Annotated in this window: 104 protein-coding genes (1 of these 104 cut by a window edge); 55 read left to right on the forward strand and 49 right to left on the reverse strand. The window is 65.2% G+C overall.

Annotated features, from left to right (window positions below):
- Positions 1-46: 46 nt before the first annotated feature.
- Both QX073_RS11845 and QX073_RS11850 read left to right on the forward strand, forming a co-directional pair.
- On the forward strand, positions 47-1,294 hold the full coding sequence (locus tag QX073_RS11845) for an acyl-CoA dehydrogenase (protein WP_316225800.1): 1,248 nt from the start codon (positions 47-49) through the stop codon (positions 1,292-1,294).
- 178 nt (positions 1,295-1,472) lie between these two features.
- Positions 1,473-2,120 (forward strand): nitroreductase, encoded by a 648-nt coding sequence (locus QX073_RS11850; RefSeq protein ID WP_316225954.1) that lies wholly within the window; start codon positions 1,473-1,475, stop codon positions 2,118-2,120.
- A gap of 633 nt (positions 2,121-2,753) precedes the next feature.
- On the opposite strand, the gene QX073_RS11855 is transcribed toward QX073_RS11850, so the two are convergent.
- From QX073_RS11855 to QX073_RS11870, 4 genes are all read right to left on the reverse strand, one after another.
- Positions 2,754-3,437, reverse strand: coding sequence for an acyl-homoserine-lactone synthase (locus QX073_RS11855; protein ID WP_315713741.1), 684 nt, complete (start codon positions 3,435-3,437; stop codon positions 2,754-2,756).
- Between the two features lie 82 nt (positions 3,438-3,519).
- On the reverse strand, positions 3,520-4,254 hold the full coding sequence (locus QX073_RS11860; protein ID WP_315713742.1) for a LuxR family transcriptional regulator: 735 nt from the start codon (positions 4,252-4,254) through the stop codon (positions 3,520-3,522).
- Positions 4,255-4,411: 157 nt separating this feature from the next.
- Positions 4,412-5,206 (reverse strand): enoyl-CoA hydratase/isomerase family protein, encoded by a 795-nt coding sequence (locus QX073_RS11865; protein ID WP_315713743.1) that lies wholly within the window; start codon positions 5,204-5,206, stop codon positions 4,412-4,414.
- The gene (locus tag QX073_RS11870) at positions 5,203-6,315 is read right to left on the reverse strand and encodes a cyclic nucleotide-gated ion channel (protein WP_315825938.1); all 1,113 of its coding nucleotides are present in this window, start codon (positions 6,313-6,315) and stop codon (positions 5,203-5,205) included. The genes QX073_RS11865 and QX073_RS11870 overlap by 4 nt, the downstream gene beginning before the upstream one ends.
- A 294-nt stretch (positions 6,316-6,609) precedes the next feature.
- Here QX073_RS11870 and QX073_RS11875 point away from each other — a divergent pair, with 294 nt between their 5' ends.
- The 4 genes from QX073_RS11875 to QX073_RS11890 all read left to right on the forward strand — a co-directional run bounded on the left by QX073_RS11875 (position 6,610) and on the right by QX073_RS11890 (position 9,371).
- Entirely contained in the window at positions 6,610-7,278 is a 669-nt protein-coding gene (locus QX073_RS11875) for a cyclic nucleotide-binding domain-containing protein (protein ID WP_315713745.1), read from the forward strand.
- A 20-nt stretch (positions 7,279-7,298) separates the two neighbouring features.
- A complete protein-coding gene (locus QX073_RS11880; RefSeq protein ID WP_315825939.1) occupies positions 7,299-8,180 on the forward strand; it encodes a DUF6537 domain-containing protein in 882 nt (293 codons plus the stop codon).
- Positions 8,181-8,486: 306 nt separating this feature from the next.
- A complete protein-coding gene (locus QX073_RS11885) occupies positions 8,487-8,837 on the forward strand; it encodes a DUF3307 domain-containing protein (RefSeq protein WP_315714361.1) in 351 nt (116 codons plus the stop codon).
- A 141-nt stretch (positions 8,838-8,978) separates the two neighbouring features.
- Entirely contained in the window at positions 8,979-9,371 is a 393-nt protein-coding gene (locus QX073_RS11890; RefSeq protein ID WP_315714362.1) for a hypothetical protein, read from the forward strand.
- Between the two features lie 23 nt (positions 9,372-9,394).
- Here QX073_RS11890 and QX073_RS11895 read toward each other — a convergent pair whose 3' ends face one another.
- The gene (locus QX073_RS11895; RefSeq protein WP_315713747.1) at positions 9,395-9,715 is read right to left on the reverse strand and encodes a YkgJ family cysteine cluster protein; all 321 of its coding nucleotides are present in this window, start codon (positions 9,713-9,715) and stop codon (positions 9,395-9,397) included.
- Complete coding sequence (locus QX073_RS11900; protein WP_315713748.1) at positions 9,708-10,406, reverse strand: YafY family protein; 699 nt, start codon at positions 10,404-10,406, stop codon at positions 9,708-9,710. Before QX073_RS11900 ends, QX073_RS11895 begins: the two co-directional genes overlap by 8 nt.
- A 218-nt stretch (positions 10,407-10,624) precedes the next feature.
- Here QX073_RS11900 and QX073_RS11905 point away from each other — a divergent pair, with 218 nt between their 5' ends.
- On the forward strand, positions 10,625-11,353 hold the full coding sequence (locus tag QX073_RS11905; protein WP_316225801.1) for a glutathione S-transferase family protein: 729 nt from the start codon (positions 10,625-10,627) through the stop codon (positions 11,351-11,353).
- A 160-nt stretch (positions 11,354-11,513) separates the two neighbouring features.
- Here QX073_RS11905 and QX073_RS11910 read toward each other — a convergent pair whose 3' ends face one another.
- Complete coding sequence (locus QX073_RS11910) at positions 11,514-12,146, reverse strand: pyridoxamine 5'-phosphate oxidase family protein (protein WP_316204295.1); 633 nt, start codon at positions 12,144-12,146, stop codon at positions 11,514-11,516.
- Between the two features lie 120 nt (positions 12,147-12,266).
- Between QX073_RS11910 and QX073_RS11915 the strand changes: the two genes are divergently transcribed.
- Positions 12,267-13,151: a LysR family transcriptional regulator gene (locus tag QX073_RS11915; protein ID WP_315713751.1), complete on the forward strand. Its 885-nt coding sequence runs from the start codon at positions 12,267-12,269 to the stop codon at positions 13,149-13,151.
- A gap of 204 nt (positions 13,152-13,355) precedes the next feature.
- Here the strand turns inward: QX073_RS11915 and QX073_RS11920 are convergent, their stop codons facing one another.
- Positions 13,356-13,769, reverse strand: a complete 414-nt coding sequence (locus tag QX073_RS11920; protein WP_315713752.1) for a PaaI family thioesterase — start codon at positions 13,767-13,769, stop codon at positions 13,356-13,358.
- 411 nt (positions 13,770-14,180) lie between these two features.
- On the opposite strand from QX073_RS11920, the gene QX073_RS11925 reads away from it, so the two are divergent.
- The 4 genes from QX073_RS11925 to QX073_RS11940 all read left to right on the forward strand — a co-directional run bounded on the left by QX073_RS11925 (position 14,181) and on the right by QX073_RS11940 (position 17,743).
- Positions 14,181-15,197: a TRAP transporter substrate-binding protein gene (locus tag QX073_RS11925; RefSeq protein WP_316194830.1), complete on the forward strand. Its 1,017-nt coding sequence runs from the start codon at positions 14,181-14,183 to the stop codon at positions 15,195-15,197.
- Between the two features lie 231 nt (positions 15,198-15,428).
- Positions 15,429-15,938, forward strand: a complete 510-nt coding sequence (locus QX073_RS11930; protein ID WP_316225802.1) for a TRAP transporter small permease — start codon at positions 15,429-15,431, stop codon at positions 15,936-15,938.
- A 6-nt stretch (positions 15,939-15,944) separates the two neighbouring features.
- Entirely contained in the window at positions 15,945-17,264 is a 1,320-nt protein-coding gene (locus tag QX073_RS11935) for a TRAP transporter permease (RefSeq protein ID WP_316172687.1), read from the forward strand.
- Complete coding sequence (locus tag QX073_RS11940) at positions 17,264-17,743, forward strand: DUF3237 domain-containing protein (protein ID WP_315825941.1); 480 nt, start codon at positions 17,264-17,266, stop codon at positions 17,741-17,743. Before QX073_RS11935 ends, QX073_RS11940 begins: the two co-directional genes overlap by 1 nt.
- 277 nt (positions 17,744-18,020) lie before the next feature.
- Here QX073_RS11940 and QX073_RS11945 read toward each other — a convergent pair whose 3' ends face one another.
- Entirely contained in the window at positions 18,021-18,350 is a 330-nt protein-coding gene (locus QX073_RS11945) for a hypothetical protein (protein WP_316169552.1), read from the reverse strand.
- Positions 18,351-19,681: 1,331 nt separating this feature from the next.
- Here QX073_RS11945 and QX073_RS11950 point away from each other — a divergent pair.
- The 6 genes from QX073_RS11950 (at position 19,682) to QX073_RS11975 (ending at position 26,120) form a co-directional block, all read left to right on the forward strand.
- Positions 19,682-20,485 (forward strand): crotonase/enoyl-CoA hydratase family protein, encoded by an 804-nt coding sequence (locus QX073_RS11950; RefSeq protein ID WP_316225803.1) that lies wholly within the window; start codon positions 19,682-19,684, stop codon positions 20,483-20,485.
- Between the two features lies 1 nt (position 20,486).
- Entirely contained in the window at positions 20,487-22,388 is a 1,902-nt protein-coding gene (locus QX073_RS11955) for a feruloyl-CoA synthase (protein ID WP_316225804.1), read from the forward strand.
- 26 nt (positions 22,389-22,414) lie between these two features.
- Positions 22,415-23,179 carry an SDR family NAD(P)-dependent oxidoreductase gene (locus QX073_RS11960; RefSeq protein ID WP_315825944.1) on the forward strand — a complete coding sequence of 255 codons (765 nt, stop codon included), beginning with the start codon at positions 22,415-22,417 and terminating at the stop codon, positions 23,177-23,179.
- Positions 23,180-23,437: 258 nt separating this feature from the next.
- On the forward strand, positions 23,438-23,857 hold the full coding sequence (locus QX073_RS11965) for a thioesterase family protein (RefSeq protein WP_315825945.1): 420 nt from the start codon (positions 23,438-23,440) through the stop codon (positions 23,855-23,857).
- Between the two features lie 215 nt (positions 23,858-24,072).
- Positions 24,073-25,218 (forward strand): ABC transporter substrate-binding protein, encoded by a 1,146-nt coding sequence (locus QX073_RS11970; protein WP_315713761.1) that lies wholly within the window; start codon positions 24,073-24,075, stop codon positions 25,216-25,218.
- A 95-nt stretch (positions 25,219-25,313) separates the two neighbouring features.
- On the forward strand, positions 25,314-26,120 hold the full coding sequence (locus QX073_RS11975) for a shikimate dehydrogenase (protein ID WP_315825946.1): 807 nt from the start codon (positions 25,314-25,316) through the stop codon (positions 26,118-26,120).
- A 29-nt stretch (positions 26,121-26,149) separates the two neighbouring features.
- Here the strand turns inward: QX073_RS11975 and QX073_RS11980 are convergent, their stop codons facing one another.
- Genes QX073_RS11980 through QX073_RS11990 form a run of 3 tightly spaced genes read right to left on the reverse strand, consistent with a single transcriptional unit; the run spans position 26,150 to position 29,685 of the window.
- The gene (locus QX073_RS11980) at positions 26,150-26,875 is read right to left on the reverse strand and encodes an ABC transporter ATP-binding protein (protein WP_315713763.1); all 726 of its coding nucleotides are present in this window, start codon (positions 26,873-26,875) and stop codon (positions 26,150-26,152) included.
- Positions 26,872-28,641 (reverse strand): branched-chain amino acid ABC transporter ATP-binding protein/permease, encoded by a 1,770-nt coding sequence (locus QX073_RS11985; RefSeq protein WP_315825947.1) that lies wholly within the window; start codon positions 28,639-28,641, stop codon positions 26,872-26,874. The genes QX073_RS11980 and QX073_RS11985 overlap by 4 nt, the downstream gene beginning before the upstream one ends.
- 3 nt (positions 28,642-28,644) lie before the next feature.
- Complete coding sequence (locus QX073_RS11990; RefSeq protein WP_315713765.1) at positions 28,645-29,685, reverse strand: branched-chain amino acid ABC transporter permease; 1,041 nt, start codon at positions 29,683-29,685, stop codon at positions 28,645-28,647.
- 197 nt (positions 29,686-29,882) lie between these two features.
- On the opposite strand from QX073_RS11990, the gene QX073_RS11995 reads away from it, so the two are divergent.
- Positions 29,883-30,389: a MarR family winged helix-turn-helix transcriptional regulator gene (locus QX073_RS11995; RefSeq protein WP_315713766.1), complete on the forward strand. Its 507-nt coding sequence runs from the start codon at positions 29,883-29,885 to the stop codon at positions 30,387-30,389.
- A gap of 18 nt (positions 30,390-30,407) precedes the next feature.
- Here QX073_RS11995 and QX073_RS12000 read toward each other — a convergent pair whose 3' ends face one another.
- From QX073_RS12000 to QX073_RS12040, 9 genes are all read right to left on the reverse strand, one after another.
- Complete coding sequence (locus tag QX073_RS12000; RefSeq protein ID WP_316169547.1) at positions 30,408-31,688, reverse strand: glycerate kinase; 1,281 nt, start codon at positions 31,686-31,688, stop codon at positions 30,408-30,410.
- 28 nt (positions 31,689-31,716) lie between these two features.
- Positions 31,717-32,940 carry an ABC transporter substrate-binding protein gene (locus QX073_RS12005; RefSeq protein ID WP_316169546.1) on the reverse strand — a complete coding sequence of 408 codons (1,224 nt, stop codon included), beginning with the start codon at positions 32,938-32,940 and terminating at the stop codon, positions 31,717-31,719.
- Positions 32,941-33,189: 249 nt separating this feature from the next.
- Positions 33,190-34,413, reverse strand: a complete 1,224-nt coding sequence (locus tag QX073_RS12010) for an ABC transporter substrate-binding protein (RefSeq protein ID WP_315753512.1) — start codon at positions 34,411-34,413, stop codon at positions 33,190-33,192.
- Positions 34,414-34,759: 346 nt separating this feature from the next.
- Positions 34,760-35,983 carry an ABC transporter substrate-binding protein gene (locus QX073_RS12015; protein ID WP_315713771.1) on the reverse strand — a complete coding sequence of 408 codons (1,224 nt, stop codon included), beginning with the start codon at positions 35,981-35,983 and terminating at the stop codon, positions 34,760-34,762.
- A gap of 10 nt (positions 35,984-35,993) precedes the next feature.
- Complete coding sequence (locus QX073_RS12020; protein WP_315713772.1) at positions 35,994-37,010, reverse strand: branched-chain amino acid ABC transporter permease; 1,017 nt, start codon at positions 37,008-37,010, stop codon at positions 35,994-35,996.
- 2 nt (positions 37,011-37,012) lie between these two features.
- On the reverse strand, positions 37,013-37,891 hold the full coding sequence (locus tag QX073_RS12025) for a branched-chain amino acid ABC transporter permease (RefSeq protein ID WP_315713773.1): 879 nt from the start codon (positions 37,889-37,891) through the stop codon (positions 37,013-37,015).
- 13 nt (positions 37,892-37,904) lie between these two features.
- Positions 37,905-38,618 carry an ABC transporter ATP-binding protein gene (locus QX073_RS12030; protein WP_315713774.1) on the reverse strand — a complete coding sequence of 238 codons (714 nt, stop codon included), beginning with the start codon at positions 38,616-38,618 and terminating at the stop codon, positions 37,905-37,907.
- Positions 38,615-39,412 (reverse strand): ABC transporter ATP-binding protein, encoded by a 798-nt coding sequence (locus tag QX073_RS12035; protein ID WP_315713775.1) that lies wholly within the window; start codon positions 39,410-39,412, stop codon positions 38,615-38,617. The genes QX073_RS12030 and QX073_RS12035 overlap by 4 nt, the downstream gene beginning before the upstream one ends.
- Positions 39,413-39,478: 66 nt before the next feature.
- On the reverse strand, positions 39,479-40,363 hold the full coding sequence (locus QX073_RS12040; RefSeq protein WP_315713776.1) for an IclR family transcriptional regulator: 885 nt from the start codon (positions 40,361-40,363) through the stop codon (positions 39,479-39,481).
- A gap of 213 nt (positions 40,364-40,576) precedes the next feature.
- Between QX073_RS12040 and QX073_RS12045 the strand changes: the two genes are divergently transcribed.
- The 7 genes from QX073_RS12045 (at position 40,577) to glpK (ending at position 51,188) form a co-directional block, all read left to right on the forward strand.
- Positions 40,577-42,670, forward strand: a complete 2,094-nt coding sequence (locus QX073_RS12045) for a 3-hydroxyacyl-CoA dehydrogenase NAD-binding domain-containing protein (protein ID WP_316225805.1) — start codon at positions 40,577-40,579, stop codon at positions 42,668-42,670.
- A 178-nt stretch (positions 42,671-42,848) separates the two neighbouring features.
- Positions 42,849-44,513 (forward strand): dicarboxylate--CoA ligase PimA, encoded by a 1,665-nt coding sequence (gene pimA, locus QX073_RS12050; protein ID WP_316194827.1) that lies wholly within the window; start codon positions 42,849-42,851, stop codon positions 44,511-44,513.
- A 19-nt stretch (positions 44,514-44,532) separates the two neighbouring features.
- Positions 44,533-45,720 (forward strand): acetyl-CoA C-acyltransferase, encoded by a 1,188-nt coding sequence (locus QX073_RS12055; protein WP_315825956.1) that lies wholly within the window; start codon positions 44,533-44,535, stop codon positions 45,718-45,720.
- A 136-nt stretch (positions 45,721-45,856) separates the two neighbouring features.
- Positions 45,857-47,050 carry a pimeloyl-CoA dehydrogenase large subunit gene (pimC, locus tag QX073_RS12060; protein WP_316169542.1) on the forward strand — a complete coding sequence of 398 codons (1,194 nt, stop codon included), beginning with the start codon at positions 45,857-45,859 and terminating at the stop codon, positions 47,048-47,050.
- A gap of 161 nt (positions 47,051-47,211) precedes the next feature.
- Complete coding sequence (gene pimD, locus QX073_RS12065) at positions 47,212-48,354, forward strand: pimeloyl-CoA dehydrogenase small subunit (RefSeq protein WP_316194824.1); 1,143 nt, start codon at positions 47,212-47,214, stop codon at positions 48,352-48,354.
- A gap of 275 nt (positions 48,355-48,629) precedes the next feature.
- Positions 48,630-49,403 carry an SDR family oxidoreductase gene (locus QX073_RS12070; RefSeq protein WP_316167369.1) on the forward strand — a complete coding sequence of 258 codons (774 nt, stop codon included), beginning with the start codon at positions 48,630-48,632 and terminating at the stop codon, positions 49,401-49,403.
- Positions 49,404-49,685: 282 nt separating this feature from the next.
- On the forward strand, positions 49,686-51,188 hold the full coding sequence (glpK, locus tag QX073_RS12075) for a glycerol kinase GlpK (protein ID WP_316194823.1): 1,503 nt from the start codon (positions 49,686-49,688) through the stop codon (positions 51,186-51,188).
- Between the two features lie 21 nt (positions 51,189-51,209).
- On the opposite strand, the gene QX073_RS12080 is transcribed toward glpK, so the two are convergent.
- The gene (locus QX073_RS12080; protein ID WP_316225806.1) at positions 51,210-52,100 is read right to left on the reverse strand and encodes an alpha/beta hydrolase; all 891 of its coding nucleotides are present in this window, start codon (positions 52,098-52,100) and stop codon (positions 51,210-51,212) included.
- A gap of 110 nt (positions 52,101-52,210) precedes the next feature.
- Here QX073_RS12080 and QX073_RS12085 point away from each other — a divergent pair, with 110 nt between their 5' ends.
- Together QX073_RS12085 and QX073_RS12090 are read left to right on the forward strand one after the other, a co-directional pair.
- Positions 52,211-52,804 (forward strand): GNAT family N-acetyltransferase, encoded by a 594-nt coding sequence (locus tag QX073_RS12085; protein ID WP_316225807.1) that lies wholly within the window; start codon positions 52,211-52,213, stop codon positions 52,802-52,804.
- 60 nt (positions 52,805-52,864) lie between these two features.
- Positions 52,865-53,497, forward strand: coding sequence for a glutathione S-transferase family protein (locus QX073_RS12090; RefSeq protein WP_316225808.1), 633 nt, complete (start codon positions 52,865-52,867; stop codon positions 53,495-53,497).
- 238 nt (positions 53,498-53,735) lie between these two features.
- On the opposite strand, the gene QX073_RS12095 is transcribed toward QX073_RS12090, so the two are convergent.
- The 5 genes from QX073_RS12095 to metF all read right to left on the reverse strand — a co-directional run bounded on the left by QX073_RS12095 (position 53,736) and on the right by metF (position 61,713).
- Positions 53,736-54,758, reverse strand: a complete 1,023-nt coding sequence (locus tag QX073_RS12095; protein ID WP_316225809.1) for an HlyD family secretion protein — start codon at positions 54,756-54,758, stop codon at positions 53,736-53,738.
- The gene (locus QX073_RS12100) at positions 54,755-55,474 is read right to left on the reverse strand and encodes an ABC transporter ATP-binding protein (RefSeq protein ID WP_315713789.1); all 720 of its coding nucleotides are present in this window, start codon (positions 55,472-55,474) and stop codon (positions 54,755-54,757) included. The genes QX073_RS12095 and QX073_RS12100 overlap by 4 nt, the downstream gene beginning before the upstream one ends.
- Positions 55,471-56,604: an ABC transporter permease gene (locus tag QX073_RS12105; protein ID WP_316169534.1), complete on the reverse strand. Its 1,134-nt coding sequence runs from the start codon at positions 56,602-56,604 to the stop codon at positions 55,471-55,473. Before QX073_RS12105 ends, QX073_RS12100 begins: the two co-directional genes overlap by 4 nt.
- A gap of 325 nt (positions 56,605-56,929) precedes the next feature.
- A complete protein-coding gene (gene metH / locus QX073_RS12110; RefSeq protein ID WP_316225810.1) occupies positions 56,930-60,796 on the reverse strand; it encodes a methionine synthase in 3,867 nt (1,288 codons plus the stop codon).
- Positions 60,796-61,713, reverse strand: coding sequence for a methylenetetrahydrofolate reductase [NAD(P)H] (gene metF / locus QX073_RS12115; RefSeq protein WP_316225811.1), 918 nt, complete (start codon positions 61,711-61,713; stop codon positions 60,796-60,798). The genes metH and metF overlap by 1 nt, the downstream gene beginning before the upstream one ends.
- 371 nt (positions 61,714-62,084) lie before the next feature.
- Between metF and QX073_RS12120 the strand changes: the two genes are divergently transcribed.
- On the forward strand, positions 62,085-63,104 hold the full coding sequence (locus tag QX073_RS12120; protein WP_316225812.1) for an LLM class flavin-dependent oxidoreductase: 1,020 nt from the start codon (positions 62,085-62,087) through the stop codon (positions 63,102-63,104).
- A 384-nt stretch (positions 63,105-63,488) separates the two neighbouring features.
- Here QX073_RS12120 and QX073_RS12125 read toward each other — a convergent pair whose 3' ends face one another.
- Together QX073_RS12125 and QX073_RS12130 are read right to left on the reverse strand one after the other, a co-directional pair.
- Positions 63,489-64,154: an NAD(P)-dependent oxidoreductase gene (locus QX073_RS12125; RefSeq protein WP_410052367.1), complete on the reverse strand. Its 666-nt coding sequence runs from the start codon at positions 64,152-64,154 to the stop codon at positions 63,489-63,491.
- A gap of 82 nt (positions 64,155-64,236) precedes the next feature.
- On the reverse strand, positions 64,237-65,106 hold the full coding sequence (locus tag QX073_RS12130; protein ID WP_316191690.1) for an NmrA/HSCARG family protein: 870 nt from the start codon (positions 65,104-65,106) through the stop codon (positions 64,237-64,239).
- A 101-nt stretch (positions 65,107-65,207) separates the two neighbouring features.
- On the opposite strand from QX073_RS12130, the gene QX073_RS12135 reads away from it, so the two are divergent.
- Positions 65,208-66,131: a LysR family transcriptional regulator gene (locus tag QX073_RS12135; RefSeq protein WP_316225814.1), complete on the forward strand. Its 924-nt coding sequence runs from the start codon at positions 65,208-65,210 to the stop codon at positions 66,129-66,131.
- On the opposite strand, the gene QX073_RS12140 is transcribed toward QX073_RS12135, so the two are convergent.
- Both QX073_RS12140 and QX073_RS12145 read right to left on the reverse strand, forming a co-directional pair.
- A complete protein-coding gene (locus tag QX073_RS12140; RefSeq protein ID WP_316169528.1) occupies positions 66,112-66,972 on the reverse strand; it encodes a prephenate dehydratase in 861 nt (286 codons plus the stop codon). The two genes, QX073_RS12135 and QX073_RS12140, sit on opposite strands and share 20 nt — an antisense overlap.
- A 21-nt stretch (positions 66,973-66,993) precedes the next feature.
- Positions 66,994-67,734, reverse strand: a complete 741-nt coding sequence (locus tag QX073_RS12145; RefSeq protein WP_316191688.1) for a 3-deoxy-manno-octulosonate cytidylyltransferase — start codon at positions 67,732-67,734, stop codon at positions 66,994-66,996.
- 240 nt (positions 67,735-67,974) lie between these two features.
- Between QX073_RS12145 and QX073_RS12150 the strand changes: the two genes are divergently transcribed.
- From QX073_RS12150 to QX073_RS12180, 7 genes are all read left to right on the forward strand, one after another.
- Positions 67,975-68,523, forward strand: coding sequence for a c-type cytochrome (locus QX073_RS12150; protein ID WP_315825971.1), 549 nt, complete (start codon positions 67,975-67,977; stop codon positions 68,521-68,523).
- A gap of 375 nt (positions 68,524-68,898) precedes the next feature.
- Positions 68,899-70,743, forward strand: a complete 1,845-nt coding sequence (locus QX073_RS12155; protein ID WP_316225955.1) for an extracellular solute-binding protein — start codon at positions 68,899-68,901, stop codon at positions 70,741-70,743.
- Complete coding sequence (locus tag QX073_RS12160; RefSeq protein WP_316225815.1) at positions 70,740-72,617, forward strand: extracellular solute-binding protein; 1,878 nt, start codon at positions 70,740-70,742, stop codon at positions 72,615-72,617. Before QX073_RS12155 ends, QX073_RS12160 begins: the two co-directional genes overlap by 4 nt.
- A gap of 3 nt (positions 72,618-72,620) precedes the next feature.
- A complete protein-coding gene (locus tag QX073_RS12165) occupies positions 72,621-73,733 on the forward strand; it encodes a microcin C ABC transporter permease YejB (RefSeq protein ID WP_316225816.1) in 1,113 nt (370 codons plus the stop codon).
- Positions 73,733-74,911: an ABC transporter permease gene (locus QX073_RS12170; protein WP_316225817.1), complete on the forward strand. Its 1,179-nt coding sequence runs from the start codon at positions 73,733-73,735 to the stop codon at positions 74,909-74,911. The genes QX073_RS12165 and QX073_RS12170 overlap by 1 nt, the downstream gene beginning before the upstream one ends.
- 5 nt (positions 74,912-74,916) lie before the next feature.
- Complete coding sequence (locus tag QX073_RS12175; protein WP_315826193.1) at positions 74,917-76,554, forward strand: ABC transporter ATP-binding protein; 1,638 nt, start codon at positions 74,917-74,919, stop codon at positions 76,552-76,554.
- A gap of 159 nt (positions 76,555-76,713) precedes the next feature.
- A complete protein-coding gene (locus QX073_RS12180) occupies positions 76,714-76,875 on the forward strand; it encodes a hypothetical protein (RefSeq protein ID WP_316225966.1) in 162 nt (53 codons plus the stop codon).
- A 482-nt stretch (positions 76,876-77,357) separates the two neighbouring features.
- On the opposite strand, the gene QX073_RS12185 is transcribed toward QX073_RS12180, so the two are convergent.
- From QX073_RS12185 to QX073_RS12205, 5 genes are all read right to left on the reverse strand, one after another.
- Positions 77,358-78,164 (reverse strand): DsbA family protein, encoded by an 807-nt coding sequence (locus QX073_RS12185; RefSeq protein WP_316225818.1) that lies wholly within the window; start codon positions 78,162-78,164, stop codon positions 77,358-77,360.
- Positions 78,165-78,252: 88 nt separating this feature from the next.
- Positions 78,253-80,769 carry a hypothetical protein gene (locus tag QX073_RS12190; protein WP_316225819.1) on the reverse strand — a complete coding sequence of 839 codons (2,517 nt, stop codon included), beginning with the start codon at positions 80,767-80,769 and terminating at the stop codon, positions 78,253-78,255.
- 11 nt (positions 80,770-80,780) lie between these two features.
- Complete coding sequence (locus QX073_RS12195; protein WP_316225820.1) at positions 80,781-81,965, reverse strand: hypothetical protein; 1,185 nt, start codon at positions 81,963-81,965, stop codon at positions 80,781-80,783.
- A 1,159-nt stretch (positions 81,966-83,124) separates the two neighbouring features.
- Entirely contained in the window at positions 83,125-83,964 is an 840-nt protein-coding gene (locus QX073_RS12200) for an NlpC/P60 family protein (RefSeq protein WP_315713806.1), read from the reverse strand.
- Positions 83,957-85,339 carry a leucyl aminopeptidase family protein gene (locus tag QX073_RS12205; RefSeq protein WP_316225821.1) on the reverse strand — a complete coding sequence of 461 codons (1,383 nt, stop codon included), beginning with the start codon at positions 85,337-85,339 and terminating at the stop codon, positions 83,957-83,959. The genes QX073_RS12200 and QX073_RS12205 overlap by 8 nt, the downstream gene beginning before the upstream one ends.
- 193 nt (positions 85,340-85,532) lie before the next feature.
- Here QX073_RS12205 and QX073_RS12210 point away from each other — a divergent pair, with 193 nt between their 5' ends.
- Positions 85,533-86,339, forward strand: coding sequence for a tetratricopeptide repeat protein (locus QX073_RS12210; RefSeq protein WP_316169520.1), 807 nt, complete (start codon positions 85,533-85,535; stop codon positions 86,337-86,339).
- 24 nt (positions 86,340-86,363) lie between these two features.
- Here QX073_RS12210 and QX073_RS12215 read toward each other — a convergent pair whose 3' ends face one another.
- The 10 genes from QX073_RS12215 to QX073_RS12260 all read right to left on the reverse strand — a co-directional run bounded on the left by QX073_RS12215 (position 86,364) and on the right by QX073_RS12260 (position 96,613).
- On the reverse strand, positions 86,364-87,605 hold the full coding sequence (locus tag QX073_RS12215) for a Zn-dependent hydrolase (protein ID WP_316225822.1): 1,242 nt from the start codon (positions 87,603-87,605) through the stop codon (positions 86,364-86,366).
- Between the two features lie 84 nt (positions 87,606-87,689).
- Complete coding sequence (locus QX073_RS12220; protein ID WP_315753445.1) at positions 87,690-88,664, reverse strand: type II secretion system F family protein; 975 nt, start codon at positions 88,662-88,664, stop codon at positions 87,690-87,692.
- An 8-nt stretch (positions 88,665-88,672) separates the two neighbouring features.
- On the reverse strand, positions 88,673-89,647 hold the full coding sequence (locus QX073_RS12225; protein WP_315753443.1) for a type II secretion system F family protein: 975 nt from the start codon (positions 89,645-89,647) through the stop codon (positions 88,673-88,675).
- Positions 89,648-89,658: 11 nt separating this feature from the next.
- Complete coding sequence (locus QX073_RS12230) at positions 89,659-91,122, reverse strand: CpaF family protein (protein ID WP_315713812.1); 1,464 nt, start codon at positions 91,120-91,122, stop codon at positions 89,659-89,661.
- 21 nt (positions 91,123-91,143) lie between these two features.
- Positions 91,144-92,412 carry a CpaE family protein gene (locus QX073_RS12235; RefSeq protein ID WP_315713813.1) on the reverse strand — a complete coding sequence of 423 codons (1,269 nt, stop codon included), beginning with the start codon at positions 92,410-92,412 and terminating at the stop codon, positions 91,144-91,146.
- Positions 92,409-93,149: a CpaD family pilus assembly protein gene (locus QX073_RS12240; RefSeq protein WP_316225823.1), complete on the reverse strand. Its 741-nt coding sequence runs from the start codon at positions 93,147-93,149 to the stop codon at positions 92,409-92,411. Before QX073_RS12240 ends, QX073_RS12235 begins: the two co-directional genes overlap by 4 nt.
- A 22-nt stretch (positions 93,150-93,171) precedes the next feature.
- The gene (locus QX073_RS12245) at positions 93,172-94,653 is read right to left on the reverse strand and encodes a type II and III secretion system protein family protein (protein ID WP_315714366.1); all 1,482 of its coding nucleotides are present in this window, start codon (positions 94,651-94,653) and stop codon (positions 93,172-93,174) included.
- 17 nt (positions 94,654-94,670) lie between these two features.
- Complete coding sequence (gene cpaB, locus QX073_RS12250) at positions 94,671-95,471, reverse strand: Flp pilus assembly protein CpaB (protein WP_315713815.1); 801 nt, start codon at positions 95,469-95,471, stop codon at positions 94,671-94,673.
- A 126-nt stretch (positions 95,472-95,597) separates the two neighbouring features.
- A complete protein-coding gene (locus QX073_RS12255; protein ID WP_315734617.1) occupies positions 95,598-96,122 on the reverse strand; it encodes a prepilin peptidase in 525 nt (174 codons plus the stop codon).
- Positions 96,123-96,448: 326 nt separating this feature from the next.
- Entirely contained in the window at positions 96,449-96,613 is a 165-nt protein-coding gene (locus QX073_RS12260; protein WP_231317342.1) for a Flp family type IVb pilin, read from the reverse strand.
- Between the two features lie 462 nt (positions 96,614-97,075).
- Between QX073_RS12260 and QX073_RS12265 the strand changes: the two genes are divergently transcribed.
- The 4 genes from QX073_RS12265 (at position 97,076) to QX073_RS12280 (ending at position 100,014) form a co-directional block, all read left to right on the forward strand.
- Positions 97,076-97,903 (forward strand): sterol desaturase family protein, encoded by an 828-nt coding sequence (locus tag QX073_RS12265; protein ID WP_316169517.1) that lies wholly within the window; start codon positions 97,076-97,078, stop codon positions 97,901-97,903.
- 134 nt (positions 97,904-98,037) lie between these two features.
- Positions 98,038-98,538: a pilus assembly protein N-terminal domain-containing protein gene (locus tag QX073_RS12270; protein WP_315734613.1), complete on the forward strand. Its 501-nt coding sequence runs from the start codon at positions 98,038-98,040 to the stop codon at positions 98,536-98,538.
- Between the two features lie 301 nt (positions 98,539-98,839).
- Positions 98,840-99,385, forward strand: coding sequence for a TadE/TadG family type IV pilus assembly protein (locus QX073_RS12275; protein WP_316225824.1), 546 nt, complete (start codon positions 98,840-98,842; stop codon positions 99,383-99,385).
- A 68-nt stretch (positions 99,386-99,453) separates the two neighbouring features.
- Positions 99,454-100,014, forward strand: a complete 561-nt coding sequence (locus QX073_RS12280; protein ID WP_316225825.1) for a TadE/TadG family type IV pilus assembly protein — start codon at positions 99,454-99,456, stop codon at positions 100,012-100,014.
- A 196-nt stretch (positions 100,015-100,210) separates the two neighbouring features.
- On the opposite strand, the gene QX073_RS12285 is transcribed toward QX073_RS12280, so the two are convergent.
- From QX073_RS12285 to QX073_RS12295, 3 genes are all read right to left on the reverse strand, one after another.
- Positions 100,211-100,423, reverse strand: coding sequence for a cold-shock protein (locus tag QX073_RS12285; RefSeq protein ID WP_006612155.1), 213 nt, complete (start codon positions 100,421-100,423; stop codon positions 100,211-100,213).
- Positions 100,424-100,724: 301 nt separating this feature from the next.
- Positions 100,725-101,015 carry a translation initiation factor IF-1 gene (infA, locus tag QX073_RS12290; protein WP_315804701.1) on the reverse strand — a complete coding sequence of 97 codons (291 nt, stop codon included), beginning with the start codon at positions 101,013-101,015 and terminating at the stop codon, positions 100,725-100,727.
- Positions 101,016-101,039: 24 nt separating this feature from the next.
- Positions 101,040-102,449 (reverse strand): DEAD/DEAH box helicase, encoded by a 1,410-nt coding sequence (locus QX073_RS12295; protein ID WP_316225956.1) that lies wholly within the window; start codon positions 102,447-102,449, stop codon positions 101,040-101,042.
- Between the two features lie 508 nt (positions 102,450-102,957).
- Between QX073_RS12295 and urtA the strand changes: the two genes are divergently transcribed.
- The 13 genes from urtA to ureE form a co-directional block, all read left to right on the forward strand.
- Entirely contained in the window at positions 102,958-104,283 is a 1,326-nt protein-coding gene (gene urtA, locus QX073_RS12300) for an urea ABC transporter substrate-binding protein (protein WP_316225826.1), read from the forward strand.
- An 88-nt stretch (positions 104,284-104,371) separates the two neighbouring features.
- Positions 104,372-105,985: an urea ABC transporter permease subunit UrtB gene (gene urtB, locus QX073_RS12305; protein ID WP_410052368.1), complete on the forward strand. Its 1,614-nt coding sequence runs from the start codon at positions 104,372-104,374 to the stop codon at positions 105,983-105,985.
- Positions 105,982-107,145, forward strand: coding sequence for an urea ABC transporter permease subunit UrtC (gene urtC / locus QX073_RS12310; RefSeq protein ID WP_316225827.1), 1,164 nt, complete (start codon positions 105,982-105,984; stop codon positions 107,143-107,145). Before urtB ends, urtC begins: the two co-directional genes overlap by 4 nt.
- A gap of 4 nt (positions 107,146-107,149) precedes the next feature.
- Positions 107,150-107,911 carry an urea ABC transporter ATP-binding protein UrtD gene (gene urtD / locus QX073_RS12315; protein WP_316172657.1) on the forward strand — a complete coding sequence of 254 codons (762 nt, stop codon included), beginning with the start codon at positions 107,150-107,152 and terminating at the stop codon, positions 107,909-107,911.
- Positions 107,912-107,914: 3 nt separating this feature from the next.
- A complete protein-coding gene (gene urtE, locus QX073_RS12320) occupies positions 107,915-108,610 on the forward strand; it encodes an urea ABC transporter ATP-binding subunit UrtE (protein ID WP_315713826.1) in 696 nt (231 codons plus the stop codon).
- A gap of 58 nt (positions 108,611-108,668) precedes the next feature.
- Positions 108,669-109,505 (forward strand): urease accessory protein UreD, encoded by an 837-nt coding sequence (locus tag QX073_RS12325; RefSeq protein WP_316188027.1) that lies wholly within the window; start codon positions 108,669-108,671, stop codon positions 109,503-109,505.
- A 48-nt stretch (positions 109,506-109,553) separates the two neighbouring features.
- A complete protein-coding gene (locus QX073_RS12330) occupies positions 109,554-109,856 on the forward strand; it encodes an urease subunit gamma (RefSeq protein WP_315713828.1) in 303 nt (100 codons plus the stop codon).
- A gap of 128 nt (positions 109,857-109,984) precedes the next feature.
- The gene (locus tag QX073_RS12335) at positions 109,985-110,290 is read left to right on the forward strand and encodes an urease subunit beta (protein WP_315713829.1); all 306 of its coding nucleotides are present in this window, start codon (positions 109,985-109,987) and stop codon (positions 110,288-110,290) included.
- Positions 110,291-110,294: 4 nt separating this feature from the next.
- A complete protein-coding gene (locus QX073_RS12340; protein WP_316188028.1) occupies positions 110,295-110,834 on the forward strand; it encodes an HD domain-containing protein in 540 nt (179 codons plus the stop codon).
- Positions 110,831-111,388: a hypothetical protein gene (locus QX073_RS12345; protein ID WP_316225828.1), complete on the forward strand. Its 558-nt coding sequence runs from the start codon at positions 110,831-110,833 to the stop codon at positions 111,386-111,388. Before QX073_RS12340 ends, QX073_RS12345 begins: the two co-directional genes overlap by 4 nt.
- 15 nt (positions 111,389-111,403) lie before the next feature.
- Complete coding sequence (ureC, locus tag QX073_RS12350) at positions 111,404-113,119, forward strand: urease subunit alpha (RefSeq protein WP_315713832.1); 1,716 nt, start codon at positions 111,404-111,406, stop codon at positions 113,117-113,119.
- 47 nt (positions 113,120-113,166) lie between these two features.
- Positions 113,167-113,466, forward strand: coding sequence for a putative quinol monooxygenase (locus QX073_RS12355; RefSeq protein ID WP_315713833.1), 300 nt, complete (start codon positions 113,167-113,169; stop codon positions 113,464-113,466).
- 42 nt (positions 113,467-113,508) lie between these two features.
- On the forward strand, positions 113,509-114,027 hold the 5' portion of the coding sequence (gene ureE / locus QX073_RS12360; protein WP_316188029.1) for an urease accessory protein UreE. The gene runs 99 nt beyond the window's last position; 519 of the gene's 618 nt are visible here — the first part of the coding sequence; the start codon lies at positions 113,509-113,511; its stop codon lies beyond the right edge, outside the window.

The raw sequence follows: 114,027 nt of genomic DNA on the forward strand, positions 1-114,027 counted from the left end.
GCCTTCGGCCAACCCCCGCCCTACGCATATCAAGTGAGGGTCAGGCATGAACTTCGACGACACCCCGCAGGAAGCCGCTTTTCGCGACACCGCGCGCGCTTGGATCGCGGCCAACGCGCCGAGGGAGCTGGAGGAGGAGCTCGCGAGCTCCTCGCTCGGCCGCATCCGGCTCGAGCACGCCGACATCGTCGAGGTCGGCAAGGCCTGGCAGAAGAAGAAATCCGATGCCGGCTGGGCCTGCCTGCACTGGCCGAAGGAGTATGGCGGCCGCGGCGCGACGCCGATCGAGCGGGTGATCTGGCAGCAGGAGGAGGGCGTCTATGGCAAGCTGACGCAGCCGTTCCAGATCGGCGAGGGCATGTGCGGCCCGACCGTGATGGCCTATGGCAGTGAAGAGCATAAGCGGCGCTATCTGCCGAAGCTCGCTTCCGGCGAGGAGATCTGGTGCCAGCTGTTCTCCGAGCCCGCCGGCGGCTCCGATGTCGCTGGCCTGCGCACCCGCGCCGAGAAGCGCGGCGACGACTGGCTCATCAACGGCCAGAAGATCTGGACGTCGGGGGCGCACTACTCGGATTACGGCCTGCTGATCACGCGCACCGATCCCAATGTGCCCAAGCACAAGGGCCTGACGATGTTCTTCCTGGACATGAAGAGCCCGGGCGTCGAGGTCCGCCCGATCAAGCAGGCCAACGGTATGCAGGAGTTCAACGAGGTCTATTTCACCGACGTCGTGATCCCGGACTCGCAGCGCCTTGGCGCGGTCGGCGACGGCTGGAACGTGTCGCTGACCACCTTGATGAACGAGCGCATGTCGATCGGCGCGCGGCTCGCCACCGGCTTCCCGGAGATGTTCGAGTTCTGCGCCAATCTGATGACCGAGAGCGGACTCGCCATCGACGATCGCGCCACGCGCTCGAAACTGGCGTCGTGGGCGGTCAAGGCCAGCGGGCTGAAATACACGAGCTACCGCGCGATCTCGGCGCTGTCCAAGGGCGAGCGGCCGGGACCGGAGAACTCGATCGGCAAGCTGGTCGCCGGCGTCATGCTGCAGGATATCGCAACCTACGCGATGGATCTCGAAGGCGGCGCTGGCGTGCTGACCGGCGCGGACGAGACGGTGACGCAGGGCCAGTTTCAGCAGATGCTGCTGACCTCGCCCTCGATGCGCATCGCCGGCGGCACCGACGAGATCTTGCGCAACATCATCGCCGAGCGCGTGCTCGGTCTGCCCGGTGACATCCGGGTCGACAAGGACGTGCCGTTCAACAAGGTGCCGACCAAGGGGCGCAGCTGATCCGACGGCATCACGACGGCCGTCTTCCGGGGGCGGTCGCTGTGGCGACCGGTCCGGAAAGACGGGGGTGGAGGGCGAGCACAAAGCGAGCGTCGCCGGTCGAACTGTACGGAAGGTTGTCATGTCATCTGCGGCGCCAAAGTCAGAGCAGGATCCCATCACCATTCTCGAAGAGCTGATGGCCGCGCGCTTCTCCTGCCGCAGGTTCCGGCCCGAGCCCGTGCCGCGCGCGACCATCGAGCGCATCCTGACGGCGGCGCAAAAAACTGCGTCCTGGTGCAACAGCCAGCCGTGGCGTGTCGAGATCACCTCTGGTGCGGCGACCGAGGCTTTCCGGAAGGTGATGTATGCGGCGGCCTCCAGCGGCAAGGCGGCGTCGGGCGACTTTCCTTTCCCGCGCGAATACACCGGCGTCTATCTGGAACGGCGGCGCGAGAGCGGTTTCCAGCTCTACAACGCGCTCGACATCCCGCGCGGCGACAAGGCGGGTTATGCCCGGCAGGCGCTGGAGAACTACAATTTCTTCGGCGCGCCGCATGTGGCGGTCATCCACAGCGACGAGGCGCTCGGCACCTATGGCGCGATCGATTGCGGCGGCTACGTCACGAGCTTCATGCTGGCGGCGCAGGCGCTCGGCATTGCCACCGTGCCGCAGGCGGCGCTCGCGTTTCAATCCGACGTGGTGCGGCAGCACTTCGGGCTTGGCGCCGACCGCAAGGTGGTCTGCGGCATCTCGTTCGGTTGTCCCGATCTCGGTGACAAGGCCAACTCCTACCGCACCAGCCGCGCCACGGTCGCCGAAACGGTCCGCTTTCACGACGAATGACTTCCCATCCGTAGGTCGCACGCGCGTATTTGTTGCCGGCGGAGTTCCGTTATCCGGGACTCCGGAGGGGGCGAGACGCCCCACGAGTCCATTTTTGTAAACCGAGTTTGCTGAACAGGGAGCAGCTCCGGCGGCGGCGCCATGATTTTGCCGAGGTGTCGTCCACGTTCGGCGAGCGCGTTTCGGCAACGATGCTCGTGCCCTCCTGTCCGACCTTCACATCGAAAGCCGCCCTGAAATCAACAGTTTGTGTCTGCGATGCACCAGTCGAGACGCGCCGCTGCAGGACCGGACGTGTTGCGAGAGTCGGTGCAGGAGCGCTAATGGCTGCTGTTGGTCGAATTGGGCGCGCACTTTTCCTTCAGCTCGTGGGCTTCAAGCAATGATATTGACAAAATTCTCTCTAACATTTTGAGTTGCATCGCCCGAGCGTCAACGATGCAAAATTGCAGACGCTCGATGATCTTCTCGATTGAAGGTTCAGTCACGGCTCAAAACCTGAAGTGTCAGCGATGGATTCCATGAACACGCCGTCCAACCTTTATGCCCTCGAGGTGGACGAGGCGACGCTCCTTGGTCACCGCCTCTTGAAGGCTTTCCATAAGCTCAGGCTGAAGCGGCACAGGGAACAGATCATTGCGCTGGCTGAGCGGCTGGTGGAAGATGAAGAAAGATATCCGGCAGGGCCTGGCGGCTGACGTCTTCGAGCCCCTGCCACGTGAGGGTTGGCCGCGTCAGGCCGATCTGCTCGCAGAGTGACTTCCATGTCGTTTCATCGCAGTCGACGAGCACGGCCATCACCGACATCCCGTCCATCATGTGAGGTACGCCGAGCGGCCGCGCCTTCCAGCCGCACTTCTCGAACCGCGGCAGCCACCAGGTTTCGAGCACGATCGAAAAGCCGGTCAACCCGATCGAGATGCCGTACTCCATGATTGCGGTGAGCAGCAGCATGTCGATCCGCGGGCCGGCATGCTCGCCGCGGCGCTCCGGGATCACGAAGATGCGCGACAGTTCGTAGACGTCGGGGCGCTGGATCGGGCCGCGCAGATTCAGATACGGGAAGATGTCGCTCATCAGCGTCGGCAACTGCGTCGGCACCGCGCGCATCGAGCCGATCAACTGGCCGTTGTCGATGCAGAACAGATAGACCGAATCCTCGGTGTCGAACTGATCGATCTCGCGCCCGTCGGGACGATCGAGTGCCATCCACTTGCGTTGCTTGACGTAGATCTCGTGGCGCAGCCGGTAATACGGATCGAAATATTTCTCGTACAGAGCGCGATTATCTTTTCGAACGACATGAATCTCAGGCATCGAAACCCCCGGTCGTCTGAATCAAATTGGGGTTTGCAGATTGCCGATGCGCTCGAATTGATCCAGTGGGAGAAACGACAGATCAGATCGAGATCTCGCCGTTGACAAGAGCGGTCGCAACCGTCGCCGTCTTGTTCTTGGTTGCTAGCTTGCGCTGTGCTTCTTCCAGATGCCACCGGACGTTGCGTTCGGAGACACCGAGGATGCGCGCCGTCTCCCACGCGGTCTTGCCGCGCGCCGCCCAGCCCAGCACCTCGGCCTCGATTCGCGACAGGCGCCGGCTCTGGTTGCTCGCGGCGGAGCGCGCCAGTGCGCGAAGCCTGCTGTGCGTGAAGATGCTGATCAGGTGCAGCGCGCCCCGCGCATCGGGAGCGAGATTCGGATTTTCGCCTGCAATGCTGACGGCGCCCACGGCATCGTCGTAGTGGATGGGAACGCAGAAGCCTTCGTTCAATCGGAAGTCCTTCGCGCGCGTCATCACCTCGTGCGCGCCGGGCTCGTCCTCGCGGTCATAGGGAGCCTCCGACCACGCAAATGGATTCAATGTCGAGATGCAGTGCCGCGGAATCGGATCGCAGCGGTGAAACTGCTCGCGCGCATACATGTCGAACCATTCCCGCGGCCAGCCGTTGGCGAGAATGGTTTGCTGCAGCGATTGGCCCGAGGTCGGCACGCCGGCCATGATGTAGGCGTGAAAGCCCAGGTTGCTGATCATCTTCTCGAACTGGGAGAGCACGCTCGCGCTGGTCTTCGACGCTTCGATCGCATCGACGTACTCCAGAGCTCGTCGTCCCCAATACGCGTCCATCACTTGCATGTGAAAGTCTCCGCCCGTGGTTCAAGCTAGCCACGGACAAAAGGCTGTCAACCGCAAATTGGAGATTCAGGTCGATAGTTCGTTGAGCGTGTGTCAGAACACCGGCTGGATACAGACGTTTGCATGCAAAATTTATCAGTTCGGGGCGCGGCTGCGCTCAGAATTTCGGCGTTCTCTTCTCTGCAAACGATTTCATGCCTTCCTGGATTTCGGCGCCGCTCATGCTGTCCCGATGCCTGCGACGAGCCGCCGCATCGTCGAGGGCTCCGCGTGCAAACTCGTTGATGGCGCGCTTCATGCCGCGCATGGCCTGCGGGGCGTTGCCGGCCAGAATGGCCGCCAGCCGGTCGACCTCCGCGTCGAGCGCATCGGCCGTCGCCACGCCGGTGAGATAGCCGATGCGCAGCATCTCGGCCGCGTCGATCTTCTCCGCCGTCAGGAACAGACGCTTGGCATTGTCGATACCAAGGCGGGACACGTAGCGCTTGATGCCATTCGGGTAGTAGTGCAGCCCGAGCCGCGCTGCCGGCATGAACATCTCGCTGGTATCGACCCCGATCCGGAAATCGCAGGCCAGCGCCAGATCGGTCGAGCCGCCATAGACCCCGCCGTTGAGCCGGCAGATCGTCGGCAGCGCGAGGTCCTCCAGCCGGTCGACGACCTCCTCGAATGCCGGGCTGGAAGCCTCGGCCGTATCCGCCGGCGTTGCGCCGATGGCGCCAAGGTCGAAGCCGGCGCTGAACGCCCGCCCGGTGCCGGTCAGGACCAGCACGCGCAAGGCGGCGTTGGCCTCGACCCGGTCGAACAGCGCCAGCAGCCCGCCGAGATCCTCCGGCTGGAGCCGGTTGAGATGCTGCGGACGATTGAGCCGAATGGTGGCGCGTGCGCCGTCGATGGTCAGGAGCGGCATGCTCGGCGCGTCATCGGCCTGGGTGGTCCGTCCTGTCGTCATGTCCTGTTCTCCATGGTTCGGCGCCTGGCCTCGGCATCGATGCTCTGCGCCAGATCGGGGTGGCGTGCCATCAGCACGCGGAAATCGACGAGGTCGAGGACCAGCAGCTTCGACAGTCCGGTCGTGCTGATGTCGGCCGAACGCAGGTTGTTCCCGAGCAGCGCCATCTCGCCGAAGAACGCGCCCTCGCCGAGCCGGACCTTCTTGCCGGGAAGGTCGACCTCGACCTCGCCGGCGGCGATGAAATACATGCAGTCCCCCGGCTCGCCCTTGCGGATCACGGTGGCGCGCGGCGGCAGGTCGATGGTGCGCAGCATCTGCGCGACGTCGGCGATCGTGGCGGGCCCGAGGCTGGCGAAGAACGGTACCCTGCTGACCGATTCCCAGGTCTTCAGAAAGTTGTCGCGCCGGGTTTCCGCGGCGAAGCCGGTCGCCAGGATGCCGGTCCATAGGCCGAACACGCCGAGGCCGGAGATCATCACCGTGGCGGCGACCACCCGCCCGAGCGGCGTGATCGGCACCACGTCGCCATAGCCCGTGGTGGTGAGGGTCACGACGGCCCACCATAGCGCGGAGGGGATGGTGCCGAAGGTGGCCGGCTGCTCGTCATGTTCGAGCGCGTATTCGGCGACCGATCCGAGAAACAGCACCAGCAGGAACAGCACCAGCACCGACAGCAGCGGGCGTGCTTCGACCACGAGCACCCGGCGGAGCTGGCGCAGGCCAGGCACGCCGGGGATCACCTTGAGCACCCAGATGACCGCCAGCAGCCACGCGGTACGTGACTCCATGCCCGAGACCAGCGCAACCGGCACGGCGAGGGCGGAGAGCGTGTCCAGCAGTCCCCGGCCCGACATCAGGTAGGCGGCGGCGCGATGCGCCCGCACGGCCTGCTGAACCCGAGCGGCCCATTCGACGACGAAAAAGACAAGGCATCCCCACAGCAGGGCGATGATCCAGCGCCCCCCGGCCTCGTAGGCGGGGTCCATCGTCAACAACACCATGGCGCTCATGCCGAGCGCCACGGCCACATAGGCCGCTCTGGTCATGTTGCGTCCGGTCAGCGCGGTGACGAATGCCGCCAGGGCAGGGTGCTGCGGTTTGGTCATTGCGGGCGGGCGTCAGTCGCTGATCTCAGAGCCGCAGGAGATCGCGGCGGCGTCAAGGTGCCCCGATCGGGGGAATCCCGTCAACGATGCGGGTGGATCGGTTTTGCAGCGTCATCCGGCAGGTCCAACCGTTCTACTTCGACCGGGGAATTTTTCCGTACCGGCTCAAATACCGGTTCAAACGTCGTCTGTTCGCCGTATATCAGAGGTCGGCATGGACACGCTAAATTAGGCAAAAGGAGGCTCGGAACCGAGCGTCCGCCCTCCTGCGTCCCAAGAGTCTGGTTGATCCCGATGGATACCTCACACCTGGTCGAACATGCGGGCGCCGCCGGCAGCCTCTTCGCCTCGATCTTCGTGGTCGCCACGCTGTCGATGCGGACGATGATTCCGCTGCGGGTATTCGCCATCCTCACCAATATCGTCCTGATCGCGACCGCGGTGCCGATGCACAACTACCCGGTCCTGATCCTGCACGGGGTGCTGCTGCCGCTCAACAGCTACCGGCTCCACCAGATGCTGCAGCTGGTCCGCGACGTGAAGCAGTCGGTCAACAGCGACCTCTCCATGGAATGGCTGAAGCCGTTCATGACCGAGCGCAAATGCGGTCCAGGCGAGGTGCTGTTCTACAAGGACGAGAAGGCCGACAGCATGTACTACATCGTCAGTGGCCGCTTCCGCCTGGTCGAATCCGGTATCGAGCTGCCGGTCGGTGCGATCGTCGGCGAGTTCGGCATGATCTCGCCGTCCAATACGCGCACGCAGACGCTGGAATGCGTCGAGGGCGGTCTGATCCTGTCGGTCTCCTACGACCAGGTCGAGCAGCTCTACGTCCAGAACCCCGCCTTCGCCTTCTACTTCCTGCGCCTCGCCAGCGCCCGGCTGTTCCAGAACATCGAAACGCTCGAGCGGCGGCTGGCGCAACAGACCACCGCGCCGGCGCCCGTCGCCAAGCCGGCGTGATCCGGGGAGCCTGAAGCCCAGTGGAAAGCGTCCGGTCCTCGCTGCGATATCTGTTCGCCGACGTCATCGGCGTCGACGATGGCGAGCCGCCTTTTCTGCCTCAGGGCCTTCCTGACGCCGCCGTGCCGGCGGTGAGCGATGGCATCCATCTGCTGATGGAGTATCAGGGCGCGAGCTACGCGCAGCTCTATGTCGATCGCATCAAGCGGTTCGTGCGCAGATCGAACGTCGATGCCGGCATGCTGTCTCAGATCGCGCAGCTGCTGGCCGCCCGCATGGCCTACGAGGATCCGATCCGGATCGCCCAGCTCAGATTGATCAGCCTCGACATGGGGAAGCGCCCGGGGGGACGCGAGAGCGACGACGTCAGGAGGTTTCGCCTCGACGAGCTGATCGGTGCGCTGCCGCAAGCCGTGGCGGAATCGTTGCTGGCAGCCTTCGAGCAGATCGGCTGGTTAGGTCGGCGCCGGGTCAAGGTCCGCTTTTCGGTCCGATCGCGGTTGGCCATTCGCCGCCTCAAGCTGATGGCCGGCCTGCGGCGCTGGCGGCTGCAGTCGGTGCGCTATGGCGAGGAGCGCGCCTGGGCCGAGCGGTGGCTGCACATGATCGCGCGCGCGCTGGACAAGCAGCCTGCGGCGGCACCCGCCGTGATCGCGACGGCGACCATGATCCAGGGGCAGGGCGACGGCTACCGGCAGGGTCTCGCTGATTGGCATGCCATCATCGATGGCCTGGCCAAGCCCACCTTCGATGGCGTCCTGCCGATCTCGGATCTCGCCTCCGCCATCGCCGAGGCGCGCGCCGTTGCGCTGGCAGAGCCGGGACAGGGGGCGCTGAAGCGGACCATCGCGCAGATCCGGGCGAGGGCGCTCTCAGTGCCGAAAACCAACGCCGCGGAATGACGCCGCCGCAGCGACGGTTGCCGCCGGATGCGCCGCGGCGTGGGTAACCTTACCCCCGGCGGGATTGCCGCGAAGGGTAGCAAGGTGCGATTTGAAGTTCCCTTTCGCGTGCAATTCGCTACCGGAGATGTCATAAGCGTCGCATACGCGTCGAATTGGCCGGGTATTCTCATCAGATTGCGCTGAACGCCTCCAGTTCCCCGTGCGTCCAAGGGTTGGTTCCAAGGGTTAGTCGTAGCGAGAGCGTCAGCTTTGTCTTTTCCCTCTTTGTCGTCGCAGGTTCCGGTTGGTGCGCTGGTCGGCTGGATGCTGCTGCTGACCTTCAAGCACATCATTGGCGACTTCGTGCTGCAGAACGCCTGGATGGCCTATGGCAAGGACCAGCGGAAGGGCTGGGCGCTGCCGCTGCTGGTGCACTGCCTGATCCATCTCGCCGTCGCCATGGTCCTGATCTTGATCGTCGCGCCGAGATTCTGGTTCGTCGCCGTGATCGACTTCGCCATTCACATCACGATCGATCGCATCAAGGGTATCTGCTCGTCGCGGTTCGGCATGAATACCGAGCACCCCTGGTTCTGGACCCTGATCGGCGTCGACCAGGCGCTGCATCACCTCACCGGATTCGGGCTCTCGATCTTCATGGCCGCAAACGGCTGAGCGTTCGGTCACGGTGCGTCGCGGCGAAGCCGCACCGACCGCGGCAGTCCCGTGTCAAGCCGGGGGTGGGACGACCGTTCGGTTTGGTTAACCGGTCATTAGCGATTCGCGCTGCATCGTCGCGTCATGGCAATCAAACCGATGCTTCAAAGCCGCGATGCGTTCGACAGCGATTCGTGCCCGGTCGGCGACGAGCTTCTCGGTGAGCTCTACCGTGCCGACGCCAACGGGCTACCCGCGCTGGTCGAGAGCGTCTCCGCCGATGTGAGGGCCATGCTGGCGCTATTCTGTTACCGGCGCACGCATCTTCACCCGCTGGCGCTTGCGATTGCATCCACGTGCAGCGAGCAGGTCCTGTCGCAGTTCGGTGGCCGGGTCGGATCGGCGCTGTATGCGCAGTCCCGCGGTGGTCGGGCGGGTCCGGCCGGCGCGACCTCGAGCCGCAAGCCGATCTCGCTGTCGACCAAGCCACTCTCGGTGATGAAGCCGTTCGAGGACGATCTCGACGACAGCCCCGAGCCGGTCACGGCCTGACTGCCCGTCTTCCTTGCCTTTGTTCAGGCGAGCACGGGCAGCCCGAACTTGCGCCGGGCCATCGCGCATTCGGCGTCACCCGGCATGCAAATGCGGCACACCTCGGGGCGGATCGCGTAGATCCGGCACGCCACGGCGCGCGCGATCTCGCCATCGAGCGCACAGCAGCGGTTGCCGTCGCAGCGCATGCCCGACAGCCGCTCGTTGACCAGCTCGGCCGGGATCAGGTCGAGCGCGGCATCCTCCTCGATCGTGAAGCGCGGCCAATTCGACGAATAGGCGCAGCACGCGCCGCAGCTCTGACAGGGGCTGCTGTCAGTCTCGCCAGACATCGGTTCAGACATCCTTGGGAACCTCCCACACCAGGCTGCGCCGCCATTTGGCGCGCAGCGCCTCGCGCCTTTCGGGATATTTATCGTCGAGATAATCCGCCTCGACGACACGGTCGGTCCTGAAGCTGCGGAAGTCGCGGCGCAGCTCGCACCAGGCGGCGAGGATGCGCACCGCGTCATGATAGCCGATCGCGATCGGCCAGATCACGCGCTCGCTGTCGCGGCCCTGCTCGTCGCGATAGCGCAGCCTGATCTTGCGTCCCTCGTGGATCTGCGAGCGCGTGCGCGACATGTCGATGCGGTCCGGCTCGCGCATCCACGGCCGCGGCGCGCGGCTCGCCGGTTCCAGCACGAATGGCCGCAGCCGCTCCGGCACGGTGTCGGCGATCTTGGCCATCAGGTCCTCCGCCGCGCGCGCCAGCACCGGGTCGGCGTTGACCGCGACCCATTGTGCGCCAAGCACCGCCGCCTCGATCTCGTCCGGCGTCAGCATCAAGGGCGGCAGATCGAAACCTTTCTCCAGGATGTAGCCCATGCCGGCCTCGCCGCGGATCGGCACGCGCTGGCCGATCAGGGTGGCGATGTCGCGATAGATCGTGCGCTTCGAGGTCTCGAGCTCGGCCGCGATCGCATCCGCCGTCAATGGGCGGCGCGTGCGTCTCAGCACCTGGATGATCTGGAATAGCCGGTCGGCGCGTCTCATGGTGTGTCCTGCATGGGCGAGCACCCCCGCCGATGCTGACAGGATGCTGGCAGCAGCCTGTCCTTATACCGGGCCAACAACGAGATTGAAGGGGTGATGTCGATGATGATGTTTTATGGCCTTGGCCTTGCCACCACGCTACTGCCGCTGCTGACACCATGGTGGCAGCAGCATGCTCGTAGCGTCCGGCGTCTGCTCAGGAAGTCGGGAGTGCTGTCATGATCACATTGTTCGGTTTGGGCGCGGGCTTCGGCCTGCCGGAGATCAGCCCCTTCGTCACCAAGACGGAGGTGCAATTGAAGATGGCGGGCCTCGCTTTTCGGAAGCAGCGGGCGATGCCGCCGGCATCGCCGAAGGGGCAGCTGCCCTTCATCGACGACAGCGGCGAGCTGATCGCCGATTCGACCTTCATCCGCGCCCATGTCGAGCGCAAATATGGCTTCGACTTCGATCGTGGGCTCGACGTGCGCGCGCGGGCGCAGGCCTGGGGGTTCGAGCGTATGATCGAGCATCACCTGTATTTCGCGCTGGTCGGGGCGCGCTGGGTCGATCCGGTCAACTTCGCCAAGGGGCCGGCCCACTTCTTCGACGGCGTGCCCGCCGACAAGCGCGAGAAGCTGCGCGAGGACGCGCAGTTTCGCGTCGCCGAGAACTATCTGATCTCCGGGCTCGGCCGCCACGCCCCAGACGAGGACGTCGATCTCGCCGCACGCTCGCTGCGCGCGCTGTCGGTGCAGCTCGGCGACCGGCCCTATCTGATGGGCGATCGTCCTTGCGGCACCGATGCGACGGCGTTCGCCGTCGTCGCCGGCATCCTCACGCCGTTCTTCGAGTCCGAGCTGCGCCGCCGCACCGAAAGCTTCGGCAATCTGGTCGCCTATGCCGAGCGCATGATGGCGCAATATTTTCCGGAGTTCGAATGGGGCAGGGCGGCCGAGGCGGCGTGAGCTGATCAGTCGAGTCCCACTCACCGTCATTCCGGGGCAAGGCCGCAGGCCTTGAACCCGGAATCTCGATGTCGTCCTGCGTTCGTTGTCAACAATCTCGAGATTCCGGGTGCCCCGGAATGACTAACAAGCCAAAGGCATAGCCCGCAGCGCGCAGGACCTAGGCGGAGGGCTTGCTCTCGCCCTTCAACCGCGCCAGTTCGGCCTCGAGCTCCGCGATGCGAGCATCGCGAACGGCCAGCGCTTCCGCGACGTCGGCCGCGTCGAACTTCTGCGGGATGTGCTGCGGGCAGTTGGTGTCCCACGCGCTGATCGTGAACAGGATGACGTGCTCGGGCCGCGCCTTGTAGCCTCTCGGCATCAGCGAGGCCGTCAGCGCGGCATCATCCTCCACCACCCGCGCCGTCCCCCAGATCTTCACCCGGCGGCGATGCGCGTAGTCCATGATGAAGATGTAGGCGTGCGGGTTCTCCGACAGGTTGCCCTGGGTGATATATTGCCGGTTGCCGCTGAAGTCGGCGAAGGCCAGCGTGTGGCTGTCGAGCACCTTGAGAAAGCCCTTCGGTCCGCCGCGGTGCTGGATATAGGGCTGACCCTCGGCCGAGGCGGTCGCGAGATAGAAGCTCGTGGCCTCGGCGAGGCGGCCGGCGAGATCGGCGTCGACCTCGTGGCGAAAGCCGCGGCTCTGCTCCACATGCGCGTAGCTCTCGCGCGACCCCTTGCGCGCCTGGATCGCCTTGACGGCGGGGGAGAACATGACGTCGCCGGGTGCCTGGATGGTTGTCTGGGTCATCGCAATGACTCCTTGTCGCTGCGGCAGTGACTGCCGCCGTGGAGCCAATATGGTCCCAATCCTCTTCGGAAATAATCTGGCCAGTTGACATTGGATCGTTGCAGATGCTGCAATAATCCCATGGACCGCATCGATGCCATGCAGGCTTTCGTCACCGTCGCCGAGCTGAACGGCTTCGCACCGGCGGCGCGCCGGCTCAAGCTGTCGCCATCGGCGGTCACCCGTTTGGTCGCCGCGCTCGAATCGCATCTTGGCGTCCGCCTGCTGCAGCGGACGACGCGCTCGGTGACGCTGACCGATTCCGGACGACGCTATCTCGACCGCGCCAGCCGCATCCTGGCCGATCTGGCGGAGGCGGAGCGCGCCGCGGAGAGCGAGCGCCTGCAGCCGGTGGGGCGGCTGGTGGTCTCGGCGCCCGTCGGCTTCGGCCGGCTCCATGTCGGTCCGGTCATGGCCGCTTATCTGAGCCGCTATGCCGAGGTCGCGGCCGAGCTGCGCCTCGAGGACCGCCAGATCAATCTGGTTGAGGACGGCGTCGACTGTGCCGTTCGTATCGGGCATCTCGGCGATTCGTCGCTCGTGGCCCGCCAGGTCGGCAGCATGCGCCGGATCGTGGTTGGAGCTCCCGCCTACTTCAAGGTCCATGGTGAGCCGCGGACGCCCGAGGCGCTGACGAAGCACCAGACCATCCAGTTCGGTCCGTCCGACGAATGGCGCTTCGTCAAGGACGGCAGGGAACTGCGGATGGCGGTCAGCCCGCGGCTCGTCACCAACAATGCCGACGCCGCGATTCAGTATGCCGAGGCGGGCGGCGGCGTGACACGGGTGATGGCCTATCAGGCAGCGGACACGCTGCGCGGCGGCCGTCTCAAGCGGGTGCTGGCGAAATACGAGCCTCCGCCGCTCCCGATCCACATCGTGTTTCCGAGCTCCCGCCTGCTCTCCGCCAAAGTGCGCGCCTTCATCGACCTGATCACCGCAACCTGCGACTGGCGTTTCGACTGAAAGCGACTACAACGCCACACCCCGTCATTCCTTGAACCCGGAATCCCGATGTTGTCTTGCCTCTGTTCTTCATCATCTCGAAATTCCGGGTTCAATCGACAACGCGCAGATGCGCGTTGCCGATTGCCCCGGAATGACGAGTGGATGCGATTGCGCCGACCTTGGTGCGACACTGGTCTTGATGCGAAAGATCGGCGGTTTCGATCACCCCTTCTTCGGCACCACCCGGAAGGTCGCGTTTGCACGCGCGATCACGGCGTCGTCGGCCAGCACCAGGCTCTGGACGAAGCAGACGGTGCGTCCGCTCTTGATGACGTCGCTCTCGACGCTGAGCCACTGTCCGGTCCCGGCGCTGCCGATGTAGTCCACCGCGAGGTTGATCGTCACCAGCGACGCCTTCCAGCCAAGCGCCTGGGCGCAGCTATAGCCCATCGCATTGTCGGCCAGCGATGCGATCAGCCCGCCATGGATCAGCCCGCGCGAATTGGTGTGCGGCGTGGCGAGCCGCAGGCCGAGGATGACGGCCTTGTCGGTTTTCTTGGCGTAGAGCGGCTCCCAGGGATCGGTGAACGGGCTCTTGCGGAAATGCGGTTCGAATCCGGCGGGGACGCTGCTCATGCGTGTCTCGATCGTTGCTGACGATGTCCGCAGTCAACGACATCAGCGCGGATTTTGCACCGCCTACAAAGTTTCAAACGTCTTTTGCGCGGGCGTTTGACACGTTGCGCGTCGGATGCACGGGATGGGTCGCGCGCGATGTCGCCGGGCGTCCGGTGCGGCCCTGCGGCAATTTCGTGGTGCGATGCTCCCGCCGTGCAATTTCGGGTGCAGGCGAGATCCTTAACGTGTTAATGAAATGGCCACGGGCCTGCAACTTTCGTCTGCCAGACTTGCGCTGGCGGGCGCGCTAGGCTCCGCTTGGCGCGTGCACTGGTGGCCAACCTGCCGCCGCGCTTGCAATGATGCTTATATGCTATAACAATGAAGCAAAGGGCCCTCGAAGGCCCACTGATGGAGGAGACGATCCCGATGAGGAAGACGCTTCTGGCGTTGGCTCTGGCCGCCGGTGTGACCCCCGCGCTCGCGCAGGACAAGACATTCGAATTGAAGATCTCGCACTGGGTGCCGGCGAGCCATCCGCTGCAGAAGGCGCTGGAGGATTGGGCCGCGTCGGTCGAAAAGGCCTCGGGCGGCACCATCAAGGGCAAGGTGTTCCCGGCCCAGCAGCTCGGCAAGGCGTTCGACCATTATGACATGGCGCGCGACGGCATCGCCGATGTCACTTATGTGAATCCCGGCTATCAGCCTGGCCGTTTCCCGATCATCGGCGCCGGCGAGTTGCCGTTCCTGATTTCCGACGCCAAGGGCGGCTCGGAAGGTTTGGACGCGTGGTATCGCAAATATGCCGAGAAGGAGATGAAGGACGTCAAGTACTGCCTCGCCTTCGTCCACACGCCGTCGGCCTTCCATACCCGCACCAAGAAGGTCGTCGTGCCTGAGGACGTCAAGGGCATGAAGATCCGCCCGGCCGATGCGACGATCGCCAATTTCGTCACCCTGCTCGGCGGCACCAATGTGCAGTCGTCGGCGCCGGAAGTGCGCGACATCATCGAGCGCGGCGTCGCCGACGGCGTCACCTTTCCGGCGGGCTCGCTGGTGCTGTTCGGAGTCGACAAGGTCACGAAGTACCACATGGATGCGCCGTTCTACGTGACGACCTTCGTGTTCGTCATGAACAAGGACAAGTACAACCAGATGTCGGCGATGCAGAAGAAGGCGATCGACGACAATTGCAACACGGAGGCCGCCGGCAAGGTCGGTGAGCCCTGGGGCAAGTTCGAGGACGCCGGCGTCGACAAGATCAAGGCCGAGTCCGGCCAGGAGGTCTACAAGCTGACGCCGGAGCAGACCGCGTTGTGGAAAAAGGCCTCCGAGCCGCTGTTCAAGACCTGGGCCGACGGCGTCAAGAAGACCGGCATCGATGCCGAGGCCGCCATGACCGAGCTGAAGGCCTCGCTCGCCAAGTACAAGGCGCTGGCACAGTAGCTTCTTTTCATACCCAAGCTCTTGCGCGGCGGACGGTGCGCTCCCTCTCCCCGTTTCTTACGGGGAGAGGGCCGGGGTGAGGGCAGACGCACGGGTGGTGTCGTCCGTTAGACTTGTACTTCTTCGCCCCAACCCTCTCTCCGCAAGCGGGGCGAGGGGGCCCACCGACTGCTACGCAGCAGCTCGCTTCGCATCCAGCATAACCACCAAGCTTTCTGACACGGGGACGCCATGCAGCGCGCCTTCATGGACCGGATCATCGACGGGATCGAGTGGATCGCCGCGTTCTTCGTCGGCATCGTCGCGCTCGACATCTTCCTGTCGGTGCTGCTCCGCAACACGCTGAACTATTCGATCCCCGATTCCTTCGACATCGGGCGCATGCTGCTCGGCATCCTGATCTTCTGGGGCATCGCTGCGACGTCATACCGCGGCACCCACATCACCGTGGATCTCATCTGGGGCAATGTCGGCCCGCGCTATCAGCGCTGGATCGACATCTTCGCAACGCTGGTGCTGCTGTTCGTCGTCACGGTGCAGACCTGGACCCTGTTCGACAAGGTGCGCGGCACCTATGAGGACAACGTCCTCACCTTCGATCTGCACATGCCGACCTGGCCGTTCTTCGCCGTCGCCTGGATCGGCGACGTTTCGGCGGTGCTCCTGATCGCCATCCGGACCTATCGCCTGATCTTCCATCCCGAGGAGATTCATGACCCTCACATCAAGCCCACGGAGTAGCGCCGCATGAGCACGGATGCGGTTGCCGTCATCGGCTTCGTTGCGCTGTTTGCGCTGATGCTGCTGCGCGTGCCGGTGGGCATGGCGATGGGACTCGTCGGCGTGTCCGGCTTCGCCTATCTCGTCAACGGTACGGCGGCGCTGAAGCTGGTCGGCCAGACCTCGATGCGCACGGTCACGGACTACACGTTCGGCGTGATCCCGATGTTCCTGCTGATGGGAACGTTCGTGTCCAACTCCGGCATGAGCCGCGAGCTGTTCCGCGCCGCCAACGGCTTCGTCGGCCATCTGCGCGGCGGGCTCGGCATCGCCACGGTGGCGGCCTGCGGCGGCTTCGCCGCGATCTGCGGCTCGTCGGTGGCGACCGCCGCGACCTTCTCGGCCGTGGCCTATCCGGAGATGCGCCGCTTCGGCTATCCGCAATCCTTCGCCACCGGCGTCATCGCCGCCGGCGGCACCTTGGGCGCGATGCTGCCGCCGTCGACCGTGCTCGCCGTCTACGGCATCATCACCGAGCAGGACATCGGCAAGCTGTTCATCGCCGGCATCATCCCCGGCCTCTTGGCGATGACCATGTACATGATCACCATCACGGTGATCGGCCGCGTCAGGCCGGATTTCCTGCCCAGGGGCGAGGCGCCGCCGTGGCGCGAGCGCATCGCGGGCCTGAAGGGCATCTGGGCGCCGGTGCTGCTGTTCCTGTTCGTGATCGGCGGCCTCTACGGTCTTCCGTTCCTGCCACGCTTCACGCCGACGGAAGCCGGCGGTGTCGGCGCCACCGGCGCGTTCCTGATCGGCGTGTTCACCGGCCGGCTCGACAAGGACAAGATCCTGGCCTCGCTGCTGCAGGCCACGCGCACCGCCGCGGCCGTGTTCACGGTGCTGATCGGCGCCTTGATCTTCGGCTACTTCCTGACGGTGACGCAGACGCCTCAGAAGGTGACCGAATTCCTCACCGGTCTCGGCCTCGGGCCCTACGGGGTGTTGGCGCTGATCATGGTGATGTACCTCGTCCTCGGCTGCCTGATGGACGCGATGGCGATGATCATCCTGACCGTGCCGATCATCTTCCCGGTCATCTCGCATCTCGGCTTCGATCCGATCTGGTTCGGCGTCATCATCGTGATGACCGTCGAGCTCGGCCTGATCCATCCCCCCGTCGGCATGAACGTGTTCGTGATCAAGAGCGTCGTGAAGGACGTGTCGTTCTCGACGATCTTCAAGGGCGTGCTGCCGTTCGTCGCGACCGACCTGATCCGGCTGGTGATCCTGATCGCCTTCCCGCTGCTCGCCACCTGGCTGCCGCAACAGATGATGGCCCGCTGATGACGACTCCGATCCTCGAGACCCGCTACGTCTTCACCCTCACCGTGATGATCGGCGACGTCACCAGTGCCGGCGAGACCGGCATCGGCGTGCGCCGGATCATCCCGATCCATGGCGGCGAGGTGAAGGGCCCCGGTCGCGCCGGTGAGGGCATCAGCGGCAGGATCTGCAACTTCGGCGCCGACTTCCAGATCATCCGCCCCAACGAGCTGATCGACCTCGAGGCCAAATACGCCTTCGAGACCGACGACGGCGCGACCATCTATGTCGAGAACCGCGGCATCCGCTTTGGGCCGGTCGACTTGCTGCAGAAGCTCAAGCGCGGCGAGCCGGTGGACCCCAGGCTGATCTACTTCCGCACCCACCCGCGCTTCGAGACCGGCCACGAGAAGTATCGCTGGCTGATGGAGCACGTCTTCATAGGCTCCGCCGCGCGGCACGCGGACCGGGTCATCATCGACGTGCACGTGGTGCTGTAGGCCCATCGGCCTACCACACACTCCGTCATTGCGAGCGCAGCGAAGCGATCCAGAATCCCTCCGCAGGGACAGTCTGGATTGCTTCGTCGCTGCGCTCCTCGCAATGACGGTTTGGCGAGAGCTGTCGCTCCAACCACCGTGCGTTCGCAGGGACGACAGCGGAATCTGTGGTGCCGGCCCTCGCCTCACACGATACCGGAGCTTGCGGCGGCGACGTCCGGACGCCGTGGCGTCGAGCTAGGCAATCCGGACGCTCGAACTCTCGCGGGACGGACGATTAGTCCTCGTCGTCCCAATCCGAAGCCCTGCCGTAGCCGTGATCGCAATCGCGGTAGCGATGAGCCGGCACGTAACGGTAGCCCTCATAGCCGTAGCCGTCATACGCCGCGTCGCGGTAATGCGAACGATACACCGGCGCAGGCTCATAGGCCTGCGCTTCCGACGCCGAGGCCAGCGCACCGCCGATGAGAGCCCCGGCAACCAGGCCACCGATCAGCGCCGCGTTGCGCCCGTCATGGGCCTGAGCTGGTGCAGACCCGGCGAACAGCGTTGCGGTCACGGCGAGCGCGGCGATGCCGCCGGCGAGAGATGTCTTCAGCGAAACCATGGTCCCCTCCATTGGGAAGTGTGGTGCCGGTGACGTTCTACAGGGCGGGCTTTGAAGCCATGCTGAACGTGCCGTTGTCGGCGGTTCATTCGCGAAGCCGAACTCGAAGTCCTGCGATTGGCAGCCCAAACGCCTCTCTTCGGGTGATCAGCGGCAGTCTGGCGCTGGGTGGATAAGCTGACCGCAGCGTGGATATCCGAGGCCAGTGTTTGGTCTCCCGGAGCTTCGGCCTGGGCTAACTGCTGCCGTTGATTGAGCGAGAATTATATGGAAGGGTTCGACGACCCAGGCGACCTGTGAGGAATTAAGGATGTCGCCACCACTCGTGACTTTACTTGTCCTGTCTATTCCGCTCGCCATTCAGCTGGCCTTTAGCTTGGGTAGAGGCCAAATCAGGATGCGAGGCGGATCGGTCATACGTCGGGATGAAAATCCCTGGCGCTATTGGGCCATGATTGCGGCGCAGGTCCCCGTACTGACAGTCATCTTTTGGTTCATCTTCGGGCTCTTTGGGGGCAAGCCGACGTAAGAGGCACAGCATCCACTGACGGTTCTTTCCGTCGTGGCTCAGAGCTGCCGTTCGCTTCCATGCTTTCTTGCTCCCTGTTGGCTTCCGACGGTGGACATCATCAAGGCGGCGAAAGGCGAGATTGATGAACGGGCAGTGCCTCCGGCGAAATGTTATATTCGGAAAAAAATAAATCTCTTGCGCGGTTTCGGAAATCGTGATTGTATCGCGCCATCCCGTCCCAAGCCGAGGGGCGTAGCGCGCGATCGTCACGACACGCGGGGCGGGGAGCGGTGGCCGCGATCATGTCGCAGCGTGTCTTCGGGCGCGCGGACGAACGATGTGTCGCGGACGTGAAGTCGCAGCGTCCTGACACCCCGTTGCCGGTGTTACGTTCGCGATGGCGCCAACGCGCCGCGCGGATCATGGTGGCCAACAAGCCGGTGCACCAGGGAGACTGCGTATAAGCGTGAAGACCATCGCGCAGGGAAGGCCGGGCGTTTCTCGGCTGCACCTGTGGTACCTGCCGCCTGCATTTTTTCAGCAGGCGGGCCGCAGGCGTCAGCCGGCGCCTGGCCTTCCCTGCGCCCTCCGTTTCCGGAGGGTGAACGCTATCAGCAAGCCCCGGGCGTGATTTCGCCGCGGGAATGCCGGATCATGTCATTTGCCTTTGCGCGCAGGCGGGCCTTACGATGCTGCGCGTGACCGAGCCCCTCCGCGGCTTGTTCTTTTGCATTGCACAACATGATGTCGGGCGCCGCTTATTGACTCCCGCGAAGATCGTTATAAAACATAACTATTCTGAACAGGACACAATCAAGCGATGGGAAACGCCGACACCGCCACGCCAGCGGGCGATCCGTCTCTGCTGCAGATCGAACAGCAGGGCGCCGTCCTGACGATCGGGCTCAACCGCCCGGCCAAGCGCAACGCGCTGAATGACGGCATCATCCTCGCCATCGGCGAGCGCTTCACCAGCCTGCCTGACGACGTCCGCTGCGTCGTGATCCACGGCCTCGGCGACAATTTCTCCTCCGGCCTCGATCTCTCCGAGCTGCGCGAACGTGACGCCACCGAAGGCCTGGTGCACTCGCAGATGTGGCATCGCGTGTTCGACCGCATCCAGTATTGCCGCGTGCCGGTGATCGCCGCATTGAAGGGGGCCGTCATCGGCGGCGGTCTCGAGCTCGCCTGCGCCGCGCATATCCGTGTTGCCGAGCCGTCGGCTTACTTCGCGCTGCCCGAGGGCCAGCGCGGCATCTTCGTCGGTGGCGGCGGCTCGGTGCGGCTGCCGCGCCTGATCGGCGTCGCCCGCATGATGGACATGATGCTGACCGGCCGGGTCTATTCGGCGACCGAAGGCTCGTCCTACGGCTTCGCGCAATATCTGGTCGAGGCCGGCGCCTCGATGGCCAAGGCGATGGAGCTGGCGGCGAAGATCGCGAACAACGCGCCGCTGACGAATTTCGCGGTGCTGCAGGCGCTGCCGATGATCGCCGAGGCCAATCCGCAGACCGGCCTGCTGATGGAATCGCTGATGGCCACCGTCGCGCAGAGCGACAAGGAGGCCAAGAATCGCATCCGCGCCTTCCTCGATCACAAGACCGCCAAAGTGAAGCCGACGTGACATGACCGCACAAACAATAACAAGCACACAGGGAGGAACGGACGACACGGCGCGCAGCGCCAGTGTTCATCCGTTGCGCGCGATCTCGTTCAATGACCCGGCCGTCACGGTCGACCGCCGAGACGACGGCACCATCTATCTCCGTCCGAAGCAGCCGCTCGGCGACTATCCGCCGCGGATCACCGACCGGCTGCATCACTTCGCCAAAGCCACGCCTGAGCGCGTGTTCATGGCCGAGCGCGTTGGCCCGGAGGGCTGGCGCGAGCTGACCTATGCCACGCTGCTGGCGGCGAGCCGGCACATCGCGTCGGGGCTGCTCGCGCGCGGGCTGTCGCCGGACCGGCCGGTCATGATCCTGTCGGGCAATTCGATCGACCATGCGCTGGTCGCGTTCGGCGCGCTCTATGCCGGCGTGCCGTTCTGTCCGGTGTCGCCGGCCTATTCGCTGGTGTCGCGCGACTACGGCAAGCTCGCCTACCTGATGAAGCTGCTGACGCCGGGCCTCGTCTTCGTCGACGACGCCGACAAGTTCGCCGACGCGCTCATCGCCAACGTACCCGAAGGCACCGAGATCGTGGCGTCGTTCGGCTCGGTGCCGGGCCGCAAGATCACGATGCTCGCCGATCTGATCGCATCGCCGCTGTTCCCTGGCCTCGACGCCGCCCATGACAAGATCGGCCCGGACACGATCGCGAAATTCCTGCTGACCTCGGGCTCGACCGGCAATCCGAAGGCTGTGATCAACACCCAGCGGATGATCTGCGCCAACCAGGTGATGATCCGCGAGACGCTCGCCTTCCTCAAGGACGAGCCGCCCGTGATCATCGACTGGCTGCCCTGGAATCACACATTCGGCGGCAACCACAACATCGGCCTGACCCTGTTCAACGGCGGCTCGATGTATCTCGACCAGGGCAAGCCGGTGCCCGGTGGCATCGAGGAGACCGTGCGAAACCTGCGCGAGATCTCGCCGACGGTCTATTTCAACGTCCCCAAGGGCTACGAGTCGCTGCTGCCCTATTTCCGCGAGGACCCGGCGCTGCGGAAGTCCTTCTTCCAGCGGCTGCACGCGATGTTCTTCTCCGGCGCCGCACTGGCGCCGCATGTCTGGAACGAGCTCGACGAGCTCTCGGTGGCCGAGACGGGCACGCGCGTGCCGATGCTGACGGGCCTCGGCTCCACCGAGACCGCACCGTTTTTCATGTCGGTCAATCCGCGCACCAGCCGCTCCGGCCATGTCGGCCTGCCCGTCTCCGGCAACGAGGCCAAGCTCGTTCCCAACAACGGCAAGATGGAAGTGCGCGCCAAGGGGCCGAACGTGACGCCGGGCTATTGGCGCCTGCCGGAGGTCTCGGCCGCGGCCTTTGATGACGAAGGCTACTACAAGATGGGCGACGCGCTGAAGCCCGTCGATCCCGACGACTTCAATGCCGGCTTCGACTTTGACGGCCGTGTTGCCGAGGACTTCAAGCTGGCGAGCGGCACCTGGGTTTCCGTCGGCCCGTTGCGGGCCCGCTTCGTGGCTGCGTGCGCGCCGCTGGCGCGCGACGTGATCATCGCCGGCATCAACCGCGACGAGATCGCCGCAATCGTCGTGCTCGATCTCGATGGTTGCCGCCTGATCAACGCGACCTTGCCGTTCGACGACCTCGCCGCCACGGCGGCTGATCCGCTGATCATCGAGGCCTTCCGTCAGCGCTTCGCAAAATTCCTGCAGACCGCGACCGGCTCGTCGACGCGCATCACGCGCGCCGTCCTGCTCGGCGAGCCGCTGTCGATCGACAAGGGCGAGGTCACCGACAAGGGATCGATCAACCAGCGCGCCGTGCTGGAGAACCGCAAGGACCTGATCGAACGCATCTACGCCGCGACGCCGGACGACGACATCATCATCGCCGGCTGATCGACGCATCCAAGGGAGAAACGACAATGTTGTTGAAGGACCAGGCCGCCATCGTCACCGGCGGCGCCTCCGGCCTCGGGGCCGCCACCGCCCGCAAGCTCGCTGCGCAGGGCGCCAAGGTCGCGGTGTTCGATCTCAATGCCAAGCTGGCGGAGGAGGTCGCGGCCGAGATCAAGGGCGTGCCGGTGGTCTGCGACGTCTCGGACGCCGCCGGCGCGGAAGCGGCCGTTGCCAAGGCCGTCGAGGCGCTCGGCCAGCAGCCGCGCGTGCTGGTGAACTGTGCCGGCATCGGCGTCGCCAAGCGCGTCGTCGGACGTGACGGCCCGATGCCGCTGGCCGATTTCGAGAAGGTCATCAAGGTCAACCTGATCGGCTCGTTCAACATGCTGCGTCTGGTCACCAACGGCATGACCAAGCTGGAGCCGCAGGCGACCGGCGAGCGCGGCGTCGTCATCAACACCGCGTCCGTCGCCGCCTATGACGGCCAGATCGGACAGTCGGCCTATTCGGCCTCCAAGGGCGGCATCGTCGGCATGACCCTGCCGATCGCGCGCGAGCTCGCGCAGTTCGGCATCCGCGTGCTGACCATTGCGCCGGGCCTGTTCCTGACGCCGCTGCTCGCCAACCTGCCGCAGGAGGCCCAGGACTCGCTCGCCGCCGCGATCCCGTTCCCCCGCCGTCTGGGTCATGCCGATGAGTTCGCCGCGCTGGCGCTGCACATGGTCGAGAACGCCTACCTCAACGGCGAAGTCGTTCGCCTCGACGGCTCGCTGCGCATGGCGCCGAAGTAAGTGCGGCGCGCCGACGTCCACGTGGTTGTCATTCCGGGACGACGCGCCAGCGTCGGGCCCGGAATCCATTCGGCGTCTAGCACTGCTGAGAGATGGATTCCGGGCTCGCGCTCCGCGCGCCCCGGAATGACGACGTAGAGAAACGTAGGGTGGGCAAAGCGTAGCGTGCCCACCGCCGCTGAAAATGGTGGGCACGGCGCTGCGCGCCGTTGCCCACTCTCCAGATCGCTATCGGCGATGGTGTGAGGCTTTCAAGACATGTTCGTTCACCGCCGCGACGTGCAGATCCAGTGGGGCGACTGCGATCCCGCCAACATCGTCTACTACCCGCGCTATTTCGCGATGTTCGATGATGCAACCTCGGTCATGTTCGAGGCGGCCGGGTTCTCCAAGCAGGACATCGTCCGCCGCTACGGCCTGGTCGGCATCCCCATGGTCGACACCCGCGCCAAGTTCTACATCCCCTCGACCTATGGCGACTGGATCACGATCGAGAGCCGGATCGAGAGCATCAAGCGCTCGTCCTTCGACGTCACCCACAAGGTGTTCAAGGGTGAGGCGCTGGCCATCGAAGGGTTCGAGACCCGGGTGCTGGTCGGGCGCGATCCGGCCGACCCGGACAAGCTGAAATCGGCACCTTTCCCGGAGGAGATGCGAGCCAAGTTTCTCGGGGAATGAGGCGCGGAAATGGGTGCGACATGCGGCCGTCTTAAGGATGTTCAGCTGTCGTGCTTTGGTCGACTGGTGAGGAGTGATCTTCTCGTGTTCAATGCTATGATCACGTTTGGACACATATCGGCCGGTCGTGTTGGAAGATGCCCCAGACAGGGGGCGGGACTGCAAGCAGGATCGGCGGATCACGAGCTGAACCGAAAAGATTGAGGGAGGATTTTATGAGGAAGGCCTATCTGGCGGCGGCTGGCGTCATCGCGATGCTGGCATCAGCGCCGGCGCTGGCGCAGACCAGCGAGATCACCATCGGCATCACCACGACGACGACGGGGCCGGGCGCGGCGCTCGGCATCCCCGAGCGCAATGCGCTCGAGTTCGTGCCGAAGGAGATCGGCGGCGTGCCGCTCAAGGTGATCGTGCTCGACGACGGCGGCGATCCGACCACGGCCACGACCAACGCCCGTCGCTTCGTGACGGAATCGAAGGCCGATATCATCATGGGCTCGGCGCTGACGCCGCCGACCATCGCGGTGTCCAACGTCGCCAACGAGGCCGGCATTCCGCATTTCGGCCTGGCGCCGTTCCCGGTCACGCCGGAGCGGATGAAATGGTCGGTTGTGATGCCGCAGCCGGTGCCGATCATGGGCAAGGTGCTGTACGAGCACATGAAGGCGCACAACATCAAGACCGTCGGCTATATCGGCTACTCCGACTCCTACGGCGACCTCTGGTTCAACGATCTGAAGAATCAGGCTGTGCCGATGGGCATCACCATCGCCGACGAGGAACGCTTTGCGCGTCCCGACACCTCGGTCACCGGCCAGGTGCTGAAGCTGGTCGCCGCCAATCCGGACGCCATCCTGGTCGGCGCCTCCGGCACCGCCGCGGCGCTGCCGCAGACCGAGCTGCGCGAGCGTGGCTACACCGGCCTGATCTATCAGACCCACGGCGCCGCGAGCATGGACTTCATCCGTATCGCCGGCAAGGCGGCGGAGGGGGTGATCATGGCGTCCGGTCCGGTGATGTCGCCGGAGACGCAGGACGACAGCGCGCTGACCAAGAAGCCGGGCATGGAGCTGAACAAGGCGTATGAGGGCAAGTATGGCCCGAACAGCCGCAGCCAGTTCGCCGGCCATTCGTTCGACGCGTTCGAGATCCTCAAGCGCATCATCCCGGTGGCGCTGAAGACCGCCAAGCCCGGCACGCCGGAGTTCCGCGAGGCCATCCGCCAGGCGCTGCTGACCGAGAAGGATCTGGCGGCCTCGCAGGGCGTCTACAACTTCACCGAAAAGGACCGTTCCGGCCTCGACGACCGCGCCCGCATCATCCTGACGGTGAAGGATGGCAAATACGTCCCGGCGAAGTAACCGGACGGACGATATCTTCGAGTGAGGAAGGCCGGCTCGGTGAGCCGGCCTTTCGGCCATTTGGACGATGATCTTTGTCGTTTTGGGAGCCTACCATGATTCCCGCCCCCACCGGAGCCACGCGGCTCCACATCATCATCGGCGATCCCGTCGCGCAGGTGCGCGCGCCGGCCGGCGTCAGCCAGGCGTTCTCGGAGCGCGGCAGCGATGCGATCCTGGTTGCGGTCCAAGTCGCGCCGCGCGACCTGACTGACTTCCTGGCGACGATGACACGGGTGAAGAATCTCGACGGCATCGTCGCGACCATCCCGCACAAATTCGCCTGCTACCGCGCCTGTGCGACGGCCACCGAGCGCGCGCATTTCATCGGCGCCGTGAATCTGATGCGGCGTGGTCCTGACGGCCGTTGGCATGGCGACATGGTCGACGGCCTTGGCTTCATTGGCGCTGCGAAGGGGGCGAGCTTCGATCCTGCAGGCTGCCGCGCGCTACAGATTGGCGCGGGCGGTGCGGGCTCGGCAATCGCTTTGGCGCTGATCGATTCCGGCGTGCGCGAGCTTGCCATTCACGACAGCGATGCCGGACGCCGCGATGTGCTGATCGCGCGCCTCAACGAGCGGGGCAAAGGCCGCGCCGTTGTCGGCTCGATGAACGCAACAGGCTTCGACATGGTTGCCAACGCCACGCCGGCAGGCATGCAGCCCGGCGATCCTCTGCCGATCGACATGACGACCGTCAGCCCGTCGGCCTATTGCGGCTGTGTCATCACCCGGCCCGAGGTCTCGCCCTTCATCGCCGCTGCGCGCCAGCGCGGCTGCCTGACGGCGACCGGCACCGACATGTACCGGGCGCTGGAGCGCGTGATGGTCGATTTCCTGCTGTCGAAGGAGGCGCCCTCCTGAAGCAGCGCCTCACCCTATCGACATCAGGCTCAGCTCGCGGCCGCCTCGGCAAAGCCGAGATAGCTCGCCGCCACGCGCTCGTCGGTGGCGATCTCGCTGGCCTTGCCGTTGAGCACGAACTCGCCGAGCTCCATGACATAGGCGCGGTCGGCGACCTTGAGCGCGGCCTTGGCGTTCTGCTCGACCAGCAGCACCGAGACGCCTTCCTGGCGCAGCTTGGCGACGATTTCGAAGATGCCGGCGACGATGATCGGCGCCAGGCCAAGGCTGGGCTCGTCCAGCATCAGCATCTTTGGCGCGCCCATCAGCGCGCGCCCCATCGCCAGCATCTGCTGCTCGCCGCCGGAGAGCGTGCCGGCGAGCTGCTTGCGCCGCTCCTTGAGCTTCGGAAACAGCGTGTAGACGTGCTCGAAGCCGCGTGCGGCGTGGGCCTTCGACATTCTGAAAGCGCCGAGCTGCAGATTATCCTCCACGTTCATGGTGGCGAACAGCTCGCGATGCTCCGGCACCAGACAGAGACCGCGCGCGACGCGGTCCTCGATCTCCAGCCGGGCCATGTCCTCGCCCAGGAAGGAGACGCGACCCTTCAGCGGAAACACGCCCATGATGGCACTGAGCAGCGTGGTCTTGCCGGCGCCGTTGGCGCCGATGATGGTGACGATCTCGTTCTCGGCCACGGTGAGCGAGACCGAGCGGACCGCCTCGACCTTGCCGTAGGAGACATGGGCGTCGGTGACTTCCAGCAGCGTGCTCATGCGGTGGCTCCGAGATACGCCTTGATGACCTCCGGATTGGTCTTGATCGCGGCAGGTGTGCCCTCGGCGATCTTGGTGCCGAAATCGAGCACCACGATGCGGTCGGCGAGGTCCATGACAAATCCCATGTCGTGTTCGACCAGCAGCACCGACATGCCGCCGGCGCGGAGGTCGCGCAGCAGCGCGCCGAGGCGCTGCTTCTCCATGTGGCGCAGGCCGGCGGCCGGCTCGTCGAGCAGCAGCAGCATCGGATCCACGCACAGCGCGCGGGCGATCTCGACGATGCGCTGCTGGCCGAGAGACAACGAGCCGGCAAGCTGGTGCATCTGGTCGCCGAGCCCGACGCGCTCGATCTGCCGCGCGGCTTCCGCGAGCAGCTTGGCTTCGTCGCCGCGATCGAGCCGGAACATGCTCGTGAGCGCGTTGGAATGGCCGCGCAGATGCGCGCCGATCGCGACGTTCTCGAGCACCGTCATGTCCGGCACCAGCTTGACGTGCTGGAAGGTACGGGAAATGCCGAGCTTGACGACGTCCTGCGGCGGGGCGTTGCCGACGGCCTTGCCGAGCACCGAGATGTTGCCGGAGGTCGGCGGCAGCACGCCGGTGATCAGGTTGAAGGTCGTGCTCTTGCCGGCGCCGTTCGGGCCGATCAGCGCGACGATCTCGCGGGACTGGACATCGAACGAGACGTTGTTGACCGCGACCACGCCGCCGAACTGCTTACGCGCGTTGTCGACCTGGAGCAGCACGTTTGGAGTCGTCGCAGATCGCTCCCGCGCCGGCAGTTTGACCGACGTGTCCGGCTGCTTGGCAACCGGCTTGAAAGGCAGCCGCGCCGTCAGCCACGGCCACAGGCCGGTCGGGGCGAGCTGGAGAAGCGTGACGAGGAGAATGCCGAACACGATGGTCTCGAGTTGGCCCTCGCCATGCAGCAGCAGCGGGAGGTAGCTTTGCAGCACCTCTTTCAGCACGACGACGATCGCCGCGCCGAGCACGCCGCCCCAGACATAGCCGGCGCCGCCGACCACGGCGACGAACAGATATTCGATGCCGGCCTGGGCGCCGAACGGCGTCGGGTTCACGGCGCGGGTGAAGTGCGCATAGAGCCAGCCCGAGAGGCCGGCGAGCACGGCGGCATAGATGAACACCAGCAGCTTGGCGCGAGGTGCATAGACGCCGAACGCTTCCGCGGCGATGTGGCCGCGGCGCAGCGCGCGAATGGCGCGGCCGGTGCGGGAGTCCAGCAGGTTCATCGTCAACAGTGCGGAGATCAGAACGGCGGCCCAGATCGCGAAATAGATCGTGCCGGGATCGAGCATCTTGAGGCTGCCGATCGACAGCGGCGGGATGCCGGAGATGCCGTCGTTGCGGCCGAGGAAGGCGAGCTTGCTGAACAGATAGAACAGGCCGAGGCCCCAGGCGAGCGTGCCGAGCGGCAGATAGTGGCCGGACAGCCTGACCGTGACGAGGCCGAGCAGAACGGCGGCGAGGCCCGACACCAGCAGCGACAGCGGCAGGGTCAGCCACGGCGATACGCCGTAATTGGCCGACAGCACCGCAGTGGTGTAGGCGCCGAAGCCGACAAAAGCGGCCTGGCCGAACGAGGTCAGACCGCCGACGCCGGTCAGCAGCACCAGCCCCATCGCGACCAGCGCCGACAGGCCGATATTGTCGAGCAGCACGATCCAGAACGGCGGCATGCCCGGGATGAACGGGATCGCCGCGACGATGACGGCAAAGATGATGAGAGGCCAACGCTCGCGCACGGCTCAATCCTTCTCTTCTTCGACCGCGGGCGCGGCGAGCGAACGCAGCAGCAGAACCGGGATCAGCAGCGTGAAAACGATCACCTCCTTGAAGTTGGAGGCATAGAACGAGGAGAACGCCTCGACGATGCCGACGACGAGCGCGGCGACCGCAGTCAGCGGATAGCTGATCAGGCCGCCGATGATCGCGGCGATGAAGCCTTTGAGGCCGATCAGGAAGCCGGTGTCGTAATAGAGCGTCGTGATCGGGACGATCAGGATACCCGAGAGCGCGCCGATGGTGGAGGCCAGCAGGAACGCGATCTGGCCCGACAGCGTGGTGCGGATGCCGACGAGGCGGGCGCCGAGCCGGTTGACGGCGGTGGCGCGCAGCGCCTTGCCGTAGAGCGTCAGGCCGAAGAACAGCCAGAGGCCGACGATGAAGGCGATGGTGATGCCGTAGACCGCTATGCCCTGCCCGGTGAAGCGCAGCGAGCCGAGCGTCGCCGTGGCATTGAGCAGGGTCGGGCCACGCTGACCCTCGGCGCCGAAGAACAGCAGGCCGAGGCCCTGCAGTGCGAGGTGAACGCCGACCGAGGCGATCAGCAGCACCAGCACCGAGGTGTGCGCGAGCGGCTGGAACACGATGCGGTAGAGCGACAGGCCGATGCTGGCCACGATCAGCAGCGACAGCACCAGGCTGACGCCGGCGGGCATGCGCTGGTTCGCCGCCCACATGCTGGCGAGCAGAATGACGACAGGGAGGGCGACGTTGAGGCCGAAGGTGCGCGCGATCTTCGGCGCGTGCAGCGTCTTGCGCATGGCGTAGAGGTCGAAGGCGAAGGCCGCGAGCCCGATCACGACGGCGAGCTTCGCGGTGCCCGGCATTTGGCCGGCAGCGAGCGAGGCATAGGTGAGGGCGCCGTAGGTGACGAATTCGCCCTGCGGGATCAGGATCACCCGGGTGACGGCAAACACCAGCACGAGCGCCAGCCCGAGCAGCGCGTAGATCGCGCCATTGGTAATGCCGTCCTGCAACAGGAACAGCAAGATCGTTGTGTTCAAGACAGGACGCTCCCCCTCTGTGGTGACCGGGCGCGGCCGGCGCCCTGCGCCGTCCGCCGGTCTTGGGCAGTTGAATTGGGCTGCCCGTGTTTGATATAGTGGATAACAATTATCGATTATAATCTCAAGGCCGCTGTTCCGGCTGCGGCATTCGAGACCAGGGATGGAAGCAAATGCGATGAATTTGGCGGACCGTGATGGCCGATAGCGCCAAGCCCGTCAGCAAGAGGGAAAGCCGCAAGGAAGCTGCCGTAGCGGCCGACGAGACGCAAGCGGTCCAGCTCGGCGAGCTGTCGGATCTGCTTGGCTATGTGCTGAAACGGGCGCAGTTGAAGGTGTTCGAGGACTTCCTGCGCTGCGTCGCGCCGCTGCAACTGACGCCGGCCCAGTTCTCGGTGTTGCTGCTGCTCGACGCCAATCCGGGCCGTAACCAGACCGAGATCGCCAACACCCTGGGCATCCTGCGGCCGAACTTCGTGTCCTTGCTGGACAGCCTCGAGAGCCGCGACCTGTGTGCGCGGGTGCGTTCGGCCAACGACCGGCGCTCGCACATCCTGATGCTGACCGAGAAGGGCCGCGCCGTGCTGGCCCGCGCCAAGAAGCTGGTGGTGTCGAAGCACGAGGCGCGGCTCAACGAGCTGCTGGGCCCGGATGGCCGCGACGCGCTGCTGGCGATGCTCACCAAGATCGCGGAGGAGTTCTGAAGGACGCAGTCGCGCCCTTCAATCGACCAGGATGACCCTGACGTCGTTCACGTTGGTGAGCGTCGGTCCGGTCTGCAGCAGGCCGCCGGTCGCGGCGAAGAACGCGGTGGCGTCGTTGTTGGCGAGATAGGCCTGCGGATCCAGCCCCTGCGCCCGCATCGCGGCGATGACCTCGGCATCGACAAGCGCACCGGCCGGATCGGAGGCGCTGCCGCCGCCGCCATCGGCGCCGTCGGTGTCGCCGGCGAGCGCCGCGACGCCCTCCATGTCCTTGAGGAGGTCGGCGAGCGCCAGGGCATATTCCTGGTTCGGGCCGCCGCGGCCCTGGCCGCGCACCGTCACGGTGAGCTCGCCGCCGGAAATGATCGCCATGCGGCGGCCGAGCGCGCGGGCCTCGCGCGCCAGTTTGGCGTGATCGGCCGCGACCTCGCGGGCCTCACCCTCGAGATCGGCGCCGAGATCGAGCACGTCGTAGCCCGCGGCCTTGACGCTGGCCACGGCCGCCTCCAGCGAGCTGGCGGGGCGCGCGATCAGCTCGAACGAGGCGCGGACGAAGGCGGCATCGCCGGGCTTGCAGCTCTCATTGGCGGCATCATCGAGCGCCCGACCGATCGCCGGGTCGACCTCGAGCTTGTATTTGGCGACGATGCCGCGGGCATCGGCCAGCGTGGTCGGATCGGGCACCGTCGGACCCGATGCGATCGCCGAGGGATCGTCATGCGGCACGTCGGAGATCGCCAGCGTCACGATCTCGGCCTTCTGCCCGGCCCGCGCCAGCCGGCCGCCCTTGATTCGCGACAGATGCTTGCGGACCGTATTCATTTCGCCGATCGGTGCGCCCGAGCGGAGCAGCGCGCGGGTCAGCTGCTGCTTCTGCGCGAAGCTGACACCGTTCACCGGCGCGACCCAATTGGCGGACCCACCACCGGAGAGCAGCACCAGCATCAGGTCGCCGGGCTCGGCGGTTGCCGCCAATTGCAGCGTCTCGTCGGCGGCCTTCAGCCCGGCCTCGTCCGGCATCGGATGTCCGGCCTCGATCACCTTCACCCGCCGGGTCGGCACACCATGGCCGTGGCGGGTGGTTGCGATGCCGGTCAGCTTCGCGGGATCGAACCCGAGCGTGTCCAGGTAATGGCGCTCGGCCGCGAGCGCCATCGCGGCCGCGCCCTTGCCGGCGGCGAGGCAGATGATTCGTCCTTTGGGAGCCGCCGGCAGGAATGCCGGCAGCACGACGTCGGGATGCGCCGCGGCGACGGCGGCATCGAAGATTGAGCGCAACAACGGACGGCGGCTGGTCATGCGGCGCCGCCCGTCTGCCGTGCAGAGCCTATTTCAGCTCGCCGCTCATGACCTCGCCGAACAACTGCCAGCGCTCGCCCTTGAACTGCATCAGCTGCAGCTGCTCGATCGGCTGGAAGTCGTCCGGACCGGTGGTCAGCGTGATGCCGGGCAACAGCCCGCCCTGCGCAAACTGCTTCAGGCCTGCCGCCTGCTTCATGACATTGGCGCGGGTCAGTTCGTCGCCGCATCGCTTCAGCACCTCGACCATTGTGGTGGCGATGTTGTAACCGGTCAGCGCCGACGAATCCACGGGGTTGATTTCCGGCAGATATTTGGCGAGCAGCTCCCTGAACGCGCCAAGACCGGGGTCGTTGGCCCATTGCGGATCGGAGGCATCCTTGGCATAGGCGGCCGAGATCACCCCTTGCGAGTTCTCGACGCCGGCCGGCCGCATCACCGCCGCGGTCGAGGCGCTGACATTCGAGATGATGGTGAGCGGCTTCCAGTTCATCTCGCCGAGCTTCTTGATCGCCTGTGCGCCGGATTTCGGTGTGGTGAACAGCACGACGATGTCCGGATTGGCCGACTTCATCTTGACGATGTGCGACTCGATCGTGGGCTCGGCGATCTCATAGCTCTCCTCCAGCACCACGCGGGAGGTGTCGCCAAGGCCGTCCTTGAGACCCTTCAGATAGTCCTTGCCCATGTCGTCGTTCTGGTAGAGCACTGCGATCTTGCCGGTCGGCTGCTGCGCGGTGAGATATTTGGCATAGATGCGGGCTTCCGACTGATAGCTCGGCAGCCATCCCATGGTCCACGGATTGGTCTTGGGCTCGTTCCATTTGGTGGCGCCGGTCGCGACGAACAGCTGCGGCACCTTCTTGGCGTTCATGTATTTCTGGATCGCCGTGTTAGGCGCAGTCCCGAGCACACCGAACAGGAAGAGCACCTCGTCGCTCTCCACCAGCTTGCGCGCCTGCTCGACGGTCTTTGGCGGCGAATAGGCGTCGTCGTAGGAGATGAAATTGATCTTGCGACCGTTGATGCCGCCCTCGTCGTTGACCTTCTTGAACACTGCCGACATCGCCTTGCCGACCGAGCCATAGGCCGAGGCCGGGCCGCTATAGGGCACGATGTTGCCGATCCTGATCTCGGTGTCGCTGGCTCCGGTGTCGTATTTCTTGTCGGCATGGGCGCTGCCGGCAGCGGCGCCAACCAAGGCGAGACCGAGCATGCTGGAGAGCGTGCGGCGGGTGAGGGCAGTGGTCACGTGGGGACTCCTTCTCGGCCTTGGAGCTTGGCCTTGTTGTTGGATCCGCCCGCAAGGCGGGCGACTCGTTTCACTCCGGACGAGTCCCCATAGCGCAGCCGCGCGCTCGGCGTAACCGCCGCCGCTGCATGACCGCCTCTCTTTCAACTCCTAGCTTAAGAAATTATTGGCAAAGACAGCAAAGATGCTTGGAGAGAGCGCCGCCTGCGGCGGGAGGCCGCAGGAGGCGGTTTCAACTGCGTTCCGTCGTTAGCCGCCGACGTCGGCGGAGATCACGTCGCCGAACAGCTCCCACTTCTCGCCCTTGAAGCGCATCAGTTGCAGCTGGCTGACGGGTGCGAAGTCGGTCGCCGAGGTGTTGATCGTGATGCCAGGCAGCAGCATCTCGGTGCGGAAGTTGCGCAGGGATGCGGCCTGCTTCATGACGTTCTCGCGGGTGAGGTTGTCGCCGCACTGCTTCAGCACTTGGACCAGCGTCTGCGCGACGCTGTAGCCGACGACCGTTCCGCCGTCGAGCTTGTCGCCATCGGGAAAATCCTTGGACATGAAGTCGAGGAATTGCTTCATCCCGGTATCGTCCTTCCATTGCGGATCGGAGACGTCCTTCAGATAGGCCGCCGAGATGATGTCCTGCGAATTCTCATAGCCAGCCGGCTTCAGGACGCTGCCGACGGAGGCGGAGACGTTGTTGAGGATATGCAGCGTCTTCCAGTCGATCTCCTTGACCTTCTTGATTGCCTGTGCCGCAAATTTCGGCGTGGTGATGTTCACGAATACGTCGGCGCCGGTGGACTTGAGTTTGACAATGTGATTGTCGATCGAGGGTTCGGCGGTCTCGTAGCTCTCCTCCATCACGATCATTGAGGCGGCCTTGGCGCCAAGCCCGTCCTTCAGCCCTTTCAGATAGTCCTTGCCGTAATCATCGTTCTGATACAGCACAGCGATCTTGGCGTCCGGCTTTTCCTTCAGCAGATATTTTGCGTAGATTCGGGATTCGCTCTGGTAGTTGGGCTGCCAGCCCATGGTCCAGGGGAAATCCTTCGGGTCGTTCCACTTGGTGGCGCCGGTGGCGACGAACAGTTGCGGGACCTTCTTCGAGTTCATGTATTTGTGGATTGCCGAGTTCGGCGGCGTGCCCAGCGAATTGAAGATGAACAGCACCTCATCGCTCTCGACCAGCTTGCGTGCCTGTTCGACCGTCTTTGGCGGCGAATAGGCGTCGTCATAAGAGATGAAGTTGATCTTGCGACCGTTGATGCCGCCCTCGGCGTTGATCTTCTTGAAGTAGGCCGCTTCCGTCTTGCCGATGATGCCGTAGGCAGAGGCCGGCCCGCTATAGGGCATGATGTTGCCGATCTTGATCTCGGTGTCGGAGGCGCCGGTGTCGTACTTCTTGTCGGCGGCGATTGCGGAGCTCGAGGCGAGGACGATGGCGGCGGCCGAGGCGAGGGCGGCCCTTCGCGTGATCATCATGGTGCGTTTCTCCCGTGTTGGTTCTGGATGACGTGCCGTGGCCTCCTTGACGGAAGCTCTCGTGTGTCGGGGGACTATAGCAGAGCCGCCGCGGCGTGGTTGCGACATCACGGCACGGTCCGTGTTTTATCGGTCCGCGTCCGCGCAACATCTGCGCAGTTGCGAGAAGTGCGCACAATTTGGGCGGGTGCTTGCTCTGCGAGAACAGCCTGAGATCAGCTAAACGGTGTCTGTCCACCGTTCATGGCATCGTCGGTGCGACCTACGAAAAAGCCCTCCGCGCGGATGGCGCGGAGGGCGAGGTTGAGATCGGCACCGCTCTCGGCGGCGATGCTCGATTGCACGATTACTCGATGGCGCCGCTGATCGCCTCGCCGAACAGCTCCCACTTCTCGCCTTTGAACCGCATCATCTGCAATTGCTCGATGGGCGCGAAGTCGGTAGCCGAGGTGTTGATCTTGACGCCCGGCAGCAAGGTGTCGGGCGCGAAGTCCTTCAGGCTGGCGGCCTGCTTCATCACATTGGCGCGGGTGAGGTCGTCGCCGCACATCTGCAGCACCTTCACGAGCGTCTGTGCGGCGCCGTAGCCATAGACGGTCGAGCTGTCGAGCTTGTTGGCGTCGGGATAATACTGCGCGAGGAAGTCGAAGAACTTCTTCATGCCGGGATCATCGTTCCACTGCGGATCCGCAGCGTCCTTGGCATAGGCGGCCGAAAGAATCCCTTGCGAGTTCTCGAAGCCGGCCGGCTTGATCACGCTGCCGACCGAGGCCGAGACGTTGACGACCAGATGCGTCGGATGCCAATCGATCTCGGCAAGTTTCTTGATCGCCTGCGCCGCGAACTTGGGCGTCGTGACGCTGAAGAAGACGTCGGCGCCGGAGGCCTTCAGCTTGACGATGTGGCCGTCGATCGAGGGTTCGGAGGTCTCGTAGCTCTCTTCCATGACGATCATGGACGCGGCCTTGTCGCCGAGGCCATCCTTGAGGCCCTTCAGATAATCCTTGCCGAAATCGTCGTTCTGGAACAGCACGCCGACCTTGGCGCCGGGCTTGTCCTTGAGCAGGTACTTCGCATAGATGCGGCCCTCGCTCTGGTAGCTCGGCTGCCAGCCCATGGTCCAGGGGAAGTTCTTCGGGTCGTTCCACTTGGTTGCGCCGGTGGCGACGAACAGTTGCGGGATCTTCTTGCCGTTGAGATATTTCTGGATCGCCGAGTTCGAGGGCGTGCCGAGCGGGTTGAAGACGAACAGGACCTCGTCGCTTTCGACCAGCTTGCGCACCTGCTCGACCGCCTTGGGCGGCGAATAGGCGTCGTCATAGCTGACGAAGTTGATCTTTCGGCCGTTGATGCCGCCCTCGGCGTTGATCTTCTTGAAATACGCCTCCTCGGTCTTTCCGATCACGCCGTAGGCGGACGCCGGCCCGCTATAGGGCATGATGTTGCCGATCTTGATCTCGGTATCCGACGCGCCGGCGTCGTATTTCTTCTGGGCGAGTGCTGCGCCCGAGGTGAGGGCGATGACCGCCGTCGCGATCGCGGCGATTCGTAGTTGTTGAACGACCTGCAAGAGTTCCTCCTTAGTTCTTTCTGAGTTTGCCGAGCAGCTGCTGCGCCACCATCGCCACCTGCCGCGAGCCGTGCGGCACGAGGAAGATGACGAGGAACAGCAGCACGCCGAACACCGCGCCGGACAGGCCCTTCGAAATGCCTTCGGCGATGTTGGGAACGAAGATGATGAAGGCCGCGCCGACGAACGATCCGGGCAGCCAGCCGACGCCGCCGACGACCATGCCGAGGAACAGCGAGATCGCGAGAACGATCGTGTAGCTGTCGGGTGCCACGAACTGCACGGCGATGGCGCCGAGGCCGCCGGCGACGCCGGTGATGCCGGCGCTGACGCCGAACGCCAGCGTCTTGTAGGTCGCGACGTCGATGCCCATGGCGGACGCTGCGATCTCGTTGTCGCGAATCGCCATGAAAGCCCGCCCCGAACGCGAGCGTAATAGGTTCACCGAGAACACGTAGATCGCGATCGTGATCGCCAGCGTGAAGTAGTACAGCCACATGTCCTGCGACATCGGCAGGCCGAACGGCGCGTCCGGCTTGGTGACGACGAGGCCCTGCACGCCGCCGGTCCATTCCTCGAAGAAGCCGAGCTTGAGGATCTGCGGCATCGCGGTGGCGAGCGCGAAGGTGGCGAGCGCGAGATACACGCCCGAGAGCCGCAGCGCCGGTTGGCCGAACAGGAAGCCGAAGCCGAAGCAGATGACGCCGGCGACCGGCAGGGTCAGCGCGTAGTTGACATTGTACTGCTCCATCAGGATCGCCGACGTATAGGCGCCGACCGCATAGAACGCGCTCTGCCCGAGAGAGAACTGTCCGGAGCCGCCGGTCAGGATGTTCAACGCCAGCACGGCGAGTCCGTAGATCAGGAGCATCGTCATCTGGAAGATGATGAAGTTCTTGACGAACAGCGGAACCACGAGAAGCAGAAGCACGACGACGAAGGTGGTGCCGGAACTCAAGGTCATGGCCCGCTTCGGAACGGCATCGACCGCGGGCGCCTGGGATGCGATGTCCTCGACTGCGCTCATGATCAGACTCGCTTCACGATGTTGCGGCCGAACAGGCCGGCCGGTTTGATGACTAGGACGGAGATGATGAGGGCCAGTGCGATCGGCAGCTTCATCTCATTGCCCACGTGGGGAATGTAGGTGCCGGCGAGATTCTCGAAGATGCCGACCAGGAAGCCGCCGAGCACCGCACCGAAGGGGCTGGTGAGGCCCCCAAGCACGGCCGCGGCGAAACCGTAGATCAGCACGCCGCCCATCATGTTGGGCTCGAGGAACACCACCGGCGCGATCAGCATGCCGGCGATCGAGCCGATCGCGGCCGCCATGCCCCAGCCGAGCGCAATCATCCAGGAGGTGTTGATGCCGACCAGCCGCGCCGATTCCGGCAAGGCTGCGGCCGCGCGCATCGCAAGTCCGACACGGGTGTACTGGAAGAAGAAGTACAGCCCGATCAGGAGCAGCAGGGTGATGCCGATCATGCCGGCCTGATGGGTCGAGATCAGCTGGCTGCCCAGGAACGGCGAGGAGCCGAACGGCGTCGGGTACTGCTTGATGGTGAAGTCCCAGATCAGCCCGGCGCAGGAGTTGATGATCGAGAACAGCGCGATGAAGCCGGCGACCTGGGTCAGGATCGGCGCCTTGGTCAGTGGCTTGAACAGCACCCGCTCGATCACGATGCCGCCGGCGAAGGAGAAGGCCAGCGTCACCACGAAGGCGACCCAGTAGGGCAGGCCCCATTGCATCAGCTGCCAGGAGATGAATGTCGAGAACATCGCCATCTCGCCTTGCGCAAAGTTGAGATGGTCGATGGCCTGGTAGATCATCACGACGGCGAGCGCCATGCAGGCGTAGATCGCGCCCGTCGCAATGCCGGCCAGGACCTGGTTGGTGAAGAGCTCCATTGTCCCGCCTCCGTTAGTAGCCCAAATAGGATTTGCGGACGTTCTCGTCTTTCGCGATGTCCGAGGCCGCGCCCGACATGACGATGCGGCCCGTCTCGATCACATAGGCCCGATCGGCGAGCTCGAGCGCGAGCTGCGCATTCTGCTCGACCACGAGGATCGAGACCTTTTCCTCGCGGTTGATCTTGCCGAGGATGCCGAAAAGGTCGCGGACCACCAGCGGTGCCAAGCCGAACGACGGCTCGTCGAGCAGCATCAGCCTGGGTCGCAGCATCAGCGCGCGGGCCACCGCCAGCATCTGCTGCTCGCCGCCGGATAAGGTGCCGGCCTGCTGGGTGTGGCGTTCCTTCAGCTTGGGGAAGTAGGAGTACATCCGCTCGATGTCGGCGACGATGCCCGCCTTGTCGCTGCGCGTGATGGCGCCGAGCTGCAGGTTTTCTTCCACCGTCATGTTGGTGAAGGTGCCGCGGCCCTGCGGCACGTGCGCGATGCCGAAGCGCACGATGCTCTCGGTCGATTTGTTGTTGAGCGGCTTCCCCTCGAACTCGATCGCACCGGTCGAGCGCACCATGTTGCAGATGGCGCGCAGGGTGGTGGTCTTGCCGGCGCCATTGGCGCCGAGCAGGGTCGTCAGCGAACCCTCGTTGAGGGAGAAGGAGAGGCCGTGCAGGGCCTGGACCTGGCCGTAATAGGCGCGCAGGTCCTTGACGTTGAGCAGCGGCGTCATTGATCCTTGCTCCCGAGATAGGCCTTGATGACGTCGGGATCGGCCTGCACCTGGGCGGGCGTGCCCTCGGCGAGCTTGCGGCCGAAATTCAGCGCCACGACGTGGTCGGCGATCGACATCACCAGTCCCATGTGATGCTCGACCAGCAGCACGGTCACCTTGCGGTCGTCGCGAATGCGCCGGATCAGATCGCCCAGCACATGGACTTCCTCATGATTGAGCCCGCCGGCGGGCTCGTCGAGCAGCAGGATCTTGGGATCGGCGGCGAGCGCGCGCGCCAGCTCGACGCGCTTCTGGGTGCCGAACGGCAGCCCGGACACGGTCTTGTGCGCGACCTCCTCGAGGTCGAGATAGGCGAGAATTTCGTGAACCTTGGTGTTGACGGAATTCTCGCTGCGCCGGACCCAGGCCAGACGCAGCGAATCCGAGATGATGTCGCTGGAGGTGCGCGCATGGGTGCCGACGCGGACGTTGTCGAGCACGGAGAGATTGGGAAACAGCGCGACATTCTGGAAGGTGCGGCCGATGCCGATCTCGGCAATGCGGTGCGGCGGCCGCTTCAGGATGCTGTGGCCTTCCATCAGGATGTCGCCGGAACTCGGCTGGTAGAGCCGGCTGAGGCAGTTGAACAGGGTGGTCTTGCCGGCGCCGTTCGGGCCGATGAGGCCGAGGATCTGACCCTCGCGCATCTCGAACGAGACGCCGTTCAGCGCCACGATGCCGCCGAACACGACGCTGACGTCGCGGACGACGAGCAGCGGATCGTTGGTCTGGGCGAGTTGTGCCTGCGTCATCTCGTCTCGCCCCTCCCCAAATCGTTCAGGTCAGGACGCGGCGCCAGCCGACCGCGATGATGCAGGCTATCTGATACCCTCGGCAACACGGGCAACTTTTCCTCCTGGCTTCGGCTTTTTATTGAGTTCTTTGTTTGATGGGCTGCTTGTTTGATTAGTTGACGGCGCGAGGCCGCCGAGCGCCGCTTCGATGTTCCTTACCATCGCGACGAGACGAGGTCCAATGTCGGTGCGCAAGCGCTCTTCCGTGAAGCGGAATGCCGGTGCTCCGCAATTCACGGCGTAGGGACCGGTTCCGTCGTTCAGCCGCAACGCGACGCCGACCGCATGAACGTCGTCCTGCCATTCGCCGGCGGAGATCGTGAAGCCATATTTCGCAACGGTCTCGCCGGCGCGCTCGATGCCGTCGCGGATCTTCGGCCAACGGCTGCCGTAATGCTCGCGCATCTCCCGCATCAACGCGGCGCGGTCCTCGTCCGGCAGCGCCCAGATGTAGGCGCGGCCCATCGCGGTCGTTGCAATCGGAATGCGCGAGCCGACGTCGAGTTGAACGTTGATGACGCCGTGACGGCTCTGGCCGAAATAGATCATGCTCAGCCGGTCGCGGCCGCCGATGGCGACCGCGCCGCCGGTCTCGCGCATCAGCTGCTCGCGGAACGGCTCGGAAAGATGGCGGATGCCGAGATTGGCGAGCGCGGCGTAGCCCAGCGCCAGCGCCGCTGGGGCCAGCTGGTATTTCTCGAAGCGCGGCACCGGGGTGAGATAGCCGAGCTTGGTGAGCGTGTAAGTGAGGCGCGAGACCGTCGCCTTCGGCAGGTTGGTGCGCGCGGCGATTTCCTGATTGCCCAGCAGGCCGTCATTCGGCCGGAACGCCCGCAGCACGTCGAGGCCGCGCGCCAGCGCGACGACGAAGCTCCGATCGGTCGCGGGTTTCTTCCCTGGGCGTTTCATGTCATCGGCTGTTGATTGATGAGCCTCGTTGACAACGCTCGTGCTTCAAAATAACCCTGGATGTCAAGATGTGGAATTAGATTTCGCACTGCGGAATTGATGTTCGGCAGCGGGTAGACGCAAGCAAGGCTGATACTCTGCGCAAATGAAGAGCCAAGAATTGGCCGGTGCGTTAACCGGCCGCAAAGAAACGACATCCCAAGGAGCTTACGCGTGAGCGAAGTGGCAAAGCTTGACCGTCATGACATCATCGGCATCGTCACCATCGACAGCCCGCCCGTCAATGCGCTGAGTGCCGCAGTTCGCGGCGGCATCCTGGACAACGTCAAGGCGGCGATCGCCGATCCCGCGATCAAGGCGATCGTGCTGACCTGCGGCGGCCGTACCTTCATCGCCGGGGCCGACATCACCGAGTTCGGCAAGCCACCGAAGCCGCCGGCGCTCAACGACGTGCTGAGCACGATCGAGAACAGCCCCAAGCCGGTCATTGCGGCGATTCATGGAACGGCCCTGGGCGGTGGTCTCGAAGTGGCGCTCGCCTGTCATTATCGTGTCGCCACCAAGGAGGCGAAGCTCGGACTGCCCGAGGTGAAGCTCGGCCTGCTGCCGGGCGCGGGCGGCACCCAGCGCCTGCCGCGCGCCGTAGGCCCCGAGCTCGCAGTCAAGATGATCGTCGGCGGTGACCCGATCGGCGCAGTGGAAGCGCTGAAGGCGGGCCTGATCGAGGAGATCGTCGAGGGGCCGGCATCGGGCGGCGAAGCCTTCGCGCGCAAGGTGGTGGCGGAGAACCGTCCGCTGCGCAAATTGCGCGATGACGATTCCAAGCTGGCGGCCGCCAAGGCCGATCGCACGATCTTCACCAGTGCGGTGGCGGCGATCACCAAGAAGTCGCGTGGGCTCGAGGCGCCGTTCGCAGCGGCCGACGCGGTCGGCTATGCGATCGACCTGCCGTTCGACGAGGGCCTGAAGAAGGAGCGCGAAGGTTTCCTCAAGCTGCTCACCAGCGATCAGTCCAAGGCGCAGCGCTATGCGTTCTTCGCCGAGCGCGAGGCCGCCAAGATCGCCGGCGTGCCCGAGGGCACCAAGGGCCGCAAGGTCGAGCGCGTCGCGATCATCGGCGCCGGCACCATGGGCGGCGGCATTGCGATGTCGTTCGCCAATGCTGGCATTCCGGTCACGCTGATCGAGACCGCCGAGGAGCAGCTGAAGCGCGGTATGGGCGTCATGCAGAAGAACTGGGAGGCGACCGCCGCGCGCGGCGGCATCCCGGCGGATGCACCGGCCAAGCGCATGGCGTTGATCGACGGCAAGGTCGGTCTCGAGAACGTCAAGGACGCCGACCTCGTCATCGAGGCGGTGTTCGAGACCATGGCGGTGAAGAAGGAAGTGTTCGGCAAGCTCGATCAATACGCAAAGCCGGGCGCGGTGCTGGCCTCGAACACGTCCTATCTGAACATCGACGCCATCGCCGCAGAGACCAGCCGGCCGCAGGACGTGCTCGGCATGCATTTCTTCTCGCCGGCTAACGTCATGAAGCTGTGCGAAATCGTGCGTGCGGAGAAGACGGCGCCGGATGCGCTCGTCACCGCGGTGTCGATCGCGCGCAAGATCGCAAAGGTGCCGGCCGTGGTCGGCGTCTGCGACGGCTTCGTCGGCAATCGCATGCTGGCGCAGCGCGGCAAGCAGGCCGAGAAGCTGTTGTTCGAAGGCGCGCTGCCGCAGCAGGTCGACGCGGTCGTCACCAAGTTCGGCATGCCGATGGGCCCGTTCGCGATGGGCGATCTCGCTGGCCTCGACATCGGCTGGCGCTCGCGCAAGGACCGCGGCATCAAGAGCGAGATCGCGGATGCGCTGTGCGAGGCCGGCCGCTTCGGCCAGAAGACCGGCAAGGGCTATTACAAATATGAGGCGGGCTCGCGCGCGCCGCTGCCGGATCCCGATGTCGAGAAGCTGATCGACGAGACGCTCGCCAAGCTCGGCCTCAAGCGGCGCGCGGTCAGCGACGAGGAGATCCTCGAGCGCATGATGTATCCGATGATCAACGAGGGCGCGAAGATCCTCGCCGAAGGCATTGCCGCGCGTCCGTCCGACATCGATGTGGTCTGGCTGTACGGCTATGGCTGGCCGATCTATCGCGGCGGCCCGATGTACTGGGCCGACAGCGTCGGCCTGAAGCACATCGCCGAGCGGCTGGCGTTCTATGCCAAGGAGACCAATGATCCCTCGCTCGAGCCGGCGCCGCTGCTGAAGCAGCTCGCGGAGGAAGGCAAGACGTTCGCCTCGCTGGCGCAGGGGAAGGCCGCTTGAGGCTTTGCCCTAGCTCCGTGCACAGCTGCGCCCCCCTCCCCCTTGCGGGGAGGGGTTGGGGGTGGGGGTCCACAACGGCAGTCTCGCCCGGAGCCACCCCCCTCCCTGGCCCTCCCCCACAAGGGGGGAGGGAACGGGAAGAGCGGGGCCGCCTTACGGCAAGAAACACAGAGTCCGCATGACCCATCCTGGCGAACAGTTCTATCCCGAAGGCGTCCGCTGGGACGCGCCGATCGCGCGTGGCACCTTGCCAGATCTGCTGGCAAAGGCGGTCAGTGACTTCGGCGATCGCGACGCGCTGGAATTCCGCGACCGCCCCGTCACCTTCAAGCAACTCGCGGCGCTCGTCGACCAGGCTGCCGCGGCGTTCCTGCGAGCCGGTTTTGGCAAGGGCGCGTCGATCGCGCTGTTCCTCGGCAATACGCCGGATCATCCGATCAACTTCTTCGGCGCGCTCAAGGCCGGCGCCCGCGTCGTGCACCTGTCGCCGCTCGATGGCGAGATCGCGCTGTCGCACAAGCTCAGCGATTCCGGCGCACGCATTCTCGTCACCTCGAACCTGTCGGCGCTGCTGCCGACGGCGCTGAAGTTCCTCGAGAAGGGCCTGCTCGACCGCCTGATCGTCTGCGAGGATGATCATTGGGGCAAGGTCGGTACGTCACAGACGCCGTTGCCGGATAGCTCCGCCGTGACCACCCATCGTGCCTTCGTCGAGGGCGCCGTGGCGCCGGCAGCGTGGCCGGCCATCTCGCCCGACGACATCGCCCTGCTGCAATATACCGGCGGCACCACCGGCCTGCCCAAGGGCGCGATGCTGACCCATGGCAATCTCACCTCGGCGGTGTCGATCGCCGAAATCTGGGGCCGCGCGACGCGCGCGAACGGCAACGGCTCCGACCGAGTCATCTGCGTGCTGCCGCTGTTCCACATCTATGCGCTGACGGTGGTGCTGCTGACCTCGCTGCGTCTCGGCAGCCTGATCTCGCTGCACCAGCGCTTCGACTTGGAAGCCGTGATGCACGACATCGAGGTCAAGCGCGCGACCTATTTTCCCGGCGTGCCGACGATGTGGATCGCGATCGCCAACCTGCCCGATCTCGACACGCGCGATCTGTCGTCGCTGACCAGCGTTGGCTCCGGTGGCGCGCCGCTGCCAGTCGAGGTCGCGCGCATCCTGGAGCGCCGCGTCGGCATGAAGCTGAAGAGCGGCTGGGGCATGACCGAGACCTGCTCGCCCGGCACCGCCCATCCCAAGGGTGGCCCGGACAAGCCCGGCTCGATCGGGATCACGCTGCCCGGCATCGAGATGGACGTCGTGTCGCTCGAGGATCCCGCAAAGGTGCTCGGCGTGAACGAGGTCGGCGAGATCCGGATCAAGGGGCCGAACGTCACCAAGGGCTATTGGAACCGGCCGGACGAAACGGCGCAGTCGTTCGTCGGCGATCATTTCCTGACCGGCGACATCGGCTATGTCGACGCCGACGGTTTCTACTTCCTGGTCGACCGCAAGAAGGACATGATCATCTCCGGCGGCTTCAACGTCTATCCGCAGATGATCGAGCAGGCGATCTACACCCATCCGGCGGTGCAGGAGGTCATCGTGATCGGCATTCCCGACGCCTATCGCGGCGAGGCGGCCAAGGCCTTCATCAAGCTGCGCGACGGCTTCGCGCCGTTCCCGGTCGAGGATCTCCGCGCCTTCCTCACCGGCAAGCTCGGCAAGCACGAGCTGCCGGCGGCGGTCGAGTTCGTCGACGAGCTGCCGCGCACGCCGGTCGGCAAGCTGTCGCGTCACGAACTGCGCCAGCAGCAATCACCCACGTCTCACAGCAAACATCCGTAACAACAACAGGAGGTCGCCCATGACCGATGCCGTCATCGTTTCCACCGCCCGCACGCCGATCGGCAAGGCCTATCGCGGCGCGCTCAACGCCACCGGCGGCGCGACGCTGCTCGGCCACGCCATCGGCGAGGCGGTCAAGCGCGCCAAGGTCGATCCGGCCGAGGTCGAGGATGTCGTGATGGGCGCAGCCCTGCAGCAGGGCTCGACCGGCGGCAACATCGCGCGCAAGGCGCTGCTGCGTGCCGGCCTGCCGGTGTCGGTCGGCGGCACCACCATCGACCGCCAGTGCGCCTCCGGCCTGCAGGCGATTGCGCTCGCGGCGCGCTCGGTGATCTTCGACGGTGTCGAGATCGCAGTCGGCGGCGGCGGCGAATCGATCTCGCTGGTCCAGAACGACAAGATGAACACGTTCCAGGCCACCGATCCGGCGCTGCTCGAGATCAAGGGCGACGTCTACATGCCGATGATCGACACCGCCGAGATCGTCGCCAAGCGCTACGGCATCTCCCGCGAGCGCCAGGATGAATATGCGCTGGAGAGCCAGCGCCGCACCGCTGCCGCGCAGCAGGGCGGCAAGTTCAACGACGAGCTGGCGCCGATCTCGACCAAGATGGCGGTCACCGACAAGGCCACCGGCAACGTCTCGTTCAAGGACGTCACCCTGTCGCAGGACGAAGGTCCGCGCCCCGAGACGACGGCCGAAGGTCTCGCCGGCCTCAAGGCCGTGCGCGGCGACGGCTTCTCGATCACCGCCGGCAATGCCAGCCAGCTCTCCGACGGCGCCTCCGCCTGCGTGATCATGAGCGACGCCACCGCGGCGAAGCGCGGCCTGCAGCCGCTCGGCATCTTCCGCGGCTTCGTCGCGCATGGCTGCGAGCCCGACGAGATGGGCATCGGCCCGGTGTTCGCGGTGCCGCGTCTATTGAAGCGCCATGGCCTGACCGTCGACGACATCGGCCTGTGGGAACTCAACGAGGCGTTCGCCGTGCAGGTGCTGTACTGCCGCGACAAGCTCGGCATCGACCCCGACAAGATCAACGTCAATGGCGGCGCCATCGCGGTCGGCCATCCCTACGGCATGTCGGGCGCGCGGCTCACGGGCCACGCGCTGATCGAAGGCCGCCGCCGCAAGGCCAAGTACGCGGTGGTGACGATGTGCGTCGGCGGCGGCATGGGCGCCGCCGGCCTGTTCGAGGTGCTGCAATAGGTCTTCGTCATTCCGGGGCGCGCGAGCCCGGAATCCATACTCACGATGGTGGTTATGGATTCCGGGTTCGCCTCTTCGAGGCGCCCCGGAATGACAGCTCGATTTGTCGACGAATATATACACACGGGAGGATCCGATGGATCTTGCATTCACGAAGGAAGAGCAGGCGTTCCGCGAGGAAGTCCGGCAGTTCTTCAAGGACAATGTCCCGCCGGAGACCCGGCGCAAAATGATCGAAGGCCGCCATCTGTCGAAGGACGAGATGGTGACCTGGTGGCGCATCCTCAACAAGAAGGGTTGGGGTGTCTCGCACTGGCCGGAGGAATATGGCGGCACCGGTTGGACCTCCGTGCAGCACTACATCTTCAACGAGGAGCTGCAGGCCTATCCGGCGCCGCAGCCGCTCGCCTTCGGCGTCAGCATGGTCGGCCCGGTGATCTACACCTTCGGCAACGAGGAGCAGAAGAAGAAGTATCTGCCGCGCATCGCCAATGTCGACGACTGGTGGTGCCAGGGCTTCTCCGAGCCGGGCTCGGGCTCCGACCTCGCATCGCTGAAGACCAAGGCCGAGCGCCGCGGCGACAAGTGGATCATCAACGGCCAGAAGACCTGGACCACGCTCGCGCAGCACGCCGACATGATCTTCTGCTTGTGCCGCACCGATCCCTCCGCGAAGAAGCAGATGGGCATCTCCTTCATCGTGTTCAGCATGAAGTCGAAGGGCGTCACGGTGCGTCCGATCCAGACCATCGACGGCGGCCACGAGGTCAACGAGGTGTTCTTCGACGACGTCGAAGTGCCCATCGAGAACTTGATCGGCGAGGAGAACAAGGGCTGGGACTACGCCAAGTTCCTGCTCGGCAATGAGCGCACGGGGATCGCCCGCGTCGGCGTCTCCAAGGAGCGTATCCGCCGCATCAAGGAGCTCGCCGCCAAGATCGAATCCGGCGGCCGCCCGGTGCTGGAGGACCCGTCGTTCCGCGAGAAGCTCACGGCCTGCGAGGTCGAGCTGAAGGCGCTGGAGCTGACGCAGCTGCGCGTCGTCGCCGACGAGGGCAAGCACGGCAAGGGCAAGCCCAACCCGGCCTCCTCGGTGCTGAAGATCAAGGGCTCCGAGATCCAGCAGACCACCACCGAGCTGCTGATGGAGGTCATCGGTCCGTTCGCCGCGCCCTACGACGTCCACGGTGACGACGACAGCAGCAACGAGACCATGGACTGGACCGCGCAGATCGCGCCGAGCTACTTCAACAACCGCAAGGTCTCGATCTACGGCGGCTCCAACGAGATCCAGCGCAACATCATCGCCAAGGCGGTGCTGGGGCTTTGAGTTGCTGTCATTCCGGGGCGCCGCGAAGCGGCGAGCTACGACGCGCAGTTGCGCGTCGGAGAATCCATAACCACCATCGTGAGTATGGATTCCGGGCCCGCGCCTTGCGGCGCGTCCCGGAATGACGCCGATGATGAATTCCGGGTACGAGGATAGAGAGCATGGATTTTGATCTCACCGAGGAGCAGCGTCTCCTCAAGGACAGCATCGACGGCCTGCTGGCGGATGCCTACGATTTCGACAAGCGCAAGCTGTACATGAAGGAGAAGGGCGGCTGGAGCCGCGCGATGTGGTCCAAGCTCGCCGAGCAGGGCCTGCTCGGTCTGCCGTTCTCGGAAGACGACGGCGGCTTCGGCGCCGGCGGCGTCGAGACCATGATCGTGATGGAGGCGATGGGTCGCGCGCTGGTGCTCGAGCCGTATCTCGCAACCGTGGTGCTGGCCGGCGGTTTCCTCCGTCATGGCGGCTCGGCGGCGCAGAAGGCCGCGCATCTGCCTGGAATCATCGACGGCAGTAGGACGTTTGCGTTCGCCCAGCTCGAGAAGCAGTCGCGCTATGACCTGTTCGACGTTGCGACGACTGCGAAGAAGAAGGGCGATGGCTGGGTCATCGACGGCGAAAAGTTCGTCGTGCTCAACGGCGAGAACGCCGACACCTTGATCGTGACCGCGCGCACCTCGGGCGGCCAGCGCGACAAGTCGGGCATCGGCGTGTTCATCGTGCCGGCCGACGCCAAGGGTGTCACCCGCAAGGGCTATCCGACCCAGGACGGTCTGCATGCCGCCGACATCACCTTCACCGGTGTGGAAGTCGGCGCCGACGCCGCGATCGGCGATCCGGTCAACGCCCTGCCGCTGATCGAACGCGTCGTCGACGAGGCCCGCATCGCGCTGTGCGCGGAGGCCGTCGGCCTGATGGACGAGTCGCTGAAGACCACGGTCGAGTACATCAAGACGCGCAAGCAGTTCGGCGTCGCGATCGGCTCGTTCCAGTCGCTGCAGCACCGGGCGTCCGACATGTTCGTCGCGCTGGAGCAGGCCCGCTCGATGTCGATGTTCGCAACCATGGCCGCCGAGTTCGACGACGCCAAGGAGCGCGCCACCTCGATCGCCGCGGCCAAGGTGCAGATCGGCAAGTCGGCTAAGTTCGTCGGCCAGCAGGCGATCCAGCTCCATGGCGGCATCGGCATGACCATGGAGGCCAAGATCGGCCACTACTTCAAGCGTCTGACGATGATCGAGAGCACCTTCGGCGACACCGACTACCACATGCGCCGCGTCAGCGAGGCGGGCGGGTTGATCTAGAAAGCTTGGTCGTTGCCGGGCTTGACCCGGCAACCCATCGCTTTCTGAAGATGGATGCGCGGGCCTTCGCCGCGCCGAAGGGGCTTCGGCCCCGCAGGCGGGTCAAGCCCGCGCATGACGGATTTGAGAGGGCTACGCTGCCGGTGTCGACCGGCTCCGGAGTGATTTGATCGATCGAGCCGTCATTGCGAGCGAAGCGAAGCAATCCAGGGCGGTATGCTTGATCTGGATTGCGTCGTCGCTTCGCTCCTCGCAATGACGCGGAGGAAGCAGACATGACCCCCAATCCCTTCGACCTCTCCGGCCAGGTCGCCGTCATCACCGGCTCGAGCCGCGGAATCGGCCGGGCGTCGGCGGAGCTGCTCGCGCAACTCGGCGCCAAGGTGGTGATCTCCAGCCGCAAGGCCGACGCTTGCGAGGAGGTCGCGAGCGCCATCCGCGCCAATGGTGGCGAGGCCCACGTCATCCCCTGCAACATCTCCCGGCGGGCCGAGGTCGACGCGCTGATCGACGGTGCCGTCAACCAATACGGCCAGGTCGACATCCTCGTCTGCAATGCTGCGGTCAACCCGTATTACGGTCCGCTGCTCGACATCACCGACGAGGCGTTCGACAAGATCATGGCCTCCAACGTGAAGAGCAATCTCTGGCTCTGCGCCAAGGCGATCCCGCCGATGGCCGCGCGGGGCAAGGGCTCGGTGATCATTGTCTCCTCGATCGGCGGCCTGCGCGGCTCGACCGTGATCGGCGCCTACGGCATCTCCAAGGCCGCCGACTTCGCGTTGTGCCGCAGCCTTGCCGGCGAATGGGGGCCGCACGGCGTGCGCATCAATTGCGTCGCGCCCGGCCTGATCAAGACCGATTTCGCCCGCGCGCTGTGGGAGGACGAAGCCCGCCTGAAGCAGCGCTGTGCCACCACCCCGCTGCGTCGCATCGGCGAGCCGCACGAGATCGCCGGCGCGGTCGCCTACCTCGCCTCGGATGCGTCGACCTTCATGACCGGCCAGACCATCGTCGTCGACGGCGGCGTGACAACGGCCGCGGTGTAGCCTTCGTATCCGAGCGGCGGAGCTGATCGCGGGTGTTCACCCTCCCCTGGAGGGGGAGGGTCGCCTCACGACGAGCGAAGCGAAACGTGAGGCGGGGTGGGGTGATCTCTCCACAATCGCCATCGCCCGTGGCTCACCGCACCCCGCTCGCCCGCTGCGCGGGCGATCGACCCTCCCCCTCCAGGGGAGGGTGGATAGACACGTGCCGCTCCACCTTGACCTCGCCCGCCCGATCCGCTTGCTTGTCGGCCCAACGTCGTCAACCTACCGGGAAGAAAACCCATGTCCTTCGTGCTGGCCATCGATCAGGGCACCACGTCCTCGCGCGCGATGGTGTTCCGCTCCGACATCTCGATCGCCGCGGTCGCGCAGCAGGAATTCCCGCAGCATTTCCCGGCCTCCGGCTGGGTCGAGCACGAGCCGGAGGACATCTGGACCTCGACGGTGATGACCTGCCGCGATGCGCTTGAGAAGGCGGGACTGACGGCCAAGGACATCGCGGCGATCGGCATCACCAACCAGCGCGAGACCACCGTGGTATGGGACCGCGCCACCGGCCAGGCCGTCCACCGCGCCATCGTCTGGCAGGACCGCCGCACCGCCGACATCTGCGCCAAGCTCAAGGCCGATGGCCACGAGCCGGATGTCAGCGCCAAAACCGGCCTGATCATCGATCCCTATTTCTCCGGCACCAAGGTCGCCTGGATCCTCGACCACGTCCCTGGCGCGCGCGAGCGCGCCGAACGCGGCGAACTGATGTTCGGCACCGTCGATTGCTACCTGCTGTGGCGGCTGACCGGCGGCAAGGTGCATGCCACCGATGCCACCAACGCTTCGCGCACGCTGCTGTTCAACATCCACACCGGTGCGTGGGACGAGACGCTGCTGAAGCTCTTGCGCGTGCCGCGCTCGATGCTGCCCGAGGTGAAGGATTCCTCCGCCGATTTCGGCACCACCACGCCCGATCTGTTCGGCGGCCCGATCAAGGTCGCGGGGATCGCCGGCGACCAGCAGGCGGCCACCATCGGCCAAGCCTGCTTCACGCCGGGCATGATGAAGTCGACCTACGGCACCGGCTGCTTCGCGCTGCTCAACACCGGCGCCACGCCGGTGAAATCGAACAACAAGCTGCTGACGACGATCGCCTATCAGCTCAACGGCGTCAGGACCTACGCGCTCGAAGGCTCGATCTTCGTCGCCGGCTCGGCCGTGCAGTGGCTGCGCGACGGGCTCGGCATCATCAAGCATGCCGCCGAAACCGGCCCGCTCGCCGACAAGTCCGACTCGATGCAGTCGGTCTATCTGGTGCCGGCCTTCGTCGGCCTCGGCGCACCGTATTGGAATCCGCGCGTGCGCGGCGCGCTGTTCGGCCTGACCCGCAATACCGGCCCGGCCGAGCTCGCGCATGCCACGTTGGAGAGCGTGTGCTACCAGACCTACGATCTGTGGGCCGCGATGCGCGCCGACTGGCCCGATGCGTCCGCCGCCACGATCGTGCTGCGCGTCGACGGCGGCATGACCGCCTCGGACTGGACCATGCAGCGTCTCGCCGACCTGCTCGACGCACCAGTCGACCGTCCCATGATCCAGGAGACCACCGCGCTCGGCGCCGCCTATCTCGCCGGCCTCCACGCGGGCGTCTATCCGGAGCCGGAAAAGTTCGCGGACAATTGGCGGCTCGAGCACCGCTTCCGGCCGGCGATGAGCGCGGCGACGCGAGAGCGCAAGCTCGCCGGCTGGGCTCGCGCCGTGAAGGGGGTGCTGGCGAGCGACGAGGGCGAGTAGGGCGCTCGCCTCCCACAGCAGCTAAGCCAGGAACGCAGCAAGGTCGGCATTGACCTGCTTCATGTGGGTCACGAATAGCCCATGCGGGCCGCCGGGATAGACCTTCAGCTCGGCGCCCTTGATGCCCTTGGCGGTCGGCCGTGCCGTCATGTCGAGCGGCGCTGAGACGTCCTTGTCGCCGTGCAGGATCAGCACGGGACGGTCGATCTTCGCAAGCACCGGCCGCAGGTCGGTCGCGATCAGCGCGCGGTTGGTGGCGACCGCGACGGGAATGGGCATCTGGCGCATCATCGCCGCGACCCATTCCATCATCTGCGGCGAGGCGTCCTTAGTGAAGAACGGCAGCTTGTTGTCCTCGATCCATTTCGGAAAGTCGCTCTGCCACGCGGCCCAGCACTGCTCGAAATAGCCGTGGGGCGCGCCGAGCGCATTGTCCGCGGTCTGCAGCGGAAACGGCGTCGTCGGTCCGAGCATCGCGATGCGCGAGATGCGTCCCGTGCCGTGCCGCGCGACGTAGTTGAGGATCTCGTTGCAGCCCATGGACATGCCGACCAGCGCGACATCATCAAGGTCGAGCTGCGCGATGACCTCGGCGATGTCGTCGGCCAGGCGGTCGAGCTCGTAGCCGCCGCCCGGCACGTCGGAGCGTCCATGGCCGCGGCGGTCGAAGGCAATGCAGCGCAGCCCGCGCTGGCTGAGATCGGAGATCTGGTAGGTCCACATCGCGCTGGTCAGCGCCCAGGCATGTACGAACAGCACCGGCCGGCCGCTGCCCCACTCCTCGTGATAGAGCGTCACGCCGTCGCTGCAGCGGATACGGGGGCGCGCCGCGGTCGGTGCGGCGGCGAGGCTCGGTCCCGTCGCCGCGAAGGTGGCTGCTGCCGCGGTCAGCAGCACGTCTCGTCGTTGCATGGGCATGGCTCCTGATGTTGAATGCGCCGACCATGCCGGGACCGCTGTGCGGTTCCAATTACGTCCGGGGTAAGCTGGTTGCCGATCACCCTTCAATCAGGTCGTCTTGAGTGACCATTCCCGACGGATATGTCGACGTCCCGCCCGGCAAGGTCGCGGCCGTGGTGACCTCGCTGGAAATGCTGGCACCGCCAGTGCTGCCGCCCGATCCGGTCGGCGACTGGAGCATTCGCCGCGTCGCGCAGCCCGATCTCGCTTGGTACCGCGACCTCTATGCCCGCGTCGGCTGGGAGTGGCTGTGGTCGCAGCGCACGCGGATGAGCGATGCGGAGCTTGCCAAGACGATTCGCGCTGACGGAGTCGAGATCTACACCTTGGCGCATGGCGGCGGTGATGAAGCCCTGCTGGAGCTCGACTTCCGCAAGAAGACCGATTGCGAGCTGGCGCTGTTCGGCGTCACGTCGAAGCTGATCGGCACCGGCGCCGGACGGCTGCTGATGAACCACGCGCTGCGCCGCGCCTGGGCGCAGCCGCTGACGCGGCTCTGGGTCCACACCTGCAGCTTCGATCATCCCCGCGCGCTGGCCTTCTACCAGCGCTCCGGCTTCCGTCCCTTCCGGCGGCAGATCGAGATCGCCCCCGACCCGCGCCTCGACGGCACGCTGCCGCGCGACGTCGCAGCGCATGTGCCGCTGCTCGCCTGAACATGGGAGCTGACAACGGCGCCGAACGGCGCTTCAATGCGCCGCACAGGAGGATAACCGATGTTCCTGATCGGCCAATACGACTCGCCTTTCGTCCGCCGCACCGCGATCGCGCTCAAGCTCTACGGCGTGCCGTTCGAGCACAAGCCGTGGTCGACCTTCGGCGACGCCGACAAGATCGCGCCGTACAATCCGCTGCTGCGCGTGCCGGTGCTGGTGCTGGATGACGGCGAGGCGCTGATCGATTCAGCGGCGATCCTCGATCATCTCGACGAGACCGTCGGGCCCGAGCGCGCGATGCTGGCGCGGAGCGGCGCGCTGCGCCGCCAGCAGCTGCATACGATCGCGCTCGCGACCGGTCTCGGCGACAAGGCCGTCAGCCTTATCTACGAGCGCGTGCTGCGCAAGGACCGCCTCGCGCTGTGGGTCGCGCGCTGCGAGGCCCAGATCTCCGGCGTGCTGGCAATGCTGGAGGCCGAGCGCGCAGATGTGACGAGCGCCTATTGGTATGGCGACAACATCGGCCACGCCGACATCGCCGTCGCCTGCGTGCTGCGCTTCACACGCGAGGCGCATCCGCATCTGTTCGACGCCGCGCGCTATCCGGCGCTGGCGGCCCACGCCGCAAGGTGCGAGGCGCTGCCGCCATTCCAGGAGATCGTCCAGCCGCTGGCCCCGCCGAGCGGGGATTGATGGAGTCCATCGAGACGTCAGACCGTGCAGCTTGCTCGGTGCTCACCCTCCCCTGGAGGGGGAGGGTCGCCGCACGATGAGCGAAGCGAAACGTGAGGCGGGGTGGGGTGATCTCTCATCAGCAGCAGTGCTCGTGGCTTCGCCCCACCCCGATCGCCCGCTGCGCGTGCGAGCGACCCTCCCCCTCCAGGGGAGGGTGGGCAGCAGCGCAAGAGGCGTGGGCCGAGCGGCGCGCCCCTCACGGCTTGAAATACACGTCCACCTTCATACCCACCGCGAACGGGCCCGGCTCGGCGAGATCGACCAGCACTTCCACCACGTCGACGTCGGTCATGTTGCGCTGGCTGAGCGCAGCAGTGCGGCTGCTCTCGACCAGCGGGGCGACGGCGGCGACCTTGCCGGCGACGTCGCGGCCGCGGAAGGCGTCGGAGCGGACCACCGCCTGCTGGCCGACCTTGATCTTGTCGAGGTCGCGCTGGTCGAGCTCGGCGCGCACGCGCAGCGAGGACGTATCGCCGAGCAGCACCAGCGGTGGCGTCGTCTGCGGCGAAGCGATCTCGCCGGTGCGCGCATTGACCTGTAGCACCGTGCCGTCGAGCGGCGCGCGGATGGTGAGCTTTTCCAACGTGGCGCGGGCGCCCTGCAGTTCGCTGCGGGCGACGTTGAGCTGGCCCTCGGCGCTGATCGGCAGTGGCGCATCAGCGGTGACCTTGCGCAGCTCGTCGGCCTGCTGCTCCAGCTTCGCCTGCGCGGCTGTCAATTGCGTGCGTGCGGTGTCGACATCGGCATCGGCGCCGCGCCCGGCGCGCCGCTCGGTCACGGCCTTGTCGAGCGCAGCACGCGCGTCGAACACCGCCGCCTGCGCATCGGCGAGGCCGTCTTCGGCGCGGCGCCGGGGACCCGCGCCAGACGGCGTCGACTCCTTGTTGCGCACGCGCTTGCGCATCGCGACCTGCGCCTCGGCGCTGGCGAGCTGCGCGCGAGCTTCGCCATCGCTGAGCCGCACCAGGGCCTGGCCGGCGAACACGGTCTCGTTTGGCCTGACCAGCACGTCCTGGATCAGCCCAACCACCGGCGCGCCGAGCTTGATCAGGCCGGATGCCGGCTCGACCCGGCCGGGTGCGACGGCCAGCCAGCGTTCCTCCTGGGCATTGGCGGCACGCGCTGTCGGTGGAATCGAGGTCGGCGTGACGATGATAGCCAATGCAGCCGCGGCGACGAGCCCGAGCAGGTGAGCGCGTTCTGGAATTCCCGATATCATGCGTGCGAGACTTTCTTCATGGACTCGCCGCCGCTCTCCTCGCGGACGATGCGGCCGTCCTCGATGTGAATGACGCGATTGGCAAACGGCAGGATGCGCGGATCGTGCGTCACCACCAGCACCGCGCGCGACGGATCCTTGGCGATATCGGCGAGCAGGGTCATGATCGCCTGACCGTTGGCGGTATCGAGTGCGCCGGTCGGCTCGTCGGCGAGAATGACCTGCGCCTTGCCGACGATGGCGCGGGCGATCGCGACGCGCTGCTGCTCGCCGCCCGAGAGCTGGCGCGGGAACGACCGCTTCTTCGGGCCGAGGCCGACCCGCTCGAGCACCTCGCGCGCCGCCAGTTTCGCGGCCCGCGCGCGTTCGCCGCGCACGTCGAGCGCGAGCCGCACATTGTCCTCGGCGTTCAACGTCGGAAACAGATGATAGGATTGGAAGATGAAGCCGATGCGCTCGCGGCGCAGCTTCGCCAGCGCCTCGGGATCGAGCCCCGCGACCGGCTGGTTGGCAACCCGCACGGCACCGCCATCCGGCGTCATCAGGCAGCCCAGGATCGACAACAGCGTCGTCTTGCCGCTGCCTGAGGGGCCCATCAGCAGCGCCAGCTCGCCGCCCTTCAACGACAGGCTCACGCCCTTCAGCGCCTGCACCCGGCCGGCCCCCTGGCCGAGGTGATGCACGAGATCGGTGGCCTCGAGCACGGTGTCGGTCATCGCGAGAACACCAGGGTCGGGTCAATGCGCATGACCTTGAGGATCGCCGCGATCGCCGAGCCGACGCACATCGTCACCGTCAGCACGAACAGCGCGACCGTCAGCGTCGGGGTCATGATGACCGGCAGCGCCGATTCCGCGGTCGCGGCCGCCACGATCCTGCCGATCGCCGCAGCGCCGGCGAAGCCGACGATGGCGCTGAGCAGCGCCTGCCAGATGATGACGGTGTAGATGTAGCGGCTGGACGAGCCGATCGCGCGCAGGGTCGCGAACTCGTTGATGTGATCCTTGGTGCTGGAATAGAGCGTCTGCGCCACGATCACGGTGCCGACGATGAGGCCGAGCAGGGCGCCGGCGAACAGCGCGGCACCCGCGCCGGTGCCGAACAGCCAGAACGAGCGGCTGCGGCTCGCGAACTCGGCTGCGGTCAGCACGTCGACATTGGACAGGCTGTCGCGCAGCGCCCGCTGCACGGTCCAGAGGTCGGCCTCGGCCGCCAGCTTGACCACCAGATAGGACGCCTTGTTCGAGGCGATGCCGGTATAGGCGCGGGCGCGGTCGACGTCGGTGAACACGTAAGGCGTTGTCGTGAACGAGCGGATGCCTTTGGTGACAGCCATCACCTGCACCTTCTGGTCGCGGAGCTCCGCAGCCTGGCCGGCGCCGCCGATGCCGAGCCGCTCGAAATAGGTCTGGTCGATGGCGACCGCGCCCGGCACGGACAGGTCGTCCAGCCGTCCCTCCACCACGTTCCAGGGATGCAGCCCGAGCCCGCGCAGTTCCGAGCCGACCACGAAGACCGGCGTCGTGGTGCCCTGCGGCAGCCGCCATTGCGCATAGCCGATCACCAGCGGCGTCGCCTCCGCCACTCCGGGAACAGCAAGCGCGCGGAACCGCTGCCGCTCGTCGAGCAGCGAGGGGTCCTCGAAGCATTTGGTGCCGACCGGCATGATCCACAGCTCGGCCGGGGAATGGTCGATCATGGTCGTGACCATCCGGCGGAAGCCGACATAGAGGCCCATCTGCACGGTCACCAGCACGATCGAGAAGATGATGCCGATGATGGTGGCAATGAATCGAAGCCTGTCATGGAACAGGTTTCGGGACGCAAGCCTGAACTGCAACGACATGAACGAAAAACCACCCGGAGGCCCCGGCGGCATTTCAGCCGGTTACCGGGGATAAGTCCACGCTGCATCGCATGGCGCCGGCTGTGGCGCTTTGTCATTCGCGGCGGCCGTGGCGCGGGGGACACGGAGGAGGGGCGTCCAAGTGCAGCGTGTGAGCCGAGCAGGGGGCGTCATAACCGCTGTCGTCCCTGCGAACGCAGGGACCCATAACCACAGGGAGATGTCGTTTTGCGCGATATCAGCCACCGCGGACGACGGGTAGATCACGCGGTATGGGTCCCCGCGTTCGCGGGGACGACAGCTGTGGATGGGGCGACCGCGCCGGCTACTTCGCGCCGACCGCCTTCTTGCGCCAGGCGAGATGAACGGCACAGGTGCAGCCCACCGGATGGCTCGCGAGCTCGGCGGGGGCGGCGTCGTTGGCCGGAGCGGGCGAAGCGACGGCGCTCGCTGCCGCGTCCGCCTGCTGGCCGCCCCTTGCCGGAATGTAGTTCAGGATCGGCGCCAGCCAGCGCTCGACTTCGGCGACGGTCATGCCCTTGCGCGCGGCGTAGTCCTCGACCTGGTCGCGCTCGATCTTGCCGACGCCGAAATAGAAGCTCTCCGGCGAGGCAAAATAGAGGCCCGACACCGACGAGCCCGGCCACATCGCAAAACTCTCGGTCAGCCGCACGCCGGCATTTCTCTCGGCGTCGAGCAGCTCGAACAAGGTCGCCTTCTCGGTGTGGTCGGGTTGCGCCGGGTAGCCGGGCGCGGGACGGATGCCGTGATACTTCTCCAGGATCAGATCGTCCGGCGAGAGCGCCTCGTCCGGGGCGTAGGCCCAGAACTCGCGGCGGACGCGGGCATGCAGGCGCTCGGCGAACGCCTCGGCGAGGCGGTCGGCCAGCGCCTTCACCAGGATCGAGGAATAGTCGTCATTGGCGTTCTTGAAGCGGTCGGCGACGGCATCCTCGCCGAGGCCTGTCGTGACGACGAAGCCGCCGACATAGTCCGGCACGCCCGAGCCCTGCGGCGCAATGAAGTCGCTGAGCGCGGTATTGAAGCGACCCTCGCGCTTCTCGAGCTGCTGGCGCAGCGTGTGCAGCGTCGCGATCTGCTTGGTGCGGCCCTCGTCGGCATAGAGCACGATGTCGTCGCCGACCGCATTCGCCGGCCAGAAGCCGATCGCGGCGCGCGCCGTGAACCACTTCTCGTCGACGATGCGCTTCAGCATCTTCAGCGCGTCGTCATACAGCGCGCGCGCGGCCTCGCCGACCTTGGCGTCGTCGAGGATGCCAGGGAAACGGCCGGCGAGCTCCCAGGTCTGGAAGAACGGCGTCCAGTCGATATAGGGCACGAGCTCGGCGAGGTCGTAGTCGACGAAGGTCTTGACGCCGAGGAAGGTCGGCTTGACCGGCTTCGCCTTGGCGAAGTCGATCTTCGGCGCGTTGGCGCGGGCGTCCGCGAGCTTCAGCCGCTTCTTGTCGGCCTGGCCGCGCAGATGCGCAGCGGCGATCTTCTGATATTCGCTGCGAACCTCCGTGGCGTAGGTATCCTTGCGCTCCGGCGACAGCAGTGAGGAGGCGACGCCGACGGCGCGGCTGGCGTCGTTGACGTGAACGACCGGGCCATTCTGGTAGTTCGGATCGATCTTGACCGCAGTATGGACACGGCTCGTCGTAGCGCCGCCGATCAGGAGCGGCACGTTCAGGCCCTGGCGCTCCATCTCCGAGGCGAGATACGCCATCTCGTCGAGCGAGGGCGTGATCAGGCCGGAGAGACCGATGATGTCGGCGTTCTCGGCCTTGGCCGTCTCGATGATCCTGGCCGCGGGCACCATGACACCGAGGTCGATGACCTCGAAATTGTTGCACTGGAGCACGATGCCGACGATGTTCTTGCCGATGTCGTGGACGTCGCCCTTGACGGTAGCGAGCACGATCTTGCCGGCGTTGGAGCGCTCGTTGGCCCGGCCCTTGTTGGCAGCCTTCTCCGCCTCCATGAACGGCATCAGATAGGCCACCGCCTGCTTCATCACGCGCGCGGACTTCACGACCTGCGGCAGGAACATCTTGCCGTCGCCGAAGAGGTCGCCGACCACGTTCATGCCGGCCATCAGCGGGCCTTCGATGACGTCGAGCGGCCGCGTCGACGCGGCGCGCGCCTCTTCGGTGTCCACATCGATGAACTCGGTGATCCCATGCACCAGCGCGTGGCTCAGCCGCTTGTCGACCGGCCATTCGCGCCAGGCGAGATCGGCCTCCTTGGTCTGCTTGCCCTGGCCGCGGAATTTCTCGGCCAGCGCCAGCAGCCGCTCCGAGGCGCCGGGGTCGCGGTTGAGCACGACGTCTTCGCACACCTGGCGCAGCTCCGGATCGATGTCGTCATAGACGATCATCTGACCGGCATTGACGATGCCCATGTCCATGCCCGCCTTGATGGCGTGATACAGGAACACCGAATGCATGGCTTCGCGCACCGGCTCGTTGCCGCGGAACGAGAAGGAGAGATTGGAGACGCCGCCCGAGACATGCGCATGCGGCAGGTTCTGCCGGATCCAGCGTGTCGCTTCGATGAAGTCGACGCCGTAATTGTTGTGTTCCTCAAGTCCGGTCGCGATGGCGAAGATGTTGGGATCGAAGATGATGTCCTCAGGCGGAAAGCCGATCTGCTCGACCAGGATCTTGTAGGCGCGGGCGCAGATCTCGGTCTTGCGCTTGTAGGTGTCGGCCTGGCCGGTCTCGTCGAACGCCATCACGACCACGGCGGCGCCGTGGCGACGCGCGATCTTCGCTTCGTGAATGAACTTCTCCTCGCCTTCCTTGAGCGAGATCGAGTTCACCACCGGCTTGCCCTGCACGCATTTCAGGCCCGCCTCGATGACGTGGAATTTCGAGGAATCGACCATCACGGGAACGCGAGCGATGTCCGGCTCGGCGGCGACGAGGTTGAGGAAGGTCCGCATCGCGGCTTCCGAATCCAGCAGGCCCTCGTCCATGTTGACGTCGATGACCTGGGCGCCGTTCTCGACCTGGTCGCGCGCGACCTGCAGCGCCGCGGTGTAATCGCCGGCGGTGATCAGCTTGCGGAATTTGGCCGAACCCGTGACGTTGGTGCGCTCGCCGACATTGACGAACGGAATGGCGGGCGTGAGTTCGAACGGCTCGAGGCCCGACAGCCGCAGCCGCGGCGCGATCTCCGGCACGGCGCGAGGCTTGTGCGGGGCGACGGCGGCGGCGATCGCCGCGATATGTTCGGGCGTGGTGCCGCAGCAGCCGCCGACGATGTTGACGAGGCCGTCCCGCGCAAATTCGCCGATCAGTCGCGCCATGTAGGCCGGCGTCTCGTCATACTGGCCGAACTCGTTGGGCAGGCCGGCATTGGGATAGGCGCACACCAGCGCGTCGGCGACGCGGCCGATGTCGGCGACATGGGCGCGCAGATCCTCGGCGCCGAGCGCACAGTTGAAGCCGATGGTCAGCGGCTTGGCATGCCGCACCGAATTCCAGAACGCCTCCGGCATCTGGCCCGAGAGCAGGCGGCCGGACTTGTCGGTGATGGTGCCCGAGATCATCACGGGCACGTCGATGCCGCGCTCCTCGCAGAGCTCGGCGATGGCGTACAGCGCCGCCTTGGCATTGAGCGTGTCGAAGATGGTCTCGAGCAGCAGGATGTCGGCGCCGCCGTCCAGGAGCCCGCGCGCCTGCTCGCCATAGGCGAGCCGGAGGTCGTCGAAGGTCACGGCGCGGTAGCCGGGGTTGGAGACGTCGGGCGAGATCGAGGCGGTGCGGTTGGTCGGGCCCATTGCGCCGGCGACGAAGCGCTGTTTGCCGTCCTCGGCCGCAACGCGGGTCGCGGCATTGCGGGCGAGCCGGGCGCCCTCGCGGTTCAGCTCGTAGATGATGTCGGAGAGGTCGTAATCGGCCTGCGCGATCGAGGTTGCCGAGAAGGTGTTGGTGGCGACGATGTCGGCCCCGGCGCGCAGATATTGCGCGTGGATGTCCTCGATGGCGTCGGGCTGCGTCAGGATCAGCAGGTCGTTGTTGCCGCGGAGGTCGCGATGGAAGTCCTTGAACCGCTCGCTGCGGAAGGCGGCCTCGTCGAGCTGCAGCGCCTGGATCATCGTGCCCATGGCGCCGTCGAGGATCAGGATTCGCTTGGCTGCAGCGGCAAGGAGGGCGGTACGCGCTGGAGATACAGGGGTGGACATCAGGCGGCAGCCTTGTTGGCGGACTTCGGACGGATGCCGAGCAGATGGCTGATCGCGAACACGAGGTCGGCGCGGTTCATGGTGTAGAAATGGAAGGTGTCGACGCCATGCTTGGCGAGCTTTTGCACCTGGCCTGCGGCGACGGTCGCCGCGACCAGCTTGCGGGTCTCGGGATCGTCGTCGAGACCGTCGAATTTTTCGGCCAGCCAGTCCGGCACCGTCGTGCCGGCGCGGGTCACGAAGCCACGCGCCTGCTTGAAATTGTGCATCGGCATGATGCCGGGCACGATCGGGATCGTGATGCCGCGGGCGCGGACACGGTCGAGGTAGCGGAAGTAGAGATCGTTGTCGAAGAACACCTGGGTGATGGCGCGGGTGGCGCCGGCGTCGACCTTGGCCTCGAGCATGTCGATGTCGGCGTCGAAGTCGCGGCTCTCGGGGTGCTTCTCCGGATAGGCGGAGACCGAGACCTCGATATCGGGATGGCGCTTCTTGATGCCGGCGATCAGCTCGGGCGAGCTCTGATAGCCCTCGGCATGGGTGTAGTAGGGCGTGCCGATGCCGCCGGGCGGATCGCCGCGAAGCGCCACGATGTGGCGGACGCCGACCTCGTGATAGCGGTCGACGACCTCGTCGATCTCGTGGCGCGAAGCGCCGACGCAGGTGAGATGCGCCGCCGGCAGCAGCGCGGTCTCCTTCAGGATGCGCGCGATCGTGGCGTGGGTGCGCTCGCGCGTCGAGCCGCCCGCGCCGTAGGTCACCGAGACGAAGCTAGGCTCCAGAGGGGCGAGGCGCTCGATCGAGGCCCACAGCGTCCGGTCCATCTCCTCGGTCTTCGGCGGGAAGAACTCGAACGAGATCTTCGGCCGGATGATTGCGGCGTGGCCGTCGGCGATGGCGGTGGCGAGGTCGGTCATGGCAGCGCAGGTTCCCGGTGGCGCGTAAATTTCAACTCAAGAGGGGATCGCTCTTTGGATGTGGGAAGATAAGGGAAGTGCGTCCCAATAGACAGCCCACCCCAAATGGGATTTCGCCCACTTGTATGTATTTTGATGACTTTTGTCCGCTGTCATCGATTGTGTGATGGGCAGATAAAATGTTGATGTTTCAATGTGTGCTGGCTGTGGGTGAACGGATTTGATCGAGATCGAGTGTGGGACGTCTCGATGGCGATGTTGTATACAATGTCCGTGTCCCAACTCGGGATGATGTCGATCCCTGCATTTCCAGCAGGGCTCCGCCGCGGTTGGCCCATTGTGGCACGCCGCGCAGTCATTAGGTTGAAGCCATGATCCCGCTTTCAGTGCTCGACCTCTCCGTCACGACCACCGCCACGCCTGCCTCGGCGGCACTGCGCAACAGCATCGATCTGGCCCGCCATGTCGATCAGCTCGGCTACGTCCGCTATTGGCTGGCTGAGCACCACAGCCTGCCGTCGGTGGCGAGCCCGTCGCCCGACATCATGATTGGGCAGATCGCGGCAGCGACGCAGCACATCCGCGTCGGCTCCGGCGGCGTCATGCTGCCCAACCATGCGCCGCTGGTGGTCGCGGAGCGCTTCAAGATGCTGGAGGCACTGTTTCCCGGCCGGATCGATCTCGGCCTGGGCCGCGCGCCGGGCACCGACGGCACCACGGCCTATGCGCTGCGCAGCCGGCTCGACCGCCGCGAGGGCGACGACTTCCTGGAGCGGCTGCATGAGCTGGTGCTGTGGGAGACCCGCGAGTTCCCTGCCGGTCATCCTTACAACAACGTCATCGCCATGCCCGACGACGCGCCATTGCCGCCGATCTGGCTGCTCGGCTCCAGCGACTATTCCAGCGAGCTGTCGGCGCAGCTCGGCATGGGGTTCGGCTTCGCACATCATTTCGCCAGCCACGACGCTGTCGACGCGATGAGAACCTACCGCGCGCATTTCACGCCATCGCGCTGGCGGACACAGCCGCATGCGATCCTGGCGGTCGCGGTGGTGACGGCCGAGACCGACGCCGAGGCCGAGCGGTTGGCGTCGTCGATGGACCTCAACCGCCTCAGGCGCGACCGCGGCCAGTTCCTGCCGCTGCCGAGCCCCGAGGAGGCGGCGGCCACCATGTATACAGACGCGGACCGCGCCTCGATCGCACGCAACCGGTCGCGGCTGTTCGTGGGCAGCCCGGCGACGGTGCGAGCCAAGCTCGATCCGATGATCGCGGCAAGCCAGGCCGACGAGCTGATGGTGATCACGGCGACCTTCGACCACGACGCCCGCAAGCGCTCCTACAGCCTGCTTGCCGACGCCTTCGGTCTGGAGCGGAAGGCGGCGGCGTAGTCCCGCACGAACCTAGCAGCCGATGAGTTCTGGATCGTGCAGCATGAAGATTCATCTCTCCCCGACGGGGCTAGCGTGAGCACGCATCTCGAAGTCGGATCCAGTCACTTCAAGGAACGGACGGTGGGCTCTCTCGCCCCGCTTGCGGGAGAGGGGTGGGGTGAGGGGGGCTCTCCGCGAGCACCGCCTTCGCGGAGAGCCCCCCTCACCCGGATTGCATCTTTCGATGCAATCCGACCTCTCCCCGCAAGCGGGGCGAGGTAAAATCCCGTCGCCGCGAAGATGTGTGCTCGAACTAGCCCCCGACTTGGATGAACGGAGTTCGTGCAGAGAGTTGAGGCGAACAATGGCGCGATCTGGACTTCGAAGCGCGCCGTGCCGGTCTCACCATGTGATCAGCGGAGAGCGGCGCAGGAAGCTGTCGTCGCTCACCTGGTCCACCCCGAAGCGCGCGACATCGGCCCGCGCGATCGTGCCGCCGTGAAAACCTGTGAGGTCCGTCAGCGCGCGGACCGTCTGGCCGCCCGGCTTGTCGTTGAGCATGGCGGGACGGACGATGACCCAGTCGAGCCCGCTGTCGCGGATGATCGCCTCCTGCCGGTTCTTGTCGGCATAGACGTTGCGCAGCAGCAGCGGCAGGATCAGCCGGTCGTAGACGAAGCCGCCATGTCCCCGGCTGTCGCCTGCGCCGATCCCGGTGATGGCGACAAGGCGAGCAACATTCTCGGCCTCCATCGCCTTGACGAGCGCCCGCGTCGATGTCGAGAGCGTGGTGACCTCGCGAAACGGGCTGAGCGAGGTGCCCAAGGAACTGATGACGACATCCTGTCCCTTGAGCGCCTTGCGAAGCGTGGCTTCGTCGCGCGCATCGCCGACGATCAGTTGCGCGCCTTGCAGGTCCCCGGCCTTGTCGGGCGAGCGCACCAGCGCGGTGACGTGATGGCCGCGCGCCAGCGCGTCGCGCACGATCAGCCGCCCGGTGCCGCCGGTGGCGCCAAGCACGAGGATGTTAGACTTGGGTGTGGTGACGTTGCTATCTTGACTGGTCATGACCATCTCCATGGTGTGAGGGGGCGCATTCGCGGAAGCGCGCCGCGCAATTCGGTTTCGGGGGATGATGAGCGGCTCGGCTTCAGGCCGTGGCCGAGATCTCGGCGACAAAGTCGCGGTACGAGCGCAGCGGCCGGCCCAGCAGCGTGGTGAGGCGCGCGACGTCGCCCTCGTCCGGCACCATGCCGTCGGTCAGGAAGCGCTCGGCCATCAGTCGCATGTCGAACGCCATCCAGCTCGGCATGACCTGCCGGAGGTTGGTCTCGAACTGCGTGGTGTTGTCGCCGCCATAGGCGATCGTGCGGCCCAGCACGTCAGACCAGATCGCCGCGGCGTCAGCGCCGGTCAGCGTGTCCGGGCCGACCAGGTTGATCCGTGTCAGCGGCAGCGGCACGGCTGACTGCTCGCGGCGGATCAGCTCGATCGCTGCGATCTCGCCGATGTCGCTGACGTCGATCATGGCAAGGCCCTTGGCTCCGATCGGCATCGGGTAGACGCCGTAGCCGAGCACGACATCCTTGATCGTGAGATCGTTGTTCATGAAGTAGGCGGGGCGCAGGATGGTGGCGTTCAGGCCCATCTGCTCGATCATCCGCTCGACGGCGAACTTGCCGGCGAAGTGCGGCACGTTGACGTAGACGTCGCCGTGGATCACCGACAGATAGACGATGCGCTCGATGCCGGCCTCGCGGACCAGATTGAGCGCGATCAGCGCCTGAGTGAATTCATCAGGCGTGACGGCGTTGAGCAGGAACAGGGTCGAGACGCCCGAGAACGCGCCGCGCAGCGAATCGACGTCGAGCAGGTCGCCTTGGGCGATCTGAACGCCCGCCGGAAGCTTGGCCTTCCCAGGATCGCGGACGAGGGCGCGGACATCGGCCCCGCGCCTGACGAGTTGTTCGACGACGCGACGGCCGACGGTTCCAGTGGCACCGGTCACGAGGATGGTCATGGGATCACTCCGGGGGTGGTGTTGAGACACCCGGAAGATATCGATCCACATGCGAGCCAATAGGCGCTATATTTGGACATGTCGTCTCATTAGTGGAACAGATGGATCTGCTTGCGCTCGCCGATTTCACGCTCGTCGCCCGCCACGGCGGCTTCGGCCGGGCCGCCCGCGCCAGCGGTCGTCCGAAGGCAACGCTGTCCCGCCGCGTCGCAGAGCTCGAAGCGAGCCTGGACATCAGGCTGATCGAGCGCGGCGGGCGCACACTGAAGCTGACCGAGGAAGGGCGGGCGCTGTTCGAGCGCACGGGCGCGCTGCTGACCGAGCTCGACGAGACCGTCGGTGCGATAGCCTCAGGCGGCGATCAGCCGCGCGGCCGGTTGCGGATCAGCGCGCCGCTGCTGTTCTCGCAGACCGCGATGGGCAAGCTCGCCGCTACATTCGCGCTCAGATATCCGGAGGTCCGGCTCGAGGTGACGACCGACGACCGCGCCGTCGACATGGTCGAGGAGGGCTATGACCTGGTGATCCGGGTCAATCCCGATCCCGATGAGAGCCTTGTCGGCCGCATCTTCCTGCGCGATCAGCTGGTGGTCGTGGCCAGCCCAAGCCTGACGCGGCCGGCGGACGGCGCGCTCGTTCCTGCGGTTGTTCGTAGCACCGAGCAGATCGCAGCGTGGGACGTCATGGCTGCAATGGGATCGTCGCGCATCGCGATCGATCCGATCCTGCGGTTGTCATCGCTGATCATGGTGCGCGATGCGGTCCGTGCCGGCGTCGGTGCCGCATGCCTGCCGCTCTCGCTCGTCAGCCGCGATCTGGCGGCTGGCCGGCTGGCGCATTGGGGCGATTTGGACGCGCCAGCGGTTGCGCTGTGGGCGCTGTATCCGTCGCGGCGGCTGTTGAGCGCGCGCGTCTCCGCCTTTCTCGACCATCTGAAGCAGGCATTCCCGGTGGGAACGCCGGCCGAGCTGGCGGCCTATGTGGAGCCGCGGGATGACGGTCCGATCATTCCATCCGCTCGCTGAAGGTCGCGCGGAACGGATGCGCCGGATAGACGCCGACGATGCGCAGTTCGCGCGAGAAGAACTTCAATTCCTCCAGGGCGAAGGCCAGCCCCTTGTCGTCGGGATGGCCATCGACGTCGGCGTAGAATTGCGTGGCGAAGAAATTGCCGTCGACCATGTAGCTCTCGAGCTTGGTCATGTTGACGCCGTTGGTCGCGAATCCGCCGAGCGCCTTGTACAGCGCAGCCGGCAGGTTGCGGACGCGGAACACGAAGCTCGTGACCAACGGCCCGGAGTTCTGCTCGGCCCATTGCTCCTGGCGCGCCAGCACGACGAAGCGGGTGGTGTTGTGGGCCTCGTCCTCGATGTCCTCGGCGAGGATGTCGAGGCCGTAGATCTCGGCGGCGAGGCGCGAGGCGATCGCCGCGACGCTCCTGTCGCCGCGCTGGGAGACGTCCCGGGCGCTGCCCGCGGTGTCACCGGCGACGATCGGCCGGACGCCGAGCTGGCGGATGATGCGGCGGCACTGGCCGAGCGCATGGACGTGGCTCTCGACCGTCTTGATGTCGGCGAGCCTGGTGCCCTTCAGCGCCATCAGCTGGTGGCGGACCGGCAGGAACCACTCGCCAATGATGTAGAGGCCGGAGGCCGGCAGCAGGTGATGGATGTCGGCGACGCGGCCGGCGACCGAATTCTCGATCGGGATCATGCCCAGGTCAGCCTCGCCGGAGGAGATCGCGCTCAGCGCGTCCTCGAAGGTCGCGCACGGCATGGCCTCGGCGGTCGGATAGGCCTCGGAAATGGCGATGTGGGAATTGGCTCCCGGCTCGCCCTGGAATGCGATTTTCAAGATCTTGCTCATGAGGGGCCTTGTAGCAGCAGCTTAAGACTTGGACAGCAGCCGGCGTGCGGTTTCGAGGTCGGCGGGGGTGTCGACGCCGCGGGGCACGGCGTCGACGACCATCACGTCGATGCGCATGCCGGCTTCCAGCGCCCGCAGCTGTTCCAGCTTTTCCTGTTGCTCCAGCGGCGACGGCGGCAGGCTGACGAAGCGCTCCAGCGCCGCCCGGCGGTAGGCGTAAAGCCCGATGTGATGGTACCTCGGTCCGTCGCCATACGGCGCCGTGGCCCGGGTGAAATACAACGCGCGCATGCGCCGGCCGCCGAGGGGCGAGCCGACCGCCTTGACGACGTTCGGATTGAGGCTCTCCTCCTCGGTATGGATCTGCGCGGCAAGGGTCGCGATGTCGACGGCGGGATCGTCCAGTGGCGGCAGCACGTCGCTGATGTTCTGCGGGTCGATGGTCGGGAAATCGCCCTGCAGATTGACCACGATCTCGGCCTCGCGCGCAGGGTCGAGCTTGCACATGGCCTCGTAGATGCGGTCCGACCCGGAGGGATGATTGGGCTTGGTCATCACCACCTCGCCACCCGCCGCCGTCACGGCGTCCGCGATCTCCAGCGTGTCGGTTGCCACGGCCACGCGGCCGATCGCGGCCTCCTGCGCGCGCCGGAGCACCTGCACGATCATCGGCTGGCCGGCGATGTCGAGCAGCGGCTTGCCGGGCAGGCGGGTCGAGGCCATGCGGGCAGGGATCAGCACGAGGATTTTGGACTTGGTCATCCGGGAAACGGCAGGTCGGAGCCGGTCGCAACAGCGCGGGCCGGACTGGATGGGGACAGCAGGGGCGGCCCGCTTATACGGGTTGCCAGAGCACGGGCAAACCGATATCTCACTTCTGCCGCAGGGGGAGGCGCGACGGCTCGATTCCGCTCGATGCCTTGACGAATCCTGGGGCGATTCACGGTCGCGGCCCCGCGGCCTCCCAAGCAATGAAATCCGCCCTCGGAGCCTGATTCCAAAATGGACTCCTTCGAACTGAACAAAATCCTCGGCGCCGTTCTGGCCGCCTGTCTGGTCGTGCTGGTCACGAGCTTCTCCGCTGGCGCGATCTTCGCGCCGAAAATGCCGGAGAAACCGGGGTTCGAGATCGCCGTGAAGGAGGCCCAGGGCGCAGGCAAGGAAGCCGCTGCGCCGGCCGCGGCCGAGCCGATCGAGAAGCTGCTGCAGACCGCCTCGGTTGAGAAGGGCGCTGCCGCCGCCAAGAAATGCGCGGCCTGCCACACCTTCGACAAGGGCGGCAAGAATGCCGTCGGCCCCAACCTCTACGGCATCGTCGGCGACAAGATCGGCGAAGGCCGCGGCTTCAACTTCTCGGCCGCGATGAAGGCCAAGGGCGGCACCTGGACGATCGAGGATCTCAACCACTTCATCGCCAATCCGAAGGGCTACATCCCGGGGACCGCGATGGGCTTTGCCGGCATCCAGAAGGACTCGGAGCGCGCCGACGTGCTGGCCTACCTGAACTCGCTGTCGGACAATCCGGCGCCGCTGCCGACCGCAGCCAAGTGATCGGCTGCTAACCCCCCAATTTCCGACGGCCGGGCCTCAAGCCCGGCCGTTTTGCTTTGCGGGACGAAATTCGCCGCATTTGGGACCTTTGGTCGCATCCACCTCGTTCACAACCCGGTATCATGAGGAAAAAGCAAGGTTATTGGTCGAAACCTTGCCGTATATTGGTCCCCTGAATGGAACGGGTTCGCGGGGCCGGAGCACTCTGGCTGAGGCCGGCGAAACCTGCCCTTGCGAATTGGGTTACGATCGAACGTTGGATCTGGGAGCAGCAGCGGCCACGGCCGACCACCTGCTTCAAGCGGTCTTATTCAGAGGAAGTCTCATTTGACGATTACCCGACGACAGCTCCTGCAGAGCAGCGTCTTCGCTGCGATGACCCCGGCGCTCGGCACCGCCGCCAGCCTTGCCCCGCTCGACGCCGCGCAGGCGCAGGCCGGTGAACAACTGGTCTGGCGCCACGGCCTGTCGCTGTTCGGCGAGATCAAGTACCCGGCGGACTTCAAGCGCTTCGACTACGTCAATCCCGACGCGCCCAAGGGCGGCACAGCGCGGATGATCTCGCTCGGCACCTTCGACAATTTCAACATCGTCGTGATGTATGTGAAGGGCAACATCGCGTCCGCGGCGGGGCTGGTCTACGAGACCCTGATGACGCGCTCGCAGGACGAGGTGTCGACCGAATACGGCCTCCTCGCCGAATCGGCGGCCTATCCGGACGACTACTCCTGGGTCATCTACCGGCTGCGCAAGGAAGCGCGCTGGAACGACGGCAAGCCGGTGACACCCGAGGACGTCATCTTCTCGCTCGACGTGCTCAAGAAGAACAGCCCGCACTACTCCTCCTACTACCGCCATGTCGTAAAGGCCGAGAAGACCGGCGACCTCGAGGTCAAGTTCACCTTTGATGGTCCGGGCAATCGCGAGCTGCCGCACATCGTCGGTGAGCTGCTGGTTCTGCCCAAGCACTGGTGGGAAGGCACGGACGCGCAGGGCCGCAAGCGCGACGTCACCGCGACGACCTTGGAGCCGCCGCTCGGGTCGAGCCCGTATCGCATCAAGGAGTTCGTGCCCGGCCGCTCGATCAAGATGGAGCGCGTCAAGGACTACTGGGGCGCCAGCCTGCCGGTCCAGATCGGCCAGAACAATTTCGACGAGCTGCAGTTCGAGTATTTCCGCGACAACATCGTCGCCCTCGAGGCGTTCAAGGCCGATCAGGCCGACTGGATCAACGAGAATTCCGCCAAGCAATGGGCGACGGCCTACGACTTCCCGGCCATCAACGACAAGCGTGTGGTCAAGGACGAATTCCCGATCAGCGATTCCGGCCGCATGCAGGGCTTCGCCTTCAACCTGCGGCGTCCGCAATTCCAGGACGCGCGGCTGCGGCGTGCCTTCAACTACGCCTTCGATTTCGAGGAGATGAACAAGCAGCTGTTCTACGGCCAGTACAAGCGGATCAACAGCTATTTCGAAGGCACGGATCTGGCCTGTTCCGGGCTGCCGCAGGGCCAGGAGCTGCAGATCCTCGAGGAGCTGCGCGACAAGGTGCCGCCGGACGTGTTCACCACGGTCTACCAGGCCCCGGTGGGCGGCAATCCCGAGAACGTTCGCGCCAATCTGCGCGAGGCCACCAGGCTGCTGAAGGACGCAGGCTTCGAGATCAAGGACCGCAAGCTCGTCGATCCCGCCGGCAAGCCGGTCACGGTCGAACTCTTGGTCCAGGACCCGTCCTCCGAGCGTATCGTGCTGTTCTACAAGCCGTCGCTGGAGCGCCTTGGCGTTGCTGTCACGGTACGCCAGGTCGACAACGTCCAGTATGAGAACCGGGTGCGCACCTTCGACTACGACATGATCATCGACGTCTGGGGGCAGTCGCTGTCGCCCGGCAACGAGCAGCGCGATTTCTGGGGTTCCAAGGCCGCCGACGAGTCCGGCTCGAAGAACACGATCGGCATCAAGAACCCCGCTGTCGACGCGCTGATCGAGAAGATCATCTACGCCAAGGATCGTGCCTCCCTCGAAGCGGCGACGCATGCGCTCGACCGGGTGCTGCTGTGGAATTTCTACGTCGTCCCCCAGTTCACCTACCCGTTCGCGCGCAGCGCACGCTGGGACCGCTTCAGCCATTTCACGCCGTTCCCGAAATATGCGCGGTCCGGCTGGCCGAATCTGTGGTGGTACGATGCCGACAAGGCCGCCAAGGTGAAGCGCTCTTGAGCCGGCTCCCGCATCTGTCGCGCCGCGGCGTGCTCGGGCTTGGGTTCGGCGCGCTCAGCTATCCGCTGCTGACGCCGGCCGTGGCCGCGGAGTTCGGCCCCGAGTCGCACGGCACGTCGGCCTTCGGCGACCTGAAATATCCAGCCGACTTCCATCATTTCGATTACGTCAATATCGACGCTCCGAAGGGCGGGATGTTCTCGCTGATCCCCTCGGTGCGCGCCTATAACCAGTCCTATCAGACCTTCAACTCGTTCAATGCCTACGTCCTGAAAGGTGAGGGCGCGCAGGGCATGGACATGACGTTCGCGACCCTGATGGTGCGCGCGAGCGACGAGCCGGACGCGGTGTACGGGCTCGTCGCGAAATCCGTGGCGGTCTCCGCGGACAAGCTGGCCTACCGCTTCACCTTGCGGCCCGAGGCGCGCTTCCATGACGGCAGCAGGATCACCGCGCAAGACGTCGCCTTCTCGCTGAACACGCTGAAGGAGAAGGGCCATCCACTGATCGTTGTTCAGCTGCGCGACTTCGTGAAGGCCGAGGCGATCGACGATGCGACCGTCGTGGTGAGCTTCGTCGAGAAGCGCGCGCGCGACGTGCCGCTCTATGTCGTGACCCTGCCGATCTTCTCCAAGGCCTGGTACGCCAACCGCGCGTTCGACGAGGGTCCGCTCGACGTGCCGCTCGGCTCGGGGCCGTACAAGGTCGGCAAATACGAGATCAACCGCTACGTCGAGTTCGAGCGTGTCAAGGACTGGTGGGCGGCCGATCTGCCGGTCAGCCGCGGCATGTATAATTTCGACATCGTGCGCTACGAATTCTATCGCGACCGCGACGTCGCGTTCGAAGGCTTCACCGCCAAGAGCTATCTGTTCCGCGAGGAGTTCACCGCGCGCATCTGGGCGACGCGCTACGATTTCCCGGCGATCAAGGACGGCCGCGTCAAGCGCGAGCTCTTGCCGGACGAGACGCCGTCCGGCGGGCAGGGCTGGTTCATCAACACCCGCCGCGACAAGTTCAAGGATCCCCGCGTCCGCCAGGCGTTGACCTACGCGTTCGACTTCGAGTGGACCAACAAGACCATCATGTACGGCGCCTATGCGCGCACGGTGTCGCCGTTCCAGAACTCGGACATGGTCGCGGTCGGGCCGCCCTCGCCCGAGGAGCTGAAGCTGCTCGAGCCGTTCCGCGGCCAGGTGCCCGACGATGTGTTCGGCGAGCCGTTCGTGCCGCCGGTCTCGGACGGCTCCGGCCAGGATCGCGCGCTGCTGCGCAAGGCGACGCAACTGCTGCAGCAGGCCGGCCTGCCGGTCAAGGACGGCAAGCGGCTGCTGCCGTCCGGCGAGGTGTTCGCGATCGAGTTCCTGATCGACGAGGTCTCGTTCAAGCCGCACCACGGCACCCTGATCAAGAACCTGCAGACGCTCGGCATCGACGCCGATCTGCGCATCGTCGACGCCGTGCAGTACCGCGCCCGCGTCGAGGATTTCGATTTCGACATCGCCATTCAGCGGATGTCGATGTCGCCGACCCCCGGCGACGGCCTCCGGGCTTATTTCACCTCGGACACGGCCAAAACCAAGGGCTCCTACAATCTCGCCGGGATCAGCAATCCCGCGATCGATGCGCTGGTCGCCAAGGCGATCGCCGCGGAGACGCGCAGCGAGCTGACCTTGGCCTGCCGGGCGCTCGACCGCGTGTTCCGCGCCGGCCACTACTGGATACCGCAATGGTATCGCCAGACCCACCCGATCGCCTATTGGGATCAGTTCGACCATCCGCCGAAGCCGCCGAAATACGCCTCGGGCGTCGGCGCCCCCGACATCTGGTGGTACGATGCCGCCAAGGCCGCAAAGCTGGAGCAGGCGAAGTAGTTCATGGCTGCCTATATTGCCCGTCGCATCTTGCTGATGCTCCCGACCCTGCTCGGGATCCTCTTCATCTCCTTCGTCGTGGTGCAGTTCGCGCCGGGCGGTCCGGTGGAGCGCGTCATCGCGCAATTGACCGGCGCCGACACCGGCGGCACCTCGCGGATTTCGGGCGGCAGCGGTTCGGATTTCGGCGCGCGTCCGCCGGGACAGGTCGGATCCGGCAGCGAGCTGAACTCGAAATACCGCGGCGCGCAGGGGCTCGATCCCGCCTTCATCAAGCAGCTCGAAAAGCAGTTCGGCTTCGACAAGCCGGCGCCCGAGCGGTTCGCGCTGATGGTCTGGAACTTCGCGCGCTTCGATTTCGGCAAGAGCTATTTCCGCGACACGTCAGTGCTGCAGCTCATCAAGGAGAAGCTGCCGGTGTCGATGTCGCTCGGCCTCTGGATGACCTTGCTGACCTATTTGATCTCGATTCCGCTGGGGATCCGCAAGGCGGTGCAGGATGGCTCGCGCTTCGACGTCTGGACCTCGGCCGTGATCATCGTCGGCTACGCCATTCCGGGCTTCCTGTTCGCGATCCTGCTGATCATCCTGCTCGCTGGCGGCTCGTTCCTCAACATCTTCCCGCTGCGCGGGCTGACTTCGGATGGCTGGTCGGACTTCCCGTGGTACTGGAAGATCATCGACTATTTCTGGCATCTCACTTTGCCGCTGGTGTCGATGGCGCTCGGCGCCTTCGCGACCATGACCTTGCTGACCAAGAACTCGTTTCTCGACGAGATCCGCAAGCAATATGTGATGACTGCGCGCGCCAAGGGCTGCAGCGAGAACCAGGTGCTGTACGGCCACGTCTTCCGTAACGCCATGCTGATCGTGATCGCCGGCTTTCCGGGCACCTTCATCCACGCGTTCTTTTCCGGCTCGCTGCTGATCGAGACGATCTTCTCGCTGGATGGGCTCGGCCTGCTCTCGTTCGAGAGCATTCTGAATCGTGATTATCCCGTTGTGTTCGGCAATCTCTTCATCTTTTCGCTGCTCGGCCTCGCCATCAACCTGGTCTCGGATCTGACCTACATGTGGATCGATCCGCGGATCGACTTCGAGGCGCGGGAGGTCTGATGACGATCACAGCCACCCCTCCGGTCGAGACCAAGGCGCAGGCCCCGCTCGGCGAGGCCGTGCCGCCGACGCGGCATCGTTTCCGGCCGTCGCCGCTCAACCAGCGCCGCTGGCAGAACTTCAAGGCCAACCGCCGCGGCTACTGGTCGCTGTGGCTGTTCCTGTTCCTGTTCGTCGTCTCGCTGTTCGCCGAGCTGATCGCCAACGACCGGCCGTTCCTGATCAAGTTCGACGGCCACCTTTACTTCCCGGCGTTCGTCTCCTATCCGGAAACGGCATTCGGCGGCGACTTCGAGACCGCGGCCGACTACCGCGATCCCTATTTGCGGAAGCTGATCGCCGACAAGGGCGGCACGGTGATCTGGCCTTTGATCCGCTATTCCTACGCCACGCATAATCTCGACCTGCCCACGCCGGCGCCGTCGCCGCCGACCTGGATGCTGAAGGAATCGCAGTGCAAGGCGGTGGTCGAGAGAAAGGGGCTGAAGAGCTGCCGGGATCTCGAATACAACTGGCTCGGCACCGATGATCAGGGCCGCGACGTCGTCGCGCGGCTGATCTACGGTTTCCGCATCTCCGTCCTGTTCGGCCTGTCCCTGACGTTCTTCTCCTCCATCATCGGCATCGCCGCCGGCGGCGTGCAGGGCTATTTCGGCGGCTGGGTCGATCTCCTGTTCCAGCGCTTCATCGAGATCTGGAACGCGATTCCCTATCTCTATCTGCTGCTGATCCTGTCGGCGGTGCTGGTGCCCGGCTTCTTCACGCTGCTTGGGATCATGCTGCTGTTCTCCTGGGTGTCGCTGGTCGGCCTGGTCCGCGCCGAATTCCTGCGCGGCCGCAATTTCGAATACATCCAGGCCGCGCGCGCGCTCGGCGTCTCCAATGCCGTCATCATGTGGCGGCATCTCCTGCCGAACGCGATGGTCGCGACCATGACCTTCCTGCCCTTCATCGTGTCGAGCTCGGTGATGACGTTGACCGCGCTCGACTTCCTCGGCTTCGGCCTGCCGCCCGGCTCGCCGTCGCTGGGCGAGATGCTGTCGCAGGCCAAAGCGAATGTGCAGGCGCCGTGGCTCGGCCTGACCGGCTTCTTCTCGGTCGCGATCATGCTGTCGCTGCTCATCTTCATCGGCGAGGCCGTGCGCGACGCGTTCGATCCGCGCAAGACGTTCAGGTGACCGACATGGATGCGATCAGCCAGCCGCTGCTCTCGGTCAGCGATCTCTCGGTGGCCTTCCACCAGCAGGGCCGCGTGTCGACCGCCGTCGACCACGTCTCGTTCGACATCAGGCGCGGCGAGTGCGTTGCCCTCGTCGGCGAATCCGGCTCGGGCAAATCGGTCAGCGCGCTGTCGGTGCTGAAGCTGCTGCCCTATCCGGTCGCCTCGCACCCGTCGGGCAGCATCCGCTTCAACGGCCGCGATCTGCTGCCGCTGTCGGAGGGCGAGATGCGCGGCATCCGCGGCAGCGACATCTCCATCATCTTCCAGGAGCCGATGACCTCGCTCAATCCGCTGCACACGATCGAGCGGCAGATCGGCGAGATCCTGCATCTGCATCGACCGATCTCGAACGGCGCGGCGCGGGCGCGCGTGCTCGAGCTGCTCACGCAGGTCGGCATCCCCGAGCCGGAAACGCGGCTCGGCAGCTATCCGCATCAGCTCTCCGGCGGCCAGCGCCAGCGCGTGATGATCGCGATGGCGCTCGCCAACGAGCCGGATCTGCTGATCGCGGACGAGCCGACCACCGCGCTCGACGTCACCGTGCAGGCGCAGATCCTGGCGCTGCTCGCCGACATCCGCGCGCGGCTCGGCATGAGCCTGCTCTTCATCACCCACGATCTCGGCATCGTCCGGCGCATCGCCGATCGCGTCTGCGTCATGAACGGTGGCAAGATCGTCGAGCAGGGGCCGGTGGAGCAGGTGTTCACCGCGCCCTCGCATCCCTACACCAAGGCGCTGCTCGCGGCCGAGCCGAAGCCGGACCCGGCGCCGCCGCGGCCCGATCAGCCGGTCGTGATGCAGGCCAGGGACCTCAAGGTCTGGTTTCCGATCAAGCGCGGCCTGTTCCGTTCGACCGTCGGCCACATCAAGGCGGTCGACGGCGTCAGCATCGCCGTACGCAAGGGCGAGACGCTTGGTGTCGTCGGCGAGTCCGGCTCCGGCAAGACCACGTTGGGCCTGGCGCTGCTGCGGCTGATCTCCTCGGACGGCCCGATCGTGTTCCTGGGTAAGGAGATCCAGGGTCTGTCCTTCAAGGATGTCCGGCCGTTCCGCCGCGACATGCAGATCGTGTTTCAGGATCCGTTCGGCTCGCTCAGCCCGCGCATGTCGGTCGGCGACATCATCGCTGAGGGCATCAGCGTGCATCAGCCCAGGCTCAGCGAAGAGGAGCGGGAGGCCAAGGTCATCAAGGCGCTGAACGAGGTCGGGCTCGATCCGACGACGCGCTTCCGCTATCCGCACGAATTCTCCGGCGGCCAGCGCCAGCGCATCTCGGTCGCGCGCGCCGTCGTGCTCGAGCCGAGCTTCGTCGTGCTGGACGAGCCGACCTCGGCGCTCGACATGTTGTTTCAGGCGCAGATGGTCGCGCTGCTGCGCGACCTGCAGCGCAAGCTCGATCTCACCTACATGTTCATCTCGCATGATCTGCGCGTGGTCGCCTCGCTCGCCAGCCACCTGATCGTGATGCGCCACGGCAAGGTGGTGGAGGAGGGGCCGGCGGTGGAGCTGTTCAAGGCGCCGAAGACCGACTACACTCGCGCGCTGTTTGCGGCGGCGTTCCGGAACGAGACGGCGGGGAACGGCGCGGCGGCTTCGTAGAGGATTAGCGGACCTCCGCAGCCGAGCAATCGCGAGACAATGCCATCCAAGCTGGATCTCATCAGAGCTCTTCTGCTGTCCGAGTAGGACCCGATCGGTGTTTCGGGCTGCGAGGGCGCCGAAGACGAATATGACCGCTACGCTCTGCAGGTCTTCAGCATGCTTGACGATGGTGCCGATGCCGAGTCGATCGCGAACTATCTCACCGAAGTCGTCACCGACAGAATGTCACTTCCGGGTCGTCCTGAAGCGGATCGCCTGATCGCGGCCAGGGCAGTCATGATCCATCAAAGCCAAGCCGCCGGCGACGACGGCGGATAGGTGTGATGATTTGCCCGACGGGTCGTGTCTGCGAAAAGCCCGTCCAGCCCCTCCTGAAGAAATTCTTCTGTTTCTTATTTTCGGAAGTCGTGCGTGCTCCGCCCGTCCTGCCCCACGAGAGGGACGTACGCGTCGTCAGCGATTGCCCGAGCGGGGTGCCGTAGCGCTCCGATTGCTGGAGCGCGAGGCAGACCGACTTCACGCGAGGCGCAACGCCGCGCCATCGTCGCGAAGCTCGCTGCACCATTTCGAGCTCGATCAGCCAGATCGCCTGCGGCGCTCAAATCCCCATAGAGCCCGCCGCACCAGTCCTGCCCACCATGCGTGGTGTCCTCCCTTGGAGGCTTTCGGACGCCGGCCGCCCGAATGTGCCGCGCCGTCAATCATGCTGCCGGCATCCGAAGCCCTTCACAGCAGCGGACTCGCGCGCTGCACAAATCGAGACCTCGGGCGTCGATGCATGTCTTCGCGATCGGAGCGTACTACTGGCGAGCCTGCTGAATTTTGGCCTTCAGCGTGGCAAGTCCGACCGCGCCGACGATGACATTGCCGCCGATGACATAGCTCGGCGTCCCGTTCAATCCCAATTTCTGCGCAAGATTGCCGCTCTCATCGAGGCTTTGGCGCACCTCCACGCTGTCCATGTCCTTTTCAAGCTGAGCAACGTCGAGACCGATCGTCTGCGCGATGGCCAACGCGCGCGCCTTGTCGGCGGGTCCGCTGCTTTGGAGAAGCCGCTGATGAAAGTCGAGGTATTTCGCGCCCGTCGGGTCTTGCATGCGTACCGCTACCGCGACGCGCGCCGCCTCCAGCGAGCCGGGGCCGAGGATCGGAAATTCCTTGAGCACGATCTTGAGCTTGGGGTCGCTCTTCAACAATTCGAGTATCTCGCCGAGCGCGCGCTTGCAGTAGCCGCAGCTGTAATCGAAGAACTCGACCAGGGTGACATCACCTAGCGGGTTGCCGAGCGTGACCTGGTGCGCGGACGCGAACAAGGCCGGCGCATTCTGCTTGACCAGTGCAGTCTTGTCGGAGCCGGGCGCTGCCGCCGGCATCGCGGCTTGCCGCTTCTTGATCAGGTCGGAGATGGCCTGTTGCACGGCTTCGGGGTGCTTGGCGAGGTAGTCCTTCACGACCTGCTCGATTTCTTCGGGATGGGTCGCTATGTAGTCCTTGACGATCGCCTCGATGTCGCTGCGCGAACTCTCCGCTCGGCCGGGCTGCACGCAAAGCAAAGACAGCGTGAAGACGGCAGCCGCCGTGGCAACGCTACGGATCAAATTGGTCATCGGTCATCCTCCATATGGCTGCCGACTTCCGCAGTTGGCGTGCAGTAATGATTTGCGAATTCGTGTCCTCGTGCATCGCTGCTTCCCTTCATCGTCGCGGCATCATCATGCCGGGCGGGGGGACCGGTCTGACCCCCGGCATGCGCGGCGCAAATCGGCCGGTCGGCCGGCAGCGCGCGCCAAGCGGCCCCGGAATCCAACCGGGGGGGCAGACGATCGGGCGACCGACATCCGGCGCCCGCCGGTCCCGCGTCACCCCCGGCTTGCGTGCCACGCACACGCCGTCGGCATTGCGCCGCTCACCAGGTTGGCACGTCGTCGGCAGCTTCGGAATCACGGGGACGACCGTGGTGGACTTCTTCTCGATCGTCTTGGAGCACTGGCTTCGATCCTTTGGGTCGACCGGGGCCGCGCAGCACTCGCCGCTCGTCGTCAGATTCGCGGACGCGCAGCATTTGCTATTCGCAGTCGGCACGAAGCCCGAGGCGCAACACTGTGAAAGTCTCGGCAGCCAGTGCAGCGGTATGCATAGCGTGCCGTCGGGGCTCGCAATCTGGCCGGCCGGGCAGCACTGTCCCTTCGACGTCGCCTGGCTCTTGAGACAGCACTTGCCGGCGATCTTCACATAGCCGGTTGCACAGCAGCCGGGGCATTTCCAGTCCGGGATTTTCGGCTTCAACGGATCGCACACGCCGTTCACCACGGTCGTCCCGCAGCAAAGTTGTTGGCCAATCGGGCCGGAATAGATCTGGCTGTTCTCGCAGCATTCATTGTTCGGGCCGATCGCCGTCTGGTTGACGCCGCACATCGGCTTGCCGATATCAGTCGACGGATTGTTGTTCGAACAGATGCCCCCCGGCTGCAGGTCTTTGGGCGAGCAGCATTGGCCATTGACCAGAACATTGGGCGGGGCGCAGCTCGACGCGCAGCTCTTGGTCTTGATGATCCAGATCTGATTGGGCGGACAAACCGATCCGTCCGAACCGCAGACATGGGTCTTGCAGGTCTGCAGACCCGGCGGCTTCGGCATGCCGGCGGGAGGCGGCGCGCCGGCGGGACGCGGCGCCAGCCGTATCCGTGCGGCTTCCCTTGTACACGCGCGCAAGATGGCGATATCTCCCATGTGCCCGCGAGCTGATAGATCGGGCGGCGCGTCGGCATAGTCGATGAAGTAGCTGAGCAGCGGTGGCTCATCGCCGCGGCGGATGCGCCAGATCGGATTCCCCTGCAGTCCGTCGATCGCAAGCGCGTCGTTCTGGCCGAGTTGAGCCACGAGCTTGGGATCGGTGGCGTTGCGCAATTGTTCGCCGGTGGTCCAGACGAAGCCGCCGCAGGAGGCCGGATTCATGGTCCCGCCCATGTCGTAGCTGTAGCCGATCGCGACGCCGCCATTGCCATTGCGGAAACGTTCGGGGAATCCCACCGCATATTCGTCCGGCAAGGGCTGCCAGATCGGCTGCTTGATCTCAGTGACACCGATCAGCGTATAGCGCAGCACGCGGCCGATCGACGGCGCGGACAAGGCCTCGAAATCCTGCGCCCCGGTCGGCGCCGGCCGCTCGGCCAAAAACATCCGTCCCTCATCGTCGAAAGTAATCCTGGAGATCTCGGTGGGACCGGCGGCGGACGGTGCGACGACTTCGATTCGGGCGTCCGCACCGAACGAGCCGTTCGCGTTGAGCCCGACCGACCACACCCGCAAGCCCTCGGCGACCGCGTAGTAGAGCCGGCCGTCGCGAATGGCGAGGCCGAACACTCGCCGATCCGGTGCCGCGTAGCCCCAGGTCTCGGGCTGCGCGCTGTCGAATTGAGGACTCGTAATATCGACGCCTGGCCCGGCTGGCGCCGGCGCCGTTGGAAGTTCCGCGGCTGCGTTGCCGGCGACGCCGTGATCATAGACACCGAGGTCGACGCCGTTCGGGCCGAAGCGATGGATCAGCCCGGTCTCACGGTCGGCGACGAACAGAGACTTGGTCGCCGGATCATAGGCCAATCCCCCGAGTGCCGCGCCCGAATTGGCCTTGTCGCCCGTGGTGACATTCGCGAACAGCGTCACCGCGCCGGTGGCGCCATTGATCTTCCAGATCGATCCCGGACCGCCGCCCGGACCCCATTGTGCCGGCATGAAGGTCGCGCCGCTAGTCCCGAGCCTGACATGTTGCGGTCGACCTTCAGGTCCCGGCGCGACGATCGAGAGACCATAGGCGGATGTCGCCGCGACGTAAATGTTGGCGGGGGAACTGTCGTCCAGAGCGACGCCAAACACCTGCCCGATCGACTTCGCGCTGACGGTGAACGGCTTCGGCGCACCGACCAATTGCGCCTGGGGCGGACCGCCCATGCGTCTTAGATCGACGATGCGCAGCGACGGCCCTCCAGGATCGATGATGGTCCGAACGTCGGGATCCTGACCGGGCTCGATCTCGAACGGGCGAATAGCCCCGGAGAATCCGGTGACTGCAGCATCGCCGGGGGTGTAAACGCCGGGCGGCGTTTGCGCCGACGCGGGCCCCCCGAGTGCGAGAGGCAGGATCAGCAGCCAGGCGAGGCGCCGCATCGCGCGGACGGCGGCTGTCAAGGGCGTCTGTCGGCCAAGCTCGATCATGTCGCTCCGCCTCATTTCGGCTGCTTGGGCCGTGGCTCGCAGGAGCCGGTCTTGACGTTGGGCACGGTGTCGGGCGGGCAACATTCTCCACAATTGGTCATCTGCGCGGGATTGCAGCAGCTCCCGTCAAAGGCCATTCCCTGGCTCTTGTCGGAGCAGGGCGTGACACAGGGGCTGTTCTTGTCGCCGCCGAGTCTTGTCTGTCCGGCCGGGCAGGCCGCGGGCGGACACATGCCGTAGGGCGCAAAGCCGAAGACCGCCACCTGGTTGGTGTCGTCGCACAGGCACTCGGAGAGCCCGTTCGACTTCAACGCGCCGGGATGGGTGTCCTTCGGGCAATCGCACGAGAACACGTACTTGCTATCGCCGGATCCGGGGTTGGGGACCTGTTGCCAGTGCGGCACCATCGGTTTCGGACAGGTGCAGTAACTGCTCCCTGTGTGGCAGGCATAGGCGCCGGGATCCGTGACCACCAGCGTCCCGTCGCCGGTTTCCACCATGCCCACGCCATATCGATCGTATTGATCCTGATAGACGCCTTTGCTGGAAGGGCTGAAGATCGAGCCGGGACCGCCGATGCCTTGACATTCCGGGTACCTCCACCACTCCATGTAAGGTACTTTTTCGCACGTCGCGTTGATCGCGGCGCATGTGGCTTGAACAGGCGGGAGGACCTCGCAATCGCCGCAGGACTGCATGCCAAGCTCTTCCTGCCCCCAGCACAGCACCTCCTGAAGACATGAGCCGATTTCGGAACCCAATCCAACGGTGCTCTGCTCGCTCTTGCAGGCGCATTTCACGACGTCTGCGGCCGCGCCAATGGCTGCGAGCTCCTTGGAAAGATCGCCGAGAACATTTTCTGCGATCGCGTTGCCAAAGATCGTGTTCAGCTTGCTGACGACTTGGTCGGCGTTGCCCTGCGCCTCTGCGCAGAATTGATTGACCAGGGCTTGCCCCTTCCCCGTGTCCGACCCTGACAAGGCGACGCCGCTGAGTGCTGCGGTCAGTGCAATCGCTGCGTAGCGGCTTGCGTCATTCTCATAGACCGACTTGCACACATATGCGGCGGACAGCGTCCCGATAAAGGCATCCGCGATGTCTTCTGGACTGCAGCCCGCTCGCGCCGGCGACGCTAGTAGAATCATCGCAGCGACGATGGCCGCTCCTTGAACCCGCCAGCGTCCTGCGCGCCCCATGATCCGCCCCTCTGTCGCATCAACGTGGCCGTTCTTCTCAATTCCAGCCTTGCGCTAGATCAACAGAGGCGATGGCAATCGCGCCATCAACCGACTGCGCCAACCGGCGCCATCAGGATCGACACCTCATCACCGCACGACCGCCATTCTGCAAAGCTGCTCGTCGTGCCCGCCGCTCATCGACCGGCCACGGTGGAAAGCGCCTCCGCACCAGTCCTGCCCACCATGCGCGGCTTCCTCCCTTGGAAGCTTTCGGACGCCGGCCGCCCGAACATGCCGCGCCGTCAATCGTGCGGCCGGCATCCGAAACCCTTCACAGAAGCGGCAATCGTCTGCCGGGCCACGAATCTGTCGCTATACTCTCGAGATCGGGCGAATTACCAAAAGCGCCGACAGTCAGAATCTCAGCTCTCTTGGGCTGCGGCGAGAACCCACGCGATTGCGGGTGATTTGGCCGACGGGCGCGGTCCGCGAACGCCTGTCCAGTCCTCTCGCGAAAAATATTCATCTTTCTTTTTTTCGGAAATCGTGCATACTCCGCCCCGTCCTGCCCCACGAGAGGGACGTACGCGTCGTCACGGACGTCGGGTGCGGGATGCGATGGCCGCGATGATGTTGCAGTGTGCATGTGCGCACCGACGAACGGCGTCATGCGGACGGCGAAGTCGTGTGGTCCTGGCGCCCCGATGCTGGCGTCAAGGTCGCGGGAGCCGATGAGGCCTCCGGCCGACAGGGGCAAGAAAGCCGGTCCCTGGGGAGATCACGAAGTAAGTCGCAAAACATCGCGCAGGGAAGGCCGGATGTTCGGCCCGTACCTGTGGTGACTACCGCGTGCTTGTTGCACGCAACCACGGGTGCGGTCGGCACCCGGCCTTCCCTGCGCCCTCTCATGTTGCCGAGGGCGGATGATTGCAGCAGGACTCGGACCGATGCGGCCGCGAGAATGTGGATGCTTGCCCTGCTGTTTGGCGCGGCCTGTTGCTGTTTGATAGGTATATCGGACTCTTGCACCGCTCTCTCCGCGTCATTGCGAGCGCAGCGAAACAATCCAGAGTCGTGGGCGGGACTCTGGATTGCTTCGCTTACGATCGCAATGACGGAGGAGGGAGCCTGCGTCTCAAAACCTCATCGGGAGGACGCGCCAGCGCGATGAGGCGAGTCAATCCAGCCGCTTGATCGCGAGCACATCGCTCCCGCTCGCCTTGATACGGGCAATCGCTTCGCCGATCGGCTCGATCTGCGTGGCCATATGAAACGCGTTGGCGTGGACGATCGTGTCAGCATCGCGCACGATGGCGACGTGGCCCTTCCAGAACATCAGATCGCCGCGGCGAAGCGGCTCTCCCCCGTCGAGCAAGCGCCCCAGCGCGGCGAGCTGCATGTCGCTGTCGCGCGGGCACGGCACACCCGCAGCATTCAACGGCACCTGCACCAGGCCCGAGCAGTCGATGCCGAGGCTGCTTTTGCCGCCCCACAGATAGGGCGTGCCGACGAAGCGCTCGGCGACTGCGACGAAATCGGACTCGACATGGTCGAGACCGACGACATGCTGCTTCGGCACGAACCAGCCCTCGGCCGTCACGACGAAGCTCGACTCCTCGCGGACCACCGCGACAGCGGACCCCATCGGCAGCGTCGCGACCGGCGGCAGCTTGATCGACGGACCCGGGAACGCGAAGCTGCGCAGCGCGCTGATCTTGTGCGTTGGCGCCGCAGCCGGCGTTGCCAGCGCCGCCTCCGGCAGCCAGCCGACATACTGATCGGCTGCAAGCTGGCCCCAGGCCCAGCCCTCGCCATTGCGGTCGTAGACCGTGACGCGCTCGCCCTTCAGCGCCTGCGTCGCCAGCTCGGCGCCGGAATATGGCTGCTGGCGCAGCGGCGCGATCGGATCGATGACCACCAGCGCCTCGCCCTCGACGAAGCGCTGAGCGGTCACCTGTCCCCTGAGATGCTTGGCCGCGATGTCGCCGCGCGCAGGCGTGAGGCGCGGATCAGGCATAGCGCTCGCTCAGCAGCTTATAGAGCGCGCGCGCGGCCTGGCACTCGCCGCCTTCGGGCCGGCCCGGCTTGGCGGACGGCGTCCAGGCGAAGATGTCGAGATGCAGCCAGCTCTTCGCGTGCTCGACGAAGCGCTGCAGGAACAGCGCGCAGGTGATCGAGCCGGCGAAGCCGCCTGAGGGCGCGTTGTTGATGGTCGCGACCTTGGAGTCGAGCCACGAGTCGTACGGCGCCCATAGCGGCATCCGCCACAGCGGATCGTTCTCGGCGGCAGCGCAGCGCGCGACGTCCGCGGCGAGCGCCTCGTCCTGGGTGTAGAACGGCGGCAAATCGGGACCGAGTGCGACGCGCGCGGCGCCGGTCAGCGTGCCCATGTCGATCAGCAGGTCGGGCTTGTCCTCGTCGGCCAGCGCCAGCGCGTCAGCCAGGACCAGCCGGCCCTCGGCATCGGTATTGCCGATCTCGACCGTGATGCCCTTGCGCGAGGGAAACACGTCGAGCGGACGGAAGGCGTTGCCAGCGACCGCGTTCTCGACCGCTGGAATCAGCACGCGCAGATGCAGCTTGAGCTTGGCATCCATCACCATCTGCGCCAGCGCCAGCACGTTGGCGGCGCCGCCCATGTCCTTCTTCATCAGGAGCATGCTGCTCGACGGCTTCAGGTCGAGCCCGCCGGTATCAAAGCAGACGCCCTTGCCGACCAGGGTCACCTTGGGATGCGATGGATCGCCCCAGACGAGCTCGATCAGGCGCGGCGCGCGGGTCGAGGCGCGACCGACGGCATGGATCAGCGGATGGTTCTGGCGCAGCAGATCGTCGCCGACGATGCTGGTGAAGCGCGCGCCGAAGCGGTCGGCGACCTGCTTCGCCGCGGCCTCGAGCTCCTCGGGTCCCATGTCGTTGGACGGCGTGTTGACGAGGTCGCGCGCCAATGTCGCCGCGTCGGCAAGGCGGTTCAGCTCGGCGGCGTCGACGCCATCGGGCGGAACGAGGCGGACCTCCGGCGTCTCGGTCTTGCGGTAGCGGCCGAAGCGGTAGCTGCCGAGCGCAAAGGCGAGCGCGGCGAGTCGTGCATCGTGCGGCGCATTGGCGAAGCGGTAGGTGCCGGCGGGCAGCAGGCCGGGCAGGGCGCCCGGCCGGAACAGGTCACGGTGCTTGGCGTCGTCGTCCTCGAGGCCGAACAGCACCTGCGCGATGTGGCCGTCGGCGGCGGGCAGCGCCAGATAGCTGCCGGGCTTGGCGGCGTAGACGTTGGCCTCGGCGAAGTTGCGTGCTTCAGCCGACAGGCTCTCCTTGATCCCCGGCCAGCTCGCCTTCGTTACGAAGGTGATCGGGATGGCGGACGTTGTGGAGGCGGTCTCGAACATCGACGGCATGCCTAATGGTTCCCTAACTGGCGCGCGGCAGCCAGACTTCGCAGAGTTTGAAGGCCGCTGCAATCACGCCGGCCGCCTAGCCCGCAAACCGACGCGGATGTGACGATGGCGCCGTGGCCGCGCCATTAACCGGCTGTTAGCGTTAACAGTTTATTGCTGGCGCGTTCAATTCGCTCGTTCGAGTCCACGTGACATGCGTCAATCGCCTTCCATTCCCCGGCTGCTTGCGTCCGTTGTCCTCACCGCGCTCGTCGCTGCGGGCCTCGGCGGCTGCCAGACCATGTCCGACGTCACGGGCTCGCTGCGCGGCCGGGCCGAGCCGCCGCCGCCCGCGACCCCGCAGCGCGCGGTCGAGGTGTATGGCGAGCGCTACCGCGCCAACCCCAAGGATGCGGCCATCGCAGTCGCCTATGGCCAGGCGCTGCGCAACAACGGCCAGCGCGAGCAGGCGGTTGCGGTGCTGGAGCAGGCGACGCTCGCCAACGCCGGCAACAAGACCGTGCTCGCGGCCTATGGCCGAGCGCTGGCCGACAACGGCAATTTCAAGCTCGCCTTCGACGTGCTGTCGCGCGCGCACTCGCCGGACAATCCCGATTGGAAGCTGCTGTCGGTGCAGGGCACGGTGCTTGACCAGATGGGCCGCCACGAGGAGGCGCGGCGCTATTACGACAGCGCGCTGAAGATCGTGCCCGGCGAGCCCTCGGTGCTGTCCAATCTCGGCCTGTCCTACATGCTGACGCGGGAGCTGCCGAAGGCCGAGGAGGTGCTGCGGCAGGCCTACGGCTCGCAGGGGGCGGACGCGCGGGTGCGTCAGAACCTCGCGCTCGTCGTTGGCCTGCAGGGGCGCTTCGCGGAGGCCGAGCAGATCGCACGGGCCGATCTGCCGCCGGACGAGGCCGCCGCCAACGTCGCCTATCTCAAGCAGATGATTCAGGGGCAGAGCCAGGGCAAGGGCAAGGCGCGCAATGCGCCGATCGCCGCGCTCAACCAGCCGGACTGACGACGTGCCTCGCTGATGACCTGCCTATCGTGTCGCGCCTGTCAGCAGGCGGCGGCAGGTGTCGACGAACACGGCGGCGCCGGTGACGATGTCGGCATCGGAGGTGTTCTCGGTCCAGTGATGGCTGATGCCGCCGATCGACGGCACGAACAGCATGCCCGCCGGCATGATGGTGGCCAGCACCTGTGCGTCGTGTCCGGCGCCGCTCGGCATCCGCAGCGACTTGCCGGCCGCGAGATCGCGGCTGGCGACCTCGACCGCATCCTGGAACGTGCCGTCCATCATGGCCGGCGCGCCGGTCCGGATGCGCTCGACGGCGACATGGCAGGGACCTGCGTCTGACGCCTGCGCAGCCATTTCACGCAGCAGCTCTTCGAGCCGGTCGACCACTGCGGCATTGTCGTCGCGGATCTGGAACAGCATCTCGGCCTGGCCGGGGATGATGCTCGGTGCGCCCGGATCGAGCGTGATGCGTCCCGTGGTCCACACCGTGCGCGGGCCGCAGGCGGCCGGAAAGCGCGTATCGATCGCCACACAGAACTTGGCGAGCGCGAGCCCGGCATCCTTGCGCACCGCCATCCGCGTCGTGCCGGCATGGTTCTGCTCGCCGGTGAAGGTGATGCGGTATTGCCAGATGCCGACGATCGAGGTGACGACACCGATCTTGAGCCCGCTCGCCTCGAGCGTGTCGCCCTGCTCGATATGAGCTTCGAGATAGCCGATATGCCGGCCGCGCTCGGCCTGCAGGCGCGGCCGTCCGGCGAGGCCCATCTCGGCAAGCGCCTCCCGCATCGTACGCGGGCTGCTGCGGTCGCGGGCAGCATCGATTTCGGCCTCGCTGACGTCGCCGACATAGGACCGGCTGCCGAGCATGCTGCCGAAATGGCCCTCCTCGTCGCACCAGGAGGCGACCTCCACCGCACCGACAATGGACGGATCGGGATTGAGCACGCGCGCCGCCTCCAGCGCGTAGACGACACCGAGCGGGCCATCGAGCCAGCCGGCCTGGTTCTGGCTCTCCAGATGCGATCCGGCCAGCAGCTTGGGGCCTGGCTTGGCGCTGGTGCCCAGCACGTTGCCGATGCCATCGATATCAGGCGTCAGCTGCGCGTCGGGCAGGCGCTCGGCGAGCCAAGCGAGCGATTGACGATGGGCGTCGGAGAAGGTCGGCCGGTGCACGCCGGTCTTGTAGGTGCCGAAGGCGCGCAGTGCGTTCAGATCGGCGAGGACGCGGGCGCCATCGGCGCGGCGGAGCTTGTCGGACATCAGGCGGAGACCTCGATCATGCTCCGCCTAGCTTCCAGCGTAGAGCCACGACCGCAAGCGAAATTTCTCGCGAGCGGTCTACCTCTACTGCATGGCCGCGACCTTGATGCCGGTCGGTCCCAGAATGACCACGAACAGCACCGGCAGGAAGAACAGGATCATCGGCACCGTCAGCTTCGGCGGCAGCGCGGCCGCCTTCTTCTCGGCCTCGTTCATGCGCATGTCGCGATTTTCCTGCGCCATCACGCGCAGCGATTGCCCGAGCGGGGTGCCGTAGCGCTCCGATTGCTGGAGCGCGAGGCAGACCGACTTCACGCCTTCGAGGCCGGTGCGCCGGGCGAGGTTCTCGTAGGCCACCTTGCGGTCCTGCAGGTAGGAGAGCTCCGCGGTGGTCAGCGTGAACTCCTCCGACAGCGCGATCGACTGGCTCGAGATCTCGATCGCCACGCGGCGGAAGGCGGCCTCGATCGACATGCCGGATTCGATGCAGATCAGCAGCAGGTCGAGCGCGTCGGGAAACGCGCGCTTGATCGACAGCTGCCGCTTGGAAATCGCGTTGCTGAGGAACAGCATCGGAGCCTGCAGGCCGAGATAGGCCATGCCGACGCAGATGCCGATCTTGACCGGCATCGATTTCTGCAGATGCGCGATCACGAAGACGTACAGCACGGAACCGACGAACAGAACCAGCGGCGTCACTAGGCGCGCGAACAGGAAGGTGATGTAGGGCGCCTGGCCGCGGTAGCCCGCCATGATGAGCTTCTCGCGGGCCGCCTCCTGAGCGAGCCATTTGGTGAGGTTGAAATCCTCCACCACACGAGAGATGAGCTGCTTCGGCGTCTGCCGCAGCGAGACCTTCTCGCCGGCGTTCAACCGCTCGCGCTCGCGCTGCTTGATCCGCTCGCGTTCGCTGGCGACCGCCTTCATGCGCTTGTTCAGGTTCTCGCCTGCGAACAGCGGCATGATCAGCGTATAGACGGTGGCCGTCGCCGCGATGGCGGCGAAGAACATCGTCATGAAGTGCGGGTCGTGCAGCTTGGAGACCAGAATGTCGACCATGGTCCACCTCAGAAATCGAAATTGATCATCTTCTTCATGACCAGGATGCCCATCGACATCCAGATCACGCATCCGACCAGCATCAGCTGGCCGGTCGGATGGGTCCAGAGCAACGAGATGTAGTCGGGCGTGCTCAGATAGACCAGCAGCATCACGATCGGCGGCAGCGATCCGATGATGCCCGCGGACGCCTTGGCCTCCATCGACATCGCCTGGATCTTCTCGCTCATCTTCTTGCGGTCGCGCAGCACCTTCGAGAGGTTGCCGAGCGCTTCGGAGAGATTGCCGCCCGACTTCTGCTGGATCGCGATGACGATGCCGAAGAAGTTGGCTTCGGGAAGCGGCATCCGTTCATAGAGCCGCGCACAAGCCTCGCCGAGCGGCATGCCGATCGCCTGGGTCTCGATGATCCCGAGGAACTCGCTGCGCAAAGGCTCTGGCGCGTCGGCGGCGACGACCTTGATGGATTCGAACAGCGGCAGGCCCGCCTTGATGCCGCGCACGATGACGTCGACGGCGTCCGGCAATGCCGCCAGGAATTTCTTCTCGCGCCGCTTCTTGAGGTAGCCGAGGATCCAACGCGGCAGACCGAGACCGGCGGCGAAGCCGAGCCCGAGCGCGCCGAGCGGGCCGCCACCGGCGAAGAAGGCAACGGCGCAGACGACGAAGCCGAGGACACCGGAAATGATCCAGAATTTCTGCACGGTCCAGTCGAGTCCAGCCTGCGAAATCCGCATGTTCAGCGGGACTTTACTCTGCTTCTGGGCCTTCGCCTCGAGATCCTTCAGCGAGGACTCGACCTGCTCGCGGCGCGAGCGTTGGCTGCGTTCGGCCTGTCGGACCACCGGCTCGGACTTGGCGACGGTGCTGCGCCGCTGCTCGGCCTTCCGCTCACCCGACAGCAGGGGATAAAGGAACACCCAGGCGATGCCGCCGATCGCGGTGGCGGCGAGGAAGGCAAGGGCGAGAGCCTGGAGCTTCATGGGGTCTCTCCTCAGTCCTTGCTCGCAACTTCGGCGGCATCGAGTGCAGCCGCAAGCCGCTTCTCTTCGCCGTAGTAGCGCGCACGTTCCCAGAACCGCGGCCGGCCGATTCCGGTCGAGCGGTGGCGCCCGATGATCTTGCCGTTCGCGTCCTCGCCGATCATGTCGTAGAGGAAGATGTCCTGGGTGATGATGGTGTCGCCTTCCATGCCCATCACCTCGGTGATGTGCGTGATGCGGCGGGAGCCGTCGCGCAGGCGTGCCGCCTGGACGATGACGTCGATCGAGGCGCAGATCATCTCACGGATGGTCCGCGACGGCAGCGAGAAGCCGCCCATCGTGATCATGGATTCGCAGCGGGACAACGCCTCGCGCGGGTTGTTGGCGTGCAGCGTGCCCATCGATCCGTCGTGACCGGTGTTCATGGCCTGCAGCAGGTCGAAGGCCTCGGGTCCGCGGACCTCGCCGACGATGATGCGCTCGGGCCGCATACGCAGGCAGTTTCTCACCAGCTCGCGCATCGTCACCTGGCCTTCGCCCTCGATGTTGGGCGGCCGGGTTTCGAGGCGCACCACATGTGGCTGCTGCAGCTGGAGCTCGGCGGCGTCCTCGCAGGTGATGACGCGCTCGTCGTGATCGATATAATTGGTCAGACAGTTCAGCAGCGTGGTCTTGCCCGAACCGGTACCGCCGGAGATCAGCACGTTGCAGCGGACGCGGCCGATGATCTGCAGGATCTCCGCGCCCTCCGGCGAGATCGCGCCGAACTTGACGAGCTGATCGAGCGTCAGCTTGTCCTTCTTGAACTTACGAATGGTGAGCGCGGGGCCGTCGATCGCCAGCGGCGGAACGATGGCGTTGACGCGCGAGCCGTCAGCGAGACGCGCGTCGCAGATCGGTGACGATTCGTCGACGCGGCGGCCGACCTGGCTGACGATGCGCTGGCAGATGTTCAGGAGCTGTTGGTTGTCGCGGAACCGGATGCCCGTGCGCTGGATCTTGCCGTTGACTTCGATAAAGACCGTACCGGCGCCGTTGACCATGATGTCAGCGATGTCGTCACGCGACAGCAGCGGCTCCAGCGGGCCATAGCCGAGCACGTCGTTGCAGATATCGTCGAGCAGCTCTTCCTGCTCGGCGATCGACATCACGATATTCTTGATCGCGATGATCTCGTTGACGATGTCGCGGATTTCCTCGCGCGCGGATTCGCCGTCGAGCTTGGCCAGCTGAGCGAGATCGATCGCCTCGATCAGCGCCCCGAAGATCGTCGCCTTGACCTGATAGTAACTGTCCGAACGCCGGGCCTCGACAACCGGTGGTGGCGGCGGCGGAGCCTGCCGGGTCGGAGCTAGAGGTGGCGACGGCACGGCCGGAGACGCCGCGCGTGGTGCAGCCGGCGCCGGCTCGGGCGCCGGCGCGGCCGGCCTGAGGGCCCTGGTATCGTTGTCCAATCCGCTACGCTTACCAAACACGACTTAGAACTCCACGCGTGCTTACTTCGCCCTCAGCTTGTCCAGCAGAGGCGACAGGAAGGAGCCTTTCGGCTTCTTTGTCTCGCTGCGGCCGGTGAGCCGCTGCGCGATCTGGAGAAACATCTCCGTCGTCCGATGGCTGGGAGACATCTCCGCAATCATCTGGCCGTTGTTGGCGGCCGCGCCGAAGATCTGCGGCTCGAACGGGATCGTTGCGATCGGCGGGCTTTCGATCGCCTTGGCGAACTCGCTCGCATTGATCTCGGGCCGCTTGGGAACGCCGACCTGGTTCAGGCAGTAGAGCGGCATGCGATCGTTCGGCCGGGCGGCCTTGAGGAGATCGAACATGTTCTTGGTGTTGCGCAGCGAGGCGAGATCCGGCGCCGCGACGATCAGGATGTCGTCCGCGGAGATCAGCGCCCGCTTGGTCCAGCCTGCCCATTGATGCGGAACATCGAGCACGATGCATGGCATCGAGGCCCGCAGCGTGTCGAAGACCGCATCGAATGCCTCGGCGCCGAAATCGTAGACCCGGTCGAGCGTCGCAGGCGCGGCCAGCAGGCTCAGATGATCGGTGCATTTCGACAACAGCCGGTCCATGAAGGCGATGTCGATCCGGTCCGGTGAGAAGACGGCGTCCGCGATGCCCTGCGCGGGATCCTGGTTGTAGTCGAGGCCGGCGGTGCCGAACGCCAAATCGAGATCTGCCACCACGGAGTCCATCGACAGGTCGCGCGCGATCGCCCAGGCAATGTTATGGGCCAGGGTCGAGGCTCCGACGCCGCCCTTGGCGCCGACGACGGCAACGATGCGCCCGACGGCCTTGGCTTCCGGCGCGGAGAATAGGTTGCAGATCGAGCGGACGACGTCGATCGGCGTCACTGGCGACAGCACATAGTCGCTGACGCCGCGCCGAACGAGCTCGCGATACAGCGTGACGTCGTTGACGCGGCCGATCACGACGACGCGCGTGCCCGGGTCGCAAACCGTCGCGAGCTGATCCAGGCCGGCCAGGATGTCGGTGCGTGCATCCGTCTCCAGAATGATGACGTTCGGGGTCGGGGCAGACCGGTAGGCCTCGATCGCCGCCGCCATGCCACCCATCTGAACCTTCAGATGGGCCTTGCCGAGGCGCCGGTCCTCACCGGCGGCCTGGACCGTCGCGGCGGTTTCCACCGTCTCACAGAACGCCTGCACGGACACGCGCGGCGCGGGCGCGATGTGATCGTCGGCCGGCGGCGGCACGACGTCAGGCTGCTCCTCTTGGGTCTGTCGGGCGTAGCTGATCATTTGCCTGTGTCGCTGAGTTTGGCCTTGTCGGCCTCTGGATACGTGATCGCGGTTGATTGTCCCTTGCGATATTTGTCGAACAATGCCGTGCGCCGGGTGGTATAGGACGGCGTTTCGGATCGCGGCTGCACGAGATCCGACGGGTTGGCGACCATTGCCGCCATGTTGCGCTGGTAGGCGCAGCCGTAGTTCCAGTCAGGCTTGTTGTCGAACCAGTTCTTGTTCTTGATCGACGGCCCGAGGTCATCCGGCCAGATCCCGCAGGGCCCCACCGTGGCCGACATTTTTGGGTAGCTCAGCCGGATCGCGGCCATCTGGCGCGGGTCCTTCGGCTGATAGTTGCGTACGGTGATGCCGTGCGGCGGGACGCCGGCGGCGGCCAGCAGGGAGTGGATCTCCCGCATCGAGTCGGCGGCCGCCCGTGCGTTGGGGGTGCCGCTCGGCACGTCGGCGCTGATCGCGCCCGTGCCTTGGCGAATCCAGCTCTGGGCCAGTCCCATCACGTCGGCGCGCTGCTCGGCCGTCAGGCCGCCACGACCCTGGCCGACGAAGACCACCAGGGAGTCCGGGGCCTCCTGGATCGCGATCGGGTGGCGCAGCCGGTAGTCGTCGGGGATGCTCGCCGTGGTGGCGGCGTCTCTGGTGTAGTTGCAGGCGCCGAGCAGGGCTGCGGCTCCGGCGAGCGCTGCGGCAAGGGGCAGGCGTCGGTATCGGGCGGGGCTGGATGTGGTGATCATCGTTGCAGGTCCTTGTCCCGGCTCAGTCCGTGATGAAGCCATAGGTGCCGCGATAGTTGCGTCCGGGTTCGACCCGGCCGGGTACGCCGTAGATGCGGTTGATGCTACCCAGGAGATCGGCCTGGGGGTCGGACGCGGCCGCAAAGCCGTCGTCTGGGCGGGAGAGATCCTTCTGTGCCACGGCGCGGACGACGAACGGCGTCACCAGAACCATCAATTCGGTCTGGTTGTTGACGTAGTCGCGGCTGCGGAACAGCGCGCCGAGGACCGGCAGCTGCATCAGGCCCGGCATGCCGCTGATCGCCTGCTTGGTCTGCTGCTGGATCAGGCCGGCCATCGCCATGGCGCCGCCGGAGGGAATTTCGAGCGTGGTCTCGGCGCGCCGGGTCTTGATCGATGGAACCGTCAACGAGTTGACCGTCGTCGAGCTGACGGCTTGCGACAGCGTGATCGAGTTCTCGTTTGAGAGCTCCGAAACCTCGGTCATCACCCGCATCGAGATCCGGCCCTCGCTGAGCACGACGGGCGTGAAGTTGAGCGAGATGCCGAACTTCTTGAAGCTGATCTGCGTCGTACAGACATGGGTCGTCGGATCACAGGAGTAACCGGCGGGAACCGGAAACTCGCCGCCGGCGATGAAGGTCGCGGACTCGCCCGAGATGGCGGTCAGATTGGGTTCGGCGAGCGTACGGATCACGCCCGCGTTCTCCATCGCGCGCAGTGTCGCCTGCACCGTCGGGGTCGCCCCGCCCAACGCTGCGGTCACGGCGTTGTTGGAGACGAGATTGCTACCGTAGGCGGTGAACGGATTGGAGTTCGCGAATTTGACGACAGCAGTTCCGTAGTTGAGCTGGCCGGAGAGATCGATGCCAAGCTGCTTGACGACCGAGCGCTGCACCTCGGCGACGGTCACCTTCAGCATCACCTGGTCCCGGCCGCGCACGGTGATCGAGTTGACGACCTTGTCGGCGCCGCCGGCGAGCCGGGCGGCCAGTTCGCCGGCCTGCTGGGCTTCGATCTGGCTCGACGCCGAGCCGGTCAGCACGATGCTGTCGGCGAGGCCCTCGATCTGGATATCGGCATTCGGCAGCAACTGCTTCAGCGCCGCCCGGGCGCCGTTCAGGTCGCGCTTGACCGCGATGTCGTAGGCCGCGATCTGCTGGCCCTGCGCGTCGAAGAAGACGATATTCGTCTGACCGATCGCCGCACCAATGATGTAGGCGCGCTGAGAGGAGCGCACGACGGCATTCGCGATCTTCGGATCGGCGACAAGAACGTCCTTGATGTCGCGCGGCAGATCGATGACGACGGACTTGCCGATGCCGAGCGCAAGGAAACGTGCATTGATCTGGCCGTCCGCGGCGGCGGCTGCAGTCGCCGGGCGATAGTCTGCCGCGATCACCGGCGCGATCGCCGGATTGAGGGTCAGCGCAGCGGCGGCCGAAAACGACAGCGCGCGGACCAGCAGGGTCCGCATCTTCCGCTGATTTTCGCTGCAGGTCATCTGGGTGGTCCTCTTGCTCACTTCTGCGTCGTCATCGTGCTGGGAATGCCGAAGCGGACGACGGCAACGCTGTCGCTGCGCTTGCGGCTGGTCTCGTCCGTGCGGCGCTCGGCCACGTTGACGTCGGCGATGCTGCGGAGCGCCAGGGACAGCGTTCCGGTTTGACGGGCACGCGCGAGCGTCTCGGCCTGTTCCGGCTTCAGCTCCAGCGTGACGGTCTTGCCGACCACCGTGGTCTGGCCGTCCTTTTCCTTGGGGGCCTGATCGATCGCCAGCACACGGATGTTCGACAGGATGATATCGGAGCTGACGACGTCGCCCGCGTTGGGCTGATCCGGATTGCGTTCGCGCTTGGACAGGATCACGTCGACGCGGTCGTTCGGCAGGATGAAGCCGCCGGCGCCGGTCTCCGGGGAAATCTCGGTGGAAACGGCGCGCATGCCGGCCGGCAGGATCGCGGCCATGAAGCCCGAGCCGTCGGCCTTGACGAGCTTTTGTTCGCGGATGGGCTCGCCGGCAATGAACGGCGCCCGCGCGATCGTGCCGGTTATCTGCGTCTGTCCTTCAGGCCGCTCGTTGCGGCGGATGAAGCTGGCACTGGCCGTGGCCGCCGGCCAGCTCTGCCACTGCAGATCTTCGGGCTTGAGGGATTGGCCGAGGGCGATGTCGCCCTTGGCGACGAGAACGTCGACGGTCGGCATCTGCGGCGCGGGCGCGGCGACTTGAGCCGGCCGGTCGTCGGACCCGCTCGCGAGATATGCGGCCACGCCGCCAGCGCCTACAGCGATGGTCAGAACCACAATGCGTGCGGTATTCATACGCTTCACTTTCCACATGACGCCGCGACGTTTCCGCCGCCGTGATGGGAGTTGAGCAGTTATTCGTCAAAGCATGGTTAATGAGGCGTATCTAAATCGCCTTAACACCGCGTTGACACGGTGTGTTCAGAGCAATGCAAGACGCGCAGCGTCGATCGCCTTCACCCAATCGGTCTCCGGATAGACCATCAGAGCGCCCAGGGCGAGCGCGATGCCATAGGGCACGCCGCTCTCCTTGGCGTGCAGGCGTGCAAGCCAGGGTTGCCCCGCCAGCATGTAGGGCAACGGCCATTGCCGGAACTGCATGAGGGCGAGGGTGAGCACGCCGCCGAAGATCGAGGCGTACAACAGGTAGTTCATCAGGTGGGCGAAGCCGAACCACAGGGCGGCGGCGGATGCGACCTTGGCGTCACCGCCGCCGATCCAGCCGAATGCAAAGCAGGTGAAAGCAATCACCAGCAGGGTCGCGCCGGCGCCGAGATGCATCAGCATGTCAGCCATGCTCATCCCGCTCAGCGGCGCCAGAACCAGGAAGCCGGCGACGAGCGCCAGGGAGACCCGGTTCGAAATGGTCATCGTGAACAGGTCGCTCGCCGCGGCAAAGGCCATCAGGGCCGGAAACAGCAGAAGGCGCGCGAGATCGAGGGTCATGGGCTCTCAATGGCATCGACGCGGGGCATGGGTGCGCCGCTGCGCCAGAGCCTAGCTGCAAGAAATAAACGATCGGGAAACAGCCGGAATGGCCGGCTGGTTGTCGTTCTCACCAGACGCTGACGATGCGGGCCGCCAGAGCGAGGATGGACAGGCCGAGGCCGCCGCAGATCCAACGCAAGGCGACGTCGGCCCCGCTGGACGGAGGCCGGGACGCGGCTGCGGACAAAACGTGGTTACGCATCACTGAACGCCGCGAAGCTGAATGTGGAAATGATAAAGGCCCCGGATGTCCGGGGCCTTTTTTGCTCGGCCGTGACGACCGCTTACTTCAGCGAGGTGTTGATCGCGCCGAACTTGGAGCTCAGGCTGGAGCCGAGACCGTTCACCGCGGCAATGATCGCGAGCGAGATGCCGGCGGCGATCAGACCGTATTCGATCGCGGTCGCGCCGGATTCATCCTTCACGAAGCGAGCAAGAAGATTCTTCATAGGTAACTCCATGTACACGTGGCTGGTCGAACAAACTCTGGTCGTTGCGGCGTTCTCAGCACCGTGACCATGCGGCCACCGTAGGGGGCAGGAATTTCGGCGTAGTTAATTCGGTCGCCGAAACACGGCGACAAATGGCTGTTATTGTGCAGAGTAAACATTGGATGAAGCGCGGCACGACCATTCGAAATAACGCATGGCCACGCCGCAGTCGGTCTCGCTGAAAAGACGGGCGCAGGGTTGGGGCCGTCATGCCCGGCCCCATCCATCGCCGGGCCTGCTCCGCATTCCACACTATCCACACGATATGCATGGGGCCGTGTCGACCTGGCTGGTGGAGCATGTGGCTCGAGGTCGATCGCGCTGGGCCGATCGGCAGAGCGGTTCTGCTGGCGCGCAGGTTCACGGCTCCTTAAGCGCCAGGGAGTACCCCTCGGAACAGTTCATGAGATGAGGAATGTGATGTCCGGTCTGCCATGGGAAGTCGCGCTGATGCTCGGCCAGACCATCGAGAAGGTGTTGCCGATCACCTTGATGCTGGCAGTGGTGTTCTCGGTGCTTAGTCACTTCTGGGCCTGCAATCCCGGCAAGCCGTGGTGGCAGAAGCGCGAGCTCGTCACCGACGTGGTCTACTGGTTCTTCGTGCCGGTGTTCGCGCGGGTGCTCCGCATCGGCTTTCTCGTGCTCGGCGCCAGCGTTGTCTTCAAGATCCGCGACGCCGACGAGTTGATCGCCTTCTATGAAAACGGGCACGGCCCGCTGGCGCAGCTTCCCGAATGGCTGCAGGGGGTGCTCTTCCTCGTGCTCTCCGACTTCATGCTGTACTGGACGCATCGTCTGTTCCATGGCGGCGAGTTCTGGAAATACCACGCGGTTCACCATTCGTCGGAGGATCTCGAGTGGATTTCGGCGGCCCGCTTCCATCCGATCAACCTGATCCTCGGCACGATCGCGGTCGACGTCATCCTCTTGATGGCCGGCATCTCGCCCAATGTCATGATCTGGGTCGGACCGTTCACGACGTTCCATTCGGCCTTCGTCCACGCCAATCTCAACTGGACGCTGGGCCCGCTGAAATATGTCCTCGCCACACCCGTCTTCCATCGCTGGCACCACACGTCGATGGAGCAGGGCGGCAACACCAATTTCGCCGGCACGTTCCCGATCTGGGACATCCTGTTCGGCACGTTCCGAATGCCGGAGGGGCAGTTGCCCATGGCCTACGGCAAGGACGAGGCGACGATGCCCGGTGAGTTCGGCGGTCAGCTCGCCTTTCCGTTCCGAAGATGACGTGTTCTGCAACCGCCCGAGGCTTTATCGCGACGTTTGCAGATCATTCACCAATTGAGCGCAGATTTGCCGCGTCGGGCGCCGTCACCGCTGCGTATCGCTTGAGACGGCTCGTCAATGTCCCGGGGTTGAGTATGTCGTTCTGTGTGTCGCGTCGTCCTAGTGTTTCCTTCGCATTGCGGGCGGCTGTCGCCGCGGTGCTGCTGTGGCCGGCTGCCGCCTTGGCGGAGCCTGATCCCGCCATCGCCGTGAATGTCGACCAGGCCAAGCTGGTCAAGTTGCCCGACCGGGTCGCGACGCTCGTCGTCGGCAATCCGATGATCGCCGATGTGACCTTGCAGAGCGGCGGCATCATCGTCGTCACCGGCAAGAGCTACGGTGCCACCAACTTCATTGCGATGGATCGCGGCGGACAGGTTCTGATCGATCGCCAGATCCAGGTCGCCGGACCCACCGACCAGCTCGTGACGGTGTATCGGGGCGTCGATCGTGAGACCTACAGCTGCATGCCGATCTGCCAGCGCCGGGTGACCTTGGGCGACGGCGACAACTACTTCAAATCGGTGCTCGACCAGGCTGGAACGATGTCCAGCACGGCGAGCGGCAACGCGGCAGCGGCCTCAAAGACCAACTGAGCGCTGGCCTGGCCATGCTTGGCCGGGTCGATGGCCGCGCCTGACCGGATCTCCACGCGCCTCCGCACCGCGGTGAGCCTTGCCGCCGGTGCTGCGGCTGGATCGCCCGATTCGTTTGGTTTCGAGGGGCGGACAGGTAGCGCGCTGCTTCGAAGGGCTGGCTGCGAGCGAACCCCAAGCATGGTTAGCGGGACGTTGATGCGGCGGGCCATACTGTCCGTATCGTAGGAAACTCTTTCCCAAGGAGTTTCCGCTATTCGTTTCACTCAGGTTGATGTGCCTTCCCAGTCCGGATGACCCCATGCAAGCCTCCGTCTCCTTGACCGCTTCGATGCGCCGGCTGTTGCGCCGCTTCCGGCGCAACCGGCGGGCATCGGCCGCGCTCGAATTCGCGCTGGTCGCGCCGGTCTTCTTTGCGCTGCTGTTCGCGATCATCGAAACGGCGCTGATGTTCTTTGCCGGCCAGGTGCTCGAGACGATCACGCAGGACTCGGCGCGCATGATCCTGACCGGACAGGCGCAACAGGGCGCCTATACGCAGTCGCAGTTCGCGAGCTACGTCTGCACCCAGGTTCCCGCGCTGTTCGACTGCAACAAGATCTATATCGACGTGAAGAGCTACTCCTCGTTCGGGAGCGTCTCCATCAGCAACCAGATCGACAACAGCGGCAACTTCGTCAACAACATGACCTACAGCCCGGGCGCCGCCGGAGACATCGTCGTCGTCAGGCTGTTCTATCAATGGCCGATCTTCGTGACGGGGCTCGGCTACAACATCGCCAATCTGAGCGGCAGCAAGCGGCTGCTGGTGGGTACGGCCGCATTCAAGAACGAGCCGTATTCATAACACTGACCTCGCGAGCTGCGTCTGAGGAACACCAGGAATTCATCATGCCGTTGGGAAGAATGCCGGGTATGTTTTCGAGCCTGCGCCTGTGGCGTCGCATCGACGCCTTCGCTGCCGATCGTCGCGGTGTCGCGGCCACCGAGTTCGCATTCATCGTGCCGCTGATGCTGGTGATGTTCTTCGGCACGGTCGAATTCTGCTCGGCCATCGCCGTTGACCGGAAGGTCACCCTGATGGCGCGCACCCTGTCGGATTTGACCTCGCAATCGACCTCGGTCGGCGACAGCGACATGTCGAACTTCTTCGCCGCCTCGACCGGCATCATGTACCCGTATTCCACGACGCCGGTGAATGCGACGATCACCGAGCTCTATGTCGATCCCACCACCAAGCAGGCGACGGTGAAGTGGAGCAAGGGATCGACGCCGCGAACCGTCGGCATGACGGTCGGCGTGCCGGCTGAATTGCTGGTGTCCGGCACCTATCTGATCTTCAGCGAGGTGAACTACCAGTACGTTCCGACGATCGGCTACGTCATGGGCAAGACGGGCGTCAATCTCAGCGACGTCGCCTATACCCGCCCGCGGCAGTCGACCTGTGTGATGTATAGCCCGGCGACCTCCTGCTGAGGTGAGGGCTGCCGCAACGGAGCCCGCCCGGCCCCGGGGCCGCAGTCGCACGCGCCTGCGAACCGGAGCGGCCGACACTACGGTCTTTCGGACGAGCAGAACTCGGCGGCAAATATCAAGGCAATAAAAAAGGCCGCGCAAGGCGGCCTTTCGTTGTCCAGATGGGCAATCGCATGCGCGATCGCCCGGGCGTCGCTCAATTGGCGGCGCGGAGATTGTCGGCCGACGACTTGCCCGAACGGCGGTCCGCCACGATCTCGTAGGAGATCTTCTGGCCTTCCCGCAGCGTGCCGAGACCAGCGCGCTCGACGGCGCTGATGTGCACGAACACGTCGTTGCCGCCGTCGTCCGGCTGAATGAAGCCATAGCCCTTGGTTGCGTTAAACCACTTCACGGTTCCCATGCTCACGGGGTAGTTCCCTTCTCAGATACCAAATGCGTAGCCCAGTCTCCTGGGCTGGTTAGATCGAATTTTTGGAAGGGTCGTCAGCGTCTGAACCGGCTGTACCGGTAATAGCTAATCTCGTCCGGCCGAAAATCGATTGCGGGATATATTATTGGAAATGCCCGCGCAAAACAATCCTGAGCTGCGCGAGAGTGCATGATTTTTTGACGCGCCGGCTCGACGCCGACGCGCTGAATTGTCGCTGATTGCGCAAGGCTTGATCAATCCGCCGGGCCGGGCGGAACATTGCTCCGCCCCAATGCCCCTAGCGCCGACGGAACTGGCCGCCGCGCTGCGCTGCGCCACGCGGAGGACCGCCGGGCGAGCTGGGACGCTCGTCCTTGTGGCGGAAGATCAGCCGGCCCTTTTCGAGGTCGTAGGGCGACATCTCGACCGTCACGCGGTCTCCCGCGAGCGTCTTGATGCGATTCTTTTTCATCTTGCCGGCGGTGTAGGCGACGATCTCGTGCCCCGCGTCGAGTTGTACCCGATAGCGTGCGTCGGGAAGGATTTCGGTGACCAGCCCTTCGAACTGGATCAGCTCTTCCTTAGCCATGTCTTTCTCCAGATCGATAGACGTCTAGTTTGGCCGTTGGTTGCGGTTTTGAGCGTGGTTTTTGGGTCTGCCCTCGCGATGCAGGAAAGCAACGCCTTGAATCGACCCGGCCTTAGCGCCGCCTTGCGACGGCCGCTGGGGCTCCTGACGATTGCCTGGCAGAGACGCCATCTTAGCATTGGAACGACGGTGACGGCGAGGGCCTTTTGCGGCGGTGCCACCCTCGTTGGTCCGCGCATTCTGCATGCCAGGACGGCCACCGCGCTGAGGCGGCTTGGCCGGTGCAGCGGCCTCGCGGAGGCCGGGCGTGCGGCGATCGTCGCGCGGCAGCGAGATCTTGATCAGCCGTTCGATGTCGCGAAGGTAGGACAGCTCGTCCGATCCCGCCACGAGCGAAATCGCAACGCCCTCGGCGCCGGCGCGCGCCGTGCGGCCGATCCGGTGGACGTAGGTCTCGGGCACGTTCGGCAGGTCGAAATTGACGACATGGCTGACGCCGTCGACGTCGATGCCGCGGGCCGCGATGTCGGTTGCGACCAGGGTTCGGATCTCGCCGGTCCGGAACGCCGCCAGCGTGCGCTCGCGGTGGTTCTGCGACTTGTTGCCGTGAATCGCCTGGGCGGGGATGCCGGCTCTTTCGAGGCTCTTCACGACCTTGTCGGCGCCGTGCTTGGTGCGGGTGAACACCAGCGCGCGGTTGACCGGCTCCTGCTTGAGCAACTGAGCCAGAAGGTTCGGCTTGGCCGAGTGGTCAACGTGGATGACGCGCTGGGCAATGCGCTCGACCGTCGAGGAGACGGGGGTCACCGCGACTCGCGCGGGGTCGCGCAGCATGGCGTCCGCGAGCTCGGCGATGTCCTTAGGCATGGTGGCCGAGAAGAACAGCGTCTGCCGCTTGATCGGCAGCTTGGCCACGATCTTCCGGATGTCGTTGATGAAGCCCATGTCGAGCATGCGGTCGGCTTCATCGAGCACCAGGAACTCGACATGGGTCAGCTTCAAAGCGTTGCTCTGAACCAGATCGAGCAACCGGCCAGGGGTGGCAACCAGCACTTCGAGGCCGGGCATGATAGCGCGGACCTGGCGCCCCATCGGCACGCCGCCGATCGCGAGCGCCGAGCTCAGCCGGATGTGCCGGCCATAGGTGTTGAAGCTGTCGAGGATCTGACCCGACAATTCGCGGGTCGGGCTCAGCACCAGCACGCGTGCCGTCTTCGGCTGCGGCTTGATCCGGTTCAGCAGCAAGCGGTGCAGGATCGGCAGCGCAAACGAGGCCGTTTTGCCGGTTCCCGTCTGGGCGATGCCGATCACGTCGCGGCCTTCAAGCGCGAGCGGGATGGTCTGGGCCTGGATCGGGGTAGGGGTGGTGTAGTTCTCTTCCTTCAGCGCGCGCGTCAGCGCGTCGGCGAGGTTAAAATCCTGGAAGGATGTCAAAAGATGGGGCTTTCCATAAGAGGATAAGGCCCGTGTCGGCAGGCAGCCGGACGCGGGTGGGTGGTTGAGAGACACCCGCGTGTTTGGAGCGCCTAGATTGGATGGGTGAGAATGCGAAGCCAGAAGCTCTGGTCGAGCTAAAGAACACGCGGCTTGCAAAGATCCGGCCGATTCGCCTTGATCTACCAGCTATATGGAACAGATGGACGGCACTTTCAAGGCCGGTGCGCAACGGATTGGCTTTCCGGGTGGTACTCGGCTGCTTTAAATTTAGCCATTCAAAACAAAGTGCACAAATCCTGCGCTGTATGCCATCTGATTAATCATCTGGCTTGCTCAATCCGGCAGCAGAAGGTCGCGGTACCTCTCTGCGAGAACGCCCAGTTCCACTTTTATGTCAATGCCTTACCAGATGTGCACGGCATGGCACACTTCTTGCGATTCTGCCTGCGCAGACCGCCGGCCGCCTTGGCTGCGAAGCAGGTCTGCGTCAGGGAGATATTACCTCATGCTTACTCGACTCACTCGGGAATTAACGGCGCCGTTCAGCCGCCGTCGCTGGCTGGCTGCTGCTGCTGCCGGCCTGGCGCTCGGCGCAGCCGGCTTTGGCCCGGCCAAGGCCGCTGACGACACCATCAAGATTGGCGTTCTGCATTCTCTGTCCGGCACCATGGCCATCAGCGAGACCACGCTGAAGGACACGATCCTGTTCTTGATCGACGAACAGAACAAGAAGGGCGGCGTGCTCGGCAAGAAGCTCGAGGCCGTCGTGGTCGACCCCGCTTCGAACTGGCCGCTGTTCGCCGAGAAGGCGCGTGAGCTGATCACCAAGGACAAGGTCGCGGTCGTGTTCGGCTGCTGGACCTCGGTGTCGCGCAAGTCGGTGCTGCCGGTGTTCAAGGAGCTGAACAGCATCCTGTTCTACCCGGTCCAGTACGAAGGCGAGGAGAGCGAGCGCAACGTGTTCTACACCGGTGCGGCGCCGAACCAGCAGGCGATCCCGGCGGTCGACTACCTGATGAAGGAAGAGAAGGTGAAGCGCTGGGTGCTGGCCGGCACCGACTACGTCTATCCGCGCACCACCAACAAGATCCTCGAAGCCTACCTGAAGTCCAAGGGCGTGGCTCAGGACGACATCATGATCAACTACACGCCGTTCGGTCATTCCGACTGGCAGACCATCGTCGCCGACATCAAGAAGTTCGGCTCGGCCGGCAAGAAGACCGCCGTGGTCTCGACCATCAACGGCGACGCCAACGTTCCGTTCTACAAGGAGCTCGGCAACCAGGGCATCAAGGCCAAGGACATTCCGGTCGTCGCATTCTCGGTGGGTGAGGAAGAGCTCGCCGGCATCGACACCAAGCCGCTGGTCGGCCATCTCGCCGCCTGGAACTACTTCGAGTCGATCAAGACCCCGGCGAACGAGAAGTTCATCAAGGACTGGCAGGCCTACACCAAGAACCCGAAGCGCGTGACCAACGACCCGATGGAAGCGCATGTGATCGGCTTCAACATGTGGGTGAAGGCGGTGGAGAAGGTGAAGTCGACCGATCCGGACAAGGTCATCGACGCTCTCCCGGGCACCGAGGCGCCGAATCTGACCGGCGGCGTGTCGAAGATGCTGCCGAACCACCACATCACCAAGCCGGTGTTCATCGGCGAGATCAAGGGCGATGGCCAGTTCAGTGTCGTCTACAAGACCAAGGACCTCGTCCCCGGCGACGCCTGGTCGAAGGAGCTCGAGGGCTCGAAGGACCTGATCGGCGACTGGGTCGGCAAGAAGTGCGGCAATTTCAACGTCAAGACCAACAAGTGCCTGGGCTCGGGCTCCTGATCTCGACCTGACGCGACCATGACGACAGGAGAAGGCGGCGATGTTGCCGCCTTCTCCTGACCTCCTGAACTCCTGCCGGGGTTGTCCAGTGCCTGCTCTTTTTCTGGCGATCATTCGCCGTCTGCTTGTTTTGCTCGCCCTGATCGCCGTTTCCGTTCCCGCCTTCGCAGCCAGTTTCGAAGAGTCCGTCGCGAAGTTCGCGAACGATGATTTCTCGGACACGGACGAGGCCGTCGGCGAGATCGCCGTGTCGGGCAACCCGCTGGCTTTCCCGATCATCAGCGCGCTCCAGGACGAACGGCTGATGTTCGATGCCGACACCAAGAAGGTCTTCATCAAGCAGGCCGACGGCAGGATCATCGATGCTGCCACCGGCGCCGCCGTCGACAAACTGCCCGACAATGCCGCCGCCGTCAGCCTCAACAACCGGCTGCGCCGCAGCGTCGATGCCGCGCTCGGCGGTTTGACGCTGCTGTCGCCGGATACCAACACGCGCCTGACCGCCGCAAGATCGGTGTTCAAGTCGCATGACGAGGCGACGTTGCCGACGGTGGAGTCGGCGCTCGCCAAGGAAACCAATCGCGCCGTGAAGCAGGCGCTGACCGAGGCGCGTGCCGCCATCCTCCTGTTCAAGTCTGACGCCAGCGAGGTCGACAAGCTCGAAGCCGTCGCCACCGTGAGGGCGCGCGGCGACCAGGAAGCTCTGGCGCTGCTGACGGAGATCGGCGGCGCGGACCAGCCGGCAACCGTCGCCAAGGCTGCGGCGAGCGCCATCTCGTCGATCCAGAGCTCGCTCGCAATCTGGTCCGGCGTGCAGAACGCCTGGTACGGCCTGTCGCTCGGCTCGGTGCTGCTGCTGGCCGCCATCGGCCTTGCCATCACCTTCGGCGTCATGGGTGTCATCAACATGGCCCATGGCGAGATGGTGATGCTCGGCGCCTACACCACCTTCGTCGTCCAGGAGGTCATCCGCACGCGCTACCCGGCGCTGTTCGACTATTCGCTGCTGATTGCCGTCCCGCTCGCCTTCCTGGTGGCCGGCGCGATCGGCGTGCTGATCGAGCGTACCATCATTCGCTTCCTCTACGGGCGTCCGCTGGAGACGCTGCTCGCCACCTGGGGCCTCTCGCTGATCCTGCAGCAGGCGGTGCGCACGGCGTTCGGTCCGACCAACCGCGAGGTCGGCAATCCCTCCTGGATGAGCGGTGCGTTCGAACTCGGACAGATCACCATCACCTACAACCGGCTCTGGATCCTCTGCTTCACCATGGCGGTGTTCGCCATCCTGCTGGCGATGTTGCGCTACACCGCGCTCGGCCTGGAGATGCGTGCAGTGACGCAGAACCGGCGCATGGCGGCGTCGATGGGCATCGCGACCTCGCGGGTCGATGCGCTCACCTTCGGGCTCGGCTCCGGCATCGCCGGCATCGCCGGGGTGGCGCTGTCGCAGATCGACAATGTCAGCCCGAATCTCGGCCAGAGCTACATCATCGACTCCTTCATGGTCGTGGTGTTCGGCGGCGTCGGCAATCTCTGGGGCACCTTGGTCGGCGCCTTCACGCTCGGCATCGCCAACAAGTTCCTGGAGCCGGTCGCCGGCGCCGTGCTCGGCAAGATCGCGATTCTGTTGCTGATCATCCTGTTCATTCAAAAGCGCCCGCGCGGGCTGTTCGCGCTCAAGGGCCGGGCGGTGGAAGCATGATGCCGCACGTCCTCACCCGGTCGCTGGACCGCGCTGCGACCGCCTTCGTGCTCGTCGTCGCCGCCTGCGGCGTGCTGATCCCGCTGTCCAACCTGCTGCTGCCGGCCGGTTCGGCGCTGCAGGTGCCGACCTATCTGGTCGCGCTGTGGGGCAAATATGTCTGCTACGCGATCCTGGCGCTCTCGATCGACCTGATCTGGGGCTATTGCGGCATCCTCTCGCTCGGTCACGGCGCGTTCTTCGCGCTCGGCGGCTATGCGATGGGCATGTATCTGATGCGCCAGATCGGCACCCGGGGCGTCTATGGCAATCCGATCCTGCCGGACTTCATGGTGTTCCTGAATTATTCCAAGCTGCCCTGGTACTGGCACGGCTTCGACATGTTCTGGTTCGCGGCTTTGATGGTGCTCGTGGTGCCCGGCCTGCTCGCCTTCTGCTTCGGCTGGCTCGCCTTCCGCTCGCGCGTCACCGGCGTGTATCTGTCGATCATCACCCAGGCGATGACCTACGCGCTGCTGCTCGCCTTCTTCCGCAATGATTTCGGCTTCGGCGGCAACAACGGCCTGACCGACTTCAAGGACATCCTCGGCTTCAACGTCCAGGCGGAAGGCACCCGCGCCGCGCTGTTCGCGCTGAGCTGTCTCGCGCTCATTCTGGCGTTCCTGATCTGCCGGGCCGTCGTGTCGTCGAAGCTCGGCAAGGTGCTGATCGCGATCCGCGATGCCGAGTCGCGGACGCGTTTCCTCGGTTATCGTGTCGAGTCCTACAAGCTGTTCGTGTTCACGCTGTCGGCGTGCATGGCCGGCGTCGCAGGCGCGCTCTACGTTCCTCAGGTCGGCATCATCAATCCATCCGAGTTCGCGCCCGGCAATTCGATCGAGGCCGTGATCTGGGTCGCGGTCGGCGGCCGAGGCACGCTGGTAGGTGCTGCGCTCGGCGCCGTCGTCGTGAACTACGCGAAGACGTTCTTCACCTCGGGCGTGCTGGCGCCGTACTGGCTGTTCATGCTCGGCGCATTGTTCGTGCTCGTCACTCTGCTGCTGCCAAAAGGCATCATAGGCACCTTCAATTCCTGGTGGGATCAGCTCGGCAGCAGGAGGCTGAACGCCGAGAGCGCCGCCCGCGAGGACGGCGTCACCGAACCCAAGATGGCGGAGTGAGCGCATGAACGTGATGGACACCCGCGCGACGTCGTCGCTGCTCTATCTCGACGGCGTGCACGTCTCGTTCGACGGCTTCCACGCCATCAACAATCTCTCGCTGACGCTCGAGCCCGGCGAGATGCGCGCCATCATCGGCCCGAACGGGGCCGGCAAGACCACGATGATGGACATCATCACCGGCAAGACCAAGCCCGACGAGGGCACGGTGCTGTTCGACGGCAAGACGGATCTCACCCGCCTCGACGAGACCCGCATCGCCGAGCTCGGGATCGGCCGCAAGTTTCAGAAGCCGACGGTGTTCGAGAGCCAGTCGGTCGAGGACAACCTGCTGCTCGCGCTCAATGTCGATCACAGCGTCAAGGGCACGCTGTTCTGGCGCGGCTCGAGGAGCGAGTCCGAGCAGATCGACCGGGTGCTCGAGACCGTGCGGCTCAAGGATGCCAGACGCAAGCTCGCCGGCAGCCTGTCGCACGGCCAGAAGCAGTGGCTGGAGATCGGCATGCTCCTGGCACAGGACCCGAAGCTGCTGCTGGTCGACGAACCGGTCGCCGGCATGACCGACGTCGAGACGCATCAGACGGCTGAGCTGCTCAAGGAAATCAACAAGGATCATACCGTCATGGTCGTCGAGCACGACATGACCTTCGTGCGCGAGCTCGGCGTCAAGGTCACCTGCCTCCACGAAGGCACGGTGCTGGCCGAAGGTACCATCGATCAGGTGTCGTCGAACGATCGGGTAATCGAAGTGTATCTGGGGCGCTAGGCGATGTTGGACGTCAAGGACATCAACCTCTATTACGGCGCCGCCCAGGCGCTGCGCGGCGTCTCGATCGCGGCGGAGCCCGGCAAGGTCACCTGCGTGCTCGGCCGCAACGGCGTCGGCAAGACCTCGCTGCTGCGGGCGCTGGTCGGACAATATCCGCTGGCCTCCGGCAGCATCACCTTCGATGGCGCCGACATCACCCATCTCAAGCCCTATGAACGGGCGCGCAAGGGCATCGGCTTCGTGCCGCAGGGGCGCGAGATCTTCCCGCTGCTCACGGTGGAGGAGAACCTCAAGACCGGCTTCGGACCGCTGAAGCGCAGCGATCGCAGCATCCCGGACGACGTGTTCTCGCTGTTTCCGGTGCTGGAATCGATGCTCGGCCGCCGCGGCGGCGATCTTTCCGGCGGCCAGCAGCAGCAGCTTGCGATCGGCCGTGCCATGGTGATGCGGCCAAAGCTCCTGCTTCTCGACGAGCCGACCGAGGGCATCCAGCCCTCGATCATCAAGGACATCGGCCGGGCGATCTCGTATCTGCGCAATCTCGGCAACATCGCGATCGTCCTGGTCGAGCAGTATCTCGACTTTGCCTGCGAACTCGGCGACAACTTCGCCGTCATGGATCGCGGCGCGGTGAAGTTCACCTGCACCCGCGCCAATCTCGATCAGGCCGAGATCAGCCGCCAGATGGCGCTGTGATCATCACGTAGCTTCTCGACGCGGTCTCGCCCGCGTCTGGTCCCAGGGGAGGGGATCGATGCGGGCCGATCCCGCCAGCGCCGCTGCCGACATCTTCGAGGCCAACCGCGCCCGAGGCGCGGTGCGCTTCGACGTGCGGCTGCAGGATGGCATGACGCGGCGCCATCATCTGCATGAATCCGGCTCGCTGCGGGTGCGCTTTCCCTCGCCCGAGGACGACGGTCTGTCGGCGATGTTCGTCAACACGGCCGGCGGCATCGCCGGCGGTGACCACTTTGCGATCGAGGTCACAGCCGGCGAAGGTAGCCGCATGACGCTTTCGAGCGCCGCGGCCGAAAAGGTCTATCGCGCCGCTGGCAAGCCCGCAGAGCTCGATATCGCGCTGACCGCCCATGCGGGTGCCCACATCTCCTGGCTGCCGCAGGAGACCATCCTGTTCGACCGCGCCCGCATCCATCGCCGGATCGACATCGACCTTGCCGATACCGCCTCGCTGTTGTTGTGCGAGATCGTCGTGTTCGGCCGCACCGCGATGGGCGAGCGCATGCGTGAGGGCGAATTCGTCGATCGCTGGCGGCTGCGGCGCGGCGGCAAGCTGGTGTTCGCCGAGACGGTCCGCCTCGACGGCGACGTCGGCGACAAGCTGGCGCAGCCGGCCATCGCCAACGGCGGCGCGGCCATCGGGACCGCGCTGATCGTGCCGGGCGACGCCGCGCTGGTCGAGCGCATCCGGGAGAGCCTGCCGGCCTTCCGGGGAGAGGTCGCGCTGTCGGCCTGGAATGGATTTGCAATGGCCCGCTTCTGTGCCCAAGATGCCGCAAGCCTGCGCGCCGACATGATGGCGGTGCTCGGCTGTGCTTCGAATGGACCGCTGCCGCGGCTGTGGCTCAACTAGACGTTTACCAACTGATGACTACCAAAAGACCATCACCAGAGAGTCCGCATGAACCTGTCTCCCCGCGAAAAGGACAAGCTCCTGATCTCGATGGCCGCCATCGTGGCCCGCCGCAGGCTCGATCGCGGCGTCAAGCTGAACCACCCCGAAGCGGTCGCGATCATCTCCGACTTCATCCTGGAAGGCGCGCGTGACGGCCGCACCGTGGCCGAGCTGATGCAGGCCGGCGCCCAGGTCCTGACCCGTGACCAGGTGATGCCCGGCATCCCCGAGATGATCCACGACATCCAGGTCGAGGCGACGTTTCCGGACGGCACCAAGCTGGTCACGGTGCACGAGCCGATCCGCTAAGTCATTGCACGTCATTCGGGGACAGCGCGCAGCGCTGGGCCCGGAATCCAGAGGTGGCTTGAAAACAATCGTTTGAGATTCCGGGCTCGGTCCTGCGGACCGCCCCGGAATGACGGAGAAAAAGCGAAATGATCCCCGGCGAACTCTTCATCCAGGACGGCGAGATCGAGCTCAATGCCGGCCGCAAGACCGTGACCCTGTCGGTCGCAAATACCGGCGACCGGCCGATCCAGGTCGGCTCGCACTACCATTTCTTCGAGACCAATCCGGCGCTGAAGTTCGATCGCAGACGCGCGCGCGGCATGCGGCTCGACATCGCGGCCGGCACGGCCGTGCGCTTCGAGCCTGGCCAGACCCGCGACGTGCAACTGGTGGCGCTCGCCGGCAAGCGCATGGTCTACGGCTTTCGCGGCGACGTCATGGGCAAGTTGTAAGCCGATGCTGACCGGATTACGCCTCGTCTCCGAAGCCGCCGAGCTGGCGGCGCGCCGTCACGCCGGCCAGCAGCGCAAGGGCCGCGACGAGGAGCCTTACATCAATCATCTCGCCGAGGTCGCAAACATCCTGTCGGCAACCTGCGACGGCGAGGACGCCGAGCTCGTCGCGGCAGGCTGGCTGCACGACACCATCGAGGACACCGATACGGCCTCTGACGAGCTCGCGGAGCGCTTTGGGCGTCGTGTTGCCGACCTCGTCGTGGAAGTCACAGATGACATGACCCTGCCGAAGAGCGAGCGGCGCCAGGTCCAGGTCATCGCCGCGCCCGGCAAGTCCGCTGGTGCCAAGCAGATCAAGATCGCCGACAAGATCAGCAACATCCGCGCCCGAATCTTCTTCGAGCCGGACCTGGAGCAGCAGCTCGAGCTGATGGAGTATCTCGGCTGGGCCGAGCAGGTCGTCGCCGGCTGCCGCGGTGTCAACGCGCGGCTCGATGTGCTGTTCGATGAGACGGTTGCGAATGCGAGGGCGACGTTGTGAGCGTATTGGCTCGCATGCGCCCTGCTGCTGTCTGCGGCCTGCGTGCGGCATCGGCTCTTGCAGCATTTGCCTCTGCTGCTTGGGCGGCCGACGATCAGCGCTGGCGCATTTTCGAACAGGACGGGGGAGCGCTGCTATCTCCGAGTCATAGCGATGAGGCCACCGACGATGTCGGTTCGCCCTCCTTTCGCTGCAAGGCCAAATCCGGGACCATCGCCGTCACGGGAGATGCCGGCCAGGAGCTTCGCAATGCGGTCGCTGATCTTCTGCGGTCCAACGGCTATCCGCAGGTCGAGATGGTCCCGGCGAGCCGGTTCGGGCAAGCCCTCCTGAGCGTGTCCTACAGCGAGGCGGGATCGGTCTGGGAGTATAGCTTTGAGTTGGAGGCGGATGCGCCCGCCTTCGATGCGTTTAAGCGGTCCGGACGATTGACGTTCAAAGTCGGCAAGACCGTCGTTCGCGAGGAGTTCAAGGCGGGTCTTGAGAACGTCGCCAAGTTTCAATCGATCTGCGCGCGTCCCAAATGGGCCGCACCGGATATATTTGAGAGCTAGAGGCTGGAGCACGACATGTCCGTCAAGATCAAGCGTTCCGTCTACGCCGACATGTTCGGCCCGACCACCGGTGACAAGGTCCGGCTCGCCGACACCGACCTGATCATCGAGGTCGAGAAGGACTTCACCACCTATGGTGAGGAGGTGAAGTTCGGCGGCGGCAAGGTCATCCGTGACGGCATGGGCCAGTCGCAGGCGACCAACAAGCAGGGCGCCGCCGACACGGTCATCACCAATGCGTTGATCGTGGATCACTGGGGTGTCGTGAAGGCCGACGTCGCGATCAAAGAGGGCATGATCTCAGCGATCGGCAAGGCCGGCAATCCGGACATCCAGCCCGGCGTCACCATCGTGATCGGCCCGGGCACCGACGTGATCGCGGGCGAGGGCAAGATCCTCACCGCCGGCGGTTTCGACAGCCACATCCATTTCATCTGCCCGCAGCAGATCGAGCACGCGCTGATGAGTGGCGTCACCTCGCTGCTCGGCGGCGGCACCGGCCCGTCGCACGGCACCTTCGCCACCACCTGCACGCCCGGCCCCTGGCACATCGGGCGCATGATGCAGTCGTTCGACGCGTTCCCTGTGAACCTCGGCATCTCCGGCAAGGGCAACGCGTCGCGCCCGGCCGCGCTGGTCGAGATGGTCAAGGCCGGCGCCTGCGCGCTGAAGCTGCACGAGGACTGGGGCACGACGCCGGCGGCGATCGACAATTGTCTCTCGGTCGCCGACGATCACGACGTGCAGGTCATGCTGCACTCGGACACGCTGAACGAGTCGGGCTTCGTCGAGGACACCATCAAGGCCTTCAAGGGCCGCACCATCCACGCCTTCCACACCGAAGGCGCCGGCGGCGGGCACGCGCCTGATATCATCAAGGTCGCCGGGCTGAAGAACGTGCTGCCGTCGTCGACCAACCCGACGCGTCCGTTCACGCGCAACACCATCGACGAGCATCTGGACATGCTGATGGTGTGTCACCATCTCGACCCGTCGATCGCAGAGGATCTCGCCTTCGCCGAGAGCCGCATCCGCAAGGAGACGATCGCGGCGGAGGACATCCTGCACGATCTCGGCGCGCTCTCGATGATGTCATCGGATTCGCAGGCGATGGGCCGGCTCGGCGAGGTCATCATCCGGACCTGGCAGACCGCCGACAAGATGAAGAAGCAGCGCGGCGCGCTGCCGCAGGACAAGGGCAAGGACAACGACAATTTCCGCGTCAAGCGCTACATCGCCAAATACACGATCAACCCGGCGATTGCGCATGGCGTGTCGAAGCTGATCGGCTCGGTCGAGAAGGGCAAGCTCGCCGACCTCGTGCTGTGGTCGCCCGCCTTCTTCGGCGTCAAGCCGGACTGCGTCATCAAGGGCGGCACCATCGTCGCCGCGCCCATGGGCGATCCGAACGCCTCGATCCCGACCCCGCAGCCGGTGCATTACCAGCCGATGTTCGGCGCGTTCGGCAAGTCGTTGACGGCTTCGTCCGTGATCTTCACCTCGAAGGCGGCCATCACCGGCGGGCTCGCCCGCAAGCTCGGCCTTTCGAAGAAGCTCTACGCGGTGCAGAACACCCGCGGCAGGATCTCGAAGAAGAGCATGATCCACAATGATGCGACGCCCAATATCGAGGTCGATCCGGAGACATACGAGGTGCGGGCCGACGGCGAGCTCCTGACCTGCGAGCCGGCCGAGGTGCTGCCCATGGCGCAGCGCTACTTCATGTACTAAGCTCCCGCCCGGTACCAGAACCAGAAAAGTACCGGGAGGACGAGTTCGTGATCTATGTCGTTGCCACCTTGACCATCAAGCCCGAAACCCGTGCGGAATTCATCGCCGCTGCGGCTGCCTGCATTGCGGGGACCCGCAAAGAACCCGGCAATATCGCCTATGATTTGCATGAGAGCGTCACCGACCCGAGCAAGATGGTCTTCGTCGAGCAGTGGGAGAACGCCGAGGCCTTGGTGCCGCACCGCGCGACCGAGCACATGAAGACGTTCGGGCGCGTCGCGGTCAAATGCATGTCGGCCCCGCCGAAGATCGAGATCATCACGCCTGAGAAGGTCGATGTCCGCTGAGCGGAATAAGAGTGAGCGCAATAAGAGAATGAGAGTTTCAGCATGATCCGCGCGACACGCGTGCTCGGGCAGCATCGTTGGAAGGAGGCTGCCGCCGATTCCATCCTGCTCGATTTCGATGACCGGCACCGGCGGCGGCTGGTGATGACCGGAACGCGTGGGCTGGAGTTTCTGCTGGACCTCGAGCACGCTACCGCATTGCGCGGTGGCGATGCCCTGGTGCTGGAGGACGGCCGGCTGATCGAGGTCGTGGCGGCGGCCGAGCCGCTGCTCGAGATCCGGGCTTCCGATCCGCATCATCTGGTGCGGCTGGCCTGGCACCTCGGCAACCGGCACCTGCCGACGCAGATCATGGCCAAGAGCCTGCGCATCCGCCGCGACCACGTGATCGAGGCCATGGTCAAGGGTCTCGGCGCGCGCGTCATCGAGATCGAGGCACCGTTCGATCCGGAAGGCGGCGCCTACGCCGAGCCCAGCCATGCGCACGGCCACGATGATCATGATCACCACGGTCACGATCATCATCACGATCATGCCGGGCACGATCACGCGCATCACGGC

Source organism: Bradyrhizobium sp. SZCCHNS3052 (genome assembly GCF_032484495.1).
Taxonomy (GTDB): Bacteria; Pseudomonadota; Alphaproteobacteria; order Rhizobiales; family Xanthobacteraceae; genus Bradyrhizobium.

Excerpts from the sequence above, each read along its gene's own strand:
- QX073_RS12235 (WP_315713813.1), bottom strand. The coding sequence starts at position 92,412 with ATGATCAGCTACGCCCGACAGACCCAAGAGGAGCAGCCTGACGTCGTG.
- QX073_RS12340 (WP_316188028.1), top strand. The coding sequence starts at position 110,295 with ATGCTGACCGGATTACGCCTCGTCTCCGAAGCCGCCGAGCTGGCGGCG.
- QX073_RS12225 (WP_315753443.1), bottom strand. The coding sequence starts at position 89,647 with ATGAAGCTCCAGGCTCTCGCCCTTGCCTTCCTCGCCGCCACCGCGATC.
- QX073_RS12180 (WP_316225966.1), top strand. The coding sequence starts at position 76,714 with ATGCTTGACGATGGTGCCGATGCCGAGTCGATCGCGAACTATCTCACC.
- QX073_RS12030 (WP_315713774.1), bottom strand. The coding sequence starts at position 38,618 with ATGACGCCGCTGCTCAACGTCAAGGACCTGCGCGCCTATTACGGCCAG.
- QX073_RS11940 (WP_315825941.1), top strand. The coding sequence starts at position 17,264 with ATGACGACTCCGATCCTCGAGACCCGCTACGTCTTCACCCTCACCGTG.
- pimD (WP_316194824.1), top strand. The coding sequence starts at position 47,212 with ATGGATTTTGATCTCACCGAGGAGCAGCGTCTCCTCAAGGACAGCATC.
- QX073_RS11975 (WP_315825946.1), top strand. The coding sequence starts at position 25,314 with ATGATTCCCGCCCCCACCGGAGCCACGCGGCTCCACATCATCATCGGC.
- glpK (WP_316194823.1), top strand. The coding sequence starts at position 49,686 with ATGTCCTTCGTGCTGGCCATCGATCAGGGCACCACGTCCTCGCGCGCG.
- QX073_RS11845 (WP_316225800.1), top strand. The coding sequence starts at position 47 with ATGAACTTCGACGACACCCCGCAGGAAGCCGCTTTTCGCGACACCGCG.
- QX073_RS12010 (WP_315753512.1), bottom strand. The coding sequence starts at position 34,413 with ATGATGATCACGCGAAGGGCCGCCCTCGCCTCGGCCGCCGCCATCGTC.
- QX073_RS11855 (WP_315713741.1), bottom strand. The coding sequence starts at position 3,437 with ATGCCTGAGATTCATGTCGTTCGAAAAGATAATCGCGCTCTGTACGAG.
- QX073_RS11930 (WP_316225802.1), top strand. The coding sequence starts at position 15,429 with ATGCAGCGCGCCTTCATGGACCGGATCATCGACGGGATCGAGTGGATC.
- QX073_RS11910 (WP_316204295.1), bottom strand. The coding sequence starts at position 12,146 with ATGACCCAGACAACCATCCAGGCACCCGGCGACGTCATGTTCTCCCCC.
- QX073_RS12070 (WP_316167369.1), top strand. The coding sequence starts at position 48,630 with ATGACCCCCAATCCCTTCGACCTCTCCGGCCAGGTCGCCGTCATCACC.
- QX073_RS12035 (WP_315713775.1), bottom strand. The coding sequence starts at position 39,412 with ATGACGCAGGCACAACTCGCCCAGACCAACGATCCGCTGCTCGTCGTC.
- urtE (WP_315713826.1), top strand. The coding sequence starts at position 107,915 with ATGTTGGACGTCAAGGACATCAACCTCTATTACGGCGCCGCCCAGGCG.
- QX073_RS12280 (WP_316225825.1), top strand. The coding sequence starts at position 99,454 with ATGTTTTCGAGCCTGCGCCTGTGGCGTCGCATCGACGCCTTCGCTGCC.
- QX073_RS12150 (WP_315825971.1), top strand. The coding sequence starts at position 67,975 with ATGGACTCCTTCGAACTGAACAAAATCCTCGGCGCCGTTCTGGCCGCC.
- QX073_RS12240 (WP_316225823.1), bottom strand. The coding sequence starts at position 93,149 with ATGATCACCACATCCAGCCCCGCCCGATACCGACGCCTGCCCCTTGCC.
- QX073_RS12260 (WP_231317342.1), bottom strand. The coding sequence starts at position 96,613 with ATGAAGAATCTTCTTGCTCGCTTCGTGAAGGATGAATCCGGCGCGACC.
- QX073_RS11955 (WP_316225804.1), top strand. The coding sequence starts at position 20,487 with ATGACCGCACAAACAATAACAAGCACACAGGGAGGAACGGACGACACG.
- QX073_RS12095 (WP_316225809.1), bottom strand. The coding sequence starts at position 54,758 with ATGATATCGGGAATTCCAGAACGCGCTCACCTGCTCGGGCTCGTCGCC.
- QX073_RS12130 (WP_316191690.1), bottom strand. The coding sequence starts at position 65,106 with ATGACCATCCTCGTGACCGGTGCCACTGGAACCGTCGGCCGTCGCGTC.
- QX073_RS11860 (WP_315713742.1), bottom strand. The coding sequence starts at position 4,254 with ATGCAAGTGATGGACGCGTATTGGGGACGACGAGCTCTGGAGTACGTC.
- QX073_RS12135 (WP_316225814.1), top strand. The coding sequence starts at position 65,208 with ATGGATCTGCTTGCGCTCGCCGATTTCACGCTCGTCGCCCGCCACGGC.
- QX073_RS11920 (WP_315713752.1), bottom strand. The coding sequence starts at position 13,769 with ATGAGCAGCGTCCCCGCCGGATTCGAACCGCATTTCCGCAAGAGCCCG.
- metH (WP_316225810.1), bottom strand. The coding sequence starts at position 60,796 with ATGTCCACCCCTGTATCTCCAGCGCGTACCGCCCTCCTTGCCGCTGCA.
- QX073_RS11995 (WP_315713766.1), top strand. The coding sequence starts at position 29,883 with ATGGCCGATAGCGCCAAGCCCGTCAGCAAGAGGGAAAGCCGCAAGGAA.
- QX073_RS11865 (WP_315713743.1), bottom strand. The coding sequence starts at position 5,206 with ATGACGACAGGACGGACCACCCAGGCCGATGACGCGCCGAGCATGCCG.
- QX073_RS11925 (WP_316194830.1), top strand. The coding sequence starts at position 14,181 with ATGAGGAAGACGCTTCTGGCGTTGGCTCTGGCCGCCGGTGTGACCCCC.
- QX073_RS12000 (WP_316169547.1), bottom strand. The coding sequence starts at position 31,688 with ATGACCAGCCGCCGTCCGTTGTTGCGCTCAATCTTCGATGCCGCCGTC.
- QX073_RS12100 (WP_315713789.1), bottom strand. The coding sequence starts at position 55,474 with ATGACCGACACCGTGCTCGAGGCCACCGATCTCGTGCATCACCTCGGC.
- QX073_RS12270 (WP_315734613.1), top strand. The coding sequence starts at position 98,038 with ATGTCGTTCTGTGTGTCGCGTCGTCCTAGTGTTTCCTTCGCATTGCGG.
- QX073_RS12255 (WP_315734617.1), bottom strand. The coding sequence starts at position 96,122 with ATGACCCTCGATCTCGCGCGCCTTCTGCTGTTTCCGGCCCTGATGGCC.
- urtA (WP_316225826.1), top strand. The coding sequence starts at position 102,958 with ATGCTTACTCGACTCACTCGGGAATTAACGGCGCCGTTCAGCCGCCGT.
- QX073_RS11870 (WP_315825938.1), bottom strand. The coding sequence starts at position 6,315 with ATGACCAAACCGCAGCACCCTGCCCTGGCGGCATTCGTCACCGCGCTG.
- QX073_RS11895 (WP_315713747.1), bottom strand. The coding sequence starts at position 9,715 with ATGTCTGAACCGATGTCTGGCGAGACTGACAGCAGCCCCTGTCAGAGC.
- QX073_RS11915 (WP_315713751.1), top strand. The coding sequence starts at position 12,267 with ATGGACCGCATCGATGCCATGCAGGCTTTCGTCACCGTCGCCGAGCTG.
- QX073_RS12205 (WP_316225821.1), bottom strand. The coding sequence starts at position 85,339 with ATGCCGTCGATGTTCGAGACCGCCTCCACAACGTCCGCCATCCCGATC.
- pimA (WP_316194827.1), top strand. The coding sequence starts at position 42,849 with ATGACCCATCCTGGCGAACAGTTCTATCCCGAAGGCGTCCGCTGGGAC.
- QX073_RS12105 (WP_316169534.1), bottom strand. The coding sequence starts at position 56,604 with ATGTCGTTGCAGTTCAGGCTTGCGTCCCGAAACCTGTTCCATGACAGG.
- QX073_RS11965 (WP_315825945.1), top strand. The coding sequence starts at position 23,438 with ATGTTCGTTCACCGCCGCGACGTGCAGATCCAGTGGGGCGACTGCGAT.
- QX073_RS12185 (WP_316225818.1), bottom strand. The coding sequence starts at position 78,164 with ATGACCAATTTGATCCGTAGCGTTGCCACGGCGGCTGCCGTCTTCACG.
- QX073_RS11885 (WP_315714361.1), top strand. The coding sequence starts at position 8,487 with ATGCTGCTGCTGACCTTCAAGCACATCATTGGCGACTTCGTGCTGCAG.
- metF (WP_316225811.1), bottom strand. The coding sequence starts at position 61,713 with ATGACCGACCTCGCCACCGCCATCGCCGACGGCCACGCCGCAATCATC.
- QX073_RS12330 (WP_315713828.1), top strand. The coding sequence starts at position 109,554 with ATGAACCTGTCTCCCCGCGAAAAGGACAAGCTCCTGATCTCGATGGCC.
- QX073_RS12175 (WP_315826193.1), top strand. The coding sequence starts at position 74,917 with ATGGATGCGATCAGCCAGCCGCTGCTCTCGGTCAGCGATCTCTCGGTG.
- QX073_RS11980 (WP_315713763.1), bottom strand. The coding sequence starts at position 26,875 with ATGAGCACGCTGCTGGAAGTCACCGACGCCCATGTCTCCTACGGCAAG.
- infA (WP_315804701.1), bottom strand. The coding sequence starts at position 101,015 with ATGGCTAAGGAAGAGCTGATCCAGTTCGAAGGGCTGGTCACCGAAATC.
- QX073_RS12210 (WP_316169520.1), top strand. The coding sequence starts at position 85,533 with ATGCGTCAATCGCCTTCCATTCCCCGGCTGCTTGCGTCCGTTGTCCTC.
- ureC (WP_315713832.1), top strand. The coding sequence starts at position 111,404 with ATGTCCGTCAAGATCAAGCGTTCCGTCTACGCCGACATGTTCGGCCCG.
- QX073_RS12275 (WP_316225824.1), top strand. The coding sequence starts at position 98,840 with ATGCAAGCCTCCGTCTCCTTGACCGCTTCGATGCGCCGGCTGTTGCGC.
- QX073_RS11970 (WP_315713761.1), top strand. The coding sequence starts at position 24,073 with ATGAGGAAGGCCTATCTGGCGGCGGCTGGCGTCATCGCGATGCTGGCA.
- QX073_RS12200 (WP_315713806.1), bottom strand. The coding sequence starts at position 83,964 with ATGCCTGATCCGCGCCTCACGCCTGCGCGCGGCGACATCGCGGCCAAG.
- QX073_RS11905 (WP_316225801.1), top strand. The coding sequence starts at position 10,625 with ATGATCACATTGTTCGGTTTGGGCGCGGGCTTCGGCCTGCCGGAGATC.
- QX073_RS12220 (WP_315753445.1), bottom strand. The coding sequence starts at position 88,664 with ATGGTCGACATTCTGGTCTCCAAGCTGCACGACCCGCACTTCATGACG.
- QX073_RS12055 (WP_315825956.1), top strand. The coding sequence starts at position 44,533 with ATGACCGATGCCGTCATCGTTTCCACCGCCCGCACGCCGATCGGCAAG.
- QX073_RS12215 (WP_316225822.1), bottom strand. The coding sequence starts at position 87,605 with ATGTCCGACAAGCTCCGCCGCGCCGATGGCGCCCGCGTCCTCGCCGAT.
- QX073_RS11935 (WP_316172687.1), top strand. The coding sequence starts at position 15,945 with ATGAGCACGGATGCGGTTGCCGTCATCGGCTTCGTTGCGCTGTTTGCG.
- QX073_RS12170 (WP_316225817.1), top strand. The coding sequence starts at position 73,733 with ATGACGATCACAGCCACCCCTCCGGTCGAGACCAAGGCGCAGGCCCCG.
- QX073_RS11960 (WP_315825944.1), top strand. The coding sequence starts at position 22,415 with ATGTTGTTGAAGGACCAGGCCGCCATCGTCACCGGCGGCGCCTCCGGC.
- urtC (WP_316225827.1), top strand. The coding sequence starts at position 105,982 with ATGATGCCGCACGTCCTCACCCGGTCGCTGGACCGCGCTGCGACCGCC.
- QX073_RS11950 (WP_316225803.1), top strand. The coding sequence starts at position 19,682 with ATGGGAAACGCCGACACCGCCACGCCAGCGGGCGATCCGTCTCTGCTG.
- QX073_RS12040 (WP_315713776.1), bottom strand. The coding sequence starts at position 40,363 with ATGAAACGCCCAGGGAAGAAACCCGCGACCGATCGGAGCTTCGTCGTC.
- QX073_RS11890 (WP_315714362.1), top strand. The coding sequence starts at position 8,979 with ATGCTTCAAAGCCGCGATGCGTTCGACAGCGATTCGTGCCCGGTCGGC.
- QX073_RS12080 (WP_316225806.1), bottom strand. The coding sequence starts at position 52,100 with ATGCAACGACGAGACGTGCTGCTGACCGCGGCAGCAGCCACCTTCGCG.
- QX073_RS12025 (WP_315713773.1), bottom strand. The coding sequence starts at position 37,891 with ATGGAGCTCTTCACCAACCAGGTCCTGGCCGGCATTGCGACGGGCGCG.
- QX073_RS12020 (WP_315713772.1), bottom strand. The coding sequence starts at position 37,010 with ATGAGCGCAGTCGAGGACATCGCATCCCAGGCGCCCGCGGTCGATGCC.
- QX073_RS11875 (WP_315713745.1), top strand. The coding sequence starts at position 6,610 with ATGGATACCTCACACCTGGTCGAACATGCGGGCGCCGCCGGCAGCCTC.
- pimC (WP_316169542.1), top strand. The coding sequence starts at position 45,857 with ATGGATCTTGCATTCACGAAGGAAGAGCAGGCGTTCCGCGAGGAAGTC.
- QX073_RS12120 (WP_316225812.1), top strand. The coding sequence starts at position 62,085 with ATGATCCCGCTTTCAGTGCTCGACCTCTCCGTCACGACCACCGCCACG.
- QX073_RS11850 (WP_316225954.1), top strand. The coding sequence starts at position 1,473 with ATGGCCGCGCGCTTCTCCTGCCGCAGGTTCCGGCCCGAGCCCGTGCCG.
- QX073_RS12325 (WP_316188027.1), top strand. The coding sequence starts at position 108,669 with ATGCGGGCCGATCCCGCCAGCGCCGCTGCCGACATCTTCGAGGCCAAC.
- QX073_RS11900 (WP_315713748.1), bottom strand. The coding sequence starts at position 10,406 with ATGAGACGCGCCGACCGGCTATTCCAGATCATCCAGGTGCTGAGACGC.
- QX073_RS12090 (WP_316225808.1), top strand. The coding sequence starts at position 52,865 with ATGTTCCTGATCGGCCAATACGACTCGCCTTTCGTCCGCCGCACCGCG.
- QX073_RS12145 (WP_316191688.1), bottom strand. The coding sequence starts at position 67,734 with ATGACCAAGTCCAAAATCCTCGTGCTGATCCCTGCCCGCATGGCCTCG.
- QX073_RS11945 (WP_316169552.1), bottom strand. The coding sequence starts at position 18,350 with ATGGTTTCGCTGAAGACATCTCTCGCCGGCGGCATCGCCGCGCTCGCC.
- QX073_RS12265 (WP_316169517.1), top strand. The coding sequence starts at position 97,076 with ATGTCCGGTCTGCCATGGGAAGTCGCGCTGATGCTCGGCCAGACCATC.
- urtD (WP_316172657.1), top strand. The coding sequence starts at position 107,150 with ATGAACGTGATGGACACCCGCGCGACGTCGTCGCTGCTCTATCTCGAC.
- QX073_RS12125 (WP_410052367.1), bottom strand. The coding sequence starts at position 64,154 with ATGACCAGTCAAGATAGCAACGTCACCACACCCAAGTCTAACATCCTC.
- QX073_RS12190 (WP_316225819.1), bottom strand. The coding sequence starts at position 80,769 with ATGATCGAGCTTGGCCGACAGACGCCCTTGACAGCCGCCGTCCGCGCG.
- QX073_RS12245 (WP_315714366.1), bottom strand. The coding sequence starts at position 94,653 with ATGACCTGCAGCGAAAATCAGCGGAAGATGCGGACCCTGCTGGTCCGC.
- QX073_RS12165 (WP_316225816.1), top strand. The coding sequence starts at position 72,621 with ATGGCTGCCTATATTGCCCGTCGCATCTTGCTGATGCTCCCGACCCTG.
- QX073_RS12140 (WP_316169528.1), bottom strand. The coding sequence starts at position 66,972 with ATGAGCAAGATCTTGAAAATCGCATTCCAGGGCGAGCCGGGAGCCAAT.
- QX073_RS12155 (WP_316225955.1), top strand. The coding sequence starts at position 68,899 with ATGACCCCGGCGCTCGGCACCGCCGCCAGCCTTGCCCCGCTCGACGCC.
- QX073_RS12335 (WP_315713829.1), top strand. The coding sequence starts at position 109,985 with ATGATCCCCGGCGAACTCTTCATCCAGGACGGCGAGATCGAGCTCAAT.
- QX073_RS12195 (WP_316225820.1), bottom strand. The coding sequence starts at position 81,965 with ATGGGGCGCGCAGGACGCTGGCGGGTTCAAGGAGCGGCCATCGTCGCT.
- cpaB (WP_315713815.1), bottom strand. The coding sequence starts at position 95,471 with ATGAATACCGCACGCATTGTGGTTCTGACCATCGCTGTAGGCGCTGGC.